Origin of the sequence: Neoroseomonas marina, from assembly GCF_012927745.1 — a bacterium.
GTDB lineage: Bacteria > Pseudomonadota > Alphaproteobacteria > Acetobacterales > Acetobacteraceae > Neoroseomonas > Neoroseomonas marina.
In genome coordinates, this window is record NZ_JABBKX010000002.1 from 806,629 (window position 1) to 919,318 (window position 112,690).

General features: G+C 69.8%; 104 protein-coding genes (2 of these 104 running past the window's edge). 48 read left to right on the top strand and 56 right to left on the bottom strand.

What is annotated here, in order from left to right; genetic code table 11:
- The 18 genes from GWK16_RS09155 to GWK16_RS09240 all read right to left on the bottom strand — a co-directional run.
- Positions 1 to 722, bottom strand: partial view of a hydantoinase/oxoprolinase N-terminal domain-containing protein gene (locus GWK16_RS09155; protein WP_170053606.1) — the 5' end (the start) only. Its footprint begins 823 nt before the window's first position; only the first 722 of its 1,545 coding nucleotides appear in the window; it begins with the start codon at positions 720 to 722; its stop codon lies beyond the left edge, outside the window.
- Complete coding sequence (locus GWK16_RS09160; RefSeq protein ID WP_170053607.1) at positions 719 to 1,804, bottom strand: DUF917 domain-containing protein; 1,086 nt, start codon at positions 1,802 to 1,804, stop codon at positions 719 to 721. The genes GWK16_RS09155 and GWK16_RS09160 overlap by 4 nt, the downstream gene beginning before the upstream one ends.
- A complete protein-coding gene (locus GWK16_RS09165; RefSeq protein ID WP_211187213.1) occupies positions 1,804 to 2,463 on the bottom strand; it encodes an AroM family protein in 660 nt (219 codons plus the stop codon). The genes GWK16_RS09160 and GWK16_RS09165 overlap by 1 nt, the downstream gene beginning before the upstream one ends.
- Positions 2,460 to 3,431, bottom strand: a complete 972-nt coding sequence (locus GWK16_RS09170; RefSeq protein WP_170053608.1) for an ABC transporter ATP-binding protein — start codon at positions 3,429 to 3,431, stop codon at positions 2,460 to 2,462. Before GWK16_RS09170 ends, GWK16_RS09165 begins: the two co-directional genes overlap by 4 nt.
- Positions 3,428 to 4,414, bottom strand: a complete 987-nt coding sequence (locus GWK16_RS09175; protein WP_170053609.1) for an ABC transporter ATP-binding protein — start codon at positions 4,412 to 4,414, stop codon at positions 3,428 to 3,430. Before GWK16_RS09175 ends, GWK16_RS09170 begins: the two co-directional genes overlap by 4 nt.
- Positions 4,411 to 5,301, bottom strand: coding sequence for an ABC transporter permease (locus GWK16_RS09180; RefSeq protein WP_170053610.1), 891 nt, complete (start codon positions 5,299 to 5,301; stop codon positions 4,411 to 4,413). The genes GWK16_RS09175 and GWK16_RS09180 overlap by 4 nt, the downstream gene beginning before the upstream one ends.
- Positions 5,301 to 6,308, bottom strand: a complete 1,008-nt coding sequence (locus tag GWK16_RS09185; protein WP_170053611.1) for an ABC transporter permease subunit — start codon at positions 6,306 to 6,308, stop codon at positions 5,301 to 5,303. Before GWK16_RS09185 ends, GWK16_RS09180 begins: the two co-directional genes overlap by 1 nt.
- Positions 6,309 to 7,901, bottom strand: coding sequence for an ABC transporter substrate-binding protein (locus GWK16_RS09190; protein ID WP_211187215.1), 1,593 nt, complete (start codon positions 7,899 to 7,901; stop codon positions 6,309 to 6,311). It lies immediately after the preceding gene.
- Complete coding sequence (locus GWK16_RS09195) at positions 7,898 to 11,821, bottom strand: hydantoinase B/oxoprolinase family protein (protein ID WP_170053612.1); 3,924 nt, start codon at positions 11,819 to 11,821, stop codon at positions 7,898 to 7,900. Before GWK16_RS09195 ends, GWK16_RS09190 begins: the two co-directional genes overlap by 4 nt.
- Before the next feature lie 17 nt (positions 11,822 to 11,838).
- Positions 11,839 to 12,621 (bottom strand): IclR family transcriptional regulator, encoded by a 783-nt coding sequence (locus GWK16_RS09200; protein WP_170053613.1) that lies wholly within the window; start codon positions 12,619 to 12,621, stop codon positions 11,839 to 11,841.
- A 224-nt stretch (positions 12,622 to 12,845) separates the two neighbouring features.
- A complete protein-coding gene (locus GWK16_RS09205; protein ID WP_170053614.1) occupies positions 12,846 to 13,886 on the bottom strand; it encodes an ABC transporter ATP-binding protein in 1,041 nt (346 codons plus the stop codon).
- Complete coding sequence (locus GWK16_RS09210; RefSeq protein ID WP_248291224.1) at positions 13,883 to 15,616, bottom strand: ABC transporter permease; 1,734 nt, start codon at positions 15,614 to 15,616, stop codon at positions 13,883 to 13,885. Before GWK16_RS09210 ends, GWK16_RS09205 begins: the two co-directional genes overlap by 4 nt.
- Positions 15,613 to 16,965, bottom strand: a complete 1,353-nt coding sequence (locus tag GWK16_RS09215) for an ABC transporter substrate-binding protein (RefSeq protein ID WP_170053616.1) — start codon at positions 16,963 to 16,965, stop codon at positions 15,613 to 15,615. The genes GWK16_RS09210 and GWK16_RS09215 overlap by 4 nt, the downstream gene beginning before the upstream one ends.
- A gap of 106 nt (positions 16,966 to 17,071) precedes the next feature.
- A complete protein-coding gene (locus GWK16_RS09220) occupies positions 17,072 to 17,914 on the bottom strand; it encodes a carbohydrate ABC transporter permease (protein WP_170053617.1) in 843 nt (280 codons plus the stop codon).
- Entirely contained in the window at positions 17,911 to 18,825 is a 915-nt protein-coding gene (locus GWK16_RS09225; protein ID WP_170053618.1) for a carbohydrate ABC transporter permease, read from the bottom strand. Before GWK16_RS09225 ends, GWK16_RS09220 begins: the two co-directional genes overlap by 4 nt.
- Complete coding sequence (locus GWK16_RS09230) at positions 18,822 to 20,102, bottom strand: ABC transporter substrate-binding protein (RefSeq protein ID WP_211187217.1); 1,281 nt, start codon at positions 20,100 to 20,102, stop codon at positions 18,822 to 18,824. Before GWK16_RS09230 ends, GWK16_RS09225 begins: the two co-directional genes overlap by 4 nt.
- Before the next feature lie 80 nt (positions 20,103 to 20,182).
- Positions 20,183 to 20,440, bottom strand: coding sequence for a hypothetical protein (locus GWK16_RS09235; protein ID WP_170053620.1), 258 nt, complete (start codon positions 20,438 to 20,440; stop codon positions 20,183 to 20,185).
- Positions 20,441 to 20,470: 30 nt separating this feature from the next.
- Entirely contained in the window at positions 20,471 to 20,914 is a 444-nt protein-coding gene (locus GWK16_RS09240) for a BON domain-containing protein (protein WP_248291225.1), read from the bottom strand.
- A 645-nt stretch (positions 20,915 to 21,559) separates the two neighbouring features.
- Between GWK16_RS09240 and GWK16_RS09245 the strand changes: the two genes are divergently transcribed.
- Positions 21,560 to 22,198: a cytochrome c oxidase assembly protein gene (locus tag GWK16_RS09245; protein WP_338144450.1), complete on the top strand. Its 639-nt coding sequence runs from the start codon at positions 21,560 to 21,562 to the stop codon at positions 22,196 to 22,198.
- A complete protein-coding gene (locus tag GWK16_RS09250; RefSeq protein ID WP_170053623.1) occupies positions 22,195 to 22,692 on the top strand; it encodes a CopD family protein in 498 nt (165 codons plus the stop codon). Before GWK16_RS09245 ends, GWK16_RS09250 begins: the two co-directional genes overlap by 4 nt.
- Here GWK16_RS09250 and GWK16_RS09255 read toward each other — a convergent pair.
- Positions 22,656 to 23,213, bottom strand: coding sequence for a DUF2231 domain-containing protein (locus tag GWK16_RS09255; RefSeq protein ID WP_170053624.1), 558 nt, complete (start codon positions 23,211 to 23,213; stop codon positions 22,656 to 22,658). The two genes, GWK16_RS09250 and GWK16_RS09255, sit on opposite strands and share 37 nt — an antisense overlap.
- A 27-nt stretch (positions 23,214 to 23,240) precedes the next feature.
- Here GWK16_RS09255 and GWK16_RS09260 point away from each other — a divergent pair, with 27 nt between their 5' ends.
- The 5 genes from GWK16_RS09260 (at position 23,241) to GWK16_RS09280 (ending at position 28,488) form a co-directional block, all read left to right on the top strand.
- On the top strand, positions 23,241 to 23,900 hold the full coding sequence (locus GWK16_RS09260; RefSeq protein WP_170053625.1) for a cytochrome c oxidase subunit II: 660 nt from the start codon (positions 23,241 to 23,243) through the stop codon (positions 23,898 to 23,900).
- Positions 23,893 to 26,400, top strand: coding sequence for a cytochrome c oxidase subunit I (gene ctaD, locus GWK16_RS09265; protein ID WP_170053626.1), 2,508 nt, complete (start codon positions 23,893 to 23,895; stop codon positions 26,398 to 26,400). The genes GWK16_RS09260 and ctaD overlap by 8 nt, the downstream gene beginning before the upstream one ends.
- On the top strand, positions 26,397 to 26,720 hold the full coding sequence (locus GWK16_RS09270) for a hypothetical protein (RefSeq protein WP_170053627.1): 324 nt from the start codon (positions 26,397 to 26,399) through the stop codon (positions 26,718 to 26,720). Before ctaD ends, GWK16_RS09270 begins: the two co-directional genes overlap by 4 nt.
- Positions 26,721 to 26,782: 62 nt before the next feature.
- Positions 26,783 to 27,646 (top strand): diacylglycerol/lipid kinase family protein, encoded by an 864-nt coding sequence (locus GWK16_RS09275; protein ID WP_170053628.1) that lies wholly within the window; start codon positions 26,783 to 26,785, stop codon positions 27,644 to 27,646.
- 47 nt (positions 27,647 to 27,693) lie between these two features.
- A complete protein-coding gene (locus GWK16_RS09280) occupies positions 27,694 to 28,488 on the top strand; it encodes an inositol monophosphatase family protein (RefSeq protein ID WP_277613593.1) in 795 nt (264 codons plus the stop codon).
- A 51-nt stretch (positions 28,489 to 28,539) separates the two neighbouring features.
- Here GWK16_RS09280 and GWK16_RS09285 read toward each other — a convergent pair whose 3' ends face one another.
- From GWK16_RS09285 to GWK16_RS09300, 4 genes are read right to left on the bottom strand one after another with little or no spacing between them, the layout of a single operon-like run.
- The gene (locus tag GWK16_RS09285) at positions 28,540 to 28,797 is read right to left on the bottom strand and encodes a hypothetical protein (protein WP_170053630.1); all 258 of its coding nucleotides are present in this window, start codon (positions 28,795 to 28,797) and stop codon (positions 28,540 to 28,542) included.
- Positions 28,794 to 31,169, bottom strand: a complete 2,376-nt coding sequence (gene ligD / locus GWK16_RS09290) for a DNA ligase D (protein ID WP_170053631.1) — start codon at positions 31,167 to 31,169, stop codon at positions 28,794 to 28,796. The genes GWK16_RS09285 and ligD overlap by 4 nt, the downstream gene beginning before the upstream one ends.
- Position 31,170: 1 nt before the next feature.
- Positions 31,171 to 32,052, bottom strand: a complete 882-nt coding sequence (gene ku, locus GWK16_RS09295; RefSeq protein WP_170053632.1) for a non-homologous end joining protein Ku — start codon at positions 32,050 to 32,052, stop codon at positions 31,171 to 31,173.
- 36 nt (positions 32,053 to 32,088) lie between these two features.
- Complete coding sequence (locus GWK16_RS09300) at positions 32,089 to 32,322, bottom strand: hypothetical protein (protein WP_170053633.1); 234 nt, start codon at positions 32,320 to 32,322, stop codon at positions 32,089 to 32,091.
- Positions 32,323 to 32,445: 123 nt separating this feature from the next.
- Here GWK16_RS09300 and GWK16_RS09305 point away from each other — a divergent pair, with 123 nt between their 5' ends.
- The 5 genes from GWK16_RS09305 (at position 32,446) to GWK16_RS09325 (ending at position 35,194) form a co-directional block, all read left to right on the top strand.
- The gene (locus tag GWK16_RS09305) at positions 32,446 to 33,315 is read left to right on the top strand and encodes an SDR family oxidoreductase (protein ID WP_170053634.1); all 870 of its coding nucleotides are present in this window, start codon (positions 32,446 to 32,448) and stop codon (positions 33,313 to 33,315) included.
- Between the two features lie 13 nt (positions 33,316 to 33,328).
- On the top strand, positions 33,329 to 33,772 hold the full coding sequence (locus tag GWK16_RS09310; protein ID WP_170053635.1) for a PPC domain-containing DNA-binding protein: 444 nt from the start codon (positions 33,329 to 33,331) through the stop codon (positions 33,770 to 33,772).
- An 89-nt stretch (positions 33,773 to 33,861) separates the two neighbouring features.
- On the top strand, positions 33,862 to 34,359 hold the full coding sequence (locus tag GWK16_RS09315; protein ID WP_170053636.1) for a YciE/YciF ferroxidase family protein: 498 nt from the start codon (positions 33,862 to 33,864) through the stop codon (positions 34,357 to 34,359).
- Between the two features lie 32 nt (positions 34,360 to 34,391).
- Entirely contained in the window at positions 34,392 to 34,700 is a 309-nt protein-coding gene (locus GWK16_RS09320; RefSeq protein WP_211187221.1) for a PepSY domain-containing protein, read from the top strand.
- A 5-nt stretch (positions 34,701 to 34,705) separates the two neighbouring features.
- Positions 34,706 to 35,194, top strand: a complete 489-nt coding sequence (locus GWK16_RS09325; protein ID WP_170053638.1) for a hypothetical protein — start codon at positions 34,706 to 34,708, stop codon at positions 35,192 to 35,194.
- 56 nt (positions 35,195 to 35,250) lie between these two features.
- Here the strand turns inward: GWK16_RS09325 and GWK16_RS09330 are convergent, their stop codons facing one another.
- Together GWK16_RS09330 and GWK16_RS09335 are read right to left on the bottom strand one after the other, a co-directional pair.
- Positions 35,251 to 35,424: a hypothetical protein gene (locus tag GWK16_RS09330; RefSeq protein ID WP_170053639.1), complete on the bottom strand. Its 174-nt coding sequence runs from the start codon at positions 35,422 to 35,424 to the stop codon at positions 35,251 to 35,253.
- Positions 35,421 to 35,609 (bottom strand): DUF3008 family protein, encoded by a 189-nt coding sequence (locus GWK16_RS09335; protein ID WP_170053640.1) that lies wholly within the window; start codon positions 35,607 to 35,609, stop codon positions 35,421 to 35,423. Before GWK16_RS09335 ends, GWK16_RS09330 begins: the two co-directional genes overlap by 4 nt.
- A 571-nt stretch (positions 35,610 to 36,180) precedes the next feature.
- Between GWK16_RS09335 and GWK16_RS09340 the strand changes: the two genes are divergently transcribed.
- The 6 genes from GWK16_RS09340 to GWK16_RS09365 all read left to right on the top strand — a co-directional run bounded on the left by GWK16_RS09340 (position 36,181) and on the right by GWK16_RS09365 (position 43,479).
- A complete protein-coding gene (locus GWK16_RS09340; RefSeq protein WP_170053641.1) occupies positions 36,181 to 38,712 on the top strand; it encodes an NAD-dependent epimerase/dehydratase family protein in 2,532 nt (843 codons plus the stop codon).
- 107 nt (positions 38,713 to 38,819) lie between these two features.
- Positions 38,820 to 39,704 (top strand): HpcH/HpaI aldolase/citrate lyase family protein, encoded by an 885-nt coding sequence (locus GWK16_RS09345; RefSeq protein ID WP_170053642.1) that lies wholly within the window; start codon positions 38,820 to 38,822, stop codon positions 39,702 to 39,704.
- A complete protein-coding gene (locus tag GWK16_RS09350) occupies positions 39,701 to 40,918 on the top strand; it encodes a CaiB/BaiF CoA transferase family protein (protein ID WP_170053643.1) in 1,218 nt (405 codons plus the stop codon). Before GWK16_RS09345 ends, GWK16_RS09350 begins: the two co-directional genes overlap by 4 nt.
- A gap of 1 nt (position 40,919) precedes the next feature.
- On the top strand, positions 40,920 to 41,636 hold the full coding sequence (locus tag GWK16_RS09355; protein ID WP_170053644.1) for an FCD domain-containing protein: 717 nt from the start codon (positions 40,920 to 40,922) through the stop codon (positions 41,634 to 41,636).
- A complete protein-coding gene (locus GWK16_RS09360; RefSeq protein WP_170053645.1) occupies positions 41,633 to 42,490 on the top strand; it encodes an HpcH/HpaI aldolase/citrate lyase family protein in 858 nt (285 codons plus the stop codon). Before GWK16_RS09355 ends, GWK16_RS09360 begins: the two co-directional genes overlap by 4 nt.
- Before the next feature lie 23 nt (positions 42,491 to 42,513).
- Positions 42,514 to 43,479, top strand: coding sequence for a Bug family tripartite tricarboxylate transporter substrate binding protein (locus GWK16_RS09365; protein WP_170053646.1), 966 nt, complete (start codon positions 42,514 to 42,516; stop codon positions 43,477 to 43,479).
- An 8-nt stretch (positions 43,480 to 43,487) separates the two neighbouring features.
- Here the strand turns inward: GWK16_RS09365 and GWK16_RS09370 are convergent, their stop codons facing one another.
- Positions 43,488 to 44,528, bottom strand: coding sequence for a LacI family DNA-binding transcriptional regulator (locus GWK16_RS09370; protein WP_170053647.1), 1,041 nt, complete (start codon positions 44,526 to 44,528; stop codon positions 43,488 to 43,490).
- 186 nt (positions 44,529 to 44,714) lie between these two features.
- Here GWK16_RS09370 and GWK16_RS09375 point away from each other — a divergent pair, with 186 nt between their 5' ends.
- The 15 genes from GWK16_RS09375 to GWK16_RS09445 all read left to right on the top strand — a co-directional run bounded on the left by GWK16_RS09375 (position 44,715) and on the right by GWK16_RS09445 (position 59,589).
- Positions 44,715 to 46,079 (top strand): LLM class flavin-dependent oxidoreductase, encoded by a 1,365-nt coding sequence (locus tag GWK16_RS09375; RefSeq protein WP_211187223.1) that lies wholly within the window; start codon positions 44,715 to 44,717, stop codon positions 46,077 to 46,079.
- A 27-nt stretch (positions 46,080 to 46,106) separates the two neighbouring features.
- Positions 46,107 to 47,078: a tripartite tricarboxylate transporter substrate binding protein gene (locus tag GWK16_RS09380; protein WP_170053648.1), complete on the top strand. Its 972-nt coding sequence runs from the start codon at positions 46,107 to 46,109 to the stop codon at positions 47,076 to 47,078.
- On the top strand, positions 47,075 to 48,439 hold the full coding sequence (locus GWK16_RS09385; protein WP_248291227.1) for an acyclic terpene utilization AtuA family protein: 1,365 nt from the start codon (positions 47,075 to 47,077) through the stop codon (positions 48,437 to 48,439). The genes GWK16_RS09380 and GWK16_RS09385 overlap by 4 nt, the downstream gene beginning before the upstream one ends.
- Before the next feature lies 1 nt (position 48,440).
- Positions 48,441 to 48,767, top strand: a complete 327-nt coding sequence (locus tag GWK16_RS09390; RefSeq protein WP_168043632.1) for a DUF4387 domain-containing protein — start codon at positions 48,441 to 48,443, stop codon at positions 48,765 to 48,767.
- A 138-nt stretch (positions 48,768 to 48,905) separates the two neighbouring features.
- Positions 48,906 to 49,571, top strand: coding sequence for a GntR family transcriptional regulator (locus tag GWK16_RS09395; RefSeq protein ID WP_170053649.1), 666 nt, complete (start codon positions 48,906 to 48,908; stop codon positions 49,569 to 49,571).
- The gene (locus GWK16_RS09400) at positions 49,568 to 50,920 is read left to right on the top strand and encodes an amidase (RefSeq protein ID WP_170053650.1); all 1,353 of its coding nucleotides are present in this window, start codon (positions 49,568 to 49,570) and stop codon (positions 50,918 to 50,920) included. The genes GWK16_RS09395 and GWK16_RS09400 overlap by 4 nt, the downstream gene beginning before the upstream one ends.
- Before the next feature lie 144 nt (positions 50,921 to 51,064).
- Positions 51,065 to 52,618, top strand: coding sequence for an ABC transporter substrate-binding protein (locus GWK16_RS09405; protein ID WP_248291228.1), 1,554 nt, complete (start codon positions 51,065 to 51,067; stop codon positions 52,616 to 52,618).
- Positions 52,618 to 53,559: an ABC transporter permease gene (locus GWK16_RS09410; protein ID WP_170053651.1), complete on the top strand. Its 942-nt coding sequence runs from the start codon at positions 52,618 to 52,620 to the stop codon at positions 53,557 to 53,559. Before GWK16_RS09405 ends, GWK16_RS09410 begins: the two co-directional genes overlap by 1 nt.
- A complete protein-coding gene (locus GWK16_RS09415) occupies positions 53,556 to 54,455 on the top strand; it encodes an ABC transporter permease (protein ID WP_170053652.1) in 900 nt (299 codons plus the stop codon). The genes GWK16_RS09410 and GWK16_RS09415 overlap by 4 nt, the downstream gene beginning before the upstream one ends.
- A complete protein-coding gene (locus tag GWK16_RS09420) occupies positions 54,452 to 55,438 on the top strand; it encodes an ABC transporter ATP-binding protein (protein ID WP_338144442.1) in 987 nt (328 codons plus the stop codon). Before GWK16_RS09415 ends, GWK16_RS09420 begins: the two co-directional genes overlap by 4 nt.
- A complete protein-coding gene (locus GWK16_RS09425; protein WP_170053653.1) occupies positions 55,435 to 56,466 on the top strand; it encodes an ABC transporter ATP-binding protein in 1,032 nt (343 codons plus the stop codon). Before GWK16_RS09420 ends, GWK16_RS09425 begins: the two co-directional genes overlap by 4 nt.
- Before the next feature lie 11 nt (positions 56,467 to 56,477).
- Complete coding sequence (locus GWK16_RS09430; protein ID WP_170053654.1) at positions 56,478 to 57,119, top strand: N-carbamoylsarcosine amidohydrolase; 642 nt, start codon at positions 56,478 to 56,480, stop codon at positions 57,117 to 57,119.
- A gap of 13 nt (positions 57,120 to 57,132) precedes the next feature.
- Positions 57,133 to 57,942, top strand: coding sequence for a glutaredoxin domain-containing protein (locus GWK16_RS09435; RefSeq protein ID WP_170053655.1), 810 nt, complete (start codon positions 57,133 to 57,135; stop codon positions 57,940 to 57,942).
- Positions 57,943 to 58,006: 64 nt separating this feature from the next.
- The gene (locus tag GWK16_RS09440) at positions 58,007 to 58,201 is read left to right on the top strand and encodes a hypothetical protein (protein WP_170053656.1); all 195 of its coding nucleotides are present in this window, start codon (positions 58,007 to 58,009) and stop codon (positions 58,199 to 58,201) included.
- Positions 58,198 to 59,589: an amidase gene (locus tag GWK16_RS09445; protein ID WP_170053657.1), complete on the top strand. Its 1,392-nt coding sequence runs from the start codon at positions 58,198 to 58,200 to the stop codon at positions 59,587 to 59,589. Before GWK16_RS09440 ends, GWK16_RS09445 begins: the two co-directional genes overlap by 4 nt.
- 46 nt (positions 59,590 to 59,635) lie before the next feature.
- Here the strand turns inward: GWK16_RS09445 and GWK16_RS09450 are convergent, their stop codons facing one another.
- The 12 genes from GWK16_RS09450 to GWK16_RS09505 form a co-directional block, all read right to left on the bottom strand.
- Positions 59,636 to 61,276: a hydantoinase B/oxoprolinase family protein gene (locus GWK16_RS09450; protein ID WP_170053658.1), complete on the bottom strand. Its 1,641-nt coding sequence runs from the start codon at positions 61,274 to 61,276 to the stop codon at positions 59,636 to 59,638.
- Entirely contained in the window at positions 61,273 to 63,345 is a 2,073-nt protein-coding gene (locus GWK16_RS09455) for a hydantoinase/oxoprolinase family protein (protein ID WP_170053659.1), read from the bottom strand. Before GWK16_RS09455 ends, GWK16_RS09450 begins: the two co-directional genes overlap by 4 nt.
- 38 nt (positions 63,346 to 63,383) lie before the next feature.
- Positions 63,384 to 64,199, bottom strand: coding sequence for a helix-turn-helix domain-containing protein (locus GWK16_RS09460; RefSeq protein ID WP_170053660.1), 816 nt, complete (start codon positions 64,197 to 64,199; stop codon positions 63,384 to 63,386).
- Positions 64,199 to 65,185: a Bug family tripartite tricarboxylate transporter substrate binding protein gene (locus GWK16_RS09465; protein WP_170053661.1), complete on the bottom strand. Its 987-nt coding sequence runs from the start codon at positions 65,183 to 65,185 to the stop codon at positions 64,199 to 64,201. The genes GWK16_RS09460 and GWK16_RS09465 overlap by 1 nt, the downstream gene beginning before the upstream one ends.
- A gap of 633 nt (positions 65,186 to 65,818) precedes the next feature.
- Positions 65,819 to 66,589 carry an ABC transporter permease gene (locus GWK16_RS09470; protein ID WP_170053662.1) on the bottom strand — a complete coding sequence of 257 codons (771 nt, stop codon included), beginning with the start codon at positions 66,587 to 66,589 and terminating at the stop codon, positions 65,819 to 65,821.
- A complete protein-coding gene (locus GWK16_RS09475; protein WP_248291229.1) occupies positions 66,589 to 67,608 on the bottom strand; it encodes an ABC transporter ATP-binding protein in 1,020 nt (339 codons plus the stop codon). Before GWK16_RS09475 ends, GWK16_RS09470 begins: the two co-directional genes overlap by 1 nt.
- Before the next feature lie 429 nt (positions 67,609 to 68,037).
- Entirely contained in the window at positions 68,038 to 68,652 is a 615-nt protein-coding gene (locus GWK16_RS09480) for an alkylhydroperoxidase domain protein (RefSeq protein WP_170053663.1), read from the bottom strand.
- 11 nt (positions 68,653 to 68,663) lie between these two features.
- Positions 68,664 to 69,248: a CMD domain protein gene (locus GWK16_RS09485; RefSeq protein WP_170053664.1), complete on the bottom strand. Its 585-nt coding sequence runs from the start codon at positions 69,246 to 69,248 to the stop codon at positions 68,664 to 68,666.
- A 42-nt stretch (positions 69,249 to 69,290) separates the two neighbouring features.
- A complete protein-coding gene (locus GWK16_RS09490) occupies positions 69,291 to 70,307 on the bottom strand; it encodes a putative FMN-dependent luciferase-like monooxygenase (protein ID WP_170053665.1) in 1,017 nt (338 codons plus the stop codon).
- A 63-nt stretch (positions 70,308 to 70,370) separates the two neighbouring features.
- Complete coding sequence (locus tag GWK16_RS25530) at positions 70,371 to 70,583, bottom strand: hypothetical protein (RefSeq protein WP_170053666.1); 213 nt, start codon at positions 70,581 to 70,583, stop codon at positions 70,371 to 70,373.
- Positions 70,584 to 70,814: 231 nt separating this feature from the next.
- Positions 70,815 to 73,166: a tetratricopeptide repeat protein gene (locus GWK16_RS09500; RefSeq protein WP_170053667.1), complete on the bottom strand. Its 2,352-nt coding sequence runs from the start codon at positions 73,164 to 73,166 to the stop codon at positions 70,815 to 70,817.
- Positions 73,167 to 73,358: 192 nt separating this feature from the next.
- Positions 73,359 to 75,896 (bottom strand): arylsulfatase, encoded by a 2,538-nt coding sequence (locus tag GWK16_RS09505; protein ID WP_211187227.1) that lies wholly within the window; start codon positions 75,894 to 75,896, stop codon positions 73,359 to 73,361.
- 354 nt (positions 75,897 to 76,250) lie between these two features.
- Here GWK16_RS09505 and GWK16_RS09510 point away from each other — a divergent pair, with 354 nt between their 5' ends.
- On the top strand, positions 76,251 to 76,406 hold the full coding sequence (locus GWK16_RS09510; RefSeq protein WP_170053668.1) for a hypothetical protein: 156 nt from the start codon (positions 76,251 to 76,253) through the stop codon (positions 76,404 to 76,406).
- Here GWK16_RS09510 and GWK16_RS09515 read toward each other — a convergent pair.
- The gene (locus tag GWK16_RS09515; protein ID WP_338144443.1) at positions 76,403 to 77,146 is read right to left on the bottom strand and encodes a GntR family transcriptional regulator; all 744 of its coding nucleotides are present in this window, start codon (positions 77,144 to 77,146) and stop codon (positions 76,403 to 76,405) included. The two genes, GWK16_RS09510 and GWK16_RS09515, sit on opposite strands and share 4 nt — an antisense overlap.
- A gap of 242 nt (positions 77,147 to 77,388) precedes the next feature.
- On the opposite strand from GWK16_RS09515, the gene GWK16_RS09520 reads away from it, so the two are divergent.
- The 4 genes from GWK16_RS09520 (at position 77,389) to GWK16_RS09535 (ending at position 80,986) form a co-directional block, all read left to right on the top strand.
- The gene (locus GWK16_RS09520) at positions 77,389 to 78,072 is read left to right on the top strand and encodes a hypothetical protein (RefSeq protein ID WP_170053670.1); all 684 of its coding nucleotides are present in this window, start codon (positions 77,389 to 77,391) and stop codon (positions 78,070 to 78,072) included.
- A gap of 387 nt (positions 78,073 to 78,459) precedes the next feature.
- Positions 78,460 to 79,515 (top strand): methionine ABC transporter ATP-binding protein, encoded by a 1,056-nt coding sequence (locus GWK16_RS09525; RefSeq protein WP_211187229.1) that lies wholly within the window; start codon positions 78,460 to 78,462, stop codon positions 79,513 to 79,515.
- On the top strand, positions 79,512 to 80,174 hold the full coding sequence (locus GWK16_RS09530) for a methionine ABC transporter permease (protein ID WP_211187231.1): 663 nt from the start codon (positions 79,512 to 79,514) through the stop codon (positions 80,172 to 80,174). Before GWK16_RS09525 ends, GWK16_RS09530 begins: the two co-directional genes overlap by 4 nt.
- A gap of 14 nt (positions 80,175 to 80,188) precedes the next feature.
- Complete coding sequence (locus tag GWK16_RS09535) at positions 80,189 to 80,986, top strand: MetQ/NlpA family ABC transporter substrate-binding protein (protein WP_211187233.1); 798 nt, start codon at positions 80,189 to 80,191, stop codon at positions 80,984 to 80,986.
- A 347-nt stretch (positions 80,987 to 81,333) separates the two neighbouring features.
- Here GWK16_RS09535 and GWK16_RS09540 read toward each other — a convergent pair whose 3' ends face one another.
- The 4 genes from GWK16_RS09540 to GWK16_RS09555 form a co-directional block, all read right to left on the bottom strand.
- A complete protein-coding gene (locus GWK16_RS09540; protein ID WP_170053672.1) occupies positions 81,334 to 81,774 on the bottom strand; it encodes a PAS domain-containing protein in 441 nt (146 codons plus the stop codon).
- Positions 81,771 to 82,460: a 5-formyltetrahydrofolate cyclo-ligase gene (locus GWK16_RS09545; protein WP_248291231.1), complete on the bottom strand. Its 690-nt coding sequence runs from the start codon at positions 82,458 to 82,460 to the stop codon at positions 81,771 to 81,773. The genes GWK16_RS09540 and GWK16_RS09545 overlap by 4 nt, the downstream gene beginning before the upstream one ends.
- Complete coding sequence (locus GWK16_RS09550) at positions 82,457 to 83,284, bottom strand: XdhC family protein (protein ID WP_211187237.1); 828 nt, start codon at positions 83,282 to 83,284, stop codon at positions 82,457 to 82,459. Before GWK16_RS09550 ends, GWK16_RS09545 begins: the two co-directional genes overlap by 4 nt.
- 83 nt (positions 83,285 to 83,367) lie before the next feature.
- Positions 83,368 to 84,264, bottom strand: coding sequence for a LysR family transcriptional regulator (locus GWK16_RS09555; RefSeq protein ID WP_170053673.1), 897 nt, complete (start codon positions 84,262 to 84,264; stop codon positions 83,368 to 83,370).
- Positions 84,265 to 84,406: 142 nt separating this feature from the next.
- Here GWK16_RS09555 and GWK16_RS09560 point away from each other — a divergent pair, with 142 nt between their 5' ends.
- A complete protein-coding gene (locus GWK16_RS09560) occupies positions 84,407 to 85,105 on the top strand; it encodes a CBS domain-containing protein (RefSeq protein WP_248291232.1) in 699 nt (232 codons plus the stop codon).
- A gap of 5 nt (positions 85,106 to 85,110) precedes the next feature.
- Here the strand turns inward: GWK16_RS09560 and GWK16_RS09565 are convergent, their stop codons facing one another.
- Positions 85,111 to 85,959, bottom strand: coding sequence for a cellulose synthase subunit BcsC-related outer membrane protein (locus GWK16_RS09565; protein WP_170053675.1), 849 nt, complete (start codon positions 85,957 to 85,959; stop codon positions 85,111 to 85,113).
- Positions 85,960 to 86,556: 597 nt separating this feature from the next.
- Between GWK16_RS09565 and GWK16_RS09570 the strand changes: the two genes are divergently transcribed.
- Together GWK16_RS09570 and GWK16_RS09575 are read left to right on the top strand one after the other, a co-directional pair.
- On the top strand, positions 86,557 to 87,738 hold the full coding sequence (locus tag GWK16_RS09570; protein WP_170053676.1) for a rhamnan synthesis F family protein: 1,182 nt from the start codon (positions 86,557 to 86,559) through the stop codon (positions 87,736 to 87,738).
- Positions 87,739 to 87,802: 64 nt separating this feature from the next.
- Entirely contained in the window at positions 87,803 to 88,927 is a 1,125-nt protein-coding gene (locus tag GWK16_RS09575) for a hypothetical protein (protein ID WP_170053677.1), read from the top strand.
- A gap of 57 nt (positions 88,928 to 88,984) precedes the next feature.
- On the opposite strand, the gene GWK16_RS09580 is transcribed toward GWK16_RS09575, so the two are convergent.
- The 8 genes from GWK16_RS09580 to GWK16_RS09615 are packed head-to-tail and all read right to left on the bottom strand — an operon-like array spanning position 88,985 to position 99,274.
- Complete coding sequence (locus GWK16_RS09580; protein WP_170053678.1) at positions 88,985 to 90,121, bottom strand: UDP-N-acetyl glucosamine 2-epimerase; 1,137 nt, start codon at positions 90,119 to 90,121, stop codon at positions 88,985 to 88,987.
- A gap of 1 nt (position 90,122) precedes the next feature.
- Positions 90,123 to 91,163, bottom strand: a complete 1,041-nt coding sequence (locus GWK16_RS09585) for an SDR family NAD(P)-dependent oxidoreductase (RefSeq protein WP_338144444.1) — start codon at positions 91,161 to 91,163, stop codon at positions 90,123 to 90,125.
- Positions 91,160 to 92,026 carry a dTDP-4-dehydrorhamnose reductase family protein gene (locus GWK16_RS09590; RefSeq protein WP_170053679.1) on the bottom strand — a complete coding sequence of 289 codons (867 nt, stop codon included), beginning with the start codon at positions 92,024 to 92,026 and terminating at the stop codon, positions 91,160 to 91,162. The genes GWK16_RS09585 and GWK16_RS09590 overlap by 4 nt, the downstream gene beginning before the upstream one ends.
- Positions 92,023 to 93,903 (bottom strand): rhamnan synthesis F family protein, encoded by a 1,881-nt coding sequence (locus GWK16_RS09595; RefSeq protein WP_170053680.1) that lies wholly within the window; start codon positions 93,901 to 93,903, stop codon positions 92,023 to 92,025. Before GWK16_RS09595 ends, GWK16_RS09590 begins: the two co-directional genes overlap by 4 nt.
- Positions 93,900 to 95,726, bottom strand: a complete 1,827-nt coding sequence (locus tag GWK16_RS09600) for a glycosyltransferase family protein (RefSeq protein WP_170053681.1) — start codon at positions 95,724 to 95,726, stop codon at positions 93,900 to 93,902. The genes GWK16_RS09595 and GWK16_RS09600 overlap by 4 nt, the downstream gene beginning before the upstream one ends.
- Positions 95,726 to 96,436: a sugar phosphate nucleotidyltransferase gene (locus GWK16_RS09605; protein ID WP_170053682.1), complete on the bottom strand. Its 711-nt coding sequence runs from the start codon at positions 96,434 to 96,436 to the stop codon at positions 95,726 to 95,728. The genes GWK16_RS09600 and GWK16_RS09605 overlap by 1 nt, the downstream gene beginning before the upstream one ends.
- Positions 96,433 to 97,419, bottom strand: coding sequence for a GDP-mannose 4,6-dehydratase (locus GWK16_RS09610; protein WP_170053683.1), 987 nt, complete (start codon positions 97,417 to 97,419; stop codon positions 96,433 to 96,435). The genes GWK16_RS09605 and GWK16_RS09610 overlap by 4 nt, the downstream gene beginning before the upstream one ends.
- A 25-nt stretch (positions 97,420 to 97,444) precedes the next feature.
- Entirely contained in the window at positions 97,445 to 99,274 is a 1,830-nt protein-coding gene (locus GWK16_RS09615; protein ID WP_170053684.1) for a hypothetical protein, read from the bottom strand.
- 156 nt (positions 99,275 to 99,430) lie between these two features.
- Here GWK16_RS09615 and GWK16_RS09620 point away from each other — a divergent pair, with 156 nt between their 5' ends.
- From GWK16_RS09620 to GWK16_RS09630, 3 genes are read left to right on the top strand one after another with little or no spacing between them, the layout of a single operon-like run.
- On the top strand, positions 99,431 to 99,874 hold the full coding sequence (locus GWK16_RS09620) for a hypothetical protein (RefSeq protein ID WP_170053685.1): 444 nt from the start codon (positions 99,431 to 99,433) through the stop codon (positions 99,872 to 99,874).
- Positions 99,871 to 101,085 carry a glycosyltransferase gene (locus GWK16_RS09625; protein WP_170053686.1) on the top strand — a complete coding sequence of 405 codons (1,215 nt, stop codon included), beginning with the start codon at positions 99,871 to 99,873 and terminating at the stop codon, positions 101,083 to 101,085. The genes GWK16_RS09620 and GWK16_RS09625 overlap by 4 nt, the downstream gene beginning before the upstream one ends.
- Positions 101,082 to 103,622, top strand: coding sequence for a glycosyltransferase (locus tag GWK16_RS09630; protein WP_170053687.1), 2,541 nt, complete (start codon positions 101,082 to 101,084; stop codon positions 103,620 to 103,622). Before GWK16_RS09625 ends, GWK16_RS09630 begins: the two co-directional genes overlap by 4 nt.
- A 241-nt stretch (positions 103,623 to 103,863) precedes the next feature.
- Here the strand turns inward: GWK16_RS09630 and GWK16_RS09635 are convergent, their stop codons facing one another.
- On the bottom strand, positions 103,864 to 104,070 hold the full coding sequence (locus GWK16_RS09635; protein ID WP_170053688.1) for a hypothetical protein: 207 nt from the start codon (positions 104,068 to 104,070) through the stop codon (positions 103,864 to 103,866).
- Positions 104,071 to 104,236: 166 nt separating this feature from the next.
- Here GWK16_RS09635 and GWK16_RS09640 point away from each other — a divergent pair, with 166 nt between their 5' ends.
- Entirely contained in the window at positions 104,237 to 106,021 is a 1,785-nt protein-coding gene (locus tag GWK16_RS09640) for a flavin-containing monooxygenase (protein WP_170053689.1), read from the top strand.
- 57 nt (positions 106,022 to 106,078) lie between these two features.
- On the opposite strand, the gene GWK16_RS09645 is transcribed toward GWK16_RS09640, so the two are convergent.
- Together GWK16_RS09645 and GWK16_RS09650 are read right to left on the bottom strand one after the other, a co-directional pair.
- Positions 106,079 to 106,993 carry an aminotransferase class IV gene (locus GWK16_RS09645; RefSeq protein WP_170053690.1) on the bottom strand — a complete coding sequence of 305 codons (915 nt, stop codon included), beginning with the start codon at positions 106,991 to 106,993 and terminating at the stop codon, positions 106,079 to 106,081.
- Positions 106,990 to 108,333, bottom strand: coding sequence for a histone deacetylase family protein (locus tag GWK16_RS09650; protein WP_211187239.1), 1,344 nt, complete (start codon positions 108,331 to 108,333; stop codon positions 106,990 to 106,992). Before GWK16_RS09650 ends, GWK16_RS09645 begins: the two co-directional genes overlap by 4 nt.
- 104 nt (positions 108,334 to 108,437) lie before the next feature.
- On the opposite strand from GWK16_RS09650, the gene GWK16_RS09655 reads away from it, so the two are divergent.
- The 3 genes from GWK16_RS09655 to GWK16_RS09665 are packed head-to-tail and all read left to right on the top strand — an operon-like array spanning position 108,438 to position 112,491.
- On the top strand, positions 108,438 to 110,015 hold the full coding sequence (locus tag GWK16_RS09655) for an ABC transporter substrate-binding protein (protein WP_170053691.1): 1,578 nt from the start codon (positions 108,438 to 108,440) through the stop codon (positions 110,013 to 110,015).
- Positions 110,015 to 111,475 carry an amidase gene (locus GWK16_RS09660; RefSeq protein ID WP_170053692.1) on the top strand — a complete coding sequence of 487 codons (1,461 nt, stop codon included), beginning with the start codon at positions 110,015 to 110,017 and terminating at the stop codon, positions 111,473 to 111,475. Before GWK16_RS09655 ends, GWK16_RS09660 begins: the two co-directional genes overlap by 1 nt.
- A gap of 29 nt (positions 111,476 to 111,504) precedes the next feature.
- Positions 111,505 to 112,491: an alpha/beta fold hydrolase gene (locus GWK16_RS09665; protein ID WP_338144445.1), complete on the top strand. Its 987-nt coding sequence runs from the start codon at positions 111,505 to 111,507 to the stop codon at positions 112,489 to 112,491.
- A gap of 61 nt (positions 112,492 to 112,552) precedes the next feature.
- Here GWK16_RS09665 and GWK16_RS09670 read toward each other — a convergent pair whose 3' ends face one another.
- Positions 112,553 to 112,690, bottom strand: the 3' end of a protein-coding gene (locus tag GWK16_RS09670) for a sulfate/molybdate ABC transporter ATP-binding protein (protein ID WP_170053694.1). Its footprint extends 963 nt past the window's final position; only the last 138 of its 1,101 coding nucleotides appear in the window; its start codon lies off the right edge, out of view; the stop codon is at positions 112,553 to 112,555.

The following is a 112,690-nucleotide window of genomic DNA, read 5'->3' on the forward strand; positions in this document are numbered from 1 at the left end:
GCCGCGAGCTCGGCCCGGATGACCGTGCCGTCGTTCTGCGTGATGTAGAGCGGGGCTGCGATGCCGGCCTGGCGCAATGCTTCCTCGAACGCCTGCACCGTGTGGCGCGCGAGCGGCGCCAGGCAGGCATTGAGCAGCGCGACGTTCTCCCGTTCCAGCAGGCCGATGCGACCGAGGTCGTGGGACAGGGTGATCGCGGCATCGGGCATCACGTCGCGGACGATCGCCTCCGCACGATCCTCCATGCCGGGATCCAGCGGCGAGAAGATGCTGCTGATCGCGATGCACGAGATGCCAACGGACTTCATCGCCCGCGCGGCCGCGGCGACGGCGGCCTCGTCCAGCGGCATGATCGGCCGCCCGTCATAGTCGAGGCCGCCTTCCACCATGTGCACCTGGCCGCGGACCAGCGCGGAGAGATCCTCCGGCCAGTCGCAGAAGGGCGGCAGGGAGCGGGATGCCGGCAGGCCGATGCGCAGCGCGCCGACGGGGGCGAGGTCGCGCCGCTGCACCACCGCATTCACGAAATGCGTGGTGCCGATCATGACCGCCTGGACGCCCTGCGGACCCATGGCGCGCGCCACGTCCTGCAATGCGAGCCGGACGCCGGTCAGCACATCCGCCGTGGTCGGCGTCTTGATCGCGTGCAGGACGCGGTCATCCTCCAGCAGCACGGCGTCCGTGTTGGTGCCGCCGACATCGATGCCGATGCGCCGCCTCATGCCGCGGCTCCCGCGAAGACGGAGCGGAAGTCGAGGTCGTAGCCGAAGGCACGGGGGCCGACGAACTCCAATCCACGGGGTGAGAGGAAGACCGGCGGCGCGGGCAGCGCCACGACGGTGACGCGCTGGCCGTAGCGGAGCGTCTCGGTCCCGATCGCCTCGCCGCTGACGGTATCGAGCACGCAGATCAGGTCGGGCGTCATCACGCGTGGACTCCCATCCTGCCAGCCGACCGCCCATTCGTTCTGGAAGGCCAGCTCGAAGCCGCTGCCTCGCCATTCGTCGAGGCCGTCGAGCTTCGCCGTGCCGCGCAGGAAGCCTTCCGTGGTGCGGCGCGCGATGTCGGCGACCTTGCCGCGGAACAGCAGCAGGCCCTTCTCGGATTCGAGGATCGCCTGCACCGGGTCGCGATGCTCCTTCTGCGCCAGGCGGATCGCCTGGCCGAGCTTGATCGCCTGGGTCGCGGTGCGCAGGATGCCCCAGCGCTTCACCTCGGCCCCGGTGCGCGGCGCCTTGCAGGTGGCGGCGATGGAGCCGACCTCGACGCACATCTTGCGCGACAGGCGTTCCATCCATTTCCAGGTCGGCACCTTGGCGACGATGCCCTCGATGCCGCGCGGATCGACCAGGGAGAGCGGCCAGGGCTTGAGGTCGCCGACCGCGAAGGAGGTCATCTGCGCTTCCGGATAGGCGCGGCCCATGGCGTCGGCGTCGACGACGGGCCTGTCGAGCTCCGCGGCGGCGAGGAAGGGCTGTACGCCGTTGTTGCCGCCGATCTCGACCGACATGATCGCGCGGAAGGGCTTGCCGAGGTACTCCTCCATCAGCGTCACCGCGCGGGCGATGTTGGCACTGTCCACCAGGCGTTCCTGCCCGACCAGCGGCGCGCCCATGTTGGAGACGACGGCGATCATGTCGTCATCCGCCAACTCGTCGGGGTCCATCAGCGACACGCGCTTCCCCTCGGCATAGAGGCGCCGCATGTTCAGCAGGCCGAGATAGGGCGACCCGCCGCCCCCAGTGCCCAGCACCCAGGCCCCGACGGCCAGGGCTTCGATCTCGTCCAGGGTGATCTCGCGCATCAGGATTCCGGCAGAAGCGAAGCGGCGGCGCGTGCGGCCACCGCGACGGAGAGGAGGACGGGGCAGGACAACGCGGCGACGGCGGCCGCCTTGTCCTGCCGGGTGTAGGAAATGCAGTCGAGCAGCACGAGGTCCGGCTGCTGCGCCGCCATCTCGGCCATCGCGGCCGCGCGGGTGGCGTCGTCGGAATGCGGGCGCAGCGCAACGACGGACAGCGCCAGGCCGTCCCGTGCACGGGATGCGCCGAGCGTCGCCGCCTGTTCGGGCAGGGGCACGAACAGGCCGAGCCGGCCGCGAGGCAGCAGCGCCTCGGCGAGCCCGTTCAGCACCGCGGAGGGCTGGACCAGGCCGGGCCGCGCCGGGAGGCCCTTGAAGGTGCCGGTGCAGGCGAGCAGCACCGGGCCGGGCGTCGTCTCCAGCAGCGTGCGCATGCGCTGCGTCACCGCTTCCTTGGAGATCGAGACGCCCTCGCCCGAAGGCAGCATGGTGAAAAGCGTGTCGGTGCCGTCGCGGGGCCTGATGGCGGCGATATCGGCCCGCGTCATGCCGTCGAGAGCGCCGCGCATCGCGATGGGCAGGCCCGGTGCGGCGGCGGCGATCTCGGCGGCAAGGTCGGGGCGCGGCGCCTGGCCGATGACGAAGACGGGCAGCGGGGTCATGGCGAGACCTCCATGGCGCGGGGGCAGCGAAGGCGGTGGCCGTCCGAAAGCGTGGCGAGCGGCGGCATGGCGTCGCGACAGGCGGGGATGGCGATCGGGCAACGCGGGTGGAAGGCGCAGCCGGGCGGCGGTGAGGCCGGGTTGGGCGGTTCGCCGGGCGCGGCGGGCGCGATGCCGTGCGCCGCGAGACGCGGCACCGAGCCGAGCAGCGCCCGCGTATAGGGATGACGTGGCGTCCCCAACACCTCGGCGGCGGTGCCTTCCTCCACGATGCGGCCGAGATACATGACGGCGACGCGCTCGCAGACCTGCCGCACCACGGCGAGGTTGTGGCTGATGAAAAGGTAGGCGAGGCCGCGCCGTGCCCGAAGCCCGTCCAGCACGTCGAGGATCTGCGCCTGGACCGAGACGTCGAGGGCCGAGGTCGGCTCGTCCAGCACCAGCAGGTCGGGTTCCAGTGCGAGCGCGCGCGCGATGCAGACACGCTGCTTCTGCCCGCCCGAGAGTTCATGCGGGAAGCGGTGCAGGAAGGCGGGCGGCAGGCCGACTTCCGACAGAAGGGCGGCCACGCGGTCGCGCAGCGCGCGGCCGGTGGCGAGGCCCTGGATGCGGAGCGGCTCGGCCACCGCATCCTCGGCGGTCAGGCGCGGGTCGAGCGCGGCGGAGGGGTTCTGGTGGATGAGCTGCATCCGCCGCCGCAGCGGGCGCATGGCCGCTTCGTCCAGGCCGGTGATGTCCTGCCCGTCGAACGTGATGCGGCCTGCACTGAGCGGGATCAGGCGCAGCAGGAGCCGCGCCAGGGTGGACTTGCCGCAGCCGCTCTCCCCCACGATGCCGAGGGCGGCACCACGATCGAGCGCGAGGTCGAGCTCCGCCACGGCCTGTACGGCGCGCGCAGCACGGAACAGGCCGCGCTTGGCTTCGTAGGTCTTCGACAGGCCCTCGGCGCGGAGCAGCGGCTGCGTCATGGCGTGGCGTGGTGGCAGGCAATGCTGCGGCCGGGAAGGATCTCCCGACGCAGCGGCTTTTCGCTGCGGCAGCGCTCGGTCGCGATCGGGCAGCGCGGATGGAAGCGGCAGCCCTGCGGCGGCGTGATGAGGCTCGGGATGCTGCCGGCGATGCCTTGCGGCCGGTGTTCCGGATGATCGAGGTCGGGCACGGCCGCGATCAGGCCGCGCGCATAGGGATGCAGCGGGCGGGAGAGGAGGTCCGCGGTCGGCGCTTCCTCCACCACCGTACCGGCATACATCACTGCGACGCGGGCGCAGGCGGCCGCAACCACGCCGAGATCGTGCGTGATGAGCATGAGTGCCAGCCCGCGCTCGGCGACCAGGCGTGCGATCAGCGCCAGCACCTGCGCCTGCACGGTGACGTCGAGCGCGGTGGTCGGCTCATCCGCCACCAGCAGCACCGGGTCGCCGGCGAGCGCCATGGCGATCAGCACGCGCTGCCGCATCCCGCCCGAAAGCTGGTGCGGATGGCTGTCGAGCAGCCGCGCGGGCTCGGGCAGGCCAACCGCGGCGAGCAGTTCGGCCGCACGCGCCCGGGCGGCGGCGCGGGGGCGCTGGCGCTCCCCCACGGCGGCATCCTGGCCGCGGATCGCGTCCTCCATCTGCGTGCCGATGGCGAGCAGCGGATTGAGGTAGGAGGCAGGGTCCTGGAACACCATGGAGATGGCGCGGCCGCGCAGGCGGCGCATCTCGCGCTCGGACATGGCAAGGATGTCGCTGCCCTGGAAGCGGATCTGCCCCGAGACGACGCGCGCCGGCGGCATCGGGTTCAGTGCCATGAGGCTGCGGGCCAGTACCGACTTGCCGCAGCCCGTTTCGCCCACGATGCCGAGGGTGCCGCCGGCCTCGAGCGTCAGGTCGATGCCGTCCAGGACCTGCGCGGTGCCGTCGAAGGTGTCGAAGGCGAGGCGGTAGTCCGCGATCTCGAGCAGCGCGGTCATCCGCGGTTGCTCCGCGGGTCGAGGATGTCGCGCAGCCCGTCACCGAGCAGGTTGAAGCCCAGCACGGCGAGGTAGATGAAGACCCCGGGCGCCATCGCGTACCACCACCAGTCCGGCAGGTAGCCGCGCGCGATCGAGATCATCGCGCCCCATTCCGGCGTCGGCGGTTTCGCGCCCAGGCCGATGAAGCCGAGCGAGGCGACGGCCAGGATCGCCTGGCCGATATCCATCGACATCTTCACGATGAGCGGGGAGAGGCTGTTGGGCAGGACGTGGCGGCGCAGGATGCGCGCGCGGGAGGCGCCGGCGACGCGCGCGGCCTCGATGAAGGGTTCCTCGCGGATCGACAGAGCCTTGGATTCCGCGAGCCGGACATAGCCCGGCCACCAGACCAGGATCAGTGCGATCATGGCGTTGACGATCCCCGGGCCCAGGGCGGCGACCAGGGCGATGGCGAGCACCAGGCCCGGCACGGAGAGGAACAGGTCCGTGAAGCGCATGATCGCTTCGCGCAGCCGCCCACCCGCGAGGCCGGCGAGGATGCCGAGCGGCACGCCGATCGCGGCGGCGGCGAAGGTGATGCCGATGCCGACCAGCAGCGAGATGCGCGCACCGATGATGACGCGGGTGAGGATGTCGTTGCCGACCTCGTCGGTGCCCAGCCAATGCGCGGCCGAGGGCGGCTGCAGCTTGTTCGCGAGGTTCACCGCACCGGCGACATGGTCGGGATAAGGCACGATCCAGGGCCCGATCAGCGCCAGCACCACGATGGCGATCACGAGGAACAGCCCGAGCATGGAGGAGAAGGACCGCGACAGCAGCCAAAGTGCGAGCCGCAGGCGGCGGCGCGGCGGGGCGGCGACGGTTTCCTCGGCGATGGCGGACATCAGGCCCTGCGCAGGCGCGGGTCGAGCACCCCGTACAGGAGGTCGACGATCAGGTTCGCGATCATGAAGTTCAGCCCGACAATCAGCGTCACGCCCATCACCGGCTTGAAGTCCCCGGCAATGGCGGAGGAGACGGCGTAGAGGCCAATGCCCGGCCAGTCGAAGACTGTCTCGACCAGCACGGTGCTGGACATCATCCAGCCCCAGCGGAGGCCGATGATCGCAAGCGTCGGCAGCATCGCGTTCTTCAGCGCATGCACCATGACGATGCGCCAGGGTGTCACGCCATGTGCGCGCGCGGCCGTGACGTAGTCCATGCGCAGCGCCTCCACCATCTCGGACCGGTTCACCCGCAGGATGGAGGCGAGGCAGGGCAGCGACAGCACGATTGCCGGCAGGATGATGTGGGACAGTGCCTCCCGAAACAATTCGAAATGGCCGGTCATCAGGGAGTCCACCAGCAGCAACCCGGTGATGGGCGGTGGCGGTTCGGTGAAGACCGACAGCCGCCCGCTGGTGGGCAGCAGGCCGAGCCAGGTGGCGAAGGCAAGCTGCAGCAGCAGCCCGAACCAGAAGGGCGGCAGCGCGATGCCGGAGACGGCGAAGATGCGCGTGGCGTGATCCGCCGGCCCGTCCTTGCGCAGCGCCGAGAGCACGCCGAGCGGGACGCCGAGCAGCACGCCGAGCGCCATGGCGAGGATCACGAGTTCCAGCGTCGCCGGGAAGTACCGCGCGAGATCCGTGCCGACCGAACGCCCCGTGGCGATCGAACGGCCGAAATCCCCATGCGCGAGGTCCGTGAGATAGCGCAGGAACTGCTCCGGCAGCGGCTTGTCGAGACCGTAGTCCCGGCGCGCCTGTTCGATCTGCGACCGCCCGGCATCCGGACCCGCCGCCAGCGCCGCCGGATCCGACGGCGCGACGTTGGAGATCACGAAGGTCAGGCAGACCAGCCCAAACAGCATCAGCCCCGCAAGGCCGATGCGCCGGAGGAGGTAGCCGAGCACCTATCCGCGGGCCCAGAGCGGGTAGAGATCGATCTCCCCGGTGAAGCGCACGGGGCTGAAGGAGAAGCCCTGGACGTAGTCGCGCCGCGCCCAGATGCGGTTCGCCACCATGCCGAAGAGCTCCGGCTGGTCGGCGACGATCTGCGTCTGGATGCGGGCGTAGAGTGCCATGCGCTTCGCGTTGTCGGTCTCGCCGCGCGCCTCGTCGATCCAGCGCGACACCTCGGCGTTCTCGTAGTGCGCCGTGCCGTAGTACAGGCCCCAGGAGGCGCGATGGTACTGGTACGCGACCGTGTCGGGGTCGGTGCCCACCGGCGTCACATAGACCGACATCATGTTCGGCGATGTCTCGGGCTTCGAGCCACGGCTCGTCATGGTCGGCCAGGGCTGGCCGACGATGTTCACGCGGATGTCGAGCGCGCGCAGGCTGTCGAGCAGCGCGAGGCCGATGCGCCGCGCGTCCTCGAGCCCCTGGACATGCACGTATTCCAGCTCGATCCCGCCATTCGGGAAGCGCGACCGGCGCAGGAAGTCGCGCGCCTTGTCGAGATCCTTGCGCGGGATGCCCGGCACGTCGATGTGCCCGGCCATCGAGGCGGGGAAGGGGCTCGTCATCAGCACGGCGGCGCCGTTGTGGATGGCGAGCAGCGAATCATAGTCGAAGGCGTAGGCGATGGCCTTGCGCAGGTTGATGTCCGCGGTCGGGCCCTGCTGGCAGTTGAACTTGATGCCGAAGGTGGTCGAGCCCTTGTGGTTCTCCACCACCACGCCCGGCACGCGCGACAGCTGTTCGATGTCGTCGGGCGTGAGGTTGGTGATGATGTCGGCCTCGCGCCGCTGCAGCGCGGCCTTGCGGGGCGCAGCCTCGCGGATGATGCGGTAGATGATGCCGGACGGCCGGTCGGCATCGGCCATCGGCCAGCCCTTCCAGTAGTCGGGCACGGCATCGAGGTGCATCAGCGTATTGGCGTCGAAGCGGCGCAGGCGGAAGGGGCCGGAGCCGGCGGCATTCTCGGTCAGCCACTTGCGGCCGAGGTCGTCGCCCTCCTGGTTCGCCATCACCTGCTTCGGGTTCACGACGTACCACCACGGCACGTAGGAAATGAACGGCGCGAAGGGCCGGTCCAGCGTGAAGCGGACGGTGCGGGCATCGACCGCGACGATATTCTCCGGCTTCAGGAAGTCCTTGAGCATCCAGGCGATGCCCGCGTTCAGCTTCAGGCCGCGCTCGAAGGAGAAGCGCACCGCCTCGGCATCCACCGGATCGCCGTTATGGAACTTCGCAGTGCCCACCAGGTGGAAGGTGTAGATCCGGCCATCGGGCGAGACGTCGTAGCGCTCGGCGAGCCAGGGCACGATCCGCGGTGGATCGCCCTCGTACTTCAACAGCGCGTCGTAGACGGACTGCTGGATCATGCGCGTGGACCAGTCGTAGCGCACATGCGGGTCGAGCACCGGCACCTGCTGGTTGCCCGAGAAGACCAGCACCTTGCGGTTCCCGTCGCGCTCGAAGGCCGCGCTGATGCCGGGCATGCCGGCCGTGAGCAGTGCCGCACCGGCCATCAGTCCGCGGCGCGAAATGTCTTGTGTCATGCTGAACCCCCGGTCGTTGCCGCCATGTCCCTGTCCGCGCCTGTTCGGTGTTCCGCCCGCCGCCGCGCGGTGGCGACGGGATCGATGCGCCCGTCCGGCCCGAGCACGACACCATAGTCGCGAACGGCGCCCTCGGGCGTGATGTAATCATCGTCGAGGTCGGCCTGCACGGCCTCGACCGATCGTTCCCACGGGTCGCCGAAGCCCGAGCCGCCGGCGATGCGGCCTTCGATCTCCGTGCGGGCGTCGAGCAGCGTCACCATCTCGCCGGTGCCGACGTCGCGCGGGGTCGTATCGTCCGCCCCCTTCACCAGGCCCAGGCCGGGCGCGCCGGGGCGGCCGCCGAACAGCCCTTCCGGCTTGAGGCCCCAGCCTTCGGGATAGAGGCCGACCATGATCGGCTCCGGTCCGCCGACCAGGCGCCGCGCGCGCATGCGCTGCCCGAGCCCGCCGCGCTGACGGCCGGGCCCGGCGGTGTCGGCGACGAGGCCCTTTTCCACCACCAGCACGGGCATGCGGCTTTCCAGCAGTTCGACCGGCGTGTTGGCCGCCGAGGTCGGGAAGAGCAGTCCCGACTTGCCGTCCGCCCTGGACGACGCACCCTGCCCGCCACCCATGAAGAAGTGGTCCGACGCGACACGGCCCTGATGGTTGCGGCCGTAGAAGCCGTAGGATTTCGGCAGGCCGGTGAAGGCCTGGACCTTGTCCGGGATCGCCGGCGCCATGGCGCGATACAGGTTCGGCCCGAGGAACCAGGACAGCCGCGTGCGATAGGCGACGGCGGCCGGCGGCTTGCAGTTCAGCGCCGAGCCTTCGGGTGCCACCACGCTGATCGGCGCGTAGCAGCCGGCATTGCCGCGCACATTCGGCGTCAGCATGCACTTCAGCGGGTAGGAGGAATGCGCCGCCGTGACGTTCATCGTGCAGTTGAGCCCGCCGCGCGGCAGGGTGGGCGGCGCGTCCACATGTTCCACATGGATGCTGTCGCCCTTCTTGTGGACGCGGACGCGGTAGCGGAGCACCTCACCGAGCGGACGATTCTCGATCTCGCTCTCATAAACGCCGTCGGGCACGGCGCGGATGGCGGCGCGGGTCGCTGCCTCGCTGCGGCCCTGCACCACCGCGGCGAGCGCGGCGAGATCCTGCAGCCCGTATTCCTCCATGAAGGCCACCAGCCGCTGCGCGCCGAGCGCGTTGGACGTGACCATGGATTCGACGTCGCCCAGCACCTGGTCGCTGTTGCGGATGTTCTGCGCCATGAGGCGGAAGAGCGAACGATCCGGCCGCCCCGCCTCATAGAGCTTCATGGGCGGGATCTGCAGGCCCTCGTCGTAGATCTCGCGCGCCGCCAGCGGGTCCTTCACCCCGCCGATGTCGCTGACATGGCCGACCGTGCCCATCAGCGCGACGACGCGGCCCTGGTGGAAGACCGGCGTGACGAGGGCGATGTCGAACAGATGCCCGGCGCAGAGCCAGGGGTCGTTCGTCACCAGCACGTCGCCCGGCTGCAGCGTCTCGGCCGGGAAATGCTCGAGCAGCGCCTTCACGCAGCGGGTCAACGTCAGGTTGAACAGCGGCATGGCGCGCGGCGAATGCGCCAGCGGATTGCCCTGCGGATCGAGGATCTCGTTCGCGAAGTCCTGCGCCTCGGCGATGATGAGTGAGTACGCGGTGCGGCAGACGGTCTGCCACATCTCCTCGACGATCGAGATCAGGCGCGACCACATGATCTCGAGCCCGATCGGGTCGGATTCGATGCGCGCCTTGGCTTCCTCGAGCGCCATGCCCGGCGTGACCAGCGCTTCGCCCTTCGCCGCCGCGGCGACGGTGATCCGCAGGTTGAGCACGGCGTCGATCTCGACGGCATCGCCGGGGCCGATGATCGTGGTGGCCTCGCGTTCCTCGATGATGGCCGGGCCGGGGATGCGATCGCCGGGCTTGAGGCGGTAGCGGTCGTAGACCGGGGTGTCGCGGAAGGCGCCGTCGAACCAGGCGGGGCGGCGGCCCTTCAGCGCCGCGCCGTCCTGCGCGCTGCCGGCGACGGCGCCCGAGACGGTGATCTGCGGTTCCGGCCCCAGGACGCGGACGCGCAGCGAGAGCAGCTCGATCTCCGCACCCTCGACCACGCGGGTGTAGAGGCGCTGGTAGGTCTCGACGAAGGCGGCGCGGATGTCGGGCAGGCGCGCGGCGTCGAGCGCACCGTCGGGCAGCGGCACCGCGATCTGGTGCAACTGGCCGACCAGGCGCATCTCGGCCGAGCGCTCCACGCGCATCGACGCCTCGGCGACGCCGGCGCCGCGAAGACGGTCGCGTGCTCCCGCTTCCAGCCCCTCGAGTGCCGCATTGACGGCCACCCAGTCAGCCCCGGCGCCGAGCGGCGCGATCAGGCTGCGCGACTGCTCGAAGGCGAGCGGTGCGGCGAGGAACCCCAGTGCCGAGGCTGCGCCCGAGGCCGGCGGCACCAGCACCTGCGTGATGCCGAGGATGCGCGCCACATCCGCCGCATGCGCCGGCCCGGCACCGCCGAAGGCGACCATGGCGTAGCGGCGTGGGTCGCGGCCCTTCTCGACCAGATGGACGCGCGCGGCACCCGCCATGGCCTCGCAGACCACGGCATGCACGCCCCAGGCGGCCTCGATGCCCGACAGGCCGAGGCGCGCGCCGAGCCGCGTCATCGCGGCCTCGCTGGCCGCGAGGTCGAGCGACATCGCGCCGCCGAGGAAGAAACCCGGATCGTAGTAGCCGAGCAGCAGGTTGGCGTCCGTGACGGTCGCCGCCGCCCCGCCCCGGCCGTAGCAGGCCGGACCGGGATCGGCGCCTGCGGAATGCGGGCCGACCTTGATCAACCCCGTCTCGTCCACGCCGGCGATCGATCCGCCGCCGGCCCCGATCTCGATCATGTCCACCACGGGCGAGCGGATGGGCAGGCCGGAGCCGCGCTTGAACCGATGGACGCGCGCGGCTTCCATCATCGGCGCGACTTCGGCGCGGCCATTCTCGATCAGGCAGGCCTTGGCGGTGGTACCGCCCATGTCGAAGGCGAGGGCATCGGGCAGCCCGGCGGCACGGGCGAAGAGCACGGTGGCGAGCGCGCCGCCCGCCGGGCCGGATTCCAGCAGACGGATCGGGAAGGCGCGCGCCACCTCGGGCGCGCAGAGCCCGCCATCGGACTGCATCAGCCGCAGCGTGCCCGCGAAGCCGAGCGCATCCAGTTCGCGCAGCAGCCGTCCCAGGTAGCGGTCCATCAGCGGCTGCACGAAGGCGTTGGCGCAGGTGGTGACGCTGCGCTCGTATTCGCGGATCTCGGGCGCGACCTCGCTCGAGAGGCTGACCGAGACGCCGGGGAAGGCGGCGCGCAGCACGGCGGCGGCGGCCTTCTCATGCGCCGGGTTGGCGTAGGCATGGAGGAAGCAGATCGCGATGGCGGTGCAGCCCTCGGCGACCAGGCGCGCGCCGGCGGCGCGCACCGCCTCCGCATCCAGCGGCGCGACGATGCTGCCGTCATGCGCGATGCGTTCGGTGATCTCGATGCGCCGGCGGCGCGGGACGATCGGATCGGGGAAGCGCAGGAACAGGTCGTAGATGTCGTAGCGCTGCTCGATGCCGAGTTCGAGCACGTCGCGGAAGCCCCGCGTCGTCAGCAGCCCCGTCGTCGCGCCGCGGCGCTCGATCAGCGCATTGGTGACGAGGGTGGTGCCGTGCACCACCTCGGACAGGTCCCCGGCCGCGATGCCGGCCTGGGCGGTGATGGCGCGGATGCCCTCCAGCGCGCCCTCGGCCGGATCCTGCGGCGTGGTCAGGCATTTGTGCAGGGTGATGCCACCCGTCGCGGCGTCGAGCAGGACGAAGTCGGTGAAGGTGCCGCCGATGTCGAAGCCGAGCCGCCAGCGGCCGGCCAGTCGGGGCGTTGTATCGGGCACGATCGGATCCTTCCTCGTCACGCGGCCGGGGCCAGGGTGGTGGCCTGACCGGCCCAGACCGGGTCGCCCACCAGGGCGGCGACGTCCCGCGCCCCGGCGAGCAGCCGGCCGATGATGTCCTTCCGCTCCGCCGCCGTGACGGTGGAAATCGGGTAGGCGATGCAGAGGCTGACGGTCTCTCCCGTCTCGGGCGCCCCGACGGCGCAGGCGATGGCGCCGACGCCGCGGTTCGCCTCGTCATGCGATTCCGCGTAGCCGAGGCCGCGGACCTTCCGCAGCCGGTCGAGCAGTTCCGCGATGTCCTGCGGCGCGGTGCGCGACACCGGCGTCCAGGGCCCCTCGAACAGGGCACGGACCTGATCGTCCGTCATGCGCGCGAGCAAGGACCGCCCGGTCGCGCAGGAATGGGCCGGCAGCGGCCGACCGACGGGTGTGGCGACATGCAGCGCATTGCTGCCCGGGTGGTAGGTGACGCCCGAGACCGCATTGCCGTCGCGGATGGAGACGTAGCCCGTGTGACCGATCGCGGCGACAAGACGCGCGACCACGGCATCGGCGCGATTCACGAGCGACGACGCGCTCCGGAAGCTCTGGCCAAGGCCGAGCAGCAGGGCGCCGGGCCGATACCGCTTTGACTCCCCGATCGTCTCGAGCAGCCCGGCATCGCGCATGGCGCGCAGCAGGCGCGACGTGTTGCTCTTCGGGAGCGCGAGCAGCGACGCCGCCTCGGTGACGGTGATGCTGCTGCGCGTCGCCGAAAAGCAGCGAAGCACCGCCGCGGCACTCGCGAGGATCGTCATCCGGTCATCCCGATGTGTTCCATTTTATGGAACTCGAATGCAAGATGATGGAACGCTAAGCGGGGGTTCCTGAGCTGACAAGACCCTTCGTGGACCGCACGTCGCCATGTCGAACGGCGCTTGCACCAGGGTCGTGCAGGGGATGACCGGAAACTGCGCACACCCGTGGGCGCGCATCCGGGCAGCACCCGCATGCGTCGGGACGCCGCTGGGCGGAGGCTGGGCTAGAGGATCGACACCTGCTGTGGATCGATCTCGAGCTGCACCCCGCCGCCGGGGGCCAGCGGATCGCGACCGCGCAGGTGCACTTCCTCGGTCGTCAGCTGCTGGCCTTCCTGGAGTTCGAGCGTGTAGCGGACATGTCCGCCCAGAAACTCCGTCCGCAACACCCGAGCCGCAAGCGCACCGCCGCTGGCGTCGCGATGGAGCCGAATGGCCTGCGGTCGCAGGGCCAGCGTTGCCCGGCCCGGTGTAGCGGGCTCGCGCAGCGCCAGCGTGATGCCGCCGGCACGGAAGACGCCGCCTTCCACCGTGCCGTCGATCAGGTTGGCGGTGCCGAGGAAGGATGCGACGAAGCGGTTGGCCGGCCGGTCGTAGAGCTCGGTGGGCGTGCCCATCTGCAGGACCCGGCCACCGTCCAGCACCGCCATGCGATCCGCCGCGGCATTGGCTTCCTCCTGGTCGTGAGTGACCAGGATGGTCGTGAGCCCGAGGCGCCGCTGCAATTCGACCAGCTCCTGCCGCACGCCGGCACGCAGCGCGGCGTCCAGATTCGACAGCGGTTCGTCCAGCAGCAGCACCTCGGGTTCGATGGCGAGCGTCCGCGCGATGGCGACCCGTTGCTGCTGGCCGCCCGACAACTGGGCAGGGCGCCGGTCGATCAGATGCGCGAGGCCGACCATGTCGAGCGCGGCGCGCACGCGCCGGTCGCGCTCGGCGCGCGGCACCCTGCGGCGCTCGAGCCCGAAGGCGACGTTCTGCGCGACGGTCATGTGCGGCCACAGGGCGTAGTTCTGGAACACCAGGCCGACATTGCGGCTCCAGGGCGGCGTGCGCGTCATGTCGCGGCCGCCGATCAGGATGCGGCCGCGATCCGGCGTCCCGAATCCCGCGATCAGGCGCAGCAGCGTGGTCTTGCCGCTGCCGGACGGGCCGAGGAACGCGAAGAACTCTCCCTTGCGGATGGAGAGCGACACGTCCTCCAGCACGCGCGTGGCGCCATAGCCGAAGGAGACGCCCTCCACATCCACGCCCTGCGCGCTCATGCCGCCCCCCGGGGTTCAACGGTCCTCGAGCGGCGCCGGCGTTCGCGTTCCGCGAAGGCGTGCGCCGCCCAGGTGCAGATCGCGACGACGACCACGGCGATGACGCCGAGCGCGGCGCCCGGTCCGCGGCCGGCCGCGCTCTGCATGTAGATGTAGATGCCGTAGGAGAGCGGCGCGTCGACATCCCGCGTCACCAGCACCAGCGTGGCGGACAGTTCCACCGCCGCGGTGGCGAAGCTGGTGACGAAGGCGGCGGCGAGCCCGCCCGCCATCAGCGGAACGACGATGCGCGCGAGGGTCGTCGCGGACCCTGCACCCAGATTCTCCGCCGCTTCCTCGAGGCTTCGGTGCACCTGCCGCAGCGCCGCCGTCGCCGCCCGCAGCGCATAGGGCAGGCGCCGCACCGCGAGCACGATGGTCAGCATGATCCAGGACGTCGCGAGGGAATCCCCGCCCGGCAGATGAACGTCGAAATAGGTGCGCAGGATGCCGATGCCGAGCACCAGCCCTGGCACCGCCAGCGCCGACATCGCCACCAGGTCGAGCAGCGCGCGCCCCGGCAGCCGCGTGCGGTGCACCAGCCAGGCGATGACGACGCCCAGCACGACGTCGATGAACGCCGCGATGCCGCAGAACAGCAGCGTGTTGGTCAGGAATTGCGGGGTCTCTCGCAGCACCGTTGCGTAATGGGCGAGGGTGAAGCCGTCCGGCAGCGGGCTGAAGGACCAGATGGTCGCGAGGCTGAGCAGCAGGATGCCCGCATGCGGGGCAAGCACCAGCAGCAGCGCCGGCACCACGAAGCACCAGGCCATGATCCTGCCCGCCGGCGTCATGCGCCGCTGCGACAACCCGCCGCCGCCGCGCTGCGAGGTGGCGTAGTCGCGCCCCCGCAGCAGCAGCGCGGAGGCCGCCATCGCCGCCACCGAGACCACCACCAGGATGACGCTGATCACATAGCCCATCGGGTCGCCGAGCCCGACGGAGGTCACCCGCAGATAGGCCTGCGGGGCGAGCATGTTCGTCACGTTCAGCAGCAGCGGCGTCGCCAGGTCGTCGAACACCTTGACGAAGACCAGGCTCGCCCCGGCGAGGTAGCCCGGCAGCGCCAGCGGCAGGACGATGGTGCGCAGCAGCGTCGCGCCGCGCGCGCCGAGATTCTGCCCGGCCTCCTCCATCGAGACGTCGATGTTGGAGAGCGAGGCGCTGAGGTTCATCAGGATGAAAGGGAAGTAGTGCAGCGACTGGACGAAGATGACGCCGTTCAGCCCCTCCATCAGGTCGAGCCGGACGTCGAACCAGTCCATCAGCAGCAGGTTCACCGTGCCGTTGCGCCCGAAGATGAGCTGCATCGCGACCGCCCCCACGAAGGGCGGCATGACCAGCGGAAGGACGCCCAGCACCGCGATCAGCGCGCTGCCCGGGAAGCGGTAGCGCGCCAGGATCACGGCCAGCGGCACGGCGAGGAGCGAGGCGAAGATCACGCTCATGCCCGCGACGTAGAGGCTGTTCCAGAAGCTCTCGATGAACAGGCTGGTGCGGAAGAAATCGGCGAAGTGCACAAGGGTGAAGCCGCCCTCCGCCGCGGCGAAGGCGGTCAGGAAGACACGCCCGACCGGCACCACCAGGAAGGCCAGCAGGAAGGCGGCGACGATGGCGGCGGCGGCGACCTGGCTGGCGCTGGCCTCGATGCGGAGGCGCGCGCCCCAGGGGCGCGAGGCGGTCGCGCTCAACGGGCGCGCTGCGCCTGCTCGGCGAGGCGCTTGGCCTCGGCATAGGCGGCGACCGCGTGGCGGTCCCATTCCTCCTCGAATTGCGCCTGGCGGCCGGCGGCGGGGCGATCCGGCCGGGTGGCGCGGAAGGCGCCGGCAATGGCGGGATCGGCGGCCTGGGCCTCGGTGACCGGGACCGTGGTCAGCTTCGCGCGGGCCTCGTTCAGCAGGCGGCGGCCTTCGGCGTTGTCGCGGCGGCCGAGCGCCGTCTCGGCTGCGCGGACCGCCTTCCAGGCATCGGTCAGTTCGCGCAGGCGGAAGGTGATGACGCGGTCGAACAGGCTGTTCACCAGCTCGTAGCGGACCTCGGAGACGTCATTGTTGAAGCGCACGCGCGCGCCGAGGCTGGGGTTCGTGAAGGGGTTCGGGAAGCCGGCCGGCGCGTTCGCATAGGTCTCCTGCCGCACCGGCAGCCGCATCACCTTGGGATCGAGCAGCACCTGCTGCCCCGCCGGCGAGAGCAGGAACTGGATGAAGGCTCGGGCGGCTTCCGGGTTGCGCGCGCCCTCGACCATCCCGATGTTCGCCGGCACCAGCGTGGTGACGGTGGGGTAGACGAATTCCACCGGGAAGCCTGAGGCCTTGGCCGAGAGGCCGAAGAAGTCGATCACGATGCCGATGCCGTACTGGCCGCTGTTCACGGCATCCGGCACGCCGAAGCTGCGGTCCGAGACCTGCGCGAAATTGCCCGCCATCTCGAGCAGCTGCGCCCAGCCCTTCTCCCAGCCTTCGCCCTGCAGGATCGTCTCGATGGTCAGATGCGTGGTGCCGGACCGGCTCGGCGCCGAGATGCCGACATGGCCCTGGTAGACCGGCCGCGTGAGGTCCGCCCATTCCTTCGGTTCGGGCAGGCGGTTCGCGCGCAGATAGCGCGTATTGTACATGATGCCGTAGCCGGACACGGCGAAGCCGAAGTAGCGGCCGTCGGGATCATTGGTCGGCTGGCCGCCGATGCGCTCGGGAATGCCGGCGGTGTCGATGCGCGGCTGCGCCAGCAGGTTGCCCTGCTTCAGAACCTCGAAGGCATCGGGCGCGCTGGCCCACATCAGGTCCGGCGGGCTCGAGCGCGTCTCGCGGATGAAGGCGACGGCGGCGGCGGTGTTGCGGTTCTGGATCTCGACCTTGGTGCCGGGGTTCGCGCGTTCGAAGGCCTGGACGAAGGGCGTGGTGACGTCGCGCGAGAAACTGGTGACCACCACGACACGGGGTTCGAGGGCGGCCTGCGCGAAGGCGCGGGTCCTCGCCTGGAGCAGCCCGGCCGTACCGCCGGCGGCCAGAAGCGCGCGGCGGGATGTGAGGGGCTGCGGCATGACGATCGTCTCCTTTTTCCGGCCCCTTGGTGGGGCTTCGGTCCCGGTTTGGAGGCAATCTGACACGAAGGGGTGAGGTGTGGGAATGCGGACGATTCGGCCCGTGTCAGCCCTTGACCGCCCCGGCGACCAGTCCGGCCGCGATGCGGCGCTGGAACACCAGCACCAGCGCCACCAGCGGCACGGTGACGATGACGGACGCGGCCATGATCTGCCCCCATGGCAGTTCGAAGGCGCTCGATCCGGTCATGAGCGCGATGGCGACGGGGACGGTGCGTTTCTCGTCCGTCAGCGTGAAGGTCAGCGCGAAGAGAAACTCGTTCCAGGCGGCGATGAACGAGATCAATCCCGTGGTGACCAGCGCCGGCGCCAGCAACGGCAGGAAGATCCGGGTCAGGACCACCATCGTGGTCGCCCCGTCCACCATCGCGGCTTCCTCCAGCTCGATCGGAAGATTCCGCATGAAAGTGGCCAGGACCCAGACGGTGAAGGGCAGGGTGAAGATCATGTAGCTCAAGGTCAGGGCGAGCAGGTTGTCGTAGAGGCCCAGGACCCGGATCAATTCGAACATGCCCGACAGGACCGCGACCTGCGGGAACATCGAGACGGCGAGGATCGTCGCGAGCAGAAGGCGGCGGCCGCGAAAGCTCGTCCGGCCGAGCGCATAGCCCGCGGTCAGACCGATCAGCAGCGACAACAGGACGACCGACCCTGCGACGGCCACGGAGTTGGCGATGCTCCTGAGAAAGGTCCTTCCCCCAAGCGCGGACCTGTAGTTGTCGAGGGTCGGCAAGGCGGCGAAGGGGGAGGGGTCGAACAGGGCCGCACCGGTCCGGAGCGATGTCGCGATCGCCCAGATGAAGGGAAGGGTCGCGTACAGGAAGATCACGACCAGCAGCAGGGCGAGCAGCAATCGGCCCAGCCGACGCCTGGTGCGTCGCCAGGTCATCGATCGTCCTCCTCCGGTGCAGCCTGGATGCGCCCCGCGATGACCAGCAACGAGGTCAGGGCCGCGATCATCAGGAACAGGGCCGTGGCCGCGGCCGATCCGTATCCGACATCCTGGAAGTCGACGAGATGCTGGCGGGCGTAGACGGACATCGACGCGGCCGCCGCGCTGTTGCCCGTGAGGATGTACATCAGGTCGAAGACCCGCAGGGCGTCGAGACTCCGGAAGGTCACGGCGACCATGAGAGCCGGACGGATCAGCGGCAGCGTGATGCGGAAGAAGCGGCCGACCGGCCCGAGCCCATCGATCTCCGCGGCCTCGTAGATCTCATCCGGCAGCAGCTGCAGCGCCGCCAGGGACAGCAGGACCATGAAGGGCGTCGCCTTCCAGACATCGACGGCGATCACCGTCCACAATGCGAGGTCCGGATCGGCGGTGAAGGCGACCGGGTCCTGGACGACGCCGAGCGCCAGCAGCGCCTGGTTCACGACCCCGTACTGGTCGTGGAGCATCCAGTTCCACATCTGGGCGGCGACGACCGTCGGGATGGCCCAGGGGATCAGCATGGCGGCCCGCAGGATGCCGCGGCCCCGCATCTTCTCGTTCAGGGCGAGCGCGATCAGGACACCGAGAACGGTTTCGAGCGCCACCGAGGTGACGGCGAAAACGACGGTGTTGCGCACGGCGGACCACCATTCCGGATCCGACAGCAGGTAGGTGTAGTTCGCAATGCCGACGAAGTGCGGTGCGAGCCCCGCCTCGAGGCGTGCATCGGTCAGGGACAGCCAGACGGTGCGCAGCAGCGGCCAACCGGCCACCAGCAGCAGGGTCACGATCAAGGGCAGAAGGAAGGGCAGCGCCGCGCGCCGCTTGGCGCGGGCGAGCGGCGACCCCGCGCCGGGCCCCGTCATCGACGTGCAAACCCGATGCGGGCGAGGTCGCGCTCGAGACGGACGAGTGCCGCTCCGGCGCGCATCTGCGCGGAGAGCACGGCGTGCACCGCGCTCCAGAAGCGCGCCGAGACCTGATTGTAGCGCGAGCCGCTCTGGGCGGCGGGTCTCACCGCCGCCTCCTCGAAACTCCGCCGCAGCGTGCGGAGAAGGGGGTTCGTCGCGAGCACCTCCGGATCGTCGTACAGGTCGCGGATCGTGGGATTGAATCCGCCCTCGATCGCCCGGCGCTTCTGTTCGGCGCGGGATACCAGGTAGCGGACGAGGCTCGCCGCCTCCTGCGGATGCCGCGAATATCGGGACACCGCGAGGCCCTCGCCGCCGAGGATGGCGGCGCTGCCATCCTCCCGGCCGCGCGGCAACAGCGCGACGCCGACGAGGCCGCGCACCGGGCTGTCGGGACCGTTCACCAGAGGCCAAGCATAGGGCCAGTTCCGCATGAACACGGCCCGGCCGGTCTGGAACACGCCGCGGGTCTCTTCCTCGGCGTAGTTCAGGACACCCGGCGGCGTGATCCGGCGCATCCAGGACGCCGCGCCGTCGATGGCCTCGATCGCGGCGGGATTGTTGATCGTGACGCGCCCGGCGCGATCAATGATCGTGCCTCCGCCGAAGCTGCCCACCCATTCGAGCGCGTTGACGGTCAGTCCTTCATAGGCCCGGGCCTGGAAGACATAGCCCCACAGGCGCCGCCCGGAGGAACGTTCTCCCTCCATGACCACCCGTGCGGTTTCCGCCAGGGAGGCCCAGCTGTCCGGCACGGGACGGCCGTAGCGTTCCAGAAGGTCTCGCCGGTAGTAGAGCAGGCCGACATTGGTGAACCACGGCATCGCGACCAGCCGGCCGTCGATCGTGTTGTTGTCGATCGTGGTGGGAAAATGCGCCTGGCGCGTTGCGCCATCCATCGCCGGCGACAGATCGACCAGATGGCTGCCCAGGATTCCCGGCCAGACGACATCGATCTGCAGGACGTCGATCGCAGCCGACTGCGCGGCCAGGAGCTGCTGATAGAGCGCCAGGCGTTCGCTCGCACTTGCGGGCGTGGAGATCATCCGGACCTCGTTGCCCGTCTGCTCCGCCCATTGACGCGCGGCCTCGGTGCAGAGCCGGAACTCGACGGCCACCGCGCTGCAGGACACGGCGAGCGTGACGGCGAGCGCGGGCAGCGTAGTCAGAATGGACCACAAGCCGGCACAGAGCGCCACCCCTGCCAGTCGCATGGGCGTGTTCGACGTCATCGCGGTCATCTTAGGGCGGCGTGCGCAGAATCGTAATGGGACGATTGCGAGGACGGACGCTGTCGGTCACCACCCCGCGCTCAGATCCAGCGCGATGCGGAGCTGCGGTCCTCGGCGCTGGGCCATCTCAGGCGCGGCGGGTGTGGACTGCCGGCAAGGATGCCATGACGGGACAGCCAATCCCCGAGATACGCCGCCACTGCCGGGTGCGACAGCAGTGCCAAGTCCCGCCAGGGCGAGGTCCTGCGCTGCTCGTCGATCTCTACGATCCCGTAGAGCTCCCCGTCGCAGATCTGAAAGAGGGACGAATCCTGCCCGATGCACACGACCTCCAGCATTCGGTCACGCATCGTCGCCTCCCGCGGACGTCACCATCCGCGGCGCGGCCTGCCGGCCGCCCGGACGTTGGCGGGCGTTGGGGTCACCGTCGTACCGCGTCCGTGCGGGTCGTCCGGCCTTCCGCTGTCGACGCGAAGGTTGTTCCGTACCCGGGATACGCCGGAAACGCCGCCGGCAACCGCTTCCGCCCGCTGCCGGCCTCGAACCGTCGGAACGGAGCCATCCATCGTCACTTCACCCGCGGTGACCGTCACAGACACCCCGGACGCATCCAGCCGCGGGTCGGCGTAGAGCCGCTCATTCACATCCTCGAGAATGCGATCGTCGGCGCGCACGTATCCGCGCGGTCCGCGGCCCCTATACGGCCCTGGCACGCCCACCTGCGGCGCGGCATTGCCGGGTTGCCGGCCTGTGAGCCATTCCCGCCAGCTCCGGCCGTCGAGGCTCGGGCGATCCGGATAACGCGCGCTCATCAGCTTCTCCTCCGCCGGTATCGACCCGTCCTTAACCGGCGTGGGCTCCGGGCGTTCGCGCAGCTCTCGAAACGCGCCCGCGCGCAGTCCGCACGATGTCTTGAGGGAACAGCTTCCATCCGAAGCGGTTCCGCTTGGAGGGTCGTAGGCCAGCCGATGGCCGGAGGCCCTGATCGCCCCAGAAACCGGCGGAAGGATCCTCACCATGTGGAATGTCGGAAGCGGACCCGCCCTCGCTTCAGCCCTGGCTCTCGCGGCCTGCGTGCAGCCACAACCCGCACCCCAGATGGTGCCGGCCGGAAGTGTGCAGACCTCGCCGACGGTCAGTCCGAGCGGCCTCGCGACGGAGACGCAGGCACGGGCGCGGCTCGAGCAGGCCGGACTGCGGAACGTCCGCAGGCTCCGGCTCGGCGACGATGGTGTCTGGCGGGGGCGCGTCGACACGCCGGAGGGCCGGAGCGTTCATGCGAGTCTCGATGCGCGCGGCAACATCTGGATCGATGGTCAGGGGGCTCGTTGATGAGGCCGCCCGCGTTCAGGTGATGCGAGGTGCGCCCGACCGCATCTGACGGCGCGGCGTGGTGCGGGCCGGCGCCCACGGCAGCCGACTGGTGGACTCAGTGGAACGTCCATCCGGGGCAGGCGGTGTTGCTTGTTCTGTTCCTCGGTGCGGGAGTTGCCGCAGCGCGGGCTCACCGACGGGATTTCGTCCTGGGATGGGCGGTGCTGGTCCTGGCGTTCGTCTCGCCCCTCTGCGCCCTCAGCGTCGCCTTGTTCAGCGCGAGGGTTGCGCATCACCTCCTGCTGGTGCTGGTCGCCGCGCCGCTGCTGGCCGTCGCATTCCCCGCGCGGCACGGCGGGTTCCTCGCCGTGGCGGGGGCCGCCTTCGTCGTGGTCATGTGGGGCTGGCACTGGCCGGCCGCTTACGCGGCGGCCTACGGATCGAGCCCGACATACTGGGCGATGCAAGGGTCGCTGTTGGTCACGGCCATCCTGTTCTGGCGAGCGGTCATGGCACCACAGGGGCATGCGCTTCGCGCCCTGATGGGGCTGGTCGCCGCGTCGGGCGCGATGGGCCTTCTGGGGGCGCTGCTGACGCTGGCGCCGGCGCCGATCTACTGGCCGCACGCGTCGACCACTGCGAGCTTCGGCCTCACGCCGATCGAGGATCAGCAGCTCGGTGGGTTGCTGATGTGGGTGCCGGGCATGCTGCCCTTCGCGGTAGCCGGAGCGATCCTCGCGCGCAGCCGCTTCCGGGATCTGTCGGGGAAGGAGGCCGCGTGACCTGGCTCGTCGTCACGTTCAAGATGGTGCATGTCGCGGCACTGATGGTCTGGTGCGCGGGCCTCGTGCTGCTGCCCTTGGCATTGTCCCTCCATACGGCGACGCCGAACCAGCAGCGCTTCAACCGCGTGCGGCTCCTGACCCATGTCGCCTACACGCAGATCGTCACACCGGCGGCGGTGATCGCCGTGGGGGCCGGTCTCCTGCTGCTGTTCCTGCTCGGCGTGTTCGAACCGTGGTTCGGTGCGAAGCTCCTGGCGGTGTCGCTCCTCGTGGTGTGCCATGCCTGGGCAGGCCACCAGGTGTCCCAGATCGCCGAACGGCGGGGCTGCTACGAAGGAGCGTTCGGCGTGCGCGCCGCCCTGGGCAATGTCGCGGTCATGATCGGCATTCTCGTGCTCGTTCTGTGGAAGCCGGAGATACCAGAGGAGGTCATGCCCGACTGGCTGCGGAGTCCCTATGGCGCGCGACTGTGGGTCGATGATCCGAGTTGATACTCGAAGACGAGCTTGCCGCCATGCCAACCCGTGAAGGCCGTCATGGCGACGACGAGTCCCGACATCAGTATGCCGAACGGCAGCACCGCGGCCGCCGTGCCGATGTGCAGCCGAAACCCCCAGTTCAGCCCGAGTGCCGACAGCAATGTCATCGCGATGATGAAGTGCGTCCAGCTCGCCGCCCGCATACGGATGCCCGGCACGAGGAGCAGTTCCATCGTACCGGCGATGCCGGCAAGGATGCCGAAGACGAAGGCTCCGCCGGCGGCCCATACGGCGGCTCGCGGCCAGAAGAGGTCCCCCGTCCACAGGAAGAGAAGATCGGCGCCGAAGGTGCCGCAACCGAGTGCCACGGGAAACGCGACCAGCATGGCATGGATCGGATGCCCTGCGATGGCCACCCGCGATTCCGTCAGGCTGTAGCGCGGCACGAGCGCAACAGGGTCCTGAAGGCGGGGTACGCAGACCGCCGATGGCGCGGTCCTCGCGGAGCTGCGCTCGGCGGCCCCGGACTTCATGCTGCGCCATCCGGATGGCGGAAAGGCATGGCCGTTCTCCTGGTCCTGGCGGGATGCGGCGGGGATGTCTCGACACTGGACCCGGCTGGGCCGTCCGCGACGTCCATCGCGATGATGTGGTCGGTGATGCTGATCGGTGCAACGTTCATCACGATCGTTGTGCTGTCGCTGCTGGCGCTCGGCTTCCGGCGGAGCGTCGTACCGCGAAGAATCCCGGAATCGCTCTGGCTGGGCTACGGTGCGATCGGCATCGTCTCCGTCGCCCTGATCGCGCTGCTCATCTACGGCTTCCTGGTCGGGGGGGGACAGCGACCCATCGGCGGGCCGGCCACGACGATACGGGCGACAGCCCAGCAATGGCATTGGCACTTCAGCTACGAGGCGCGTGCGCCAACGGGCGCCGTGTTGGTGATGCCGGTCGGACATCCGGTCACCGTGGAGGTCACGGCCACCGACGTCATTCATGGATTCTGGATTCCCCGGCTGGGCGGCAAGGTCGATGCCATCCCGGGCCATGTGAATCGACTGCGGCTCCAGGCCGATCGGCCAGGTCGCTTCGTCGGACTCTGCGCGGAGTTCTGCGGGACGGGGCACCGGGATCACAGCTTCACCGCCATAGCCCTCTCGCCGGCCGACTGGCGGGCCTTCATGGACGGCGCGTCGCTCGAGGCGCTCGGCCATGACTGAACCGCTGCTGGACCCGCGACTCCAGCGGGACCTCGACCGCATCTGGTCGCCGGAGCCGGGCTGGCGAGGCGTGCTGACGAATGTGAACCATACCGATATCGGCAAGCGCTTCATGATCGCTGCCGTCGTCTACTTCTCCGTCGCGGGCCTGCTGGCGATGTTGATCCGCGCGCAGCTCGCGAGCCCGCGCAGCGCCTTCGTAGGGCCGGAGATCTACGGCCAGATCTTCACCATGCACGGCACCCTGATGATGTTCATGTTCGCCATCCCGATGTTCGAAGGGCTGGCGCTCTACCTGTTGCCCAAGATGCTCGGGTCGCGCGACATGGCATTCCCTCGGATCGGCGCCTATGGGTGGTGGTGCTACGTCTTCGGCGGCGCGATGCTGCTGGGGTCCATGCTGGTGGGCAAGGCGCCTGACGGCGGCTGGTTCATGTACACGCCGCTGTCCTCGCGGACCTATACGCCCGGGATCAACGCGGACATCTGGCTCCTCGGCGCCACCTTCGTCGAGATATCGGCGATCTGCGCGGCAGTGGAGATCGCCGTCACCGTACTGAAGCTCCGGGCGCCGGGGATGTCGCTGGTGCGCATGCCGCTGTTCGCCTGGTACATGCTGGCGACGTCGCTGATGATGGTGTTCGGCTTTCCGCCGCTGATCCTCGGATCCGTCCTTCTCGAGGTGGAACGCGCCTTTGGGTGGCCATTCTTCGATCCCACCCGCGGGGGAGACTCGCTTCTCTGGCAGCATCTGTTCTGGCTGTTCGGCCATCCCGAAGTCTACATCATCTTCCTGCCGGCGGCGGGCGTGGTCTCGACCATCCTTCCCGTCATGGCCCGCACGCGGATCGTCGGCTACGGGTGGATCGTCGCGTCGATCTTCGCGTTGGCGATCCTGTCCTTCGGCCTGTGGGTGCACCACATGTTCACCGTGGGCATCCCGCACATGGCGCTGGCCTTCTTCTCGGTGGCGTCGACGCTGGTCGCGGTTCCGACGGCGGTGCAGCTCTTCGCCTGGATCGCGACGCTGTGGCAGGGTCGGCCGGAGCTGAAGCTGCCGATGCTCTATCTCCTCGGCATGTTCTCGGTCTTCGTCATGGGCGGGCTGACGGGGGTGATGCTGGCGATCGTCCCCTTCAACTGGCAGGCGCATGACACGGCCTTCGTCACGGCGCACCTGCACTATGTCCTGATCGGCGGCTTCGTCTTCCCGATACTGGCGGGAATCGTCCACTGGCTTCCGCACGTGACAGGACGCGCGCGGATACCGCGCCTTGGCGAAGCGGCGTTCTGGCTCATCTTCCTGGGATTCCACGCGACCTTCCTGCTGATGCATCTCGTGGGCCTGATGGGCATGCGACGGCGCATCGACACGTATGACGCAGCGGCAGGCTGGACGGCGATCAATCTGCTGTCGTCGGTCGGGGCCTTCGTGATGGCCTTCGGCTTTGCGCTCTTCCTTGCCGACTGTGTCCTGCAGCGAGTGGTGAATCGACGCAGCGGACAATCGCCTTGGGGCGGCACCACGCTCGAATGGGCGACCGCCGTCCCGCCCCGCAGCTACAACTTCGCGAGTCTTCCGGCGGTGAGCTCGCGCGATCCGCTCATGGACGAGCCGCGGATGGCGGTACGCCTCGCGCGCGGCGGCGGATACCTCGCCGCTACGCGATATGGGTGGCGCGAGACGCTGGGCGTGGACACCACGACCGGCCGCATCCTGCAGATCGTCGTCCTGCCGGGGAGCAGTGCCCTGCCGATCCTGTTGGCGGGCGCGACAGGGAGCTTCTTCCTTTTCATGCTGGCAGGATTGTACGGGCTGACGCCGCTGTCACTTGTGCTGGTCGTGGCGATCTCATGGCGCTGGGCATGGACAACCGGAAGTACCTCGGAGCACGGCGAGCTGCCGGCCGGCCTCGGCAGCAGCGTGCCGCCGCATTTCGAGACGCAGGACACGCCGGGGTGGTGGGCCAGCATCTTCACGCTGTCGGCGAATGGCACGTTCCTGGCCTCGTTGATCTTCGGCTTCGCCTTTCTGTGGGTTGTTGCGCCCGGCTGGCCACCACCGGCCTGTCTCGGTCCCATCGGGACCGAGACGGCGATTGCGATCCTGGCGTCGACGGCGGGATCGGCCAGCCTGGCCGTCGCGCGGCGGATGGTGCAGCGGGGCAGTCTTGGAAACGCGATTCGGCTGGGCGCCGCCGCCGCGGCGGGCATGGGCGTCGCACTGGTCGCGGTGGCGGCGATTGCGTTCGGAGGCACGCTGCCGATTGTCACCGACCATGCCTATGCGGCCGTCGCGGCTGCGCTGCTGGCCTACGTCGCCATGCACCTCGCCCTCGCGGCACTGATGCTGGCGTATGGCACTGCGCGGATCGGCACAGGGTATGTTTCACCCCGTCGGAGCCACGAACTCGCGATCATCGGGCAGTGGACGCATTACGCGACCGCGACGACCCTGCTGATCCTCGTGATCCTGTTTCTGGCGCAGAGTTGCCGGTGAGGACGGTTCTCGCGATTGCCGGCGCCTGGTTGGTGTGGGCGTTCGTCCTCGCGGCGATGTACGCGCTGCATGGGATGGCATGCGCCCCTGGTGGCGAGGCGGACGAAGGCCGGCGCATCACCATGTTCTGGTCGCTGATGGTCGGTATCTGGGCGGCCGCGGTTCTGGCGGCGCTGTTGATGCTGTGGATCCTCTGGCGGGGCCCGTCGCAATGGCCGGGCGGCGTATCGCGGAAGGTTGTCGCGGGCTCCTGGGTTGCCGCGCTTGCCGCCATGCTGCTGACCGGCGTGCCGGTACTGTTCCCCCAGGCGTGCGGCTGACGGAGCGACAATATGACTGTGGAGACCGGCAAACCCTTGGCCTCCGGCCGCGTTTGCTGACCATGGAAATCACGGTCCTTCACAACGCCGAGGCCGGCAACGGTGCGTGGCCGCGTGAGCGTGTCCTGGCACTCTGCCGCGAACTGAAGCTCGAGCCAGCCTACATCGATGCGCGGGACCCCGCGGCGGGGGCCAAGCTGCGGGCCGCCCGTGGGATTGTTGCCGTGGTCGGTGGGGACGGAACGGTTGCCAAGGCCGTGGCTCGCCTGGATCGAAAGGCGGTCACGATGCTGATCGTGCCGACGGGCGGCGCGAACAATGTCGCGCGATCCTTGGGCGTTCACGCGGAACCCGTGACAGCCTTCCGGAGCGTTGGCGACGGCAACTGCGTCGCCTTGCATATCGGCAAGCTGACGACCGAGGAGCGTGTTCTCCAGTTCGTCGAGGCGGTCGGCACCGGCGTGCTGGTGAGCCTGGTGAGCGCGAAGGGGCAGAACGACGACAGCGAGGCGAAACGGCAGGCCGGGCGCGCCCGCCTGGTCGATGCCCTTGCCGAAGGCCGGCCGCTCCGGGCCCGCATCCGTATCGACGGCAAGCCGCTCGACGAACCCATCCTGGCCTTCGAGGCCACCAACATCGCCATGATCGGCCCGAACCTGCCGCTGGCCCTGCGTGCCCCCCGACCGCCGCGCCACATGGTCGCCTGCTGGCTGCGGGAGGAGCACCGCGCTGTGATGCACGAATGGCTGCAGAACCCGGATCCGGAGCACTCGCCATTGCAAGCGGTCGCGGCGCGGCGGATCGAGATCGACCTCGAAGGTCACTCCCTTCGTGTGGATGATCGCCTCTGCGACGTCACCGGCAGTATCCGCCTGCGGCTGCGACGCCGGCCGATCGATGTCCTCGTCCCCAAGGTCCTGCCATGAGCGAGCAGAACTGGCCCGAGGCGTCGATCCTCGTCGAATGGGAGCAGATGGCGATCGAGATGGCCCGCGTCGCGGGTGCGGAGATCGTGAATGCCTTGGGACGGACGCTCACGGTACGCTACAAGACATTCCAGGGCGATGACGGCCCGCCGCGATACCGGGATCCGGTGTCGGAGGTCGATCAGAACGTCGAAGCACTGATCCGACAGCGTCTGGCGGACCGTTTTCCGGCGCACGACATCCTCGGCGAAGAGATGGATGTACCGGCGCGAACGGCCGAAACTGTCTGGGCCATCGATCCGATCGACGGGACCACGAACTTCGTGAACGGGTTTCCCCTTTTTGCGGGGTCGATCGGTGTCCTGCATCGTGGCGTGCCGGTGGCTGGCGCCATCTGGTGCTCGGCAACCCATGCCCTGCGCGCCGGCATCTACCATGCGCATGCCGGAAGCCCGCTTCGGTTCGAGGGAGAGGCGCTCGCGGTGCGCAGCAATCCCGCGGTGCGGCGGAAGCTCGCCGGTGCGCCCTACCTCAATGTCGTGGGCGAGAAGGGCTGGGATTTCCGCAAGACAGGTTCCGCCGCCATCGAATGCGCCTTCGTCGCGGCAGGACTCCTCGAGGTCGCGACCTTCTCGAGCCCGAATGTCTGGGATGTCGCGGCGGGCCTGTGCCTGGTGCAGGCTGCGGGCCACGCCGCGCTGGTCGCGGAGAGAAGTGGCTGGAAGGGGTTCGAGGGGTTCGGAAGCCCGCCGCCGCGAAGCTGGCGTCGCCCCCTCGTGATCGGCGCCAAGGACGCCGTCGCTGCGATGAAGGACGTCACGATGGGGGCGCGCCGTCGGTAGCAGCGGAGTAGGGCGGGCCCGTCGGCCCGCCCCGTTGTCGCGTTCGGCGCTCTACTTCGCTTCGTCCGGCCGATCGCCTCCGCGTTCCTTGCGGCCGGGCTGATCATGGCCCTGCTGCTGCTGGCCCGGGTTCTGCGGCCGCTGGTCCTGATCGCCGTGCTGGCGCTTCTGGTCGGGCTGCGTGCCGCGGGGATCCGATGCGTTGCGGTCGGAAGGCTTCTGATTCTGATTCTGGTTCGGCACGGTGTTCTCCTCCTTCGCTGTGTGCTGGGCACTCGGAAGGAACCACGCAACGGCAGGCGCGTTCACCGGCGCCGCGGTGCTGGCGGTGGCTCGAGCATCGGCAGCGGAGCAGCAGCGTCGGAGATACCATCCCACGGATCCCGGGGCATTCTGCCCCGCAGCAACGGGGCGAGACGATGATCGTCAGGGCGTTCGCTGCGCGCGAGGGCCGCCCAGCTGACCGGCATGGCGACCGGGGCACCCGGACGGGCGCGGGGCGACCAGCTTGCGATCGCGGTCGCGAGGCGGTCATTACGCAGATAGTCGAGGAAGATCCGGCCGCCACGCGCCGACTTCGCAAGTCGCGTGGTGAAGTTCGCCGGGTCCTCCGCCTCGAGCAGGCGCGAGATGGCGAGCGCGACCGATTTCGCGCGCGGCCAATCGGGCTGACGACCTCGCCGCGGCGCGGCGATCGGTACGACGACATGGATGCCCTTTCCACCGGACAACCGTGCGAAGCCGGTCAGCCTGTGTTCGGCCAGAAGCGCGCGGAGGCGCTTCGCCGCGTTCCGGACGGCCGCGAAGGGCACACCGGGGCCGGGATCGAGGTCGAACACCAGGCGATCGGGTCGCTCCGGGTTGTCGGCCGATGCGCCCCAGGGGTGCAATTCGGTGGCGGAGATCTGCGCGAGGGCCAGGAGCCCGCCTTCGTCCTCGACCATCAGGAAAGGCTTCACCTGGCCCGGTATCCTGACCTGCTTCAGCAGGGGCGACGATCCGCGCATCGCGTGACGCTGGAAGAAGCGTTCGCCCTCGATGCCATCCGGCGTCCGCAGGATGGAAAGCGGTCTTCCCCGAAGCTGCTGCAGGAGGCGTGGCGCCATCCGCGCGTAGTACTCGGCGAGCATCGCCTTCGTGATATCGGGCTCCACGTCCGTCGCCGGCCACAATACGCGACCTGGGTTGGTCAGGCGTTCGGACCGTGGTGCCGGCGCGGGCGTCGTCCGCGGTTCAACCGGTGACATGGTCGCCATTTCCACCTCCTCGGCCGGCTTGTCCTCCCGGAGAGCGACGAAGCTCGCCTGGCGCAGAAGGCCCTCCTCGGTCCATCCCGCAAAGGCGACCTGCGCCACGAGCTGGGGCTCGGCCCAGTTGACGTCGCTGGTGCGGGCCGGCTGGCGACCGTCGAAGGGCGTCGTCTTGCGGCGAAGTTTCCCCAGGGCTTCGAGCAGGCGACGGGACCGATCCGCCCCGAACCCCGTCCCGACGCGACCGAGGTAGGCGAGCCGCCCGTCCCGACGGGCCCCGACCAGCAGGGCACCGATACCGGTCCCTCGCTGGGTCATGCTCCACCCGCCGATCACCACCTCCTCCGTTCCGCGGCATTTGGTCTTGATCCAATGGCCGCTGCGTCCGGCGGTGTAGGGACGGTCGACGCGCTTGGAAACGACACCTTCCATCGAAAGCCGGCATGCGCTGCGCAGGACGGCGTCACCAGGGGCCGTGAAGTCCTCCAGGTAGCGGAGCCTATCGGAGCGGGACCGCGCGATCAGCTTGGCGAGGCGATCCTTCCTCTCGCGCTGCGGGAGGTTGCGTGTGTCCACGGGGCCATCCCGCAGGAGGTCGAACGCGAAGAAGACGAGGTGGGCGTCCCGCTCTCCCGACAGGGCCGCCTGAAGTGCCGCGAAGTCGGGCAATCCTTGATCGTTGAGGGCGACGGCTTCGCCGTCGAGAATGCTGTCGGGCAACGCTGCCGCCGCCTTGGCGATGGACGGAAAGCGAGCGGTCCAGTCGAGGCCGCTGCGTGTGCGCAGCGTCACGCGGCCCTTGGCGACGGCGCATTGCAGGCGGTAGCCATCGAGCTTGAGTTCGTGGATCCAGGACGCGCCGGTGGGGGGCGCTGCCGCAGGCAGGCAATGCTGAAACGGCAGCCATCCGCCCTGCTTTATCTCCACCGGCGCGGTGTCGTCGCGTTCCTTGATCAGCAGCCAGTTTCGCCCGGGGTTTCGCTCGTTGGACTTCGGCTTCATGCGGATCAACGCAAAGCCGCCGCGCATGCGCGTCCCGTCCAGGGTGAATTTCAGATGGCCTGCCGCCAGATCGGCATCCACCTGTGTCGGATCACGCGGCGACCAGCGACCGCGATCCCAGATCTCGACCGTGCCGGCTCCGTACTCCCCGGCAGGGATCGTCCCCGCGAAGCTGCCGTAGGCGAGGGGGTGATCCTCCACCTCGACGGCGAGCCGCTTGATGGTGGGATCCTGAAGGGGCTCCTTGGTGACGGCCCAACTCTTCAGCACGCCCCGCCATTCCAGGCGCAGGTCGTAGTGCAGTCGCCTGGCGGCGTGCTTCTGCACAACGAAGGACAGGGTCCTTCCGCTACGCCCTTTGCCGGCTGCCGGCTCTGGCGTGCGGCCAAAGTTCCGCTTGGCGCGGTACGGGGCAAGCGCCTTCGCCATCCTACGCAGAGCGGCGGCGTGCAGGACGCGCGCGCGCCGGCTTCGGCTTCGCGCCCCCCTTGGAGGCAGGGGCCGCCTTCGCGGCGGCTGCCGCACGACCCTTCTTCGAACCGGAAAGGCTCTGTCTCAACGCCTCCATCAGGTCGATGACGTTCTCACGCGAGGGTGGGGGCGCGGCCGTTCCGTCGTCCCCGCCATCCTGCTTGCTGCGGATGAGCTCCCGCAGCGCATCCTCGTAGCGATCGACGAAGCCGCTCGGATCGAAGTCGCCGGCCTGCTGACCGATGATCTGCTCCGCGATCTCGACCATCTTCGGGTCCGCTCGGCGCGCCGGGATGTCGTCGAAGACCTCCGCACTGGGGCGGATGTCATCGTGGCTGCGCAATGTGGTGACCAGGATGCCGGCGTCGCGGGGTTCGAGGGCCACCATGCGCTCCCGGGTATGGATCGTGACCCGGCCGATGGCGATGCGGCTGCTCCGGCGCAGGGCTTCACGGATCACCACGAACGCCTCGATCCCGGCTTTCTCGGAAGGTGCGAGGTAGTAGGGGTCTTCCCACCAGATCCGGTCGATATCTTCGGCCTTCACGAAGCGCTCGATGTCGATGGTCTTCGTGCTCTCCAGGCGAACGTCCCGGATCTCCTCCTCGGTCAGAAGGATGAAGCGATCGCGCTCGATCTCGTATCCCTTCACGAGATCGCGCCGCTGGACTTCCTCGCCGGTCTCCGCATCCACCGTCATCTGGCGGATGCGGTTGCCGGTCTCGGGATTGATCAGCCGAAAGCTGACCTCACCCGCCCGCGAGGTCGCGCTGTAGAGCGCCACCGGGCAGGAGACGAGGGACAGTCGAAGATGACCTTCCCAGCTCGGACGCTGTGCCATGGCATGTCAACGCAGCGGCATCGTTGCCGGTTGCGGCTATACCCGATCGCGAAGCCCGTGGGCGCCGCCATGCCCGGCGCAGTGGGCACAGCAGAACATGCGGCCTTCGGCCTCCACGCCATGTCCGATGATGCGGCATTCGCAGTGGGTGCACCGCGGCGCGGTCATCGCGATGGCGCATTCGAAACTGTCGAAGGTGAGCCGCTGGCCGCCCATCACGACGTCGAAGCTCTTGTCATAGTCATTGCCGCACTTGGCGCAGATTCCCATGGCCGATCTCTCCTTCTCGCGGTGCCTGCCGCGCGGAACCCCGCGGCTGGCTGTCCACACTCCCAGTTGAAGAGAACCTCGGTCCGGCCGATCGGTTCACTCCTCCGACACGGAGACCGTCCCATGAGCCAGCAGGAACAGCAGCTTCGGCCGCCGCAGCGCCAGGCGCGCCAGCCCGGCCACCAGGCCGACATGATGCCGGAACCGCGGTCCGCGATGGAGGGCTATGTCGGCGCTGCCCGCCTGGCCGACCGTTGCGCGGTGATCACTGGCGGTGATTCCGGCATCGGCCGGGCCGTGGCCGTCGGTTTCGCCAAGGAAGGCGCGGATGTCGCGATCCTGTACCTGAACGAGGATGAGGACGCCGAGGAGACTCAGCGTCTGGTGCAGGATGCGGGCCAGCGATGCCATCTGGTCCGGGTCGATGTCGGTGATCGGACGGCCTGCGCCCAGGCCATCGCCGAGGCGGCGAAGGTCCTTGGCGGACGGATCGACATCCTGGTGAACAACGCAGCGGAGCAGCACGTCACCCAGGACTTCGCGGAGATCGATCCGGAGCAGGTCGAGCGGACGTTCCGCACCAACCTGCTCGGGGTCTTCTGGGCGACGCGGGCCGCCCTGCCGTTCATGGGCCAAGGTGGGTCGATCATCAACACGGCTTCAATCGTCGCCTATCGGGGTCACAAGCAGCTGATCGACTATGCAGCGACGAAGGGAGGCATCGTCGCCTTCACCCGGAGCCTGTCGGCCGCGTTGCTGGAGCGGGGCATCCGCGTGAATGCGGTCGCGCCCGGGCCGATCTGGACGCCGCTCATTCCGGCGAGCTTCGACGAGGAGGCCACGGCAAAGCACGGGGCGAGCGCGCCGATGCGTCGTGCCGGCGAACCCGACGAGGTCGCGCCGGCCTTCATCTTCCTCGCGAGCCCGCGGGACAGCAGCTACTTCACCGGCCAGGTGCTGCACCCCAATGGCGGGAATGTCGTGAACGGATGAGGGGGAGAGGCCGATGCGCGTGACGGAACTGCATGCGGAAGGCGGGCTGCGCCACATCGCGGTCGTCCTCGACAATGACGATGAAGCGATGGAGTGCCTGACGACCTTCGCCCGCCGGTACGACATCGGTGGAGCCCAGGTCACGGCGATCGGCGCCTTCGCCGAGGCTGAGCTCGCCTTCTGGGATCCTCGGACGCGGCAGTACCGGTGTCACCGATTCCAGCGCCAGGCAGAGGTCGTCAGCATGATCGGCGACATCGTCCTGGACGAGCATGGCCAGGCGGCGTGCCATCTGCACGCGGTCCTGGGCTTCGAGGACGCGTCGGTGCGGGGCGGCCATTTTCAGTGGGGACGCGTGCGACCCACGCTCGAGGTGCTCGTGACCGAAAGCCCGAAGCATCTTCGGTGCCGCTTCGATCCGCAACTCGGCCTGGCCGTCATCGGCGGCGGGCGCTGATCCCACAGCCTGAACTTCGCAGCGGTCGCGCGGTTCTCTCCGGCATGCGGCCGAATGGATCGGCGGCGCGAGAAGAGAGGAATGCGACGATGGCGGGGTCACTCGAGCAGCTCTTTCACACCACGCTGAAGGACGTCTACTACGCGGAACGCCATCTGCTGAAGGCACTGCCCAAGATGGCGCGGGCCTCGGCCGCGCCGGAGCTGCGTGAGGCGCTTCTGACGCATCGCGATGAGACGCAAGGACAGATCGAGCGTCTGCAGCAGGTCTTCGAAGCGCTGAACCGTCGCGCGCAGGGCACCACCTGCGAAGCGATCGACGGTATCACGAGCGAATTCGAGGAACTGATGGAAGAGTTCCCCGAGCCGAGCCCGGTGCGCGACGCGGGCGTGATCGCCTGCGGACAGGCCGCGGAGCACTACGAGATCGCGCGGTACGGCACGTTGGTGGCCTGGGCCAAGGCGCTCGACATGCGCGACGCGGCCAAGCTGCTCGAGGAAACGCTCCAGGAGGAGAAGGCGGCGGACAAGCTGTTGAACCAGCTCGCCGCGAAGGGGGTCAACGTCTCGGCCGCACGTGCGGCCTGACCTCCCCGCATGCAATGAAAGGAGCATACGGCATGATTCGAGCACTCGCAGTGGGGCTCGCGGTGGCGATCGGCATGGCGCCGGCCGCCTGGGCCCAGCGAACGCCGACCGATCCCGTGCCCGGGCCAACCACCGCCCAGGGTGAGCGGACCGGCGCGAACAGCTTCACCGAGGACCAGGCGCGGCGGCGCATGGAGGAGGCTGGCTTGCGGTCGATCCACAACCTGCAGCTCGGCGATGACGGCGTTTGGCGCGCCGGTGCGCTGACGCCCGAGGGCCGCACCGTGCAGGTGACGATGGATTACCAGGGAAGCCTGACGTTGCGGGGGGCACAGCAATGACCACGTTGCGGAGACTGTACCCCGACCCCGTGACGGCGCGCGCGGCCGTCGCGGATCTTCGGGCCAGCGGGTTCGCCGATGCGGACATCTCCTACATCGGTGGACGGGACGCGGATGAGGACACCGAAGCGAGCAGCTCGGCGGCCGGCGCCGTCGTCGGCACCGCGGTGGGGGCCGGGGCGGGCACGCTCGCGGGCCTCGGCATGATCGCCATTCCCGGCGCAGGCCCGCTCGTCGCGGCGGGCTGGCTCGCAACCATGCTCACCGGCGCCGGTGTGGGCGCCGCCGCCGGCGCCGCCGCGGGTGGCCTGATCGATGCCCTGACCGGCAGCGGCATTCCTGAGGACGAGGCGACGCGCTATGTCGCCGGGCTTCGGGAGGGCGGAAGCCTCGTGATCGTTCGGGGCGTGGCCGAGTCACGCATCGAGGCGGCGACGAGCATCCTCGAACGACACCGCCCGGTGGCGCTGCGCGCCGCGCCAAGCGGCCTGTAGGCGGCCACTGGAGCGCGGCGGCCCCGGAGTTCTCGCTTCGGGGCCGCTGCTTCGGATCACGAACCGCCGAACCGCATTCCCAGCACGACGAGCGGGACGACCGCGAGTGCGAGCGAGATCGCCAGCACCCAACGCATGTGTCCCAGCGTGACGCCCTGACGAAGGCGCGTCGTTGTGCTGCGTTCGGCGTCCGTCGGCGGCCGTCCGCCGGATGAGGCTGGTTCGGTCATGACGTCCTGCTCCGCGTCGGCAGGCTTTTCCGCTTGGTGTGGGCCAGGTCGCGCAGTTCCTGCTCCGTCATCGACTGGGCCATGTCTCGTGAGGCGCCGCGCAATCGCGACCGCGGCATCTCGCCTCGCTTGGCCGCCAGCGCTGCGCCGGCGGCCTTCTGCTGCTTCTTCGAACGGGCGGGCATGAGGGCTCCTCCGATGCTGCCTCATGTCAGGAACCGATTCATCGCGTGCGGGTTTCCGGATGCCGGCGACCTGCTGCCCGAACGGTGAACCCTGTCGGATCGCATCGGTTGCCCTCGACGAGCACACGTCAGTCGAGAGGTGGGTCATCATGGTGACGACGTCCGCGCGGGAGGATTGTCGGCGGCACCGGACGGAGAGGAACGCCCTTATCGCGACCGGTCTGGCCGGATACGCGATTGCCGCGGGTGTCTTGGTCCTGCTGTGCCTGTCGGACCCCGACGGCCTTGGCCATGTCCTTCCGGTGGTGGGGGGACCCGCGGTCATCGGGCTGCTCTATCTGTTCCTGGGATCGCTCTTCGCGCTCGCGCTGCTGACGACCAGCATGTCCGGCGCACCCGGCGCCTGCCGGCCGGGGCGGCCCCGGCGGACGGACCGGGCGGCCGCGCTGGCCCTTCAATGCGCGGCCATGTCGGAGGCCCATCGCCTCCGCAATGGGTGGTCGGTGCGACGCCATGAACGGCCCGCCACAGCGACCCGTCGATCCGTGGCGGACCGCTGAGGATCGGAGGCATGGATCGCCCCACCATTCTCATCACCGGAAGCGGAGGCTTCCTCGGGCGGGCCATCGCCGAGGCACTTCGGGATCGCTACCGCATCATCGGCCTCGACGTGCGGAAGCAAGAGGGCGCGGGCGGCGACCTCGAGACCATCGAGGTGGATCTGGCCTCGCGATCGAGCGTGAATGCGGCCCTGGCGCAGGCAGCCGACAAGGCCGGCGGCCGCTTCGCATCCGTCATTCATCTGGCTGCGTATTACGACACCACCGGCGAGGAGGATCCTCGCTACGATTCGGTCACCGTGCAGGGCACGCGGCGCCTTCTGCATGCGTTGAAGCGGCTGGGCACGGAGCAGTTCATCTTCGCGAGCACGCTACTGGTGCATGCGCCAAGTCCGGACATCGGCATCCGCATCACCGAGCAGTCGCCCATCGATCCGGCCTGGGCCTATCCCAGATCGAAGGCCGAGACGGAGGCATTGATCGGCCGCGAACGGGACGGAGTCCGGACCGTGATCCTGCGGCTGGCCGGCGTCTATGACGAGGATTGCCGGGCAACCTTCATCGCACAGCAGATCGCGCGCATCTTCGAACGGCTGCCGACAGCCTATCTGTTCACCGGCAACCTGAAGGCCGGCCAGCCCTACCTCCACAAGGACGACCTGGTCGACGCCGTGGTCCGCGCCGTCGACCGGCGGGCCGATCTCGACGAGCACACCGTGCTGCTCATCGGCGAGGAGGATACGCCGTCCTACGAAGAACTGCAGAAGCGCCTCGGACGGCTGATCCATGGGGAGGAATGGCGCACGCTGAGTCTCCCGAAGGGACTGACGAAGGCAGGCGCCTGGGTGCAGGCGGAGATCCTGGACCAGGAGACCGACATCAAGCCTTGGATGATCGAGGGCTCCGACGACCACTACGAGATCGACACCTCGCGCGCTCGCGCCGTCCTCGGGTGGGAGCCCCGGCACGCGCTGACCCGGACGTTGCCGGAGATGATCCGGCGCCTGAAGCAGGATCCGACCGACTGGTACGAGAAGAACCGCCTGGAACCGGCCGCGGTAGCGGCGTCCGAACCGGAACTGCGCCAGGCGGAACGCCGGCTGCGACGTCTGCCCGAGGAGGCCCTGCGGGATGCCGAGGCGACGATTGCGCGGGACCGCAGGCAGACATCGTGGGCCTCGATGGTCAACGCGATCCTGGGCGCCTGGCTGATGCTGTCGCCGCTGACGATCGGTCTTCTCGATCCGGTCGCTGCGTCGCCGCCGCCAGCCTTGGGTCACGAGCTGGATGCCCCCCGCGTCCGGAACGCATGGCTTGGCGTGAGCGAGATGGCATCGGGGGCCATGGTCATCCTGGTCGCGCTTCTCGGCATGGGGGCACGGCGTCACTGGATGCAGTGGATGACGGCCGCGGTCGGCCTGTGGGTGATGCTCGCGCCCCTGGTGTTCTGGACGACAAGCGCGGCCGCCTATGCAACCGATACGATCGTCGGGATGCTGATCGTGACCTTCGCGGTGATCGTACCGCCGCCGCCTGGCATCCATCCGCGCGCGCTCGCCAGCGACGATGACCGCCCTCTGGGATGGAGCTATTCGCCATCTTCCTTCTCGCAGCGCATTCCCATCGTCGGTATGGCGTTCGTCGGCTTCTTCATCTCGCGCTACCTGGCAGCCTACCAGCTCGGCCACATCGAGGGCGTCTGGGACCCGTTCTTCGGGGGGGCTGAGGGGACGGGCCGCAATGGAACGGAAGCGGTCGTGACGTCCTGGGTGTCCCAGGGCTTCCCGGTTGCGGATGCGGGGCTGGGCGCCGTCGCCTATGGTCTCGACATCCTGGCGGGCGCGATCGGCGATCGGCGCCGTTGGCGAACCATGCCCTGGATGGTGTTCCTCTTTGGCCTGCTGATCATTCCGCTCGGTGCGGTCAGCGTCGCCTTCATCATCATCCAACCGCCGCTCATCGGCGCGCTCTGCACGCTCTGCATCGTCCAGGCGGCGGTGACCGTCGTCCTCATTCCCTATTCGATCGACGAGGTGTTGGCCTCGATTCAATACCTGTGGCGGGCGCGGCGCGCGGGAGAACCCTTCTGGCAGACCTTCTGGAAGGGCGGCCCCGCCTTGTCCGAGGACCAGGTACCGCAACCGGATCTCGATCGGTCGGTCTGGGACATCGCGCGGGAGTTCTTCGGCGGTGGCATGACCTTCCCATGGACCCTGGTCGCGAGCGTGGCGCTCGGGGCCCTGCTGACGGCGACGCCCGTGGTCTTCGGCACGAAAGCGCCGCTCTACTTCAGCGACCACATCGTCGGCTGCCTCGTCATCGCGGTGGCTGTGGTCGCGATGGCGGAGGTGGCGCGGCCGCTGCGTTTCGCGAACGCGGCGCTCGGCGCCTGGGTCGCCGCGGCGCCGTTCCTGCTGGACGGCGGGGCGCCCGAGGCGACCGCCGCGGGCGTGGTCATGGGCCTGGCACTGGTGGGGCTTAGCCTGCCCCGAGGCCGACGCAGCGACGAGCATTACGGCGGCTGGGACCGGGCCATCGTCTGATCTGCCGGCGATCCACACGCTGGAAGGCCAAGCCGGCAGAACCCTCTTGACCTGTTGGTAGGATTGTCGACAATTGACTGAAGACAGTCATCAGAGGCTCGCCGGCTTTGACCGACCTCCTGCGGAGCTTGCTGTTCACGCCGGCGAACCACCCGCGCCGGGTGGAGAAGGCCCTCGGCCTTCCGACCGACGCGGTGATCCTCGACCTCGAGGATGCCGTCGCGGCATCCGAGAAGCCGGCCGCGCGCCAGGCGGCGCTGGCGGCCCGCGCCCTTCCTCGGCGAGGGCGGCTGATCGTGCGGGTGAATGCCCTCTCGACGGTCTGGGGCTATGCGGATCTCGTCGCGGTGGTCGCGTCGGGCATCGACGGGATCATGCTGCCCAAGGTCGAAAGCGCGCAGGACCTCGGGACCGCGGAATGGCTGATCGCTGCGCTGGAACGGGACGCGCGCCTGCCCGCCGGCGGCATCGACCTGATCCCGCTGATCGAAACCGCCGCCGGCATGCAGGCGCTGGAATCCATCGCCCGCATCGCGCGGCGCACGCGGCGCGTCGCCTTCGGGGCGGGTGACTTCACGCTCGACACCAATCTCGACTGGTCGCGCGAGGAGTGGGAATTGCTGCCGCATCGCAGCCATTGCGTGCTGACGTCCCGCGCGCAGGGCCTGGAACCGCCGATCGACACAGTGTGGGCGCGGCTCGACGACGCCGAGGGCTATGCCGCCTCGGTGGAACGTGCGCGCGCGCTGGGCTTCGCCGGCAAGCTCTGCATCCATCCCTCGCAACTTGCGCCCGCGAACGCTGCCTTCTCGCCTTCGCCTGAAGCCGTGGAACGCGCTCGCCGCATCGTCTCCGCCTTCGAGGCGGCGGAAGCCAAAGGTCTCGCCTCCATCACCCTCGACGGCGCCTTCATCGACTACCCCATCGCCTATGCCGCGCAGCGCCTCCTGGCGCGCGCCAATGCCATCCAGAATGCGGAGTCCGCTGCATGAGTCTGCCCCTCGCCGACCAGGTCGAAGCCTTGCAGGGCTGCAAGGTCATCGACGTCTCGAGCTTCCTCGCGGGCCCCTTCTGCTCCACGCAACTGGCGGAATTCGGCGCCGACGTGATCAAGCTGGAGCTGCCTGGGGTGGGCGATCCGCTGCGCAAATTCGGCACCGTGACCGAATGCGGCGAGACGCTCCCGTGGCTGTCGGAATGCCGCAACAAGAAGATCGCCTCGCTCGACCTACGCAAGCCCGAGGGCGCGGCGCTGTTCAAGAAGCTGATCGCGGATGCCGACATCCTGGTGGAGAACTTTCAGCCCGGCACGCTGGAGAAGTGGGGCCTCGGCTGGGATGTGCTGAAGGAGGTCAATCCGCGCCTGATCATGGTGCGCATCTCCGGCTACGGGCAAACCGGCCCGTATCGCGGCCGGCCGGGCTTCGGGCGCATCGGCAACGCCTTCGGCGGCCTGTCCTTCCTCGCCGGCTATCCGGACCGCCCGCCGGTGACGCCCGGGTCCGCGACCATCCCGGACTATCTCGCCGGCCTCTATGGCGCGCTCGGCGCGCTGCTCGCGATGAAGGCGCGCGACCTGACGGGGCGCGGGCAGTTCATCGATATCGGGCTCTACGAGCCGATCTTCCGCATCCTCGACGAGCTCGCGCCGAAGTTCCAGACCACCGGCTATGTGCGGCAGCGGATGGGGCCGGGCACCGTGAACGTCGTGCCGCACAGCCACTACCCGACCAAGGACGATCGCTGGATCGCGATCGCCTGCACCTCGGACAAGATCTTCTCGCGCCTCGCCGAGGCGATGGGTGTGCCGGAATGGGCCGATGACGGGAAGTGGGGCACGATCCGCCAGCGCGACGCGGACCGCGCGCAGGTGGATGAATATGTCGGCAACTGGACGTCGCAGTACACGCGCGACGAGGTGCTGGCCCTGTGCGAGAAGTTCCAGGTTCCCTGCGGCCCGGTCTACGGCATCGACGAGATCTTCGAGGATCCGCAGTACAAGGCGCGCGAGAACATCGCCTGGGTGAAGGACGAGCGCGTCGGCGAGCTCGCCGTGCCGAACGTGGTGCCCCGGCTGTCCGAGACGCCGGGCCGCGTGAAGTGGCTCGGCCCCTCCAAGGGGGCGCACGAGGATCACGTCTACAAGGAGCGCCTCGGCCTCGACGACGCCGAGATCGCGCGGCTGAAGGCGCTCGAGGTCCTCTGACGTGTCCGATCAGGCAAGCGACGCCGCGATCTGGGCGCTGCCGGCACGGACATCCCTGCCGGACTTCGTGACGGAACGCTTCCTCGACGCCATGCGCGCCGGCGTGCTGGCGCCTGGCGAGCGTATCGTCGAGGCGACGCTCGCGAAGAAGCTTGGTGTCAGCCGCGGTCCGCTGCGGGAGGCGCTGAAGGGCCTCGAGGCCGACCGCCTCGTCGAGCGGCGCGCCAATCGCGGCATGTTCGTCGCCGAGGTGAACCTCGATCGCGCGCTGCAGATGATCGTCATGCGCGCAATGCTGGAAGGGCTCGCCGCGCGGCTCGTCGCGGCGCGTATAGCGCCGGAGATGGCGGCCTCCCTGACCGAACAGCACCGGCTGATCGAGGAGGCCGCGGCCGCCGGGCGGACCCGCGAATGGCGCGACCACGACTGGCGCTTCCACGAGATGGTCTGCGAGGCGGCCGGCAACGAATTCCTGCTGCGGTCCTGGGTGTCGATCAGCAACCTCATCCGCCTGTTTCTCCACCACCATCCCGCCTATGAGCGGGATGCGGGCGATGTCCTGCACAATCACCTCCGCATGCTGGAGGTGCTGCGCGGCGGCGATCCGGATCTCGCCGACGCCACCTTCCGTACCGTCATCATCCGTAGCGGCTATCGCCGGCTGGGCATCGAGCCGGCCGCCGAGATCGCCGCGCTGTGCGTGAAGGCCGAGCCATGACTCTTCGTCTTCGCCGCTCCCTGATGCTGACGCCCGGGCACCGAGCGGAACGGCTCGCCAAGGCCGTGACGCTGGCGGCCGACAGCCTGGCCTTCGACCTCGAGGACGGCGTGCCGCCGGCGCGCAAGGCGGAAGCCCGCGCCGTGATCGCGGAAGCGCTGCGAACGCTGGATTTCGGCCGCCGCGAACGCGTCGTCCGCGTCAACGCGATCGGGTCGCCCGATTTCGAGGCCGACCTCGCTGCCCTGCCGCTGGACCGCATCGACGCCATCATGGTGCCGAAGGTCGAGAGCGCGGCGGAGCTGCATGCCCTCGACGCGCGTCTCGCCGATCATCCGGGTCTCGGGACGATCGTGATGCTGGAAACGCCGCGCGGCGTGCTGCGGGCGCTCGACATCGCGGAAGCATCGCGCCGCACCCTCGCGCTGTTCTTCGGACCCGGCGACTACACGCTACAGACCGGCGGTAGCCTGACGCCCGCGACGCTTGCCATGCCACGCGCCGTCATCGCGGCGGCGGCCGGCGCCGCGGGCATCCAGGCGCTGGATGCGCCCTATCTGCTCGGCCTGCGCGATGTTGAGGGCACGCGCGCCGATGCCGAGATCGCGCGGGAGCTCGGCTTCTCGGGCAAGGTGGTGTTCCACCCCGACCAGATCGCGCCGGTGAATGCGGTCTTCACGCCGGATGCCCGCACGGTCGCGCACGCCGAACGCTATGTCGCGGCGTTTCGCGAGGCGGCTGCGCGCGGCGAGAACGTCGCCTACGTCGACGGCGAGTTCATCGCCATGGACCTGGTGCCCCGCATGGAACGGATCATCGCGATCGCGCGGGAGGCCGCGCTGGCCGGCGCCTGAGCATCGCAACGGAGGAAACGAACATGACCAAGATCGGTCTCGGTCGCCGCGCCCTGGTCGCGGCCGGCCTCGCCATGCCTGCCATCGCGCGGGCCCAGCCTGCGTGGCCATCCCGGCCGGTGCGCATCGTCGTGCCCTACGCGCCGGGCGGCGGCACCGATGTCACGAACCGCGCCTATGCCGAGGCGTTGACGCGCCGCTTCGGCAGCGCCTTCGTCGTGGAGAACCGTCCTGGCGGTAACGGCATCATCGGTGCCGAAGCGGTTTCCCGCAGCCCGGCGGACGGCACGGCCTTCGTGGCGCCGAACATCACGCACACCATGCTGCGGCACATCACCAACCCACCCTTCGATCCGATCGCCGATTTCACCCCGGTGGCGTTGCTAGCAAGCTACTGCTTCGTGCTGCTCGCCTATGTCGATTCACCGTTCCGGGACGTTCCGTCCCTGGTTGAGTATGCGCGCCAACGACCGGGCGAGGTGGCCTACGGCACGGCCGATATCGCTTCCGCCTACACCGCCGCCCAGTTCACCGGCGCCGCCGGCGTCGACATGACCGAGGTGCGCTACCAGGGATCGGGACAGGCGGTGGGCAACCTCACCGGCGGCCACATGCCCCTCGCCTGGATGAGCACCGCGACGGTGATGACGCTGCTGCCCGGCGGCAAGGTGCGGCCGCTGGCCGTCAGCTCGTCGCGCCGGTCGGCCTTCCTGCCGGATACGCCGTCACTGCAGGAACTCGGCTACGGTGCCGCGAACTTCGACGGCTGGTTCGGCCTGTTCGGCCCGGCGCGCCTGCCGGAGGCGATCACCAACCAGATGAACGGTGCGATCATCGAGGCGTCCCGTACACCCGCGGTTGCCGAGCGCCTGCGCACGCTCGCCGTGGAACCCTGGCCCGCCAGCCCCACGGAGATGGCCTCGATCGTCGCCGAGGACGACCGGCGCTGGGCGGCGGCCGCCGCCGCCGGGCGCCTGCCGCGGACCTGACGATGGGTTCAGTCGGCGACCTCGCCACCGCCCGCCGCCTGGCGGGCGGAGGTGCGGATCACGATCTCGCCGCGCAGCAGGACGGATTCGTCCGGCAGCTTCGGCTCGCCGATGCGTGCCGCGAGCAGGTCGAGGCCGCGCCGCACCATCGCGGCCACGGGCTGGCGGAAGGTGGTGATCGCATAATGCGGACGCGCGCCATCCGGGATGCAGTCGAAGCCGACGACAGAGATGTCCTCCGGCACGCGCAGGCCCTTCGCGCGGATGGCATCCATCGCACCCATGCCGATGATGTCCGACACCGCGAAGAGGCAGTCCGGCCGCTTGTTCGCGGGCATCGCGACGATGGCCTCGCCGGCCGCGTATCCGCCCTCGTAGACGGATCTGGCGTCGTAGCGGAAGACGGTGCGTGCCCCGTCTTTGTCGAAGGCCTCGGTGAAGCCGCGCTCGCGCTCGATGCCGTTCGAGCTGCCGGCGCCGCTGTGCAGGATGCCGGCGCGCCGATGCCCGCCCGCGCGCAGGAACCGCGCCAGGGACGCGCCCCCCTCGGCATTGTCGCAGGAGACGGCACTGGCATGCTCGCGCGGGATGCGATTGATCATCACCACCGGCACGCCGTTGCGGGCGCAGACATCCGCGGCGCGGGACGAGAGATCGGCCGAGGTGATGAGGCAGCCGTCCACGCGATAGTGCAGCAGCGCCTCGGCCGTACTGTCCTCGATCGGGCCGGCGCCGGCGTGAATGATCATGAAGCGCTGCTGCTTCGCCGCTGCCTGGCGGACCAGCTCCTCGAGCAGCATGGCGTAGAAGGGGTTCGTCGCCGGGCCGAGGACGAGCCCGATCAGTCCGCTGCGCCCCGACGAGAGGGTGCGCGCCATGATGTTTGGCATGTAGCCCGCCTCGGCCGCCAGCGCGACGATGCGCGCGCGCATCGCCGGCGAGATGCTCGGGTCGCCCTTCAGGGCGCGGGAGACGGTCGAGGTCGAGACGCCCGCGCTGCGCGACAGGGTGACGATCGTGGTCCTCGGCTTGCCCGGCGCATCGGTCATCGCGACAGCATGGCGGCTCGCTGGCCGGGACGCAAACGATGCCGCTGCTCGACGCAAAACTCTACTATCAGCGAAGCAGAAGGTACTGAAAGAACGCTTCTTCGATTCATGCAGACGTTTGCGTGAAATGACTCGACCATTCTAAGGCTGGTCCCTACTGTCACCCCACCACGGAGGAAACGAGCAATGAGCGCAGCGCCCGAGCGCCAGATGACCATGGTTGGCTTCCTGCAGGCGCAGAACTGCTCGATTGCGCCGGGATCCTGGCGCCATCCCGCCAATCCCATGGACTTCCTGTCGCCTGACTACTTCCAGCGCATCGCCCGGGTGCTCGAGGACGGCAAGTTCCACCTCGCCTTCTTCGACGATCGGCTCGCCATGCCCGACATCTACGGCCGCAACCACCGCGAGGCGGTCGAGAACGGCATCCGCGTCGTGAAGATGGATCCCTCCGCCATCCTGTCGAGCATGGCCTGCGCGACAACCAAGCTCGGCCTCGGCGCGACCTATTCGACGACCTACTACGAGCCCTTCCACGTCGCGCGGCTCTTCGCGACGCTCGACCTGATGACGCGCGGGCGCGTGGCCTGGAACATCGTGACCTCGCTGAACGATTCCGAGGCCGCCAATTTCGGCAGGGCCGAGCACCTTGAGCACGACCTCCGCTACGACCGGGCCGACGAGTTCGTCGAGGTGGTCATGGGCCACTGGGACAGCTGGGAGGACGACGCGATCATCGGCGACAAGGCGAGCGGCCGCTTTGCCGATGGGTCGCGCGTCCACGCGCTGGACCATCGGGGCAAATGGTTCCGCTCCAAGGGGCCGTTGCCGGTGCCGCGGTCCCCGCAGGGCCACCCGGTCCTGATCCAGGCGGGCCAGAGCGGCCGCGGGCGCCGCTTCGCCGGCCGCTGGGGAGAACTCATCTTCGTCGTCTATCCGACCAAGGAGATGGGCCAGAAGCAGTATGCGGACCTCAAGCAGGCGGTACGGGAGGCCGGGCGCGATCCGGACAAGGTGAGCGTCAATCCCGCCTGCTACGTCTGCGTCGCCGAGACGCGCGCGGCGGCGGAGGCGAAGCGCGACTTCGTGCTGTCGTTGTCCAAGCCGATCGATGCGCTGGTGCTGCTGTCGGAGGTGACGAACTTCGACTTCGCTTCGAAGGATCTCGACAGCGAGTTCACCGAGGAGGAGCTGAAGAAGGTCTCCTGGACCGGCTTCAAGGACCGCGTCATCGCGCTGAGCGGCAAGCCCAATCCGACGGTGCGCGACTTCGTCCACTATTCGGGCCGCGGCACGATCCGGGAGTTCCCGATCTTCTGCGGCACGCCGAGCGACGTCGCCGACCAGATGGAGGAATGGTTCACCGCGCGCGCCTGCGACGGCTTCGTGCTGGTGGCGACGCAGATGCCCGGCGCCTTCGAGGATTTCGCCCGGCTGGTCGTGCCGGAGCTGCAGAAGCGCGGCCTCTATCACAAGGACTACGCCGGCACGACGCTGCGCGAGAACCTCGGCCTGGAGCGACCCGCGGTCGGCGCCTGGCGCGGCCGCTGACGGACCAACGATCGGGAGGAAGCGACGATGAACCGAATTCTGCCGGGCCGCCGAGCCCTTCTCGCCGCGGCCGCGCTCTCGGGGCCGGCCTCGGCCTTCGCGCAGGACCAGTGGCCGACGCGGCCCGTGCGCATCGTCGTGCCCTATGCCCCGGGCGGCGGCACCGACGTCACCAGCCGGGCGATCGCGGAAGCCCTGACCGGGCGGTTCGGCCAGAGCTTCGTGGTCGAGAACCGCCCAGGCGCGAACGGCGTTGTCGGCACCGAGCAGGTCTCGCGATCCACGCCGGATGGCTACACCTTCGTAGCGCAAACGGCGACGCACATCATGGCGCGTCAGATGCAGACGCTGCCCTACGATCCGGTCACAGACTTCACGGCGATCGCGCTGATGGCGCGCTATCCGCTTGTCCTGATGTCGAGCAACCGGGCGCCATTCCGCGACCTGCAGAGCCTGATCGCGGCGGCCCGCGCGCAGCCCGGCGGGATCGCGCAGGGGACCTCCGATGCGCAGTCGAGCTACACGGCGGCGCTCTTCGCGAAGCAGGCCGGGATCGAGCTGAATGAGGTGCCCTATCGCGGCAGCGGCGCCTATCTCGCGGACCTGACCGCCGGACATCTTCCGGTGGCCTGGGGCAGCCCCGCGACGGCGGCCGCCCTGGTCGCCTCGGGCCAGATCCGGCTGATCGGCGTGTCCTCGCGCGAGAGGTCGGTCTACCTGCCGGACGTGCCGACGCTGCGCGAGGCCGGCGTGCAGGAGGCGGAGTTCGATGGCTGGTTCGGTCTGTTCGGGCCGGCGCGCCTCCCGGCAGCGATTGCCCGCCAGATGAACCAGGCGATCAACCAGGCGATGGCCACGCCGGAGATGCAGGCCCGCTACCGGACTCTCGGCAACGAGGTTGCGTCCCTCGACCTCGAGCAACTGGCGGCGCTGATGCGCGAGGACGATGCGCGGTGGGCGCAAGCGTCGCGCAACGGCCTGATCCGGCGGTCGTCATGAACGAAGTCCGCATGCTGTCGACCAGCGGCATCCTCGGCTACGGCTTTTCCGAGGAGGCGCTGCGCATCGGCATGGCGGCCGCGCCGCATGTCATCGGCGCGGATGGCGGCAGCACGGATCCGGGGCCGCATTACCTCGGTTCCGGTACCGGCTTCTGCGCGCGACTCTCGGTCAAGCGCGACCTGCGGCTGATGCTGCTCGCCGCGATGGCGGCGCGCATTCCCTGCATCGTCGGTACCGCAGGTGGTGCGGGCGGTGAGCCGCATTTGCAGGACACGGCGGCTCTGGTCCGCGAGATCGCGCGCGAGGAAGGTCTGTCCTTCCGCATGGCGCTGATCCATGCCGAGCAGGATGCGGCAACCCTGAAGGCCGCAGTGGCGGCCGGCCGCACGACCGCGCTGGCGAAGCTGCCGACGTTGGATGACGCGACCATCGACCGGGCCGTGCGCGTGGTCGGCATGATGGGTCCGGAACCCATCATCCGCGCGCTGGATGCCGGCGCGCAGGTGATCCTGTGCGGTCGCAGCAGCGACCCCGCACAATGGGCCGCGGTCGCCATCCGCGCGGGCCTGCCTCCGGCCCCGTCCTGGTACGCCGGCAAGATGCTCGAATGCGGTGCGGAACCGGCGGTGCCGAAGGAGCCGGACTGTCTGCTGGTCACCGTGCGGGACGACCATGTCGTCTGCGAGCCGCCGAATCCGATCCGCCGCTGCACGCCGCTGTCGGTATCGAACTTCGCGCTGCACGAGAACGCCAGTCCTATCCGCCATGTCGAGCCCGGCGGAATCCTGGATACCGCCGACATCAGCATCGATGCGGTGACCGATCGCGCCGTTCGCGTCGGCGGCATGCGGTGGACGTCGTCGCCGACCTACACGGTGAAGCTCGAAGGCGTGGAACTGAACGGCTATCGCACCATGACGGTATGCGGCACGCGCGATCCGGTGCTGATCGGCCAGATCGACAGCTACCTGGCGGCGCACCGGGATCGCGTGGCCGCGCGCGCCGCCGCGATCGGCGTTCGCGCCGGAGGCTGGCGGCTCGCCGTCCGCACCTATGGCCGCGATGGCGTCATGGCCGATTGGGAGCCCGAGCGCGACGCGGGATCGCCGCACGAACTCGGCTTCGTGCTCGAGGTGGTGGCCGCGGATCAGGAGACGGCGAACACTGTGCTGGCCGTCGCCCGAACGTCCCTGCTGCATGCGGATTTCCCGGGGCGTCTGTGCAAGGAGGGCAACATGGCCTTCCCCTTCTCGCCATCCGACATTCCGCTCGGGCCGCATTATCGCTTCAGCATCTTCCACACCATGGCGGTGGACGATCCCTGCGCGCCGTTCCCCATCGAATACGAGGCCGTCTGACATGCCGCGGATCCGTGACATCGCCCAGGTCTGCAAGAGCAAGAACGCCGGGCCGTTCCACGTCACCATCGACGTCCTGTTCGAAGACCCTGCGCTCTATGCGCGCGTCAAGGCGACGGGCGTGCTGAACGCGGCGCTCTTCGCGCGCCTCTACGGCGTGGCGGAGGAGGATGTGCAGTTCAGTCCCTACGACGCCGCCTCCGCTTTCAAGGCGACCTTGCCGCGCCTGGTCCCGGCCGGGGATGTCGGCGACACCGACGTCTATGGGGCGCAGCAGCACGCCCCGCTGCTTGAAGTCGACATACCGTTGAACGACCCCGCGGGTTGATGGGGGGGTGCATGCCGGCGTGTCGTTCCCTGCGTGATCCGCTCCGGATAGGCGAGGAGCGCGGCTTGCGCCGATCGGTGCCTTCTGCATACAATCGCAGAGCGCCAAGAACGATCAGCCGGAGCGCAGGAAGCTGAGATGGCGACTGCCTGGGAGCAATCCTACCTCACGCTGCGGCGCCGTCTGGCTGACGGCACCTATCCTGCGGGATCACGCCTGCGAGAGGAGGAACTCGCCGCCCAGCTCGGCGTGAGTCGCACGCCGATCCGCGAGGCGCTTCGTCGGCTCGATGCGGAAGGCTGGCTGCGCGTCGTCCCGAACCAGGGCGCCTTCGCGGCGGAGTGGTCGCGTCAGGACATCGAGGAGATCTTCGATCTGCGCGCGCTGCTCGAGGCCCATGCCTGCGAGCAGGCGGCGATGCGGCCGACGGCGACCGGCGTTGCCGCCCTGTTCGCGGCCTGCGAGGCGGGGGAGGCGTGCATGCCGGCGAGTACGCTCGCGGCCATGGAAACCGTCTCCGATGCGAATGTCCGCTTCCATCAGACGATCTGGGAGATGAGCGGGCAGGCGCGGACGCGATCGATGCTCGGTACGCTCGCCGTGCCGCCGATGATCCTTCGCAATTTCCGCCATTTCGATGAGGCGAATCTCCGCCGCAGCCTTGCCCAGCATCGCGAGATGGCCGCGGCGATCGCGTCGCGCAATCCGTCCCTGGCCGGTGCCGTGATGCGCGCGCATGTGGAGGCCGGCAAGGCGATCTTTCTGGCGGCCGCGCCGCAGGGCACGACTGGAGCCGCGACATGAACTCGAGCCAGTCGAGATCACAGGATTGCATACAATCGGGCTGCCAGACTGTCGCCGAGGCCCTGGATGCCATCGAGCGGGGAACATCCTCGCCGGCTGAGGTGCTTGAAGCATGCCTGGCGCGCATCGCGGCCTTCGATGATGGGCTGCATGCCTTCCATCATCGCGACGCGGCCGGCGCCCGGGTTCCCACTTTTGGGCCGCTGGCCGGCATTCCGTGGGGCATCAAGGACAATTTCGATGTCGCCGGCCTGCCGTGCGAGGCCAATTCGCGCCTGCGGACGGGCCGCCTCGCCACGCGCGATGCCGATATCGTCACGCTGCTGCGTGCGACGGGCGCACCGCTGTTGGGCAAGCTCGCAACCTGGGAGTACGGCACGGGCACTGGCGCGGAGCATTTCGACCTGCCGCAGCCGCCGGCGCGGAACCCCTGGGATCGGTCCCGCTTCACCGGTGGATCCTCGACCGGAACCGGTGTCGCGGTTGCGACGGGCATGGCGCTCTTCGCTATCGGATCCGACACCACGGGTTCGGTGCGACTGCCGGCCGCGGCGACCGGATGCTGCGGCGTCATCATGACGCCGGGGGCGCTGCCGATGGACGGCGCGCTGCCCAATACCTATTCGATGGACCGGCCGGGCCCGATCACCTGGACGGCGGAAGATGCCGCCATCGTCATCGATGCGGCGATCGGGACGCGCTTGCACGCGGCGGGTGCTGGTGGTGTCGCGGGTCTGCGCGTCGGCGTGCTGCGCGATCCGGGTCCGACTCTGCCTGTTCCTGATGCGGAGATGGCGGCTGCCTTCGAGGACGGGCTTCGTGTCCTTGCAGGCCTTGGCGCCGAGGTCGTGGATGCGGCGCTACCGTGGCCGGCGTCGACCTGCCTTGATGCCGCGCGGATCATCGGTGCCGTCGAATCGGCATCGATCCACGAGATGGAGTTTCGCTCCTCCGCTGCGCTGATGGGGGCAGCCCTCCGGGACAAGGTGATGGCCGGCCTTGGCGTCAGCGCCGTGGACTACCTTGCGGCACAGCGTTTCCGCCGCGCGTTTGCGGATGCCGTCGTGCCGGTCTGGTCCGAGCACGATGTGCTGCTCTCCTTCGGCGTACTGCATCAGCCCCCGAGGCTCGGCGCCGAACCGGAATCGAGCGCCTACACGATGGAGACGATGCTGACCCCGGCCAGCCTCGCGGGTCTTCCGGCGATGGTGCAGTGCACGGGTTTCTCCCGCGGCGGGCTTCCGTTGCACTGGCATCTCATGACGCGTCCCGATGGCGAGGCCGCGATGTTTCGTCTCGCCATGGCCTACGAACGCGCAACGCCGTGGCGTTCGAGGAGGCCGCTGTGATTCCAGAGCCCTGGACCCAGCGCGCGGCGGAACTCGCGAAGGCCATGGCCGCGATCGCGGCACGTCTCCCCAGGGACTGGCCCAAGGACCACGCGCCGGCACATCCGGCCTGCGGCAATGCGACAAGCAAGGGAGTGCAGAAGGATGGGTGAACGGACAACGACGCCCGGCTTGGGTCGACGCGGCATCATGGCGGGGGCGACCGGCGTCGCCCTGGGCGCCTTTGGAAGTCCCGTGCTGGCGCAGGGTACGCAGATGCTCCGCATCCGCTTCGGGTCGGATGTCTCGCAGCTCGATCCCGCGAAGATCTTCGGCATCGAGAACCAGTCGGTCGCGACGCATGTCTACAGCGGCCTCGTGAAGTACGACCAGGCGACGAACGCCATCGTCCCCGACATCGCGACGGGTCACGAAGTCTCGTCCGACGGCACCGTCTGGACCTTCCGGCTGCGGCCGGGCGTGACCTGGCACAAGAATTTCGGCGCCTTCACGTCGGACGACGTGAAGTTCTCCTTCGACCGCATCCTGGATCCGTCCACTGGCAGCGCCTATCGCGGCCAGCTCGCGGGGCTGAAGGAAGTCCAGGCGCCCGACCCGATGACGGTGCGCTTCGTGCTCGAGGCGCCGAACTCCGGCTTCCTGCACAAGCTCTGCGCCTTCAACCAGGGCTGGATCGTCTCGCGCCGCGCGGTCACGGAGATCGGCGAGCGCTACAGCATGAATCCCATCGGCACCGGGCCCTTCGTCTTCGAACGTTGGACCACCGGCAACGAGGTCCGGATGAGCGCGAACGCCGCCTATTTCGGCGGCGCCCCGCAGGTGTCCGAGCTGATGTTCCGCGTGGTGCGGGACGAGACGGCGGCGGCCATCGCGCTCGAGAACCGCGAGCTCGACATCTTCTTCGCCCTGCAATCGCCCGACGTGATCGACCGCCTGCGCCGCGCCAATGGCGTGACGCTGCTCGACCGGCCGGCCAACAACACCGTCAACCTGGTGCTCAACACCACGGCGGGGCCGCTGCGCGACGTGCGGGTGCGTCGTGCGATCATGCATGCGATGAACCGCAAGGCGCTGATCGACGGCTTCTTCCGGGGCACCAAGACCGAGGCGACGAGCGTCCTCACGCCGACCTTCCAGGAGTACACGGACGAAGGCGTGCCGCGTTACGCCTACGATCCGGACCGTGCACGCGCCCTGCTGCGCGAGGCCGGTGTCTCGAACTTCCGCTTCGAGATCACGACGCCGGCGCTCAACCCCTATGACCGTTTCCCGGTGCCGCTTGCCAACGACCTCCAGCAGGTCGGCATCCAGGCGACGGTGCGCGTGTTAGAACGCGCCGCCTATGGCCAGGCGCGCAGCAGCGGCAACGTACAGTCATGCATCACGGCCGTTGTCGGTCCGCCCGACCCGGACAGCGCGCTGGTGACCCTGTTTCACACGCGTTCCTTCCCGCCCGGCCTCAATACCTCGCGCTATGACCGCGCGGACGACCTGCTGGCGGAGGCCGCGCGGGCGCCCGACATGGCGCAGCGAAAGGCCGCCTACGGTCGGTTGCTGACGCAAACCATGGAGGACGTGCCGGTCCTGCCGCTGTTCGCCGAGCAGCTTTTCGTGGCCCATGGCGCGCGCGTGCAGGGCTTCGTGCAGAACAGCCTGTTCACCGTCAACGCGTCGCCCGTGTCGCTGCGCGGCGCCTGATGCTGTTCTACGTCGCCCGTTGCGCGGCGCAGCTCGCTGTCGCGCTGGTCGGGATCGTCACGGTGGCCTTCTTCCTGATGAGGGCCATTCCAGGCGATCCCGCCATCTACATGCTGGGCGACTATGCGACGACCGAGTCGCTCGCGGCGCTGCGCGCGCGCCTCGGTCTCGACCTGCCGGTATGGCAGCAATACGGGATGTTTCTGGCCAGCGCGGCGCGGGGCGACCTCGGTGCCTCGGTCGTCACCGGGCAATCCGCGCTCGCGGAGATCTGGTCGGCCGTGCCGCCCTCGGCGGAGCTCGCGGTCGCCGGCATGGCGATCGCCATCGCGTTCGGGGTGCCGCTCGGCATCGTCGCTGCGGTCCGGCAAGGGACCTTTGTCGATGTCGCGGTGATGGCGCTGGCGCTCGGCGGCATCTCCTTCCCGGTGTTCTGGCTCGGCCTCGTCGCGATCCTGGTCCTGTCGCATGACATGGGTCTTTTCCCCGCCCTCGGCGCGACGAGCGAGCCCGGCCTGTGGCCGGCGATCCACCACCTGGCGCTGCCAGCGCTGGTGCTGGGCCTGTCCGTCGCCGCCTACATCGCGCGGCTGACGCGATCCGCGATGCTGGAGGTGCTGGGCCAGGACCACATCCGCGTGGCCCGCGCCATGGGCGTGCCGGAACGGCGTATCGTGTGGCACCTCGCGTTGCGCAACGCCGCGATTCCCATCCTTGCGGTGATCGGCGTGACCTTCGCGTGGTCGCTCGGGAACGCCATCCTGGTCGAGGCGGTGTTCAGCCGCCCTGGGCTCGGCTCGACCATCCTGAAGGCCATTCTGGCGCGCGACTACCAGCTGGTGCAGGCGGGCGTGCTCGTCCTCGCCGCGGCGGTCGTCCTGCTGAACACGCTTCTGGACCTGGTCTACGGCGCCATCGACCCGAGGCTTCGCAAGGCATGAGCGCGACCGTGGACGATATCGAGATCCGCGAGGAAGCGGCTCAGCGCCGGCGGGCCGCGATCCGCCGCTACGCGAAGCATCCGGGCTTCGTCATCGGGGCCTGCGGCATCCTGGTGCTGCTGGTCGTCGCCCTGCTCGCACCCTGGCTTGCGCCCCATTCGCCGACCCGCACCGACCTGATGAACACCCTGGCTCCGCCATCGGCAACCTACTGGCTCGGGACCGACCAGTTCGGGCGAGACGTGCTGTCGCGGCTGATCTACGGCGCGCAGGTCTCGCTGCAGGTCGGCTTCTTCGTCGTCCTGATCTCGCTCTCGGCCGGCACCATCCTCGGCGCCGTGGCGGGCTATGCCGGCGGATGGGTGGAACGCGCCCTGGTCGCGGCGATCGACATCCTGCTCGCCTTCCCGTCCTTCCTGCTGGCGCTCGCGCTGGTCGCCGCACGCGGCAACACGCTCGATTCGATCATCGTCGCAGTCGCGATCGCCTACACGCCACGCGTGGCGGCCGTGATGCGCTCGGTCGTGCTCACCATCCGCCCGCGACCCTTTATCGAGGCCTCGCGCGCCATCGGCCTGTCACCGTGGAAGATCATCCTGCGGCACATCATCCCGAACGCGCTGCCGCCCGTGATCGTCGTCGCCACCGTCAGCGCTGCGACCGCCATCCTGGCGGAGGCGGGCCTGTCCTTCCTCGGCCTCGGCGTGCAGCCGCCCACGCCCACCTGGGGCAACGTCATCGCCGAGGGCCAGACCTCCATCACGACCAATCCGTTGATCTCGCTGTCGGCCGGCCTGTGCATCGCCTTCACGGTGATCGTGCTGAACCTGCTGGGAGATGGACTGCGCGACACGCTCGACCCGCAGATGCGGCGCAATACGGGCAAGCTGCTGTGACCGCCGCGACCTTCGAGCTTCGTGGCTTGACCGCCGCCGTTCCCGGCGAGACGGGCGCGGTGCGCCTCGTCGAGGAGGTGTCGCTTTCCGTCAGTGCGGGCGAAACGCTGGCGGTCGTGGGTGAGAGTGGTTCCGGCAAGACGGTGACCTTCACCTCCGCCCTGGGTCTCCTGCCGAAGCCCGGGCGCGTCATCGAGGGGCAGGCGCTCTACAACGGGACCGACCTGCTCAGCCTCGCCCCCGAATCCCTGCGGCGCGTGCGCGGCGCGCAGATCGGCATGGTCTTCCAGGATCCGCTGACGGGGCTCAATCCGGTCTTCCGCGTCGGCGACCAGATTGCCGAGGTGTTGCGCGCCCATCTGTCGATCGGGCGCAGGGAAGCGCGGGAACGCGCCGTGCAGTTGCTCGCGCGCGTGCAGATCCCCGATCCTGCCAGGCGTGTCCACGACTACCCGCACCAGTTCTCGGGCGGGATGCGCCAGCGCGTGCTGATCGCCATGGCGATCGCCCTCGGGCCACGCGTCCTGATTGCCGACGAACCCACCACGGCGCTCGACGTCACGGTCCAGGCCCAAATCCTCGATCTGCTCTCCGAACTCCGCGAGGAGGAGGGGATGGCGATGGTGCTGATCACGCACGACCTCGGCGTCGTGGCGCGACAGGCCGACCGGATCGCCGTGATGTATTCCGGCCGGGTGGTCGAGACGGGGAGGGTGGACGAAGTTTTCCGCGCGCCGCGGCACCCCTACACCATTTCTCTGTTCCGCAGCATTCCGGACCTGGACGCGCCGGCGGGCACGATGCTCGCGCCCATCGCCGGCGCTCCGCCGGATCCGCAGCGGCGACCTTCCGGATGCGCCTTCGCACCGCGCTGCTTCGCCGCGCGGGAGGCGGACGGATGCATGTCCCGCCGACCCTTGCTCACCGACGAGGGTCATGCCGTCGCCTGCCACCGGCAGGGCATGCTGGAGCAGGCGGCATGACCCCCCTGCTGGCAGTGGACGACCTGCGGAAGACCTTCGGCGGCGGGCGGGCCTTGTTCGGCGTCCCCGCGCCGGCCGTGCGGGCGGTCGACGGGATCACCTTCACCCTGTCCGCCGGCGAGACGCTTGGCCTGGTGGGCGAAACCGGCAGCGGCAAGAGCACCCTGGGTCGCCTCGTCCTGCGCCTGATCGAACCCAGCGCCGGCCAGGTCCGCTTCGAGGGCAAGGACGTCACCGCGGCGTCCACCGCAGGGCTTCGCGCGCTGCGGCCGCGCATGCAGATGGTGTTCCAGGATCCCTACGGATCGCTGGACCCCCGCATGACCGCGGGGCAGATCGTGGCCGAGCCGATGATCGCCCACGGCATTGCCCGCACCGAGGCGGCGGAGCGCGCACGCGAGCTGATGTCCAGGGTCGGGCTGCGCGCCGCGATGGCTGGACGGTATCCGCACGAATTCTCCGGCGGGCAGCGCCAGCGGATCGGCATCGCGCGGGCGATCGCGCTCGATCCGGCGCTCATCGTGCTGGACGAGCCCGTCTCCGCCCTCGACGTCTCGGTGCAAGCGCAGATCCTCAACCTGCTCGCGGAGATCCAGTCGCGCGCCGGCGTCGCCTACCTGTTCATCGCCCATGACCTCGCGGTCGTGCGGCATGTCAGCGACCGCGTCGCGGTGATGTATCTCGGGCGGATCGTGGAAATGGCGCCGCGCGATGCGCTCTATGGCGCGCCGCGGCATCCCTACACCGTGTCGCTGCTCTCGGCAGTGCCGCATGCGGATCCGGCGCGGGAGCGCGCGAAGGCCCGCATCCGCCCGATCGGAGAGATCGGCTCGGCCGCCGCGCTGCCCTCGGGCTGCCGGTTCCATCCGCGCTGCCCCCGCGCCCGCATCGTCGGCGCGCGCGGCGGGGAGACGGTCCAGGCAGCCGGCGCGCAGCTGCCACGCGTCTGCGTCCAGGACGACCCGTGCCTGACCCCGGCCGATGATCCCGGCCACGTCGCCGCCTGCCACTTTCCGGACGAAGCGTGAGGAGCCCCGCCATGGATGTCACCCGCGAGCAGAACTACCTCGGCGTCTTCGACGGCAAGGTCGGCTTCGGCGCCAGGCCGGCGGTGGTGGTGATCGACTTCACCCTCGCCTACACCACGCCGGGGTCGCCCTTCTATGCGGAAGGCGTCGTGCGCGCGGTGCGCGACACGGTGCCGCTGCTCGCCGCCGCGCGCCGCGCGGGCATCCCGGTCATCCACACCAAGGTCATGTACCACCCGTCCGGCGCCGATGGCGGCTGGTTCGTGCGCAAGGTGCCGGCGCTGCGCAAGCTGGTGCCGGGCGAACCGCTTGCTGAGATCGATCCCGCGGTAGCGCCGCTGCCGGAGGAGGTCGTGATCGTGAAGCAGTATCCGAGCCCCTTCTTCGGCACGCCGCTCGCGCCCATGCTGGCCGCGCTCGGCGTCGACACGCTGATCCTTGCCGGCTGCTCGACCAGCGGATGCGTGCGGGCCGGTGCGCTCGATGGGGTGCAGCACGGCTATCGCGTGGTGGTGCCGCGCGAATGCGTCGGCGACCGGCACGACGCGCCGCACGACGCCAACCTGTTCGACATCAACGCCAAGTACGGCGACGTGGTCGGCCGGGAGGAGGTCGTGGCGTACCTCTCGGGCCTGACGGCCCGCGCCGCCTAGGGAGGAGATCGAGATGGAGACCATCGGAGCGACCGACGACGCGATCCGCGTCTATTGGATGACCGGCTGCTCGTCCTGCCTGCGCACGAAGGAGTTCCTCACCCGTCACGGCGTGCCCTTCCTGTCGCGCAACGTGCTCGAGGACGAGACGGCGTTCGAGGAACTCTCCCGCTTCGGCCTGAAGCAGGTGCCGATCGTCACCCGCGGCGACGCCTGGGCGAACGGCCAGGTCCTGCGGGACGTCGCGAAGCTGTGCGGCATTGCCTATGGCGAGCAGCGCATGCTGCCGGTCGACGAGATGCGGCGCCGGCTGGACGCGGTGCTCGGCGGTGCCGCGCGCTTCATCGGGCAGATGCCGGACGAGGCACTTGGCCAGCTGCTGCCGAACCGGCCGCGCAGCTTCGCGCAACTCGGCTGGCACATCGCCAATATCGCGGATGCCTTCCTCGAGCATGAGGACGGCATCCCGCTGACCTTCGACAGCTACATGCGCGTGCCCGAACCGCAGGACGAGACGCGCGGGAAGCTCGTTGCCTATTGCGAGGAGATGCGCCGCCGCATGTCGGACTGGTTCGACGGACCTGGCCGCACGCGCGACTGGTCCGCGCGCGCCGACGTCTATTACGGCGAGCAGACCATGCATGAGTTCCTCGAGCGGACGGTGTGGCACGCGGGTCAGCACACGCGGCAGTTCATGTGGGTTCTCGAAGGCCTCGGCATCCCGCCCGATCGCCCGCTGGGCCAGGAGACCTTCGGCGGCCTGCCCATGCCCGAGAAGGTCTGGGACGAAGCCGATCCCGCGAAGGTCCGGCGCGCGTCCTGACGCATCAGCTTTGCCGACCGGCCATCGTCGAGGACGGCTGGCGCAGTTTCGACGGAGATATCGCGTGCCCGAGGTGGACCCAGAGACCGAGTTCGACATCTGCCTCGCGCGAGCCGGCATCACCCTGCCGCCCGAGCGGCGCCCGGCGATGTTCGAGGCCTTCCTCGCCTGGCGCAGCCTTCGGGCACCGCTGAGCGAACCCCTCCCGCCTGCGACGGAACCGGCCTTCGGCGTGCGGCAGAAGGATGCCGCGCGATGATGGCGCCGCTTCCCTCCCTGGCCGAGGCGTCGCGTGCCATCGCAGCCGGGTCCCTGTCGCCCGTCGCGCTGACGGAGCAGGCGCTCGAGCGCATCGGCAAGCTCGATCCGGCGCTCAACGCCTTCATCCTGGTGACCGCCGATCGGGCGCGGGCTGCCGCCGCGGCAGCGGAGGTCGAGATCAAGGCCGGTCGTCGCCGCGGACCGCTGCATGGGATCCCCTATGCGCTGAAGGACATCTACGACGTCGCCGGGCTTCGGACGTCGTGCCATTCCCACCAATGCCTCGATCATGTTGCCGCGGCCGACGCGGAAGCCACCCGGCGGCTGGAAGCGGCGGGAATGGTGCTGCTCGGCAAATTGTCGACGCACGAGTTTGCGCGCGGCGGGCCCACCGACGTGCTGCCCTTCCCGAATGCCAGGAATCCCTGGGACCCGGCGCGCTTCGCCGGCGGCTCCTCCTCGGGCTCAGGTGTGGCGGTCGCGGCGGGGCTCGTGGCCATGGCCATGGGCAGCGACACCGGCGGGTCGATCCGACTGCCAGCCGCCTATTGCGGCGTCGTCGGCCTGAAGCCGACCTACGGCCTGGTCAGCCGGCGCGGCATATTCCCTCTGTCGTTCACGCTGGATCACGCGGGTCCTTTGACGCGAACCGTCGAGGATTGCGCGATGGCGATGCAGGCCCTGGCGGGATACGACGCCGAGGAGCCCGGATCCGCCGATGTGCCGGTCCCCGACTACCTCGGCGGGCTTGGCGCGGGCGTGCAGGGCCTGACCATCGGCCGGGCCAGATCCTACGACATCGAGTCCGGGGTCGATGCCGAGACGATGGATGCGCTGGATGACGCCTGTGACCGACTGCGTCGCCTCGGGGCCATCGTCGTCGATGTCGTGCTGCCGGCGCGTCTGCGGGGCGACGCGGTGACGCAGGGGATCCTGCTCGCGGAAGCCTTCGCCATCCACCAGGCGTGGCTCCGGGATCGGCCGCATCTGTATGGGCGGGTCACGCGGGAACGCCTGACGATGGGGGCGTTCGTCTCCGGGGCGGAGTACGTGCAGGCGCAGCGCCTGCGACGCGTCCTGACCGCGGAGGTCGACGCGGTGCTCGGCGGCTGCGACGCGATCCTGTGCGCGAGCACGACGGGGGTGGCGCCCTTGCTCACCGATGTCGACGAAGGTCCCTTCCGCCGGCAGCATCCCCTCACGGCGCTGTTCAATGCGACGGGCCATCCGGCGCTTGTGATGCCCAGCGGATTCGGTGCCACGGGGATGCCGCTGTCGCTGTCGCTGGTGACGCGATCCTTCGACGAGCCGCTGCTGTTCCGTATCGCGGCTGCTTATGAGAAGGCGACGCAATGGGCTGAGCGGTGGCCGCCGCTCCGTCCGTGACCGGCTGCTGCCCGCCGGGACTCCGGGCTGGCCGCGGGAGGGGCCTCTAGGACGTCGCGCCGTAGTCGCGGCGTGCGGCGTCGGGGGTCACGAGACCCCGCCGGACATCCTCCGCGATCCTGGCCGGATCCCGTGCCTGCGGCGGGCCAAATCCACCGCCGCCAGGGGTTTCCACGATCAGGCTGTCGCCGGCGGGGATGGGCTGGCGCCCGGCCGCCCGGAAGGGCTTGCCGGAGGACAGCCGCACCGCGCCCGGCGCGCCGTCCTGCCCGCCCCGCCGGCCGCGGGCCGGGGTCGAAACGCGCTGGAAGGACGCGCCGACATCGACGGGCGATCCGTCCCGCGGCGCAACCTCGATGATCTGGCCGAGCCCGCCACGCCAGGTGCCGGCACCGCCTGAGTCGGGGCGCAATGTCCGCCGGCGGTAGAGAATGGGCGCGGCCCGTTCACTCACCTCGACCGGGATCGCCTGCACCCCGCTTGGATAGGCCGTTGCGGCCAGGCCGTCCTGCGACGGCCGGGCGCCGCCGCCGCCGCTGTGGAAGCACAGGATGTTGAAGGTGCGTGGTCCCTCGCTGCGTGCGAGCCGCAGGTTCCACAAGGTTCCGCTGTGCTCGGCCGGCACGCGCTCGGGTGCCGCCGCGGCAAGGCAGCCGAGTGCGAGGTCCGCCATCATGTGCCCCAGGATATGGCGGGAGGCGACCGGTGCGGGGAAGCGGGCATTCAGGATCGAGCCCTCCGGCGCCGAGATGCGCACCGCATCGAGCGACGCCGCATTGTTGGGAATGTCCGGCCCGACGACGCAGCGCACGCCGAAGGCGGCATAGGCTTCGGTGTAGCAGAACGGCACGTTGACGCCGCGGGGATGCGGCGCGAGCTCTCCGCCGAGGTCGAGCGATATGGTGCCGTCCTTCACCACCATGCTCGCGGTGACCTCGATCGGTTCGCCGACCAGGTCGATCCGCATCGTCGTGTCGAAGCAGCCTTCGGGCAGGGACGCGATGGCAGCCCGCATGCCTGCCGCCGAACGTTCGAAGATGAAGGCGGCGAGGGGGCCGAGATCCTCCAGGGCAAACTCGTCGCACATGCGCAGCAGGGCGCGACACCCGCCCGCATTCGCGGCCACCAGCGCGAAGAGTTCACCCATCAGCTGATCCGGGAAGCGCACATTCGCACGCAGGATCTGCTCCACATGTGCGTCCGGCCGACCCTGGCGCAGGAAGCGCAGCACGGGGATGCGGATGCCCTCATGGAACACGTCGCGCCCGTCGAAGCCGATGCCTTGGCCGCCGACATCGACGATATGCGTCGTGCTGGCGAAGAAGCCGATCAGCCGACCATGCCGGAACACCGGCGTCACGACGCAGAAATCGTTGAGATGGCCGGTGCCGATCCAGGGATCGTTGGTGATGGCCACATCGCCGTCCGACCAATCCTCAGCCGGGATCGCGGCGAGGAAGTGTCCGACCGAGCGCGCCATGGCGTTGACATGCCCCGGCGTGCCGGTGACCGCCTGCGCAATCATGTCGCCCTGGGGCGTGAAGATCCCCGCGGACAGGTCACCGGCATCGCGCGTGACGGGGCTGAAGGACGTGCGGATCAGGGTCTGCGCCTGCTCCTCGACCACGCTGAGCAGGCGGTTCCACATCACCTGCATCGCAATCGCCTGGCGCGCCGTGAGCGTCATGCGGCAAGTCCTTCGGTGCGCAGGATCAGGAAGCCCTCGGCGTCGCAATGTGCGGTCATGCCCGGTGGGATGACGAGGGTGGTGTGGTCCTCCACGACGACCGCGGGCCCGGCGACACTGTCGCCGGCCGGCATGGCGCGTCGCTCGACCAGACCGGCATTGCGGTGGACGCCATGGTCGAGGTCGTAGAGCCGCGCCGCGCCACGCGCGGCCGGCGGCGTTGGACCCGGCGGGGCGGCGAGGACGTCGGTCGGTTCCGCGCGCAGCGTCACCGTCAGGCTCCAGGCCGCGACCTCGACCGGAACACCCTGCGGCAGCAGGCCGAGGCGCCGAAGATACTCGGCTTCGAACGCCGCACCGAGGCGGTCGGTCAACGTCGCCAGGGGATCGGGCGCGAGCGGCAGGGTGATCTCGGTGCCCTGGCCGGTGTAGCGCAGGTCCACCGTCCAACTCTCCTCGGCCGCGGCGATGTCCCCGAGGCCCTGCAGCATCGCCTGAGCTTCCTCGCGCATGGAACGCCGTATCGCGGTCACTTCCTCGGGCGTGAGACGCGCGAGCGGCGCGAAGGCGCTGCGCTTCACGGTGAAGGCGGCGGGCGCGACGAGGAAGCCGATCGCCGACCCAACTCCCGCATTCGGCGGCAGCACGATCTCATCGATGCCGAGACGACGCGCGACGCCGGCGGCGTGCAGCCCCGCGGCACCGCCGAAGGCCAGCAACGTCCATCCCGCCAGGTCGCTGCCCTTCTCGGCTGCGTAGGTGCGGGCGGCGGACGCCATCGCTTCCTCCACCACCTCGGCGATCGCAGCGGCGGTCGCATCCTGCGGGAGGTCCAGCGCAGCGGCGAGGGTGCCGCCGATCGCCTGCGCGGCGGCATCGACGTCCAGCGACAGCGTGCCGCCGGCGAAGCGGGCCGGGGTGATCCTTCCCAGCATGAGATCGGCATCCGTCACCGTGGGCTGGGTGCCGCCGCGTCCGTAGCAGGCCGGGCCGGGCGCCGCGCCCGCGCTGTCGGGCCCGACGAGCAGGCGCCCCGCGCCGTCGACCCGGGAGATCGATCCGCCGCCGGCGCCGATCTCGACCAGTTCCACGACGGGAATGCGCAACGGCAGTCCGCTGCCCTTCTTGAAGCGGTAGACGCGATCGGCCTCGAAGCTGCTTTCCTGCGTCGGGCGCCCATTCTCGATCAGGCAGATCTTCGCGGTGGTCCCACCCATGTCGAAGGCGACGAGGCGATCGCGACGCAGTCGCCGCGCCACCGCCGCGGCGAGCATCGCGCCTCCGGCCGGCCCGCTCTCGATCAGGCGGACCGGCAGGCGCGCTGCCGTCTCCACCGAGGCGAGCGCGCCTTCGGACATCATCACCAGCACCGGCGCCATGATGCCCAGGCTGCGCAGCCCGTCCTGCATCCGCGCGAGGTAGGAGGCGACGAGCGGCTGCACATAGGCATTCGCGCAGGTGGTGGAGCACCGTTCGAACTCGCCGATCAGGGGCGAGACGCGTGAGGAGAGCGAGACGGACACCTCCGGCAGGCGCAGCGCCAGACCCGCGGCCAGCGCTTCCTCATGAGTCGGATTGGCGTAGCTGTGGAGCAGGCAGACCGCGACGGCGGTGACGCCGCTGTCACGGAGCAGCGTGGCGACGCGCTCGATCTCGGCGTCGGTCAGGGGCTCGACCACGCCACCGTCGGCATCGATGCGCTCACGCAGGCCGAAGCGGCGATCGCGCGGCACCAGCGGTGCGGGCTTCTCCAGGTAGAGGTTGTACTGGTCGAAGCGGTGCTCGCGCCCGATCTCCGGCGTGTCGGTGAAGCCTTCCGTCATGACCAGGGCCGTCGGCGCGCCCTTGCGCTCGATCACGGCGTTGGTCGCCAGTGTCGTTCCATGGAGGAAGACGCCGACCTGGTCCGGCGCCACGCCAGCTTCGGTGAGCAACTGGCTGACACCCTGCAGCACGCCCCGTTCGGGCGCGGCCGGTGTCGTGAGAACCTTTCCCGTCACGAGCCGGCCGCCGGCCTCGAGCGCGATATCGGTGAAGGTGCCGCCGATATCGGTGGCGATGCGGATCATGGCGGGCGTTGCGCCTCCTCGCTGCGCGGCCGCCATGGTCAGGGGGATGCTGCGCCGGCGCCAGAGCCCGTCGGCGGATCGTCCGCAGGATGAGCAGCGTGCAGCGTCGCGAAGGCGGTGGCGAGTGCGGCCGCAGCCTCGCGCAGCGGGGCCAGGCAGCGCGCCGCGATGCGTTCCACGGGCTCGACCCGCGGCAGGAAGACGAGATCCAGGACGCAGGCCACCGAACCGCCGAGCATCACCGGCACCGCGATGGCCCCGACGGGAGGCTTCAGCGCCGCGTCCCGCATGCCGTAGCCGCGCCGGCGCGTCGCGTCGAGCTCCCGCAGCACCAGGCGTTCCTCCACCCGCGGCACGCAGAGCGTCAGCAGGCGCCGCCGCTCCGCCTCCGGGCACCAGGCGAGGTAGGCGCGCCCCGAGGCCGACTGCGCGAGCGGCGAGCGCATTCCCTGGAAGTTGGCTTCGATGGCGACGCCGCATTGCGGGCGGTTGGAGGCCCGGACGTGGATCTCCGTGCCGCCGAGCATCATGACGTCGCTTGGCCAGCCCACCTTGCCGAGAAGGTCGAGCAGGATCGGGCCCGAGGTCGCCGCGAGCCAGGTGTCGAAATTGAAGCCGGAAGCGAGGCGGACGACGCGCGGGGTTACTTCCCACCGTCGTCCCTGCGGGTTCCGCAGGACGTATCCGGCTTCGGCCAGCGTCGAGAGCAGGCGGAGAACGGTGGGTCGCGGGATGCCCGTGTTGCGCACGAGCTCGGGCACGGTGGCCCCCCGCGTCGCATTGATCGTCGCGAGCAGATCGAGCGCGCGCCGGACGGCGCGGACGCTCTCCTCCCGTCGCGGTGCCGTCGTCATCAGTTCACGCGCGCGCCGGAGATTTCCACCAGCCGCTGATACATCGGCGAGGTCTCCCGCAGATAGGCGCTGAACTCGGCCGGCGTGTTGAGGACGGGCTCGGTGCCCATCTCCACGAAGCGCTGACGCACATCCGAGTTGTTCACTGCATTCACGACGGCGGTGTAGATGCGGTTCACCACCGCGGGCGGCAGGCCGGCCGGGGCGAAGAGCGCCTGGTAGGATTCGACGCGGAAGTCCGGCAGCGTGCCCTCGGTGATGTTCGGGACATCCGGCAGCAGCGCCGAACGGCCGCGGCTGCCGGCAACGACGATGGGCCGCAGCCGGCCGGACTGGATCAGCGGCAACATGGCCGTGATCTGGTCGATCACCATCGGGATCTGTCCCGCAGCCGCGTCCTGCTGCGCGAGGTTCCCGCCGCGATAGGCGACGTGGTTGAGCTGCAGGTCGAACTGGCGGCTCAGATACTCCCCGGCGAGGTGGTTCGACGTACCGACGCCGCTGGTGCCGTAGGCGGCGCCGCGATTGCGACGGGCCCAGTCGATCAGTTCGGGCATGGTCCGGATCGGCAGGTTGGGGTTCACCGCCAGCACGTTCGGCTGGAAGCCGAGGTTGGTGATGTGGGTGAAATCCCGGATCGGGTCCCAGGTCAGCCCTTGCTGGAGGTGCGGCACGATCGAATGCGTGGTCGTGGACCCGAGGCAGAGCGTGTAGCCGTCCGCCGGCGCGCGGGCGCAGGCTTCGGTGCCGATGACGCCGCCACCGCCGGCGCGATTTTCCACGACCACGGGTTGGCCGAGCTCGCGTGCCAAGGGAACTGCGAGAAGACGGGCCATGATGTCGGCCCCGCCGCCGGGGGCGAAGGACACGATGATCCGGACGGGGCGGGACGGATAGACGTCCTGCGCCACGGCTGGCCCCGGGAGCAGCAGAAGGCTGCCCAGAGAGAGGATCGCGGCCGCCGTGCGCCGGAACAGCTGAGCCATCGGTTCGAATCCCTCAGGATGGCGACGGCCACCGCGTCTCGGAACGCTAGGACGGTCGGCACGAGACGCACCAGAGGGCACCTGGATGCTGTTCGCCAGGCGGACATGTCGCAGCGGCATCGTGCCGCGCTGTGCCATCCACCGGGATGCGTGACGGCGAAGCGTGCATGCCGGCGGCAAATGGCCCGGCGCAGCCTGCCCGAAGTCTCCATTCCATGGTTCGGCATGCATATCGCGGCACAGTCGCGGAGCGATGCCGAAGCGACGCTTGAGAGCGTCCGCCAGGCGCGCGGGCGGGAACAGTCCCACCTGTGCTGCGATCGGCCTGAGGGGACGGTCGCGCGACAGGAGCAGGCGCGCCGCGTCGCGCAGGGCGATTTCGATGAACCGTGCCGGCGTCTCGTCCCTCGGATACGTCCGCACGGTCCATCATCCCGAGGCCCCGGGGGGCGGCAGCCGCCGAATGTCCTTCCGGAACGTCACGACCGGGAGGAGCCGCGCCTTCGGCGGGACCGAGATCCATATCGAACAGACGAGCATACCCGACCTGGATCTGCCCGAGGCGCGCACGCTCGGAAGCCGGTCGGGCCGGACATCAAGCCGTAGCGGCGTCGGCGTGGGTCTTGGGGCAGGTTACGGCTTCAGCCGATAGCCCGTCCGGAACATCCACCACAGGATCGCGAGGCACAGCGCCATGAAGCACGTCATGAAGGCGAGGCTCGCGGCGATGCTGACGTCGCCGACGCCATGGAAGCTCCAGCGGAAGCCGCTGACCAGGTAGACGACGGGATTGAACAGGCTGATCGCCCGCCAGGGCTGCGACAGCATGTCGATGGAATAGAAGGCGCCGCCGAGGAAGGTGAGGGGCGTCACCACCAGGGAGGGAATGATCGCGAGCTGCTCGAAACTCTTTGCCCAGATGCCGATGATGAATCCGAACAGGCTGAAGGCGATGGAGGTGATCAGGAGGAAAGCGAGCATCCAGAACGGGTGGAGGATCTCGATCCTGACGAAGAAGGTGGCCGTCAACAGGATGATGAGTCCGATACCGACGGATTTCGTCGCCGCCGCGCCGACATAGGCCACCACCGCCTCGAAGGCCGAGAGCGGAGCGGAGAGCAGCTCGAACAGCGTCCCGGTGAATTTCGGGAAGTAGATGGCGATCGATGCGTTCGAGACGCTCTGCGTGAGGATCGTCAACATCATGAGGCCCGGCACGATGAAGGCGCCGTAGTCGACGCCGCCGACCTGCTGCATGTGCGATCCGATGGCGGCGCCGAAGACGACGAAGTACAGCGCCGTCGTGATCACGGGCGTGACGATGCTCTGCCAGATCGTCCGGAATGCGCGCTGCATCTCGGTCCGGTAGATCGCCCACATGCCGCGGTGATTGATTCGCAACATCAGGCGCGCTCCACCAGGCTGATGAAGATCTCCTCCAGCGAACTCCGCTCGGTGTCGAGATCCTTGAAGTCGATGCCGAGCTCCCCGAGACGCTTCAGCAGGGCGGGCATTCCCGTGGCATCCGCGCGGGCGTCGAAGGTGTACAGAATCTGATGCCCGTCGGCAGCGAGTTCGAGCGGCCAGGCGGCCAGTTCCGCCGGGATCGCCGCCATCGGATGCTGCAGCGTGAGTGTCAGGCGGCGCTTGCCCATCTTTTCCATCAGCGTCGCAATATCCTCGACCAGCAGCACGCGCCCATGGTCGATGACGCCGACGCGATCCGCCATCTCCTCGGCTTCCTCGATGTAGTGCGTGGTGAGGACGATGGTGACGCCCTTGTCGCGCAGGCGGCGGACCACGGCCCACATGTCACGCCGGAGGTTGACGTCGACGCCGGCGGTGGGCTCATCGAGGAACAGCAGCTCGGGCTCGTGGCTCAGCGCCTTGGCGATCATGACGCGCCGCTTCATGCCGCCGGACAGTTCGATGACCTTGCTGTCGCGCTTGTCCCACAGCGAAAGGTCCCGCAGGAGCTGTTCCAGATAGGCCGGATCGGGCGACCGGCCGAACAGGCCGCGGCTGAAGCGCACCGTGTTCCAGACCGTCGAGAAGATGTCGAGGGCGATCTCCTGCGGCACCAGACCGATGATCGACCGCGCGGCCCGGAAGTCCCTCACGATGTCGTGACCGCCGACGAGCACCCTCCCCGAGCTCATCGTGACGGTGCCGCAGATGATGCTGATCAGCGTTGTCTTGCCCGCCCCGTTGGGACCGAGCAGCGCAAAGATCTCGCCCCGCCTGACCTCGAGGTCGATTCCCCCCAGCGCCGTCAGCCCGGAATCGTAGCGCTTCTCAACGCCGGAGATGCTCAGGATCGGTTGCATCGATCTCCACTCTGAAGGCCATGCCAGTGCCATACCAAGCGGATGCAATCGATGCAGCAGCCCGGGCCATTCATGGGCCGCGACGGCACCGCCCAAGGCGACTCGTCCTGCGGGGGCGCGCGGCGTCGTTCGTCTACACGCATCGCGCGGCTTGTACGTATCAAGACCTGTTGTGCAGATGGCGCTCGCATCCGCGCTGCGGCGGCCGCAACGCGCGGCCGATGCCGGGCCGTCGCCTGATCCGCATCGGGCAGATGAACGATAGTTGAGAATGACTCGCGGTGGCAATGGCTGGCGTGCAATGACGGTGCCCGGCGATCGTCCGTGCATCCGCGTCACGGCCCATCAGAACGACAGCGACAACGAGATCGAGCAGCTCGTCTCCGCGACCCGCACCGTGCCGCCGAACGTCGCGACGGTGTGCATCCAGGGCGTCGACGCCGCGTGCAGTGCGATGCCCACACCTGGTTCGCGGGTCTGTCGGCCATGGCGCTGAAGGCGCCGCACGGTCGTGCGGCGGCGCAGTCAGCGCGACGCACCGTTCGGCGGACGGTCGGCCGAGGCCTCGCCCAGCGACAGCATCAGCCGGTTCGCCCAGTTGAAGAAGGACGCAGCCTGGATGATGTCGCTGATGGCGAGATCGTCCATCCCCGTCGCCCGCAGCCGGCGAACGTGCTCCGGCCCGAAGGTCATCGGAATGGCTGTCAGCGCGACGGACGCGGCCACGATGGCGTTCCAGCGTTCGCCGATGTCGGTGCCGACGCCCTCGGCCAGCAGCTTGTCGACATCGGTCTCGCGCTTCGCATAGGTCGCCGCGAATCGGGCGTGGACCGAACAGCAGTAGATGCAGCCGTTGAAGCGCGACACCGCCGCCGCGGCGAGTTCGCGATCCGCGCGCGGCGCCCCGGCCTCGGGGTTGTAGAAGATGTCCTTGTCGGTGCGCGTACGGTGCTCGAGCGCATCCGGGTCACGGGCGAGCAGGCGGAAATACTCCGACTTCGCGCGCGCCGCATCGATCAGCGCGGCGATGTGGTGCGGCGTGAGCTCGGCCTCGGAAAGCGGGTCCACGAAGGGCACCCAGCCGATCTGGGCGCGGGTGAAGACGTTCGGCACGGGGGACGGCACAGCGGTGTCGGGCATGGCGCGGAACCTCAGGGCGTCGCGGCCAGCACGGACAGGCCGGCGACGACGCGGATCTGGAAGGCGAGGAAGGAGACCAGCTGCGAGAGGGACACGATGCTGTCCTCGCTCCAGCCGGCAGCCTTCAGCGGCACGAAGCGCGACGCCGCGGCATCGCGGGGGTGGAACACCAGGTAATGCGTATGCGCGAAGGCGGCGACGAGCTTCGGGCCCAGCGCCGCGGCCACCTCCGGCGACAGGGCGAAGGGCGGTGCGGGCGTATCCTCGACGCTGAGGGGGCCGGGCGGATAGGCGCCCTTCGGCCCCTCGGCCGCGGTCTGCGCCACGGCGGCGGCGACAGCGCCGGCCAACGCCTCCCCACCATGCTCGCGCAGGCCCGCGGCATAGTGCACCGCGGTCGGCGCGGCGCGATGCAGCCCCGCGACATAGGCGGCGATCGCGAAGCGTTCCGCGATGCTGAAATCGCCGGGCGCGGCGGGGGTCAGCAGGACGTCGTAGCTCTTCTGCGCGTGGGTGCGCGCGACCTTCCGGCCGTCGCGCACGGCATCCATGCGCGAGCCAGGCGCGATGCCGGCCAGCGTGTCGATCACATCCATTCGTATTCCGTCCTTGTCATGGCCGTGGTCCTGGTCGTCGCCTCAGGCCGCGCGCGCGGCCTCCGCCGCCGCGCGGCGCCAGCCGAAGGCCGGGGCGACATGTTCGGCGACCAACTCGATAGAGCGCAAGACGTAGGGGTGGGGCGGATCGACCGAGTGCACCTGCACCGCGAGCTCGGTCGCGCGGTCCATGATGCGGTCCGTCTTCAGCGAGGCCACCACCTCCTCCGGCGTTCCGAGATGGACGTCCTGGCGGCGGATGATCTCCTCGGTCGAGCGCGGCGCATCGGGCACGCGACCGAGCGCCACCAGGCGCTTGTGGTAGCGCTGCAGGCCGACCTCGGCGAAGCGCATCACGTCCTCCCGGCGATCGGCCGCGAAGACCGAGCGAGAGGCGAGGATGCGCGGCGCCACACCCGGAGGCAGCTCCTCGAGATAGGCATCCACCATCGGATCCTGGATGTCCGCGAGGCTCGCATCGGGGGCCTCCTTTGCGCGCGGCTGGGTGCGCGACAGCAGCAGCCCCATCCCGAGCCTGCCGGCCGCACGGGACCCATCCACCGAGAAGGTCGCGTACCACATCCGCTCGAGCAACTCGGGGCGCGCGGGATAGACGCGGTCACCCCCGTTCAACTGCTGCCCGCGTAGCGCGCCCAGCAATTCCTCGAGCTTGTCGGCGAATACCGTGCGGCGGTCGGCATCCTTCAGCCCGAAGGCGGCGAAGGCTTCCGGGTTGCCGCCCGAGCCGACGCCGAGTTCCAGTCGCCCGCCCGACATGATGTCGAGCACCGTCGCATCCTCGGCCACGCGGATCGGCATCTCCATCGGCAGGGTGACGATGCCGGTCGCCAGGCGGATGCGGCTGGTCAGCGCCGCCGCCTGCGCCAGCAGGACGAAGGGGGACGGCAGGCCGCCCTCGAATTCGTGGAAATGGTGCTGCGCCACCCAGGCACTGTCGAAGCCCTGGGCCTCGGCGTGACGGATCTGCGCGAGGGCGCAGCGGTAGCGTTCCGCCGCGCTGCCTTCGTCGAGGACCCGGGTGAAGAAGCCGAGCTTCATTGCGCTGCCTTTCCTGCTACGCCGCCGCCGCCGGGAATGGCCGCGATGAGGTCGCGCGTGTCGTCATGGGCCGGGGCGTGGAACACCGTCCAGTCCCGATACCACGACCCGTCCGGCCCGCATGACCGAGGCGGTGCCCGCGATCAGCCGTTCCACGGCCAGGTCGTGGGAGACGCAGACATAGGAGAGGCCGAGCTCCCGCTGCAACTCGTCCAGCAATTCGAGGATGCGCGCCTGCACCGGCACGTCGAGGGGCGAGACTGCCTCATCCAGCACCACAACGCGGGGCTGTGGCCCCAGGGCACGGCGATGGCCACGCGCGGGCGCTTCCCGCCCGACGGGGCCGCCGGGGGCGTCCGAACACCGAAACCGGCAGGCGACGTGCTCGATCCTGGCGCGGCACCACGCCGCAATCCGCGCGGTCCGCCGCAACGCCGAGGTCGTGCGTGGCCAGCAGTACCGCCGTGCCGTCCTCCCGCCGCTGCATCGTGACGCGACCGCAGCCTGCTATCGAGGCGACGGAAGGCGCTGTCGCAGGCCACGAAGCTGCGCCTGCAATGCCGCCGCTTCGCGATCCGTCGGGTTCAGCGCCATGACGGCGGCAGCAAGGCGTTCCGCCTCGGCGAAGTTGGCGCGGTCGCGTTCCATGGTCGCGAGGGCCATGAGGCTGTCGCGATGCTGCGGATGGCGCTCGATATTGGCGCGCAGGACCGCGACCGCCTGTTCCCGGTGACCGAGATCGTTCAACGCGATGGCCCGAACATAGGGGTAGCGCGGTTCGTCGGGGCGAAGGGCGGCGGCGGCGGCCAGCATCGCGAGCGCTTCCGACGACTGCCCGCGTCGCGCCAATGCGAGGCCGAGGGCAAAGCGAGGCGCGGCTTCCTGTGGATGCGCCGCGACGGCTCGGCGCAGCGCGGACTCCGCGGCGTCGGCATGACCTCGGCGCGCCTCGAAATCCGCCAGGTTGACGAGGGCCGCCAGGTTGCCGGGCTCGCGGGCCAGTGCAGTGCGATAGGCGGCTTCGGCGCCGCCGAGGTCGCCACGTGCGGCGAGCAGCGCCGCGATGTTCACCCACGCTTCCGGCCGCTCGGCCGCGACGCGTTCGCTCGCGAGCAATTCCTCCCAGGCACGGGCGAAGGCGGGCCGCGCGCTCTCGGGCATTGCGTCGATCGGGACCGGAGCCAGGGCGCGCGCGGCCTCCACGCGCACCAGGCGCACCTCGTCGGTGAGGAACCGGACGGCGTGCAGCCGATTGCGGGGATGCAGGCCTTCGAGGGCGCGCAGGGCGGTTGCCCGCACGAGGGGTTCCGCATCGAGCAGCGTGGCGCCGATCGCTCCTGCCGTTGCCTGGGATGGCAGCATGGGCAGCAGCGAGATGGCCGTGGCGCGCAGGATGGCGGGTTGCATGCGATCGGTTGCGATGGTTGCGAGCGCGGCATCGGCACCGGGCCGGCCGTCCCGCCCGGCCTGGATCGCGAGCGCCCAATGCGGGTCGTCGCGCCGGCGCGGACCGAACCATTCGGCGATCCGCTCCGCCGCCCATCCGGCGCTGCGGCCCTGATGGCACGAGGTGCAGACATCGGGCGCGCCGACCGCGGCCGCGACCTCGGGTCGCGGCAGGGAGAAGGCATGGTCGCGTCGCCGGTCCACGCCCATGTAGGTCGAAGCCGGCATATGGCAGGACGTGCACTGGGCGCCAGGGCTGCCTTCGGGGTGATGGTGGTGGTCGGCCGTGTCGAAGCGCGCCGGCAGGTGGCACTGGGCGCAGACGGCATTGCCCTCGGCGCGCAGGCGGCCGCTATGCGGGTCGTGGCAGTCGGCGCAGACCACGCCGGCGCGCTGCATCCGGCTCTGCGCGAAGGACCCCCACTCGAAGACCTCGCCCTGGATGCGGCCATTGGCCTGGTACTCGCCCTGCAGCAGCAGCAGCGGCGCGTGCGTGTCGAGGAAGCGCATGCCCGGCCGCGGATCGGCCACGATCGGGCGGGCGCGGGCGTGGCAGGGGGCGCAGGTCTCGACCTGTACCGCAGCGGCCTGGCGGGGTGGACCGTCCCACTGCGCGATGCCGCGCGGGTCGTCGGCACGGAAGCGCCACGCGCCGCCCGATCCGTCGCGCAGCGCGACCGCGAGGCCCCGGCCCGCGATCTCCGTGCGCGCGCCTCCGCGCGCCCAGGCGACATGCGCCGCGCCCGGCCCATGGCAGGATTCGCAGCCGACGCCGAGTTCAGTCCAGCGTGTGGCATAGGTGTCGCGCGCCGCGTCGTAGCCGCGCTCGAGCCCTGTGGTGTGGCAGGCCGCGCACATGACATTCCAGGTCTGGTCGCGGCCGGTCCAGTGCAGGGGATCGCCGGAGCGCAGCGCCTCCTGCGGCATCAGGTGGAACCAGCGCTGGCCGCCTTCCGCGGGCGGACGGCTATCCCAGGCCCAGGGCAGGGGCTGGCGGCGGCCGTCGGGGAACAGGACCAGGTACTGCTGCAGCGGGTCGACCCCGAAGGTTTCGCTGACCGGGAAATCCGCGACCGTGCCGTCCGGTCCGTCGGTGCGGATCAGGAAGCGGTCGCCGTCGCGCAGGAAGGTCGCGGTGTGGTGGCCATCGGTCACCGTCGGGCCGGAGAAGTCCCCGAGCACGGTGCGCGGCGTTGCGGCGGCCATGGCGCGGGCGTGGTCGCTGTCACGCCAGGCCTCGGCTTGCGGGGCGTGGCAGCCGGCGCAGGAGGCGGAGCCGGCGAAGCCGGGCCGCGCGGCTTCCTGCGCTGTCGGCACGGCGGGGACAACGAGCAGGGCGGCGATCGTCACCGGCAGGCAGATCAGCAGCGCGGCAGCACCAAGGGCGGCGGCGCGCCGGGCAGACGCCAGCATTGTCATTCGGCCCCGGGTGGCGGTCGATCAACCATCGACGGTCACGCTGTCACGCCGGATGGCGGGAGGCCAAGGGTCAACATCCAGGTGCGAGACGCGCGAGGCAACCCACGGCGGCTGCCGTCGCCCGACGCCGTCATCCGGGTCGCGCGCGCGGCGGCCGGCGCGGGTTTCCCGCACCGGCCATCCGGGTCACGGCCGACGCTGCTGCGCCGGCGCCACGCCCGGCGCGGGCCGTTCCGCGTCGCGGGCGCGCGCGGCGAGTTCGGCGAGGAAACGGATCACCACCTCGGTCGTGACCGGCGTCTCGCCGGTCTCGACCACGATCTGGCCGATGCGCCCGGTGAAGTTGAACGGCACCTGGTAGTCGCGGTCGTCCACCGGCGTGCCGGTGTCCATGCCGACGTCGAAGGTCTCGTCCCAGGCGTAGGTGAAGGGCGTTGAGCGCGGGATGGACCGGCGCGCCACTTCCTGCCCGTCCACGGTCAGCACGCCGGTGCCGCCATGGCCGAAGGGGATCGGGCCCTGCGGCGTCATGGTGTAGTCGAAGACGAGGGTGTGGCGACCGGGCGGCAAGGCTTGCGGCGCCTCCCACTTCGCGCGCTCGACGTCGAGCAGGTTCATGGTGAAGACGGGCCGGCCCTCGCGCAGGTAGAAGCCCCAGCCGGAGAAGCGGCCGCCCTGCGTGACCAGCATGCCGTTGGCACCGCCTTGCGGGACTTCGATCTCCGCGGTGATGCGGTAGGAGCGGTTGAGCGTGTTCGGCGCGGCGTTCGCCTGGGTGCAGCAGGACGGCCCCGAATAGACGAAGCGGTTCCGTCCCGCCGCCGGCCCCGGCCGCGCCGCGATCATCGCCGAGATCGAGTTGTTCAGCGGGAAGACCTGGTTGCGTGTGCCTTCCATGATGAACAGTTCCTGCATCGACCGCAGCCGGTCAGGCTGCGCCGAGGCGAGGTCGCGGATCTGCGTCGGGTCCTCCGTCATGTTGTAGAGTTCCCACCGGTACCCGTTCATCACGTCCGATGGGATGGGGGCGGTCACGCCGGCCCAGGGCGGCGCCGCGGGCGTCGTGCTGGCGATCCAGCCATCGTGGTAGATCGCGCGGTTGCCTAGGATCTCGAAGTACTGGGTGTGCCGCGTGGATGGCGCCGCGGCGTTCTCCCGCGGCAGCGTATAGGCCATGCTGACGCCGTCCATCGGTCGCTGCGCGATGCCGTTGACCATGTTCGGCTGCGGGATGCCCACCAGGTCGAGGATCGTCGGCACGATGTCGATCACGTGGTGGAACTGGTTGCGGATGCCGCCGCGATCGGTAATGCGGGCGGGCCAGGAGATCGCCATGCCGTTGCGCGTGCCGCCGAAGTGCGAGGCGACCTGCTTGGTCCAGCGGTAGGGCGTCCCGAAGGCCCAGGTCCACGGCACCGCCATGTGGTTGTAGGTGCGGTCGGTGCCCCAGACCGGGATGAAGGGGAGTTGCTGCTCGGCGGTCATGGCGACGCCGTTGAAGTACATCACCTCGTTCGGCGTGCCGTTCAGCGAGCCCTCGGCGCTGCTGCCGTTGTCGCCGCTGATGTAGATGATCAGCGTGTTGTCGATCTGGCCGAGCCGTTCGACCTCGGCGATCACCCGCCCGATCTCATGGTCCGTGTAGGCGAGGTAGGCGGCGTAGACCGTCACCTGGCGGATGAAGAGCCGCTTCTCGTCGGCCGAGAGGCTGTCCCAGCGCGGCAGGAAGTCGGGCCAGGGTGGCAGCACCGCGTTGGCGGGGATGACGCCGAGCCGCTTCTGGTTCTCGAAGATGCGCTCGCGCAGCTTTTCCCAGCCGTCGTCGAAGAGGCGCAACGCCTCGATCCGTTCGATCCATTCGCGCGTCGGATGGTGCGGCGCATGCGTGCCGCCCGGGGCATAGTGGATGAACCAGGGCCGGTTCGGCGCGATCTCGGTGTTGGTGCGGATATAGGTGATGGCGTCGTCCGCCATCGCGGTGATGAGGTTCCAGCTGCCCGGCGGCTGCCCGACATAGGGATGGATGGGCGTGGTGTTGCGGAAGAGGTTGCCGGGCTGCCACTGCGAGGTATCGCCGCCGACGAAGCCGTAGAAGTACTCGAAGCCCATGCCGACGGGCCAGTTCGTGAAGGGGCCGGCGGTGCTGGCCTCCCAGGGCGGGACGTTGTGGTTCTTGCCGAACCACGCCGTGGCATAGCCGTTGTCCTGCAGGATGCGCCCGATCGTCGCCGTCTCCGGCGGGACGATGGAATTGTAGCCGGGGTAGCCGGACGACAATTCACTGATGTTGCCGAAGCCGACCTGGTGGTGGTTGCGCCCGGTCAGCAGCGCCGCCCGCGTGGGCGAGCAGAGGGCCGTCGTGTGGAAGGTGGTGTAGCGCAGGCCGGCCTGGGCGACCCGGTCGAGGGTCGGTGTCGGAATCACGCCGCCGAAGGTCGAAGGGGCAGCGTATCCGACATCGTCGGTCAGGATCAGCAGGACGTTCGGGGCGCGGTCCGGCGGCATGACCTGCGGCGGCCAGGCCGTCGTACTGTCCACGGCGTTCGGCAGGATCTGGCCGGTGAAGGGCGGCGTCGGGGCAGGCAGCTGAAGGCCCTGGGGCGTCATGACGGCGCTCGGGGCGCCCGGCGTACCGCGCAGCTGCTGGGCGGGCGCCGTCGTTGCAACGGTCACTGTGGCGCCGAGCAGGCCGACCCCGATCATTCGTGCGATCCAAACGCGCATGCGACATGCTCCCCACGCGTTGCCCCGCCCGACCGCTCCGCCGCCGGGCATGATCCGCGTCATGCTAGATCGGCAACGGCACGCCCCCGCTGCTAAATTCTCGGTAATGGCTATCCAGAATAGGCGAAGATCCCATCGGATCCGGATGGCGACCACCGGCATCGCTTCAGTCGACGGGCGATAGGGCTGCCGCCGCACCGACGGGGCCCCGGTCGGTGCAGTTGCCGCCCGGACGGCAATGACGGTTCGGACCGCGCGCCGCCGGCGCCGCAGTCGCGACCGTCAGGTCGAGCGCGCGGCCGCGGGGCCCCGGCCTCTCCGAGTGGGCAGGCAAGCCCCCAGGGGGGGGGCCTGGTGGCTACGACGCCGGTCGGGTTGGACGATATCGGGATCACCCCGCGCCACGACGACGCGATCCGCGCCGTCGAGGCGGCCTATCGCGCGGCGGGCATGGCTCTTCAACCGCCCCGCGGCCGGATGACGGCCGTGGTGGAAGGTCTTCGAGGCTAGCGGCCGAACACCCGGTCCGGCAGCGACAGGATCGCCGCGCATTGGGAGCGCAGGTGGCTGCTCATCGCAGCCTCCGCCGCGGCGGCGTCCCGGCTCAGGATGGCCTCCACGATGCGGGCGTGGTCGCGCTTCGAGTTCGCCCAGAAGGAGGGTTGGAGCGAGCGACGCATCTCGACCATCACCGCAGGGAGCCAGAGCGGGCGGATCATGGCGCCGAGCTGGGGGTTCCCGGAAAGGTCGGCGATGACGCCATGCAGTTCGTAGTTGCGATCGCGCTCCGTGCCCGTTGCGCCCGGGTCGCCGGACAGCGCGTAGCGGGCCGCGACGTCGAAGCGGCTGCGGTTGTCGCCTTGATCCAGCAACGTCGTCGTCAGCGCCGCCGCCAGGCCTTCGAGCTTCTCGCGGATGGCGAAGCGATCGGCGATCTCCTTGCGGCCGAGCCGGCGGACGATCGCGCCGCGGTTCGCGACGATCTCCACCAGGCCGCTGGCGGACAGGCGGTTGAAGGCTTCCCGCAGCGAACTGCGGCTCACGCCCAATTCGCGGACGAGGTCCGCTTCAACAAGGCGCTGTCCCAACGCAAGGCGGCCCGACCGGATCGCCTCCTCCGTATCCCTGACGATGAAATCCACCGTCCCACCACGGCGGGGCGTGGGGCGGGAGGTCGGATCGGATCGTCGGCTGGGATGGGGCGGCGGCGATGCCATGAGGAGCCATGTAGGCCGTTCGAAGGTCCTCATACGGCAGGCGGCGGGCCGCGTTCAAGCGCAATGGCCGCTGCCTGGAGCCTCTCCACAAGGGGCAGATCCCGCCCGCGATCGGCGCTCTTCATCCTCGAACCATCCTGGCATCGCTTTCGAGGGGCCGCCGTCTGCTGCGGCTGACCGAGAGAGCTGGACCGCGCCCTGGTGATCTGGACGGGACGCTGATCGCCCGTTGCTTCGACGCGGCGAACGGCGCGATCTTCCGTGCCGGCGCGGCGGTGATCGCGGTGGCGGGGCCTGCTGATCCTGTCGCGCTGCATGGTCAAAACGGCGCTGTTGGCGGGCTGCGGCGCTTTGGGGCGGGCTTCGATGACACGAATCGAGGGAGATCATCGGGAATGAGCGAAGGCGACGCGGCGGGCCATGGGCGGCTCGGCAAGGCGAAGGAGTTCGTGGTGGATGAGTTCCGCCGCTTCATGGTCTCCTTTCTCTACATCTGGGTGCTGCTCGGCATGTTCACCATGCACGAGGAGATTGCTCTTCGGTCGCATGGCGACGTCGCCCTCTGGCCGCATGGCTTCGCAGCGGTGAACGCCCTCGTGCTCGGTAAGGTCGCCCTCGTGGTGGAGGATCTGCGCCTGGGCCACCGGATCAAACCAACGCCGTTGATCTGGCCGATCGTCCTCGAGTCCCTCATCCTCGCAGTCCTGTTCATCGCCATGCATGTGCTGGAACACGTGATCGGCGGCTGGATCCACGGCGAATCCCTGGCGGCGAGCGTGCCGGCGATCGGCGGGGGCGGGTTTCTGGGCCTCTTCTTCTCCGCGACGAGCTTCTTCGCCGCGATGCTGCCGTTCTGCGGATTCCGTATCATCGCCAACGCGATCGGCATGGAGCGCGTCTGGGGCCTTCTGTTCGGCGCACCCGCCGGTGATGCGGAGTCCGGGCCATCCATGACGTGACGCCGGCGGGCCAATCGGGCATCGGCGGCGACGACGCGATCCAAGAAGCGCGGTACGCTCCCGCCGCGGGAATGGGCTCGCGGGCGCGGGGATCAATCGTCGCGGAGCGTGAAAATTTCGATCTCCGAGCGCTCGCTACTGACGAAAGGATTTTCTGCTCGACGCATTACTTGATCGCCGCCGATTCTCCGGCATAAGGGGCGGGCCACGGGCGGCCGATAATTCAATTCCATATAGTGTTGTTATTGACTCTACGTGGTGAATCCGTTTAATGCGCGCCCCAACCTCGCGGCCCGACATGCCGCCCCGGAGCACCCCCGGCCGATGGCTGACCTGCAGGAAGCGCGCCTTCACGGCGGCGCGCCGATTCCACATATCGCGCGTGCCATGGCTGAGCCCCTTTCCAACCTGCGCCCCTCCGCGATCCGCCTCACCGGCCTCCGCAAGCGCTTCGCCGCCGGCGGGACAGTCGCGCTCGACGACGTCTCGCTCGACGTTGCGCAGGGCGAGGTGTTCGGAATCGTCGGGCGTTCCGGCGCCGGCAAGTCGACGCTGATCCGGTCGGTGAACCTGCTCGAACGGCCGGATGCCGGGCGCGTCGAAGTGCTCGGCGCTGATCTCCTCGCGCTGGACGAGCCCAGGCTGCGGGGTGCGCGGCGCGGCATCGGCATGGTGTTCCAGCACTTCAACCTGCATACGCGCCGCACCGTCGCCGAGAACATCGCCTTCCCGCTCGAGATCGCCGGCATTCCGCGCGCCGAACGCGCCGGGCGTGTCGCCGAGATCCTGCCTTTGGTGGGCCTCGAGGCGAAGCGCGATGCCTATCCCGCGCAGCTTTCCGGCGGGCAGAAGCAGCGCGTCGGCATCGCCCGCGCGCTCGCGTCACGCCCGCGCATCCTGCTGTGCGACGAGGCCACCAGCGCCCTCGACCCGGAGACGACGCAGGAGATCCTGGCCCTGTTGCGCGAACTGCGCGACCGCCTCGACCTCACCGTGCTGCTCATCACGCATGAGATGGCGGTGGTGAAGGCGGTCTGCGACCGCGTCGCGGTGATGGAAGCCGGGCGGATCATCGAGCAGGGCCGCGTCTTCGACGTCTTCACTCGCCCCGCCCACGCCACCACGCGCCGCTTCGTCGCCGAGGTGATCGGCCATGCCGTCCCCGCCGGCACCGTCGCGCGCCTGCCGGCGCCGACCGAGGGCCAGGAGCGCCGCCTTGTGCAGGTCGTCTTCGCCGGTCCCAACAGCACCCGTGCCGTCGTCAGCGAGGCGAGCCGCGACTTCGGCGTGGACATCAACATCATCTCGGGCCGCGTCGACGAGATCGCCGGCGAGCCGTTCGGCGTCATGGCGCTCGCCGCCTATGGCCCCGCGCAGCGCGTGGAGGCGGCGCTCGGCTGGATGCGCGCGCTCGGCCTCGAGGTGACGGAGATCGCGCCATGAGCTGGCTCACCCCGACCATGCAGGACCTGCTGCTGGAAGCGCTGTGGCAGACCACGCTGATGGTCGGCGCGAGCGCGGCCATCGCGGTGGCGCTGGGCCTGCCCATCGCGCTCCTGCTCTACGCGACCGGATCGGACGGGCTGCGGCCGACGGCCTGGGTGAACCGCCCGCTCGGGTTGTTGGTGAACGCGGCCCGCTCGACGCCCTTCATCATCCTGATGGTGGCGATCGTGCCCTTCACGCGCCTGGTGGCCGGCACCTCGATCGGGACAGGTGCCGCGATCGTGCCACTCGCGCTCGCCGCCACCGCCTTCCTCGCACGGCTGTTCGAGAACGCGCTGCGCGAGGTCGACAAGGGCGTGATCGAGGCCGCGCGCGCCATGGGCGCGAGCCGCCTGCAGATCCTCCTCAAGGTGCTGGTGCCGGAGGCGTTGCCGGGGCTGGTCGCGGCGACCACCGTCGCGCTCGTCTCGCTGGTCGGCTTTTCGGCCATGGCGGGCGCGGTTGGCGGCGGCGGGCTCGGCGATCTGGGCATCCGCTTCGGCTACCAGCGCTTCATGCCGGAAGTCATGGCAACCGTCGTCCTCATCCTCATTCTTCTCGTGCAGGGGCTGCAGTCCTTCGGGGACTGGCTGGTCCGCAGCACCTCGCATCGCTGATGGAGCACCTTTCGATGATCTCTCGCCGCGCCCTCGCGCTTGCCGCCATCGCCCTGCCCGCCGCCGCGCAGGCGCAGGACATCGGGTCCGCCCAGCGGCCTCTTCGCATCGGCGTCACTGCCGGCCCGCACGCCCAGGTGATGGAGAAGGTACGCGAGATCGCGGCGCGCGACGGCCTGGTGATCCGCATCGTCGAGTTCCAGGACTACATCCAGCCCAATGCGGCGCTCGCGGCCGGCGACCTCGACGCCAACAGCTACCAGCACCAGCCCTTCCTCGACCAGCAGGTGCGCGACCGGCGGCTGCCGATCGTCAGCGCGGGCAAGACGCTCGTCTTCCCGATGGGCATCTATTCGCGCAGGCATCGTCGCCTGGCGGATGTGCCCAATGGCGGGCGGATCGCCATCCCGAACGATCCGACCAATGGCGGGCGGGCGCTGGTGCTGCTCGCGAACAACGGCGCCTTCCGCCTGCGTGACGGTGCCGACTTCCGCGCCACCGTCGCCGACATCGCCGACAACCCGCGCCGCCTGCGCGTCGTGGAACTCGAAGCCGCGCAGATCCCCCGCGCGCTCGAGGAGGTCGAGGCCGCGGCGATCAACACCAACTTCGCCATCCCGGCCGGGCTCAACCCCGTGCGGGATTCCATCGCGCTGGAATCCGCCGACAGCCCGTACGCCAACCTGATCGCGGTGCGCGAGCAGGACCGCAACGCCCCCTGGGTGCGCCGCCTGGTCGCGGCGTATCAGAACCAGGAGGTGAAGGACTTCGTCCAGGCGACCTTCCAGGGCGCCGTGGTGCCGGCCTTCTGAGGACGCCCCGGCGGTCGATCCCGGCCCTGCCCGTTTGGCAGGACCGTGCTGACGCTGAAGGCGGCCTTCTCCCGCCGGCATCCGCACCTCGACGCGGTGCCGCAGGGCGGACGCATGGTCATCCGGAACGATCCGACCGATGGCGGGCGCGCTGCGGCTGCTCGCGCAGGACGGCGCGTTCAGGCTGCGCCCTGGTGCCGATCATCGTGCGACGGTCGCCGCCATCGCGGAGAACCCGGAGCGCTTGCGCACCCTGGGTCTGGAGGCGGCCTCAATCATGCGGTCCCTGCTCTGGCGCGCCGGAGGGCCACCAACGTCGTGCGGTCCGCGGGTGGAACGCACCCGTATCAGCCGGCCTTGGCTTCCGCCGCGGCGACCTGCCGACGCAGTGCCCGCAATTCCTCAAAGCGTGCGGTCACGTCGCGCAGGACCGCCGCCATGCCGATCATCGCGCCGCTGCCGTCGCGAAGCGGCACGATGGTGAACTCCACCGAGATCCGCCGCCCGTCGCGATGCAAAGCCGGCACCGCCAGCACCTCGCCGGCGCCGTAGCGCGACTGGCCTGTCGCCATCACCCGGTCGAAACCGGTCCAGTGCCGCGCGCGTTGGGCGTGCGGGATGATGATGTCGAGCGACCGGCCCAACGCCTCGGCCTCGGTGAAACCGAAGATGCGCTCGGCCCCGGGGCTCCACAGGCCGATGGCGCCGTCGCGGCCGCAATAGACGACGGCATCCGCGGCGGAGGTGAGCAACGCCTCTCCCAGCGCCGCGCGTTCTTCGGGCGTCATGCCCTGGGCTCCAGCGCGCCGGCCTCGGTCACGATGAGGTCCATGGGGATGTCGTGCGGCTGCGGATGGATGGTGGCGAGGCGCAGGCTCTCGAACCCGATGCCGATCGTGCGCGGTCGGCGCGGCATCGCCGCGAGCGTCCGGTCGTAGTAGCCCCCGCCATGGCCGAGCCGGTAGCCGCGCGCGTCGAAGCCCACCAGCGGCACCAGCAGCGTATCGGGCAGCACCGGATCGCCCTCGGCGGGCACCGGGATGTTCCAGATCCCCGGCACCATCCGGGCGCCGGGACGCCAGGGCCGGAACTCCATCGGTGCCGCGCGCTGCACCACGACCGGCAGCGCCAGGCGCGCGCCCTCCCGGTGCAGCGCGCGGACAAGCGGCCGGACATCGTACTCGCCCTTGAACGGCCAGTAGAAGCCGACGTGCCGGCCGGCGAAATCCGGCACCGCGGCGCGCAGATGCGCGGTGATGAGACGATCCCGCCCCCGGCGTTCGGCGTGCGGCACCGCCGCGCGGCAGGCGATCAGCCGCGCGCGCTCGGCCCGGCGCCACGCCTGCACGTCCTGCCATCCGGGTTGACCGAGCCACGCCGGATCCAGCTCATGCAGGAAGCAGGGCGGGGAGGCGCACATGATCTCCACGTTCGGGTCCTCCTCCAGCGGCGCGATGCCGGGGCGCGGCGTCATGGCGTCGCCTCCGCCCATGCAGGCCGTTCGGAGGCGCCGGCATCACGCGGCGTGCCGGTGCCGCCGCGTCGCCGCATGACGATCTCAGCGAGGACCGAGAGCGCGATCTCGGCTGGCGCCTGGGCCCCGAGGTCCAGTCCCGCCGGCGCACGCAGGCGTGCGAGCGCCGCGGGGCCGAAGCCCTCGTCGCGCAGGAAGTCCCGCATCAGCGCCGCGCGCTTGCGGCTGGCGATGATCGCGACATGGCCCGCCGACGATCGCAGCGCACGCACCGCAGACAGGTGGTCGCCCTTGTGCTGCGTCGCGATCACCACGCTGTCGTCGCGCCCGGGCTGCAGCCGCGCGAAGTCGTAGTCGTCGCCGATGATCTCCTCCGCGCCGGGAAAGCGGTCCGGCTCGGGCGCCGGCACGTCGCTCACGACGATGCGGAAGCCGAGTTCCGCACCGATCCGGCAGAGGCTCTCCGCGACCCGGCCATGCCCGACGATCCAGAGCGTGGGTGGCGGCAGGACGGGCGCCACGAAGACGCGCATCGTGCCGCCGCAGGGCATGCCGACGCCGAGCACCTCGTCATCGAGGTCGAGCTCGATCAATCGCGGGGTGCCGTCCTCGAGACCATCCAGCGCCGCCTGCCGGACCGCACCTTCGGCGCAGCCGCCGCCGACCCAGCCGAGCAGCACCGTGCCGGCCGCATCGATCAGTGCCCTGTCGCCGGCATGGGCGGAGGTGGATCCCCGCGTCTCGACCACCATCGCGAGCGCGTGCGGTTCGCGCCGCCGCGCCATCGCCGCCATCAGCTCGGCAAGCCTCGCCTCCTCCGGCATCGATGCCTCTCCGCCTCCGCCACAGCCGTCGACGCGATCCTGGTCCCCGATCCCCGCGGCGACAAATGCGAGTTCCTGCTGATTCAGTGCGGAGTTTCCGCACGATGGCGGCGGGCGGCCCGGCCCACGACGGCGACCCCCGGCTGTTCCCGGGCGATGCGTCGCAGCCCATCGAGCGCCGCTTCGATCAGCGCGGGATCCGCGCTCGTTTCGCTGAACACGGCGTAGGCCGGGTAGAGGAACTCCGGCGTCTCCGGCACCAGTTCGAGCCGCCCGGATTCCAGATGCGGCCGCACGGCGCCGAGGCGGAAGTAGCCGGTGCCTCCGGCCTCGAGCAGGAAGCCGAGCCCCAGCGGCCCGAGATCCACCACCAGGCTCGGCTCACGCTGGCCGCCGCCGGCGGCGGCGTAGTGCAAGGCGAGCTCGGGACCCCAGTCGACCTGCACGTAGTCGTCGCGCCCGCTGCCACCCGTGCTGCGCACCATGACGAGCCGCTCCTCCATCAGCAGCTCGATCCGGAGGCCCGGGCGATGACGCGGCGCATAGGCCACGCCGATGTCGATGATGCCGCCCGCGACCTGGTCGACCACCGTTTCGGGCAGGCCGACATGGGCACGCAGGGCGACGTCCGGCTGCGCGCGGCGCATCCACAGCAGCCAGCGCAGCAGCAGGGGGTCCCACAGGCTGTGTTCGGCGCCGATCCCGAGAACGGCGCGGCGCCCGGCGGGAACCGCGACTTCGTGCCGCGCCCGTTCCCAGAGCTGGACCAGCGCGGGGGCGTGGCGGAGGAACTGCTCGCCGGCGGGCGTCAGGCCGGCCCCGGACTTGTTGCGCACGAAGAGACGGCGGCGGAGCTGGTCCTCGAGCGTGCGGATGCGGGCGCTGACCGTCGTCTGGCTGACATGCAGCCGCTCGGAGGCCCTGATGAAGCTGCCGGCGGACACGATGGCGAGGAAGGTGCGGACGAGTTCGATATCCATGGCGGCCTGGTACGTAGCACCAACGGTGCATTGAAATATTGATGAAATTCGCTTGTTCGCACTGACCGCCTGCCGCAGGCCCGGCTGCCGGTGATGGAGGAGTTGCCGCTTCCGCCCCGGATGCGCCGGAAGGAGCATGACCATGGATGCCCTCCAGGCCCGCGACCTGATGACCACCCCGGTCGTGACGGTGCCGCCCGACATGGCGGTCGAGGCCATAGCGCGGCTGCTGGCCCGACGGGGCATCACCGCCGCACCGGTGGTCGACGGTGATGGCGCCCTGCTCGGCCTGGTGACGGCGGCGGACCTGACCTGCCGCCTGTCGGAGCCGCCGGCAGCGGAACCGAGCTGGCTGCGCTGGCTGCTCGCCGACCCGTCCAAGGCTGCCATCCGCTATGCCCGCGCGCACGGCTTCGTGGCGCGCGACGTGATGAGCCTGGAGATCGACACGATCCCGCCGGACCTGCCGGCCGCGGGGATCGCGTCCTTGCTCGAAAGCAAGGGCATCCGACGCGTCCTGGTCACGGAGCGCGGGCGCCTGCGCGGCATCGTCAGTCGCTCGGACCTGTTGCACGCCGTCACAGGCGAAAGGGTCGAACCGACCGACCTGCCCGATGCGCGTATCCGCACCGCGATCCTTGCGGCCATGCGCCGGGAATCCTGGGCCGACCTCTTCCACACCCAGGTCGAGGTGCATGACGGCGTCGTCGAATTCCATGGCTTTGCGCCGGGGCGCGAAGTGCAGCGCGCGCTCCGCGTGCTCGCGGAGCATGTCCCCGGCGTGAAGGGCGTGCGCGACCTGACGGAGCCGGTCCTGCCCCTCGAGCAGGTGATGCTGTGACGACGCTAGGGACCGGTGCCGGCTATTCCGGCAACTGATACCACGTAGACGCCGCCGCGCGCCTCGTTCCAATTCGCCGATCGGTCGTAGCGCAGCAATGCACCGAGCGCGAGGTCGCGCGAGATGGCGTATTGAAGGTCGGCGCGAAGGCTGCCGATGACGCCGCTCTCGCTCTGCGATGGATAGGCGGTGATCAGCCCCGGCGCGTCGGCGGCGCGCGCCCGGAGTTGCCCCTGCAGCGCCCCCCCCCGAGCCGCCAGGACCAGCCGCCGGACCGGGCGCGCCAGTCGATGGGCAGGTTCACGGCCACCCTGGCCGAGGGTGAAGAAGCGCAGGTTCTCGACATAGGCGAAGTAGACGAGGTCCATGCCGAGCGTGAGCGTCTCGTCGGGCTGCCGCACGACCGCATAGGACCCGCCGGCGGCGATCTCGATCCGGGCGTTGGCCTTGACGCGGCTGCCGGTGAAGGTTGCGTAGCCGCCGCCGGCGTAAAGCGAACCGGCACCCTGGCTGTATTCGACCTGCGCGCGGCAAAGGCGAGCAGGCGTTGCCGGCCCTCGAAACCGTCGACCTCGGACGGCTTCCTCGATCTCGGCGGCGATGCACCTGTGTTGCGCGAGGCGCGCCATGTTGGGTGATCGCTGACCCTGCGGCACCTGGGCGATCAGCGCGGCCGCATTGCCGGCCCGGCCCTCTCCCTCGACGAAGAGCGCGGCGGCGAAGATCGCCTCGCCGCCGGGCTGCGCCTGTGTCAGTGGCGATTCGACGATGCTCCGGACCTCGCCGGCATCCCTGCCGCGCGAGCGCGCGGGCGAGGTCGAGACGAACCCAGCGATCGGTCGGGGTCTCGGCAAGCGCACCGCATCCGGCGCACATGCCGCTTCCGCCCGCGGGACCCGCCACCGGCGCTCCCCTCGGATTGTCGCATTACCGTGTGGGGCGAACGGCTTCGCGGCCGGCCGCCGCAGCAGCAGTTCTCTCGCAAACGTGCTTTGCGAGATCCGCCCCCCGTGATGGCGCCTGAGTAGTCGCTCCTGCCATCGAATGGTCCGCGTGGCCCTGATCAGCGCAAGCCTTGCGGTTTCGGCGGGGGCTTACGGCATTCGTCCTAGGGCAAGCATGCCGCCGATCCTGCCGATCCCGCGATCAGCAAAACCACCTTGCCCCGCGGCTCCGCCTGCATCTACACGAGGACCGGGCTGGGCCTCGGACAGGGGAAGGTACCGCGACTGACGGGCATCATCCGCGACGTTATCGGCGTCATGCACAGCAGCGGTGGCCATTTCAGGGAACGACCGCTGTGATGCCCCGCATCGAGCGTCAGCCACCGCACACTCCGACGAACCCACGGCGGCCGGCATGCCGGCATCGGCCGGCGCCCGGTCGTCATCCGCTCCCACGAGACCCGTGGGCTGACCAGGGGGTGCGCCGCCCCGCGCACCGGCAACACAATGCGTGATCTGCTGCGCTGGGTCGCGAGGCAACTCGACCGCCTCGCCTATTACGCCTACCGCGCCGGCATCAAGCTCGCCCAGCAGCCGCAGGTGCTGCAGGAACGCCATCCGCAGATCCTGTCCGACGAGGTCTGCACACCGGCCACCGGCAAGGCCTTCGCGATTGTGGTGAAGTATGCCGCCTTCCGCGTCGGTGAGGATTTCCTCGATCTGCTCGCCACCCTGCGGCGACAGGGCGTCAATGCCGTGGTCGTCTGCAACGGCAGGCCACGCCCGGCGGAGCTCGAGCAGCTGCGGGCCGCGGCCCATCGCATCCTGATCCGGCCGAATGTCGGTCGCGACATGGGCGCCTACCGCGCGGCGAGCCTGCACCTCCAGGGCCTCGCTGCCGGCCGCATGCTCTACTTCAACGACAGCATCTTCTACCTGCGCGGGCCGGAACTGGAGGACATGGTGGGGCGGCTGACCGACAGCGCCTACGATGTCGTCGGGACCTTCGAGAACCACGAATACTACCACCATGTCGGCTCCTTCGCGTTCGGGGTCTCGGGCGAGGTCTTCGCGGATCCACGCGTCGCGGCCTTCTGGGAACGATACAAGCCGTACGATCTGCGACCGCATGCCATCGTCCGCGGTGAGATCGGCCTTGCCGAATGCGTCAAGAAGGCCGGCTACAGGATCGACGTCGTCTACTCCGCCGAACGCCTTGCCGAGCGGCTCGACGCCATGGCACTCGACGAACTTGCGGCGTTGCTGCGCTTCCTTCCAACGCAGCTGCGCTCGACCTCACCGGCCACCTTGCTCGGCAGGCCGGAGGCGACGGCGCGTGCGCTGCGCGGGTTGCGGGTCGAACCCTCCGCCGGGCAGGCGCCGAGCTCGATCGAACAGCTCGCCGGGCGGATGGAACGCGAGGCCCTGGTGAACGAGATCATGCGATCCTTCGTCAACACCAGCCAGGTGCATTTCGGCTTCGGCGTCTTCCACCGTGTGATGGGGGCCCCACTCGTCAAGAAGGACCTGCTGGCGCGAGGCGTCTTCCTGGAACATGAAATCGCGCGGATCCTCGAGCTGCTGCCCGCAGGGCAACGCTCGGAGATCCTGCGGGAACTCGTCACCCGCGGCCGTCCGGTGCGCATGAACTGGATCCGCCGGTTCAAGACGGCGCACGGGTTGGTCTGAGGGTCGGCGGGATGAGCGCGCATCCCCAGATCTCTGCTGCGGCCGTCATGCGCGGCGTTGAAGCATGACGGGCATCGGACCGACGCTCGGCGGAGGTACTGTGGCCAGCGAGGTCGTCGGCAGCATTGCCCCGCGCCCACCTGCGGCCCCTCGGCCCTATCGGTTGACCGACCTCGCGACGTCGGGACCAGGCTTGCCGCGCGCCTTCCAAGGTCTCGGGACGCGATCGGTTGGCGCCTTCCTGCAGCGGGTGGCGACAGTGGGCGTCGAAGTTCTGACGGCGGCAGCAGCGGATCTGTTGCGTCCCCAAGCCGGACGCATTCTCGAGATCGCACCGGGGCGGGCGCCCTCCAGGGGGGGCTCCGTCGCCCTTTACGCGCATTGGTCGCCCGACGGTCGGATTTCCCGCATGGTCATGCGGCAGATCGCGATCTGGCGCGAGAACGGCTTCGACGTTGTCTTCGTGTCGAACGCCTCCCCTCCCGCGGAGGACTGGGGCGCGGTCGCCGAGCAGACGGTCCTGCGGATCCGACGCGGCAACACCGGGGGTGATTTCGGTGCGTGGCGGGATGCCGCCAGGGAAGCCTTGCGGACCCTGCCGCAGCCGCGGGAGCTGCTGCTGTCGAATGACAGCGTGTTGGGGCCGTTCCGACCGATGGAGCCGATCGTCGCGGCCTGGCGCGATGGGGGCGAAGGTCTTTTCGGTCTGACCGAAAGCCTCGCCGGCGGCGCGCACCTGCAGTCCTACGCGCTGCTGGCCCGGGGCGAGGATGCGGTCGGCACCGTGCTCACGCATCTCGAGGGCTTCCGGGACAGCCGGAGCAAGTGGCGGATCGTTCAATCCGGCGAGATCGGCCTGACGCGCCGGTTCGTCGCATCCGGCATCCGCTGCGCGGCCCTTTTCGGGTATGAACGGGTCCTGACGCAGGTCGATGCGGCGACGCGCCTGTCGCTCGGCGACCGCTTCGCGGCCCCCGACAGCCTGCGCCGCCATCCACTCAATCCCTGCCACCACCTGTGGCGCGTACTCGTCGAGCGAATGGCATTTCCCTACATCAAGACCGACCTGATCAGTCGCAATCCCTGGAACCTGGCTGACCTCGACGGCTGGACGGATCTTGTTCCGCTGCGCGAGCAGGACCTGATGGTCGAGCATCTTCGCCTCATGTGCGGACCCGACCCTCGGTAGAACGCGCGGCCGGGGCCGACAGATCGCCCGGTCCAGCAGACCACGAGCACTTGTTCGTCAGGCCTCCTCCGGCGCGGGCTTACCCCAGACGACGCGGTCGATCTGATCGATGTAGGACAGCACGATGCGCACGACCTTGCCGGCCACATCTTCCGCCTCGTAATCGGCGACGCGGCCGGCATAACGCTCGCCGATGCTGTCGCGCGCGCAGCGCACGGCATCGAGCACCCGGTCGGGCAGCAAGGAGGCCATCACCAGCACGCCGGCGTCCATGCCCTCGGGCCGTTCATGCGCTTCGCGCAGGGTTACGGCGGGAAAGCCGAGCAACGCCGCTTCCTCGGTCAGCGTGCCGCTGTCCGAGAGCACGCAGAAGGCACCGAGCTGCAGTCGCACATAGTCGGTGAAGGCGAAGGGCGGCAGGAAGCGAATGAGCGGCGACAGGGCTCCGGTGCCGGCGTCCTGCAGGCGGGCGCGCGTCCGCGGATGCGTCGAGACGATCACCGGCCAGTCATAGGCCGCCGCCAGCGCGTCGAGACAGGCCATCAGCGCGGCGAGACGGCGCGGCTCGTCCACATTCTCTTCCCGATGCGCGCTCACCACGAAGTATCGCCCGGCAGCGAGCCCCAGCCGTGCGAGCACCTCGGAGGCTTCGATCCGTCCGCGGAAGCGGTCGAGCACCTGCGCCATGTGCGAACCCACCTTGAAGATGCGATCCGGCGGCAACCCTTCAGCGAGGAGGTGGCGGCGCGCATGCTCGCTCAGCGTCATGTTCACGTCGCTGAGGTGGTCGATGACCTTTCGGTTCAGCTCCTCGGGTACGCGCTGGTCGAAGCAGCGGTTGCCGGCCTCCATGTGGAAGACCGGTATGCGGCGACGCTTGGCAGCCATGGCCGCGAGGCCGGAATTGGTGTCGCCGTAGATCAGCACGGCCTCCGGTCGCTCCGCCTCGAACACGGCATCCGCGGCGGTCAGGATCCGCGCGATCGCCTGCATCGGAGTCCCGCCGGCGACGCCGAGGAAATGGTCGGGGCGACGGATACCGAGATCCTCGAACAGCGCCTGGTTGAGCGTGTGATCGTGGTTCTGCCCGGTATGCACGAGGACATGCTGCGTGAGCCTGTCGAGCCGCTCGATCACCAGGCTCATCTTGATGAGTTCCGGGCGTGTCCCGATGATCGTCATCACGCGGCGCATGTCAGACCAGGTCCTCGACCATCTCGCCGCGCAGCTCGCGGCGGATGAAGTCCAGCCCCTGTAGGGTCTGCATCACTTCCCCGACGCCAAGGCGCCGGGTGTTGTGGCTCGTGTAGTCGTCGCTGGCGGAGATCTGCTGCTCGCCGGCCTCGACATACATGTCGTAGTTGAGGTCCCGGCCGTCCGCCGCGATGCGGTAGAAGTCGCCCATGTTCTCGGCCCGCACCATCTCCTCGCGCGAGACCAGGGTCTCGTAGAGCTTCTCCCCGTGCCGCGTGCCGATCACCTCGACCGGCGCCCGGTTGTCGAAGAGACGGCCCACCGCCTCGGCCAGCGTGCCGACGGTGCAGGCCGGCGCCTTCTGGACGAAGATGTCGCCTTGCCGCGCATGAGCCAGGGCGAAGAGCACGAGGTCGACCGACTGCTCGAGCGACATCAGGAAGCGCGTCATGGCCGGATCGGTGACCGTCAGCGGCCGCCCGGCCCGCGCCTGCCGGACGAAAAGTGGGATGACCGAGCCCCGCGAGGCCATGACGTTGCCGTAGCGCGTGGCGCAGAGCACGGTCGCGCCGGCCGTGCGGCTGCGGGCGACCAGGAGCTTCTCCATGAGCGCCTTGGACAGGCCCATGGCGTTGATCGGGTAGACCGCCTTGTCGGTGCTGAGCGCCACCACACGCCCCACCCCGCAGGCGATGGCCGCGGAGATGACATTCTCGGTGCCCATCACGTTGGTACGCACCGCCTCCATCGGATGGAACTCGCAGGAGGGGACCTGCTTGAGGGCCGCCGCGTGGAAGACGAGGTCCACCTCGTGCATCGACTCACGCACGCTGGCGTAGTCCCGCACGTCGCCGAGGAGGTACTTCAGCCGCCGGTCGGCGAAGTGCCGCCGCATATCCTCCTGCTTCTTCTCGTCGCGCGAGAAGATGCGGATCTCGCCCGCCCCGGCGGCGAGGAACCGGCGCACCACCGCCTGGCCGAAGGAACCGGTTCCGCCCGTTACCAGCACCTTCCGGTGCGAGAGGACATCCTGCAGGGTCACGCGGCATCTCCCTCTGCCCGCATCGCGCGGATCATCTCAGGCCAGCTCGGCGCGACATAACCCGTTGCCGCGCGGAAGCGGCTGGCATCCAGCGAACGATCGATCACCGGCCCGGCGTCGGGCAGGATCTCGGTGCTACGGCCGTAGGCGTCGCGCAGCAGCAACAGCACATCGTGCTTGTTCACAGGGGCCGCGGCGACATGCCAGACGCCCGTCAGCGTCCTGTCGGGCAGCACGTATCGCAGGATGACCCTGGCCAGTTCATCCGTCGTGAGGCCGCTGAACACCGCGCGGGTGAAGCCTCGCACGGGCCCTGCGGAGCCGAGGAACCATTCCACCAACCCGTGCCTGGTCCCGAGCTCGCGGCCGATGATGCTGGTGCGCAACGTGACGGCATGTGCCGCGTCCACCTCGCCGAGCAGCTTCGACCGGCCATACAGGTCGTCCGCATCGGGACGGTCCTGCTCGGTGTAGCCACCGCGGTCGCCGCGGAAGACGCAATCGGTGCTGACATGAATGAGGCGCGCGCCGAGCAGGGCGCAGAGGCGCGCGAGCCGGTGCGGCAGCAGCGCATTGACCGGCAGTGCCGCCAGGGGATCCGCGGCCGTTCCCAACTGCTTCACGAGTCCGACGCAGTTGACGACCAGCTCGGGCCGGACCCGGGCGAGGCAGGCCGCCAGCGCATCCGTGTCCAGGGCGTCGATGCCGCTGACCAGCCGATCCTGCAGCGCGGCGTCGAAGAAGCGGCGCGGAGCGTCGCTGCGCAGCGTCGCAAAGGCTTCGACCTCGGGCGCGGCGGCCAGAACGCGGAACACCGCGTGGCCGAGCATCCCGCTGCCGCCGAGGACCAGCACCCGGGTCATGCCGCCTCCTTCGTGGCTTCTGCCAGGACGGTGCGGAACAGCGCCGCGGCGCGGGCGTCGATCTCGGCCATCACCGTTCGTTCCTCCGTCGCGATGTGCCGCACCGCGGGCGGCGCGATGCCGAAATGCGCTGCCTGTGCCGCGCGCAGACTCTGCGCGGCTGCAAGACCTCGCGGGCCGGCCGCGAGAAGAACGTCCCGCGGTCCCAGCGGCAAGGCCGCACCCAAATCCTGTTGCGGCAGGCGCAGGATCTCGGCCTCTGCAAGCTCCGCGGGCAGGTACCCGTCCCCAGCGATCGCCACGCGAAACGCGGCAGCCTCGCCGCCGGCGAGCGCCATTCGCGCGAAGAGATGCAGGGCGCCGCCGGGCGCGCGTGCCCTCGGCAGGCCCGCGCCGTCCAGCACCAGCGTCAACCGCGGACGCGGGTTCACGGCCGGGCGAAACCAGGCGCGCAGTTCCGGCGACGCGGCGTCCTCGGCCGAAGGCCTGAGCATAGGGTCGGTCAGTCGCACGAAGCAGTCCGCGATCGCGGCATCGAGCGCGGCGGGATCGGCGGCGGGGATCAGGGTGCCCGGCTCGGACAGCCGAGGGTCGCCCACGCGCAGCCAGTGGTACCCCGCGGTCTCGCAGACATGCAGCATCAGTCGTTCGATCGCATGGGCGACGCTGCCGCGGGGCAATCCGTCCTCCACTTCGAAATCCTCCACCGCCAGACGGAGGTCGAGCAGAGGGCGCAGCGCCGCGCTGCGTGACCAGAACATCGAGCCCGCAGGAAATTCCAGGACGTCGGACGGGCGGACCTCGAACCCCATCCGCGCTGCCAAGGCCTGCACGCGCCCGATGTCCCGGCCCCAATCCATCGCGTTCACGACCGGCGGCCAGGTGCGCGGCATGACGATGCCGAGCCGCGGTGCGCGCAGGAAGGCCTCGACCGCACCCAGCGCCATGGCCGGGGTGCCGAGCAGGTTGTCCATCATGTCGCGTCGCCACCATTCGCCGCGATCCCAGTGCAGCGACCGCTTGCCGTGCAGGTGCAGGCAGAGCTCGTAGCGCGCGTGCACGTCCGCGAGGCCGACGAGGCGCGGCGCGACGTCCCGGCCGCGGTTCGGCACCACGCGGATCTCGACCGGTCCCGGCTGCCAGCCGGCGAAGCAGGCTTCCAGCGCGGCGCGCTTCGCGGCCGTGTCGGTCGTGACGAAGAGATCCGCGGGGAAGGGGATGTTGTCGAGGTACTGGCGGAACTCGGCGCCGAGTTCCGCGTAATACAGGTGCGCCAGCACGGCGATCCGCGGCCATCGCCGGGCGCCGACGTCATAGCCGAGCGGCAGCGCGAGGCCGCGGCACAGATGAGGCGGCAGCCGCCGCGCGGAAACCAGCGGAGGCGTGGGCTGCGGCGTGCCTGCGGGCATAGGCGACGGGCCACGGGCGCCGCGCGGCGGGGCATCGGGCCATGGCCGGGGGCGGGCCGCGGTCGCGGCCGCAGCCCAATCCTCCCCGGGCTCCGGCCAGGGCAGGAGGCGCAGTCCGCGTTCCTCGGCCGTTGTCTCCGCCCCTGCGAGCCGCGCCAGCAATCCCGGAGGCAAGACGCGGCCCGCAGGGAGATGGCAGAGGAATCGCGCCGTCGGTTCAGGCGGCAGGGGCCGCCCCGGCAGCAGGATGTCCAGCATCGGCGCCCCGGGCAGGGCGAAGGCGGTCTCGAGGCGTCCAGCCAGCCAGGCAGCGCGCGCGGCTGGCGCGTCGCGCAGATCCACCACCAGATGCAGCGGGCGATGGCATTGGCCGAGCAGCGAGAAGGCCGCGAGTTCCAGCGCCCCGCTGCCGCGATCGGGGTCCGGGCCGAGCCAGGCAAGGATGCCCTGCGGGCTGGATGCGGTCACCACGGTCGCACCAGCCTGGCCGGGTCGATGGCAAGATCGGGTGCAGCGGGGCACGCTGCGTCGCCGGCTCGGTCCGGCACCGGCAGGCCGCGTTCCCGAAGCGACCGGGCGAAGGCCGCGGCGACCTCGGACTGGCCCCATTTCGTGGCGAGCAGGACGCCGGCGACGCGCGCGGCATCCGCATCGTCCCGGTCCGCGTGGTCGAGACACAGGGCGGACGGGCAGTGCAGCCGGGCGATCCCGGCCGCCTTCGCACGCCAACAGAGATCGAGGTCTGCACCGGCTGAATCGAAGCGCTCGTCGAGACCGCCGATCGCCGTATGGACCGCACGCGGGATGGCGAGGCAGATGCCGCTGAGCCAATCCGCTTCCAGCGCGTCCGCAGCGGCCACGCCGCCGAGCGGCGCCGGAACACGACGCGCGCCGACCAGCGCCTCTCGCCCCGTGGCGCGGACCATGCGCAGCAGCGCGACGAGCGCCTCCGGATGCAGGGTCGCCTCGGCGCTGAGCAGGATGTGAACCGCAGCGCCGCCGCCGAACGCCATGGCCATCAGGCGATTGTGCCCGGCGACAGGGCTCCCGGTCCGGCGTGGCGGCACGACTGCGACGGGCCAGGCCGCGAAGCGTTCTGGCGGCAGTGCTTCGCCCAGTCCGAGCAGCAGGATGCGGCCGGGCGCCGCCTGGCCGATCTGCGTCAGGGCCGTCGAGGCCGCCGCAACGGCTTGCGTCAGGGCCTCGATGGGCAGATCGGCTGGCGCGACGATCCCGATCGTGACCGGGAACAGGGTCGGTCCCGGCAGGTGGAGACCGAGACGTCGGTCCGCTCCTGACGCCGCGGCCGGCGCAGCCCCGCGCGCGCGGGTGGCGCGCCCCTCCGCCTGGCCATGCTCGAGGTAGTGAAGCAGCGGGTGGAACCCGCTTGCCGCGACGTCGGGGTGCCGCGCCAGGTACCAGGCGCCGTCGAAGGCCGGCGATGTCTCATGACGTTCCCGGATGCCGACGCGCAGGAAGTGGTCGATCGGGTCTGCTGCTTCCGGGTGGCGGGCGGCGTACCAGGCAGCGTCGAAGTATGGTGAGGTGCGCAGCATCTCGCGCACGCGACGCCGCGCGCGAATCCCGCCCAGCAGCGGTCCCACCTGGCCTTGCGCGATGTGGGTCGCGAGGGTCCGCGCACGGCCCAGGACGCCTGCCCGGGTCCGCGCCCGCGGTTCGAACGAGGGGGCGGCTCCGATCTCGGCCGGCGCGTCGGCCGTCTCCCGCGCCGCGAGCAGCGCACGCTCCAGCCCATCGGCCCGGCGGCGCAGCGCGGCGATCTCGGCATCCGCCTCGCGCAGCCGCTGCGCGGCGAGCCAGTCGCGGCTGGTGCTGACAGCCTCCTCAAAGGCCGTTGGCGGCAGCGCCCATAGTGTCGCTGGCCGTGCATCGGACGAGGTCGCCAGCACCGCGAGTCCATGCCCCCCCGGCAGGTGGCGCACCGGTGCGTCCTGCGGCGGCGCAGACCCCACCCCATGGAGCAGCACGACCGCGCCTGGCACCAATGCCGGCTGCCAAGGCGCGAGCACCGTCGCGGGCTCCATCGCCGACCCTGCCTCGAGCACAAGGAGGTCGAGGTCCTCGGCGAGATCCGGTGCTGCTTCGTCGAATTCGGTCAGGAGCCCGGCCCGGGCCGCGAGGCTGCGCAGGATGGCGACACCCTCCCCGCTGCCGCCGCACCGGCGCGGCGCCATCTGCACGAGCAGCCCCTGCAGGAATGCTGCGTGGACCCACCATGCGCTTTCCGGCGCCGGGCGATAGGCCAGCGCGGGTGGCGGCGGGAAGGCCATCAAGCCGCGCCCGCCGCTGCCAGGGCCTGGGCGCGGGCGTAGTCGTCGGGCCGGCCGATATCGAGCCAGAGACCGTCGGTGACCAGCGCTTCCACGCGGAAGCCCCCGGCGAGCAGGGCGGTGACGAGATCCGGCATGTCGATGCGCTGCCCGGGCAGGAGGAAGCGCCGCACCGCGTCGCGCCGCAGGACGTAGGCGCCCATCACCAGGTGATGCAGCGTGGAGGGCTTCTCGCGAAGGGCTGTCACCGCACCCTGCGGGTCGAGCTCCACCACGCCGAATTCCTGCGTCACGCGGCGCGCCTGCACCGCCATGGTCAGGTCGGCATCGCGCGCGCGGTGATGCGCGCGGAGCGCCGCGAAGTCGAGGTCGGTCACGAGGTCGGCGTTCAGCAGAAGGAAATCCTCCGTCATCCCGTCCAGCACCAGCGAAACCGCGCCGCAGGTCCCCAGCGGCCGGTCCTCGACGACGTAGGTGATATCGAGGCCGAGCGCGCCGCCATCGCCGAAATAGGCTTCGATCAACTGGCGATGGTGATGCACGGCGAGGCTGAGGCGCCGCAGACCGGCCGTGCGCAGTTGCCGCAGCAACCTCTCGAGCACGGGCGCATCGCCGACCGGCAGCAGCGGCTTCGGCAGCACGGCGGTGTAGGGCAGCAGGCGCGTGCCCTTGCCGCCGGCCATCACCAGGGCCTCGGTCGATCCCGTCACGTGACGTAGCCCGAGGACGGGAGCAGGTCGCGATGCCGCTCGAAGAAGGCGATGGTGCGGCGCAGACCCTCGTCCAGCGAAACCATCGGGCGCCAGCCGCTGGCCGCCGTGAAGGCGCCGTTCGCCGAGATGAGACGGTCCACTTCGCTCGCCGCCGGCCGCAGGCGCTGGGCGTCGAGCTCGATGCGCGCCTGTGAGCCCATCAGCGCCATGATCCGTGTCGCGACGTCGCCGACGGCGACGCCCGTACCTGTGCCGAGATTGAAGCAGCCCCCCTCGATCCCGGGTGTCGTGGCCGCGGCGATGAACCCGGCGACGGTGTCGCCCACATAGGTCAGGTCGCGTACCGGCGTGGTCGCGCCGAGCTTCACCGCGGCGGCACCGCCGAGCACCTGGCCGATCACCGTGGGAATGAAGGCGCGCGCGGATTGCCGCGGTCCAAAGGTGTTGAAGGGCCGGACCGTGACGGCCGCCAGGCCGAAGGAGCGGACATAGCTTTCGACGAGCTTGTCCGCGGCGATCTTCGTCGCGGCATAGGGCGATTGCGCCTGCAGCGGATGCGCCTCGTCGATCGGCACGTAGCGGGCGCTGCCATAGACCTCGGAGGTGCTGGTGTGGACCAGGCGCTGGCCGTCGCCGGCGCGCACCGCCTCGAGCACGTTCAGCGTGCCGCCGACATTGGTCTGCACGTAGCTGCGCGGCGCGCTGTAGGAATGCGGGATGGCGATCAGCGCACCAAGGTGGAAGATCACCTCTGACTTGGCGACGAGCCTGCGGACGAAGTCGGCATCGTTGATGTCGCCATGCACGAGCTGCACCCGCGCCAGCACGTCGGGCGGCAGCAGGCGGAGGTTCCCGATCGCCGCATCCGCATTGTAGTGCAGCAGCGCGGTGACGTCGGCGCCCGCTTCGACCAGCGCTTCCACGAGGTGGCTGCCGATGAATCCTCCCGCGCCCGTGACCAGCGCGCGCCTGCCCTTCATGGCTTTCCTCCTGCGTTGCGGCGCTTCATGCGGCGCGGGCCGAGGCGACGTCCAGCCTGGGCGGGCCGGAGGCGTCGGCACGGGCCACCGCGAAGACCAATGGCACGATGCCGGGCGCGGGCGAGGCGGCGCAGCCCGGCCCTCCGGCGGCGATCAGGTGGCGGAGCAACGCTGCGACGTCGGGCAGATGCCCGTCGCCGGCAGCCGCGCTCGCCGCATCGCGTCGCAAGGCGAGCGCGGGTGCGGGGCTCGATGCTGGCGGGCCTGGCTGCCCGGCCCGGATCGTGCCCCAGGGCGGCACCGCAACCACGCGGCCAGGGGCGTTGAGCTGAGCCATCACCCAGACTCCGAATCCCGGCGCGGTCATGTCTCCGGGCGCCAGCACGACGACAACGGGCGCGCGCGCTGCGTCGAGCGCGCGCCGCCATCCCGCCGCGCGTCCCTGCCGCAGCGGCCGCGCGAAGCCGCCGGACGCCGCCAGGATTTCCTCCAGTCGCGCGGGATCCGGCATCGTCTCGTCGAGCAGGACCAGCACCTCCAACGCGACCGCCTCCAGCCGCGCAAGGCTCGCCACGGTCCGCGCCAGGCGTTCCGGTGTCATGCCGTCCCCGGCGACAAGGACGCTCATCTCCGGTACCGCGACTGGGGCGCGCCAGGGATGCGACGCGGCCAGCACCGGCCGCAGCGCGGGCAGATCGATCGGGGCCTGGTCGGGCCACACCGGCGGCAACGGCTGGCCGGCGTAGACGTCGTGCAACGTCACGGTTCCGGGTGGCAGCGGGGCCGCGGCAAACGGCGCCAGGGCGCCCTCGAGCCGCTCTTCGAGCGCGGCCGCAGCGGCCTTTGGGTCGCAAGGGTCGAGGCCGGCTGGTGGCGCGTCGGGCCGTGCCAGCGCGGCGGCGGTCCAGCCGCGACGCGAGAGCACCGCTGGACAACCGCGCCGCAGCGCTTGGATCGGCGACGGGTCGAAGACGCAAGCGCTTGTGAACTCCACTCCGATCGACGGTTCGCCGGGGGCGAGCCGTCGCAGGCCGGCCGCCGCCGGCTCGGCACGCAGCGCGGCGGCGAGCGGCGTCGTCATGTCGTGCGGCAGTCGCGCACGGGCGCGCAGCGACGCCGGCACGTGATCGAGCAGACGGAGGAAGGCGCCAAGCCCATGCCCCGGAAGGCCGAGCGGATGGAAGGGCAGGTCCCCTGCGGGCGCGGTCGGCTGCACGAAGGGCGGATCGAACAGGGTGGAAAGCGGCAGTGTGAGCGCCGCACCATTTGATGGGCGCGGCGGCGCGACCCCGATGGCGTGGCGCAGTTCCAGTGCGGCATCGGACAGGGCCTCGCAGGCGGCAAGCCGCGCCGCGTCTGCATCACCAGGGAGATCCGGCCATGCCTCGCCGGCCGCTTCCACCGCGCTGCCGAACCAGATCCCGACCACCCGGCCGACCAGGATGCCGAAGGCGCTGCACGCCGGACGGACGAGATGCGCGACCGGCACCGTGGAAGGCACCTCCACCGCGTCCATCACCATTCCTTGAAGCGCCAATGCCGCGGCGACGAGGGCACCTGCATAGGGGGCTGCGGGGCCGGCCAGTTCCGTCGTCACTTCTTCGAGCGCACGCGAGCGATCGACCGCGAAGGGGCGTGCATTGGCCGGCAGAAGGCCGGCCCTGGCGGCCCGAAGGTCGGGCCCGCGCGAGGGCCAGAGGAAGCGGATCCCCGGATGCCGTGGAATCGCCAGGCGATAATGCGCGGCCTCGATGCCGCCGCGCGCGAGGAGATCCTGCACCGGCACCAGTACGTGCCGGACGCTGTCGTCTCCGGCAGCCTGGCGGCCGGGGGGATATCCTGGACGTACCGTCACGAAGGCCTGGATCGCATGCCGAGTTGCTACCGTCGCCTGTGCTCGTTAGAGAAGCATAACCATCGCAACTTATAGCCGCGGCACCGCCAGCCGGCCAATTGCAGGCCGGGCTGATATGGACGGAGTCAGCATGCCGACCAGCCTGATATTGCCGTGATGCGGCTGCCGCGCATCGTCGTGGACGGAGAGGACAGCTCGCGCAGTCGTGGACTTCTGGTCGTCTCGGCGCTGCATCTCGCGGCCGAGGGATTGCATGGCATCGCCATCGCGGTGATGAACGCCGACGATCCCCCGATGGCTGCCGCAGTCGAAGTCTTGCAGGGGGAGACCGGGTTGCGCATCGAACCCTGGCCTGCCTCGGTGGCGCCGCGCAACGTGCTGCGCGAGGCACGGCTCTTTGTCTCGGTGGCCGTCGACGACACCGCGCATCTCCCGCTGGGCGAGGCGGCGGCGCTGGGCGTACCGGTGATCGCACCGGTGCAGTTCCCCGCACCCCACGCCGACGCAGATGCCCTCGCCCTGCTCCGCGCGGCGCATGATCCGAAGGCGCTCGCGGGGCGGATGCTGCGCGCGCTTGGCCGGATTGCCATCACCGCATGACCCGGCGCCCGATTCTGGTGGTCGCGATGCCGGACAGCATCCACACGGCGCGGTGGCTGCGGATGCTGCCGCCGGACGTCGGCCCCCTGGTGCTGCTGCCGACAGCGCGGCGCGACCCCATCCCGGATCTCGGTCGCCTGTGGCCCATCCGTGACGAGTCCGACCTCGCCGCCATGCCGGCGGATGCGATCGGGCTCTGGTCCGCCGAACCGACGGGTGAGGAAGCCACACCCGATGCGCTGCCGCCGCCGATCGGCTTCACAAATCGGCGAACCATCCTGCGCGGCGCGACCATCGCGCGGGCCATCCGCGCGCTGCGCCCGACGCTGCTGCACACGATGGAGATCCAGCAGGCCGGATATGCCGCGCTGGCAGCCATGCCGCGTCTCGGCGAGGAGCGCCCGCCTTGGCTGGTGTCGAATTGGGGCAGCGACATCTTCCTCTACGGCCGGCTCGCGGCCCATCGCCCCATCCTGCGCGCGGTGATGACCGAGGCCGACGCAGTGCTGAACGAGTGCGACCGCGATGCCGCCCTGGTAAGGGAACTTGGCTTCCGGGGCCGATTGCTGCCGCCGCAGCCGGCTTCGGGCGGGGCGGATATCGCGGCACTGCCGAGGCTCGATGCGCTGCTGCCGCCCTCGGCCCGCCGCCTGATCCTGGTGAAGGGGTATCACGGCTGGGCGGGACGCGCCTTGCATGCGCTGTCCGCGATTCACCTGGCGGCGCCGGCGCTCCGCGGCTTCGCGATCCGGCTGCTGCTCGCGCCGTCGGCGGTGCGGGAGATGGCCCAGCGCCTGGCGGAACACGATGGCCTCGATATCGCCGCGGAGCCCTGGATGGCGGACCATGACGCGGTCCTGCGACGCATGGGCGACGCGCGCATGATGGTCGCCTGCGGCATCTCCGACGGCATCGGCACGACCCTGCTGGAGGCGATGGTGCTCGGCGCATTTCCGGTCGTGTCGAATACCGGTGCGGCAGCCGAGTGGCTCGCACCGGGACGGGATGGCCTGATCCTGCCGCCGCACGATGTCGCGGCCTTGGCTGCGGCTATCAGCCGGGCCGCGACCGACGACGCCCTGGTCGACGCAGCGGCGTCGCGCAACCGGGCGACAGTGGATCGGCGATGGGACCTGCGCCGCAACGCTGTCAGCGCGGCCGCGGGGTATGCCGAGGTGATCGGCGCCGGACGACGGGCGGCAGCCGCATGACCCGGGCCCTCGTCTCCATCGTCATCCCGGTCTTCAACGGCAGCGACTTCCTGGGAGAGGCGATCGAAAGCGCACTCGCGCAGACCTGGCGCGAGATCGAAGTGATCGTCGTCGACGACGGATCCGACGACGGCGGCGCGACGCGTCGCGTTGTCGCTGGCTTCGGCGATGCGGTGCGGCTCATCGCGCGACCGAACGGCGGCGTCGGTGCGGCGTTGAATGCAGGCATCGCGGCGATGCGCGGCGACTGGTTCGCCTGGCTCAGCCATGACGACCTCTATCACCCCGAACGCATCGCCCGTCACGCCGAGGCGGTCATGGCGCGTCCCGTCCCTTCGGTGTCCTTCGGCGATGTCGATGCCATCGCCGAGGACGGTGGCTTCGTCGTCCAGTACCGGCACACCCGCGGCTTCGAGGATGATGGCGTCGTCGGCAACGGCATCCGGGCGGTGCTGGAGGGACGGCTCAATGGCTGCGCCATGCTGGTCCCGCGCGCTTGCCTCGAGGCGGCGGGCGGCTTCGATCCGGGCCTGCCGACGACCCAGGACTATGCGCTGTGGTACCGCCTGGCGCACCGGCATCCTTTCGTGCCGGTGCCAGGGGCACTGACCCGCCAGCGGCTTCATCCCGGCCAGGGGTCGCGCATGGCACGCCACCTCGAGGAAGCGAGCCTGCTCTGGACGACGATGACGGAGCAGCGCGAGCCCCCCGACGGCACGCCGCAGGAGCGACTGCGGCGCTTGCTGCATGTCGATGCGACGCTGCGCCACAGCCCCTATGAGGGCGCGCGGTTGTTTCTGGAGGAACGGCTGCGGGAAGCGCTGGGCGCCTTCCCGGTGGACGTCGTGCTGGCGGGCATGCGGGCCGGGGGAGAGGCTACGGAGGCGCTTCGCCGGCTCGCCGCGGCCGGCGGGCGCATCGCTGGCGTGACGCTGCTCGACGAGGGACCGTCTTCCGCGCCGGCGCTCAGCCTGGACCCGCCATCGCTCGCATGGCCCGCGACGATCCTGCGCAGCGGTGGGCCGGTGCGATCGGCTGCCACGCGGCTCGAAGCCGCGCTGCTTGCCGGAGACGCGCCGCTTCTTGCAGTGCTCGATGGTGGTGCCGTGCCGGAGGCCGGCATGTTGCGGGAAGGCCTGGCGAGCGTCGCGGCAGGCCGAACGCCGGGTTGGCTGTCGTCCACCTCGCGGGGCGCGGGCTTTGGCGGCATCCTGTCCCGCGACGCGCTGACGGCGGCGTTGGCAGGCACCCCGCCCAAGGCGGGGGCGATGATCGCCGCCCTGGCGCGTCTCGGCGAGCTTGCGATGGCGAGTGACACGGCACCGGCACCGCCTCTGCCCGGCTCGGCTCCCGGCGTGGCGCCACCGTCACCTCATCCGGCCGCGCCCGATTTCCCGTTGCGCCTGGCCCGGATGCCGGATCGTCGCCGGCCAACGCGCCTGCTGTTGCTGCATGCGTGGGGTGGCGGAACGCTGCGCTATGCGCGAACGCTGGGCGAGGCGATCGGTGCGCGGGTGAACGTGCTGTACGGTTGGGGCGTCGAGGAGCGTCTGTTCCGCCTGAGCTCGATCGCGCCCGATGCGGCGGAAGTCGAATGGGATATCGCGAGGGACGGCATCGAGGGGCTGGTCGCGGCGCTGCATGGCCTTGGCGTCGACAGCGTGGACGTGCTGCACAGCATCGGCTTCGACCGCTGGATCGAACCGTTGCTCGATGCGCTCGGCGTGCCGTTCGATGTCACGCTGCTCGACTACCACCATGTCGCGAACGGGCCGCACCTGACGGATGCCGAGGGCCGCTTTGTTGGCGACGCCGCGCTCGATGCACCGGACCATCCCGCCCGACGCCGTGGGCCGCCGCGGCTGCTGCTGCGCGCGGCGGCGCGGCGCATCGCCTGCAGCCGGGACCTCGCCTGGCGGGCGGGACGACTGATGCAGGGCCTTCCGGTGATGGCGGCGTACTTGCCGGAACCGGGGCGACCCCGCGGCTTCGCCGTCCACGCGCCGCCACTGATGGAGGGACAGCCGCTGCGCGTGCTGTGCCTCGGACGGCTGGCATCGCACAAGGGGTTCAGCGACGTCGTCGCGGTCGCCAACCGTATCGCGGACCGTGGCTTGGCCGTGCAACTGCTCTGCCTCGGCGAGGATGAGGCAACGCTGCCGCTGCACTTGCAGCAAAGCGGCGTGCTGCGCGCGCTCGGCGGTTACGCGGAAGGCGCGCTGAACCTGGAGGTATGCCGCCTGCGGCCGCACCTTGCGTGGCTGCCCTTCCGGGCACCGGAGACGTTCAGCTTCGCACTTTCGGACTGCATGCTGCAGGGATTGCCGATCCTGGCCACCGGCATCGGTGCCATTCCGGAGCGTGTGGAGGGTCGGCCGGCGACGTGGCTGCTGCCACCGGAGGAGTCCCGTCCCGAGACCGTCGTCGCGTGGTTCGAACGGCTTATGGCCGATCGCCTCCAGACGCCCCCCCGCTGGCTGCCAACGACACATCTGCCGCCGCTTGTGCCGGCGTTCTACGAGACCCGATACCTGTGAGGCTTTGCTGGGTCACGCCCCGCGGATATCGCATCCGGCCGAGCAGCTGCTGCGGGGATGGCTGCGCAACACTCCGCGATGGCTGTGACGACCCGTCCTGGCCCCCTCAGCCCTCCAAGGGTGCCGGCCGCTTCTCGACAGACGCGCCGACATGGAGCTTCAGATGGGCAAGTCGCGCGCGCAGCGCCCCGGCCGCCATCGCTGGTTCCACGGACCCGCGCCGCGCGAAGGAAAGCGACCATCACGGACACGCGAAGGCATTATCGAGCATCCGCCTCTCCGCCACCGCGAAATGCTGGATCAACTTGCGGTAACAGATCGAGCCGATGCGGCGGTTGGTGGCGAGATCCGCCGCGCGGATCTCCCACCCGCTCCGCGGCCCCGGGAACAGGTGCATCGCGACCGGATGCTCGTGATCGAAGCAGCGAGGCACCAGCGAGCGGGGCATCAGGCGGGGGAGCCCTGATTTGCTCGGCGTCATTCCGGCGGCCCGGGGTGAGGCAATCATTGCATTGCTGGGGCATGGCTTGTGGCGATCGAATGTCCGCGGCCATGATGAGGCAGGACCCGCCGCGTCTGGTGCGGTTCATCCGCATCACACCCGGGACGTATCGATGTTGCAGCCTACCGCCGAATCCCAGATCGCGAGTTGGCTCGCCCGCTTCGCCGTCGCGCTGGATGCGCGTGACATCGGCGGCTTGTTCCACGAGGACTGCCATTGGCGTGACCTGCTGTGCTTCACGTGGTCGGTCGTCACGATGTCCGGCGAGGAGGAGATCGCCGCGATGCTGGCCGACCGGGGCGCGGCCGCCGCATCGGCAGGCTTCGAGGTCGAGCCCGGCAGCGGCGTGGAGAAGGACGGCACCGTCGAGGCCTGGTTCCGCGTCGAGACACCCGCGCTGCGTGGCCGTGGCCATCTGCGCCTGATCGACGGCCGCTGCCGCACGCTCTTCACCAGCGCCACCGCGATCAGGGGTCATGAGGAACAGATCGGGGCCCGGCGGGAGCGCGGGGTCGAGCACGGCGCGCAGCGGGGCCGCCGGACATGGCCCGAACGCCGGGCCGCCCGCGAAGCTGCCTTGGGCACCACCGAGCAGCCCTATTGCCTCGTCATCGGCGGCAGCCAGGGTGGCATGTCCCTCGCCGCGCGGCTCAACCGGCTCGGCGTGCCGACGCTCGTCATCGACAGCCTCGCACGCCCCGGGGATGCCTGGCGGCGCCGCTACCGCTCGCTGCATCTGCATGATGCGATCTGGGCCTGCCACCTGCCCTACATGCCCTTCCCGGATCATTGGCCGGTCTTCATCCCGAAGGATCGCATGGGCGACTGGCTCGATGCCTATGCCGAAATGATGGAGATCAGCTTCTGGGGTTCCACGACTGCGCGCCAGGCGCAATATGACGCGGCCACCGCCACCTGGACTGTCGAGGTCGAGCGGGACGGCAAGCCCGTCACCCTGCGGCCGAAGCAGCTCGTGCTCGCCACCGGCATGTCCGGCGCCCCGGCGATCCCGCGCTTCCCCGGCGCGGAGACCTTCCGCGGCGAGCAATGCCATTCCAGTGCCTTCGACAGTGGCGCGCCCTATGCCGGGCGCCGTGCCGTGGTCATCGGGTCGAACAATTCCGCGCACGACATCTGCGCCGACCTGTGGGAGCACGGCGCGCAGGTGACGATGGTGCAGCGGTCCTCGACGCTGGTCGCGCGCGCCGACACGCTGTTCCGTTTCATCACCGGGAAGCTGTTCTCCGAGGAAGCGGTCGCCGCAGGCATCACCACGGAGCAGGCGGACTTCATGGCCGCCTCCCGCCCCTATGCCATGGTGGCGGAGCTGCATCGCGCACTGTACCGCGACATCCGCGTCCATGATGCCGAGTTCTACGCGCGGCTCGAGAAGGTGGGCTTCATGCTCGACTTCGGCGAGGACGACACGGGGCTGTCGATGAAGTATCTGCGCCGGGCCTCTGGCTACTACATCGATGTCGGTGCCTCCGAACTGGTCGCAAGTGGCGAGGTTGCGCTCCGGAGCGGCGTGCAGGTCGCGCGGCTCCGACCCGAAGGCGTGGAACTGTCGGATGGATCGGTGCTGGATGCCGATCTGGTCGTCTATGCCACCGGCTATGACCCGATGGAGAGCTGGATCGCCCAGCTCATCTCGCCCGAGGTCGCGGCGCGCGTCGGCCATGTCTGGGGCCTCGGGTCCGGCACGCGGCGCGACCCCGGACCCTGGGTGGGCGAATTGCGCAACATGTGGAAGCCGACGCGTCAGGACGGTCTGTGGCTGCAAGGCGGCAACCTGCAGCAGGTGCGGTTCTACTCGCGCATCCTGGCGCTGCAGATCCAGGCACGGATGCTGGGCCTGGCGACGCCGGTGTACGATCCGAAGGGGCTCGGGGCGTGACGTCACCCCGGCCAGAATGAGCCGGGAGGGCAGGGCGCCTTCCCGGGAAGGCCGGAGTCAATCGTCGTAGGCGACCGGTGTGGTGTAGGCGTCGTCCTCGTGACGCTTCCAGTAGAGATCGAGGATGCGCTTCGTCACCGGGCCTGGCGTGCCGTCGCCGAGCGGCCTGCCGTTGTAGGAGGTGATCGGCGTGATGCCGCCCGCGGTGGTGCTGGTGAACAACTCGTCGGCCTCGTCCAACTCCTCCACCCGCACCGGACGCATCTCGCACTTCATCTGAAGGTCGCCGGCGATCTCGGCGACGGTGCGGCGCGTAATCCCCTCGAACATGCCGCGGTCGGGTGTGGCGAGGGCGCCGTCCTTGACCACGAAGATGTTGTAGCCTGGCCCTTCCGTGATAGTGCCGTCGGCCAGCGGCAGCACCGTGGTGTGCGCGTCCTGGTCATAGGCCTCGAACAGACTCATCGTCAGGTCGAGCCAGTGGAAGTTCTTGATCCGCTGGTCGAGCGCCTCCGGCGGAATGCGCTGCGTCCTGGACAGGATCAGCTTCCACCCGTCCCGCCGCTGGTCCTCGTTGGCGATCCACAGGAAGGGCGTGACATAGGCGTAGAGCCGGTTGCGGCACAGACGCGGATCGCGTGTGCCGGGCGGTTGCACGCCACGCGAGCACATCACCATCACGAAGGCATCGCGGTATCCCGTGCGGCGTACGCACTCCATCAGGATGTTGCGCAGTTCCTCATCGGTTTGCGGCAGCGCCATGCGGAGCCCCGCGATCGAGGCGCGGAAGCGGTCGATATGGTCCTGCATCCGGAAGAAGCGGCCCTTCCAGACATGCAGCGCGTCATAGGTGACGTCGGATCGCAGGAAGCCGCGGTCGAGGATCGGGATGCTCGCTTCCGCCAGCGGCATGAAGGTGCCGTCCATATAGGCCACGCCCTGGGCTGCGGCCATGTCGTCGATGACGTTCATGCTGCGGTGGTCTCCCGTCCTTCGAAGCCGGCCAGCGCGCCCGCGACGCAGCGCGCGATGGTGTCCATGTTGTAGCCGCCTTCCTGCACGAGCACCGTGGGCAGGTTCAGTCCGGCGAGCCGCGCACCGATGCGGCGGAAGCCATCATAGGTCACTTTCAGCCCTTCGGTCGGGTCGGCCTCATGCGCGTCGACGCCGAGCGAGACGACCAGCGCCTCAGCCTCGAAGGCTCTGATGCGGACGCAGGCGGTCTCGAGCGCGGCGAGGAAGGCCTCGTCGCCGGACGCCTTCGGCAGCGGGAGGTTCAGATTGAAGCCGCGGCCGTTGCCCTCGCCGCGCTCATGCGCATGGCCGGCGAAGTAGGGATGGTAATCAACCGGGTCACGGTGCAGCGAAACGAACAGGACGTCGTCGCGTCGGTAGAACACGCCCTGGGAGCCGTTGCCGTGATGCACGTCGACATCGATCAGCGCGACGCGGGCGAAGCGCTGCCGCATATGCTGTGCGGCGATCGCGGCGTTGTTGAGGAAGCAGTTGCCGCCGCCCATGTCGGCGAAGGCGTGGTGGCCGGACGGACGGCAGAGCGCATAGACGGCGCGCTCGCCGGCCAGCACCTGCTCTGCCGCCTCGACGGCTAGGTTCGCCGAGTCCGTCGCGACGTCCCATGTATGCTGGCCGATCGGCGCCCAGCAATCATGCATATGATAGCCCGCCCGACCGACGATGGAGGTCGGATAGCCGTGATCCATGCCGCGCACGGGGAAGATGTAGGGGAACACGTCCTCCGACGCCCCTTCGATCTTTCGCCACTCGCCCCAGGCATGTCGCAGGAAATCGAGATACTCCGGGGTGTGGATCGCCGCGATCGGTGCCATGCCGTGTGGGGCGGCGCCGAGGAGCGTGTGCCCGTCGGCGCGCAGCGCGGAGAGGATGTTGTCCGCGCGTGCGGGGAGGTCCCGGTTCGGCACGATCCGGCCATGCCGAAATGTCTGACTTGGCCGATGCCCGGCGTGGTGTGGCGAAAAGAACGCTTTCATGGGGCGCAGGGATCTCAGCCTGAACGCGAGAACATCCACTTTAGGCGGTGATGGGAGCCTCCGGTCAATACGACCGGCAGCCAAGAATCGCGACGCATCGGCTTGGCTGGGCAAGCGCAGATCGTGAATTCCGGAGGTTACCTTCGGAAACCCGACGCCGATCAGGGGCCATGAGACCAGATCGACGACGTTGACGCTGCCGTGGCCGGCCAATGGATGCGTCGCAGATACCCAGACTGGAACCATGCGCCGGTGCGCTGCCTGGTCGACGCCTTGCCATGCGCGCGAGGCGATGTGCGACACGGTTCCTGTACAGCATCGCCCGCATCGAACTGCACCCATGGTCGGTAGCGACGCGGTAGCCTACGCTATCGCTGATGCCATGCTGAATCACCGGGGACCGCACCATGCTCAAGCGACGTGAACTTCTGCCTCTTTCCGCGGCGCTGCTTGCCGCGCCGCGCCTTGCGGCCGCACAAGGCCAGCGTTCGCTGCGCTTCGTGCCCCAGGCGGACCTTGCCATCCTCGACCCCATCGCGACGCCGGCCTTTGTCACGCGCGCCCATGCCTTGATGGTGTTCGACACGCTCTATGGCTGGGATGCAGATTTCGTTTCGCGCCCGCAGATGGCAGAAGGCCATGTCGTCGAGAACGACGGCAAGCTGTGGCGCATCACCCTGCGTGAGGGGCTTCGCTTCCATGACGGCGAACCGGTGCGGGCACGCGACGTGGTCGCGAGCCTCGACCGCTGGGGCAAGCGCGACACCTATGCCTACGATCTGATGGACGTGGTCGAAGAGATGCGCGCGGAGTCCGACCGCGTGGTGACTCTGCGCCTGCGCAAGCCGTTCCCCACGCTGCCGGACCTGCTCGGCAAGCCTGGCACCAACATCCCGTGCATCATGCCCGAGCGGCTGGCGAGCACCGACCCGATGCGCCCGCTGACCGAGATGGTGGGCAGCGGCCCCTTCCGCTTCGTCGCGGACGAACGCGTGCCCGGCGCGCGCAACGTCTACACGCGCTTCGAGGGCTATATGCCGCGGCCGAGCGGCACGCCGAGCTTCCTCGCGGGCCCGAAGGTGGCGCATCTCGACCGCGTCGAATGGCGCACCATGCCGGACGCCGGCACCGCCGCCGCCGCGTTGCAGTCGGGGGAGGTGGATTGGTGGGAGCAGCCCCTGCCGGATCTGTTGCCGGTGCTGCGCCGGCACCGCGACGTGCGCGTCTCGATCCAGGACGAGACGGGCTTCATCGCCTTCCTGCGCCTCAATCACACGCAGGCGCCCTTCAACAACCCGGCGATCCGCCGCGCGATCTTCGCGGCCCTCGATCAGGCGGAAGTGATGCGCGCGGTTGCCGGCGAAGACCGCGCCATGTGGCGCGACAACATCGGTTTCATCACGCCGGGGCCGATGGCGAGCAGCGCCGGCATGCAGGCGCTGACCAGCCCGCGCAGCATCGACGAGGCGAAGCGTCAGCTCCAGGCCGCGGGCTATCGCGGCGAGCGGGTCGTGTTCATGGCGCCGACGGATTTCGCCGCCATCAACGCCATGAGTCTCGTGACCGGCGATCTGCTGCGCCGCATCGGCTTCAACGTGGATTACCAGGCGCTCGACTGGGGCACGCTGGCACAGCGCTGGAACAGCCGGCAGCCGGTCGAGCAGGGCGGCTGGAGCGCCTTCTGCACCTTCACCACCGCTGCCGCCACCGCGACGCCCGCGGACAACAAGTTCATCCGTGGCATCGGCGACCGCGGCCTGATGGGCTGGCCGGACAGCGCGGACATCGAGCGTCACCGCACCGCCTTCCTCGACGCCACGGACCCGGCGGCGCAGCGCGCCGCCTGTGCGGCGCTCCAGGAAGCCGCCTTCCGGGACGTGCCCTACGTGCCGCTTGGCATCTTCCTGCAGCCGACGGCCTACCGCCGGAACGTGCTCGACATTCCGAAGGGCTTCCCGCTGTTCTTCAACGTCCGGAGAGGGTGATGGCGACGGTGGACCTGGCCTTCCTCTCCGCCACCGGGATGGCTGCCGCGCTGCGGGCGCGGCAGGTCTCGGCGGTCGAGTTGCTGGATCTGCACCTCGCGCGCATCGATCGCTTCAACCCCTCGGTCAATGCGATCGTGATCGAGGACCGGGAGGGCGCGCGGCGCCGCGCCGCGGCGGCCGATGCGGCACTCGCGCGCGGGGAGGCGCCGGGTCCGCTGCACGGCGTGCCGATCACGGTGAAGGAAGCCTTCGACGTCGAGGGCCTTCCCACCACCTGGGGCGATCCGGCGCTGCGCGACAACATCGCCGCGCGTACGGCGCCATCGGTCCGGTCGCTGCTCGATGCCGGGGCGGTGCTGATCGGTAAGACCAACGTGCCCTACCTGCTCTCCGACTGGCAGACCTTCAACGCCATCCACGGCACGACGCGGAATCCGTGGGACCCCGGCGCGACGCCGGGCGGATCCTCGGGCGGGGCCGCGGCGGCGCTGGCTGTGGGGATGTCGGCGCTGGAGCTCGGCAGCGACATCGGGGCGTCCATCCGCAACCCGGCGCACTACTGCGGCGTGTTCGGCCACAAGCCGAGCTTCGGCATCGTGCCGCAGGCGGGGCACGGCATTCCCATCGCGCGCACGCCGCTCGACGTTCTGGTCTGCGGTCCGCTCGCGCGTAGCGCGGAGGATTTGGCGCTCGCCATGGATCTCCTCGCCGCGCCTGAGGCGCAGGATGTGTCCGGATGGCAGGTCCGCTTGCCGCGACCGGCGCAGACACGCCTGAGCGATTTCCGCGTCGGCGTGCTGCTCGGCTCGCCGGTCTGCGCGGTGGACGACGCGGTCGTCGCCTGCCTGGAGAACGCGATCTCCGCCATCGCCGCCGCCGGGGCGCGGGTGGATCGCACGGCACGGCTGGAATGGGACCTGGCCGCCTTCCACGACACCTATCTGCGCGTCCTGCGTGGCGCGACGGGTGCCCTGCTGCCGGAGGCGGATTACGCGGCGCTCGAGCAGGATGTCGTCGCCCTCGGGTCGCAGGATGGGAGCTACCGCGCGCGGGTGGCGCGGGCGGCGACGCAGTCCCATCGTGCCTGGTTCCAGGCCAGCGAGGAACGCCAGCGCATCCGCGACGCCTTCGCGCGCCTGTTCGAAACCGTCGATGTCCTGCTGTGCCCGGTGGCAGCCTCGGCTGCCTTTCCGCACGATCAGGACAGGCCGCGCTGGGCGAGGACCATCACCGTCAACGGGCGGCAGGAAGACTACAACGACCAGCTCTTCTGGGCCGGCATCGCCAGCCTGCCGAACCTGCCGGCGACCGTGGTGCCCGCGGGGCGCACGCCGGCCGGCCTCCCGGTGGGGCTGCAGATCGTCGGGCCCTATCTGCAGGACCATCGCACCATCGCCTTCGGCAGGCTCGTCAGCGAGGTGATCGGCGGCTTCGTGCCGCCGCCGGGCTACGCATGACCAGACAGAGCCTGATCGCCAACGGAATCGTGCAGAGCTACCTGCGGTTCGGCTCGCCGGATCTGCCGGCGTTGGTGCTGCTGCCGGGCATCACCAGCCCGGCCCAGACCTGGGCCTTCGTGGGCGAGCGGCTTGGTGACCGCTACGACACCGTCATCCCGGACCTGCGTGGGCGCGGCTTCAGCGAAGGCGGGCCGCACCTGGCTTATGACCTCGACAGCTACGCGGCGGATATCGAGGCGCTGGTCGGCGCCATCGGCCTGTCCGCGCCCGTGCTGATGGGCCATTCCATGGGGGCGCGCATCACCATTCGCCTCGCCCGGCGCGGTCGCGTCGCCTTCGATCGCGCGGTGCTGATCGACCCGCCGATGAGCGGTCCGGGCCGCCGGCCGTATCCCACCGGCCTGGCGTGGTTCCTGGACTCCCTCGACCTCGCGCAAGCCAGCACCGATCCGGCCGTGCTGCGGGATTTCGTGCCCGGCTGGTCGGACGAGCACCTGCGCACGCGGCTCGAATGGCTGCGCCGCTGCGACCGCGACGCCGTGATCGCAAGCCACGAGGGTTTCCACACCGAGGACATCCATGCCGACCTGCCGCATCTTGCGCTGCCGACGTTGCTGATGGTGGCGGGGCGCGGGGGTGTCGTGTCTAACGCGGATCTGGCGGAGATCGCGGTCCTGAATCCAAGGCTTGAGGTCCGGCGGGTGGAGGAGGCCGGGCACATGATTCCGTGGGAGGACGAGGCGGGTTTCCATCGAGCGCTTGAGGGTTCGTCTGACGCGGCGCCGACGGCTTCGGCAACGGCCGTCCTGCCTTGCCGTTCCGGGCGATGGGAATGGTCGCGGAGCATCTGTGGCCCTTCGGCCGTCTCGCGGCGGGTCGGACGGACGTCCAAGCTGCGCCACGGTCCCCGAACGCCGGGCAGGGACCATCGGAGCGCTTTCGAAGGCGACTGTCATGCGGTTCAGGCAAGCCGACCGAAGGCTTGGCACCTGGCAGCACCTCCTGCTCGGTGAAGCGCAGAGTGTTCGCCGGTCATGTCTCGCCGTGGTCCGTGGGTCTTCCGCTCAGCGAGACTCACGTCGCGGCGCCCTCGGTGAAGCGCACCGTGCCTCGCGTGGGCAGCACCGTCTCATGCAATCCTTCCGCGCCGAACACCGTCAGTCGTCGCAGGGCGACGCCCACGCGCATGCCTGGTGCGACCTGATCGTCCGG

Excerpts from the sequence above, each read along its gene's own strand:
- GWK16_RS09160 (WP_170053607.1), bottom strand. The coding sequence starts at position 1,804 with ATGCGCGAGATCACCCTGGACGAGATCGAAGCCCTGGCCGTCGGGGCC.
- GWK16_RS09165 (WP_211187213.1), bottom strand. The coding sequence starts at position 2,463 with ATGACCCCGCTGCCCGTCTTCGTCATCGGCCAGGCGCCGCGCCCCGAC.
- GWK16_RS09170 (WP_170053608.1), bottom strand. The coding sequence starts at position 3,431 with ATGACGCAGCCGCTGCTCCGCGCCGAGGGCCTGTCGAAGACCTACGAA.
- GWK16_RS09175 (WP_170053609.1), bottom strand. The coding sequence starts at position 4,414 with ATGACCGCGCTGCTCGAGATCGCGGACTACCGCCTCGCCTTCGACACC.
- GWK16_RS09180 (WP_170053610.1), bottom strand. The coding sequence starts at position 5,301 with ATGTCCGCCATCGCCGAGGAAACCGTCGCCGCCCCGCCGCGCCGCCGC.
- GWK16_RS09190 (WP_211187215.1), bottom strand. The coding sequence starts at position 7,901 with ATGACACAAGACATTTCGCGCCGCGGACTGATGGCCGGTGCGGCACTG.
- GWK16_RS09200 (WP_170053613.1), bottom strand. The coding sequence starts at position 12,621 with ATGACGATCCTCGCGAGTGCCGCGGCGGTGCTTCGCTGCTTTTCGGCG.
- GWK16_RS09205 (WP_170053614.1), bottom strand. The coding sequence starts at position 13,886 with ATGAGCGCGCAGGGCGTGGATGTGGAGGGCGTCTCCTTCGGCTATGGC.
- GWK16_RS09215 (WP_170053616.1), bottom strand. The coding sequence starts at position 16,965 with ATGCCGCAGCCCCTCACATCCCGCCGCGCGCTTCTGGCCGCCGGCGGT.
- GWK16_RS09220 (WP_170053617.1), bottom strand. The coding sequence starts at position 17,914 with ATGACCTGGCGACGCACCAGGCGTCGGCTGGGCCGATTGCTGCTCGCC.
- GWK16_RS09225 (WP_170053618.1), bottom strand. The coding sequence starts at position 18,825 with ATGACGGGGCCCGGCGCGGGGTCGCCGCTCGCCCGCGCCAAGCGGCGC.
- GWK16_RS09230 (WP_211187217.1), bottom strand. The coding sequence starts at position 20,102 with ATGACGTCGAACACGCCCATGCGACTGGCAGGGGTGGCGCTCTGTGCC.
- GWK16_RS09235 (WP_170053620.1), bottom strand. The coding sequence starts at position 20,440 with ATGCTGGAGGTCGTGTGCATCGGGCAGGATTCGTCCCTCTTTCAGATC.
- GWK16_RS09240 (WP_248291225.1), bottom strand. The coding sequence starts at position 20,914 with ATGAGCGCGCGTTATCCGGATCGCCCGAGCCTCGACGGCCGGAGCTGG.
- GWK16_RS09255 (WP_170053624.1), bottom strand. The coding sequence starts at position 23,213 with ATGAAGTCCGGGGCCGCCGAGCGCAGCTCCGCGAGGACCGCGCCATCG.
- GWK16_RS09260 (WP_170053625.1), top strand. The coding sequence starts at position 23,241 with ATGGCCGTTCTCCTGGTCCTGGCGGGATGCGGCGGGGATGTCTCGACA.
- ctaD (WP_170053626.1), top strand. The coding sequence starts at position 23,893 with ATGACTGAACCGCTGCTGGACCCGCGACTCCAGCGGGACCTCGACCGC.
- GWK16_RS09275 (WP_170053628.1), top strand. The coding sequence starts at position 26,783 with ATGGAAATCACGGTCCTTCACAACGCCGAGGCCGGCAACGGTGCGTGG.
- GWK16_RS09280 (WP_277613593.1), top strand. The coding sequence starts at position 27,694 with ATGGCGATCGAGATGGCCCGCGTCGCGGGTGCGGAGATCGTGAATGCC.
- ligD (WP_170053631.1), bottom strand. The coding sequence starts at position 31,169 with ATGGCGAAGGCGCTTGCCCCGTACCGCGCCAAGCGGAACTTTGGCCGC.
- ku (WP_170053632.1), bottom strand. The coding sequence starts at position 32,052 with ATGGCACAGCGTCCGAGCTGGGAAGGTCATCTTCGACTGTCCCTCGTC.
- GWK16_RS09300 (WP_170053633.1), bottom strand. The coding sequence starts at position 32,322 with ATGGGAATCTGCGCCAAGTGCGGCAATGACTATGACAAGAGCTTCGAC.
- GWK16_RS09305 (WP_170053634.1), top strand. The coding sequence starts at position 32,446 with ATGAGCCAGCAGGAACAGCAGCTTCGGCCGCCGCAGCGCCAGGCGCGC.
- GWK16_RS09310 (WP_170053635.1), top strand. The coding sequence starts at position 33,329 with ATGCGCGTGACGGAACTGCATGCGGAAGGCGGGCTGCGCCACATCGCG.
- GWK16_RS09315 (WP_170053636.1), top strand. The coding sequence starts at position 33,862 with ATGGCGGGGTCACTCGAGCAGCTCTTTCACACCACGCTGAAGGACGTC.
- GWK16_RS09320 (WP_211187221.1), top strand. The coding sequence starts at position 34,392 with ATGATTCGAGCACTCGCAGTGGGGCTCGCGGTGGCGATCGGCATGGCG.
- GWK16_RS09330 (WP_170053639.1), bottom strand. The coding sequence starts at position 35,424 with ATGACCGAACCAGCCTCATCCGGCGGACGGCCGCCGACGGACGCCGAA.
- GWK16_RS09335 (WP_170053640.1), bottom strand. The coding sequence starts at position 35,609 with ATGCCCGCCCGTTCGAAGAAGCAGCAGAAGGCCGCCGGCGCAGCGCTG.
- GWK16_RS09340 (WP_170053641.1), top strand. The coding sequence starts at position 36,181 with ATGGATCGCCCCACCATTCTCATCACCGGAAGCGGAGGCTTCCTCGGG.
- GWK16_RS09350 (WP_170053643.1), top strand. The coding sequence starts at position 39,701 with ATGAGTCTGCCCCTCGCCGACCAGGTCGAAGCCTTGCAGGGCTGCAAG.
- GWK16_RS09360 (WP_170053645.1), top strand. The coding sequence starts at position 41,633 with ATGACTCTTCGTCTTCGCCGCTCCCTGATGCTGACGCCCGGGCACCGA.
- GWK16_RS09365 (WP_170053646.1), top strand. The coding sequence starts at position 42,514 with ATGACCAAGATCGGTCTCGGTCGCCGCGCCCTGGTCGCGGCCGGCCTC.
- GWK16_RS09370 (WP_170053647.1), bottom strand. The coding sequence starts at position 44,528 with ATGACCGATGCGCCGGGCAAGCCGAGGACCACGATCGTCACCCTGTCG.
- GWK16_RS09375 (WP_211187223.1), top strand. The coding sequence starts at position 44,715 with ATGAGCGCAGCGCCCGAGCGCCAGATGACCATGGTTGGCTTCCTGCAG.
- GWK16_RS09380 (WP_170053648.1), top strand. The coding sequence starts at position 46,107 with ATGAACCGAATTCTGCCGGGCCGCCGAGCCCTTCTCGCCGCGGCCGCG.
- GWK16_RS09385 (WP_248291227.1), top strand. The coding sequence starts at position 47,075 with ATGAACGAAGTCCGCATGCTGTCGACCAGCGGCATCCTCGGCTACGGC.
- GWK16_RS09390 (WP_168043632.1), top strand. The coding sequence starts at position 48,441 with ATGCCGCGGATCCGTGACATCGCCCAGGTCTGCAAGAGCAAGAACGCC.
- GWK16_RS09395 (WP_170053649.1), top strand. The coding sequence starts at position 48,906 with ATGGCGACTGCCTGGGAGCAATCCTACCTCACGCTGCGGCGCCGTCTG.
- GWK16_RS09400 (WP_170053650.1), top strand. The coding sequence starts at position 49,568 with ATGAACTCGAGCCAGTCGAGATCACAGGATTGCATACAATCGGGCTGC.
- GWK16_RS09405 (WP_248291228.1), top strand. The coding sequence starts at position 51,065 with ATGGGTGAACGGACAACGACGCCCGGCTTGGGTCGACGCGGCATCATG.
- GWK16_RS09410 (WP_170053651.1), top strand. The coding sequence starts at position 52,618 with ATGCTGTTCTACGTCGCCCGTTGCGCGGCGCAGCTCGCTGTCGCGCTG.
- GWK16_RS09415 (WP_170053652.1), top strand. The coding sequence starts at position 53,556 with ATGAGCGCGACCGTGGACGATATCGAGATCCGCGAGGAAGCGGCTCAG.
- GWK16_RS09425 (WP_170053653.1), top strand. The coding sequence starts at position 55,435 with ATGACCCCCCTGCTGGCAGTGGACGACCTGCGGAAGACCTTCGGCGGC.
- GWK16_RS09430 (WP_170053654.1), top strand. The coding sequence starts at position 56,478 with ATGGATGTCACCCGCGAGCAGAACTACCTCGGCGTCTTCGACGGCAAG.
- GWK16_RS09435 (WP_170053655.1), top strand. The coding sequence starts at position 57,133 with ATGGAGACCATCGGAGCGACCGACGACGCGATCCGCGTCTATTGGATG.
- GWK16_RS09445 (WP_170053657.1), top strand. The coding sequence starts at position 58,198 with ATGATGGCGCCGCTTCCCTCCCTGGCCGAGGCGTCGCGTGCCATCGCA.
- GWK16_RS09450 (WP_170053658.1), bottom strand. The coding sequence starts at position 61,276 with ATGACGCTCACGGCGCGCCAGGCGATTGCGATGCAGGTGATGTGGAAC.
- GWK16_RS09455 (WP_170053659.1), bottom strand. The coding sequence starts at position 63,345 with ATGATCCGCATCGCCACCGATATCGGCGGCACCTTCACCGATATCGCG.
- GWK16_RS09460 (WP_170053660.1), bottom strand. The coding sequence starts at position 64,199 with ATGACGACGGCACCGCGACGGGAGGAGAGCGTCCGCGCCGTCCGGCGC.
- GWK16_RS09465 (WP_170053661.1), bottom strand. The coding sequence starts at position 65,185 with ATGGCTCAGCTGTTCCGGCGCACGGCGGCCGCGATCCTCTCTCTGGGC.
- GWK16_RS09470 (WP_170053662.1), bottom strand. The coding sequence starts at position 66,589 with ATGTTGCGAATCAATCACCGCGGCATGTGGGCGATCTACCGGACCGAG.
- GWK16_RS09480 (WP_170053663.1), bottom strand. The coding sequence starts at position 68,652 with ATGCCCGACACCGCTGTGCCGTCCCCCGTGCCGAACGTCTTCACCCGC.
- GWK16_RS09485 (WP_170053664.1), bottom strand. The coding sequence starts at position 69,248 with ATGGATGTGATCGACACGCTGGCCGGCATCGCGCCTGGCTCGCGCATG.
- GWK16_RS09490 (WP_170053665.1), bottom strand. The coding sequence starts at position 70,307 with ATGAAGCTCGGCTTCTTCACCCGGGTCCTCGACGAAGGCAGCGCGGCG.
- GWK16_RS09500 (WP_170053667.1), bottom strand. The coding sequence starts at position 73,166 with ATGCTGGCGTCTGCCCGGCGCGCCGCCGCCCTTGGTGCTGCCGCGCTG.
- GWK16_RS09505 (WP_211187227.1), bottom strand. The coding sequence starts at position 75,896 with ATGCGCGTTTGGATCGCACGAATGATCGGGGTCGGCCTGCTCGGCGCC.
- GWK16_RS09515 (WP_338144443.1), bottom strand. The coding sequence starts at position 77,146 with ATGAGGACCTTCGAACGGCCTACATGGCTCCTCATGGCATCGCCGCCG.
- GWK16_RS09525 (WP_211187229.1), top strand. The coding sequence starts at position 78,460 with ATGGCTGAGCCCCTTTCCAACCTGCGCCCCTCCGCGATCCGCCTCACC.
- GWK16_RS09530 (WP_211187231.1), top strand. The coding sequence starts at position 79,512 with ATGAGCTGGCTCACCCCGACCATGCAGGACCTGCTGCTGGAAGCGCTG.
- GWK16_RS09535 (WP_211187233.1), top strand. The coding sequence starts at position 80,189 with ATGATCTCTCGCCGCGCCCTCGCGCTTGCCGCCATCGCCCTGCCCGCC.
- GWK16_RS09540 (WP_170053672.1), bottom strand. The coding sequence starts at position 81,774 with ATGACGCCCGAAGAACGCGCGGCGCTGGGAGAGGCGTTGCTCACCTCC.
- GWK16_RS09545 (WP_248291231.1), bottom strand. The coding sequence starts at position 82,460 with ATGACGCCGCGCCCCGGCATCGCGCCGCTGGAGGAGGACCCGAACGTG.
- GWK16_RS09550 (WP_211187237.1), bottom strand. The coding sequence starts at position 83,284 with ATGCCGGAGGAGGCGAGGCTTGCCGAGCTGATGGCGGCGATGGCGCGG.
- GWK16_RS09555 (WP_170053673.1), bottom strand. The coding sequence starts at position 84,264 with ATGGATATCGAACTCGTCCGCACCTTCCTCGCCATCGTGTCCGCCGGC.
- GWK16_RS09560 (WP_248291232.1), top strand. The coding sequence starts at position 84,407 with ATGGATGCCCTCCAGGCCCGCGACCTGATGACCACCCCGGTCGTGACG.
- GWK16_RS09570 (WP_170053676.1), top strand. The coding sequence starts at position 86,557 with ATGCGTGATCTGCTGCGCTGGGTCGCGAGGCAACTCGACCGCCTCGCC.
- GWK16_RS09575 (WP_170053677.1), top strand. The coding sequence starts at position 87,803 with ATGACGGGCATCGGACCGACGCTCGGCGGAGGTACTGTGGCCAGCGAG.
- GWK16_RS09580 (WP_170053678.1), bottom strand. The coding sequence starts at position 90,121 with ATGCGCCGCGTGATGACGATCATCGGGACACGCCCGGAACTCATCAAG.
- GWK16_RS09590 (WP_170053679.1), bottom strand. The coding sequence starts at position 92,026 with ATGACCCGGGTGCTGGTCCTCGGCGGCAGCGGGATGCTCGGCCACGCG.
- GWK16_RS09600 (WP_170053681.1), bottom strand. The coding sequence starts at position 95,726 with ATGGCCTTCCCGCCGCCACCCGCGCTGGCCTATCGCCCGGCGCCGGAA.
- GWK16_RS09610 (WP_170053683.1), bottom strand. The coding sequence starts at position 97,419 with ATGAAGGGCAGGCGCGCGCTGGTCACGGGCGCGGGAGGATTCATCGGC.
- GWK16_RS09620 (WP_170053685.1), top strand. The coding sequence starts at position 99,431 with ATGCGGCTGCCGCGCATCGTCGTGGACGGAGAGGACAGCTCGCGCAGT.
- GWK16_RS09625 (WP_170053686.1), top strand. The coding sequence starts at position 99,871 with ATGACCCGGCGCCCGATTCTGGTGGTCGCGATGCCGGACAGCATCCAC.
- GWK16_RS09630 (WP_170053687.1), top strand. The coding sequence starts at position 101,082 with ATGACCCGGGCCCTCGTCTCCATCGTCATCCCGGTCTTCAACGGCAGC.
- GWK16_RS09635 (WP_170053688.1), bottom strand. The coding sequence starts at position 104,070 with ATGCCCCGCTCGCTGGTGCCTCGCTGCTTCGATCACGAGCATCCGGTC.
- GWK16_RS09640 (WP_170053689.1), top strand. The coding sequence starts at position 104,237 with ATGTTGCAGCCTACCGCCGAATCCCAGATCGCGAGTTGGCTCGCCCGC.
- GWK16_RS09645 (WP_170053690.1), bottom strand. The coding sequence starts at position 106,993 with ATGAACGTCATCGACGACATGGCCGCAGCCCAGGGCGTGGCCTATATG.
- GWK16_RS09655 (WP_170053691.1), top strand. The coding sequence starts at position 108,438 with ATGCTCAAGCGACGTGAACTTCTGCCTCTTTCCGCGGCGCTGCTTGCC.
- GWK16_RS09660 (WP_170053692.1), top strand. The coding sequence starts at position 110,015 with ATGGCGACGGTGGACCTGGCCTTCCTCTCCGCCACCGGGATGGCTGCC.